The following is a 114,741-nucleotide window of genomic DNA, read 5'->3' as shown; positions in this document are numbered from 1 at the left end:
GGTCGCCAGCAGGGCCTGGGCCTCGATCGGGTCGCCCAGCGGGGTCCCGGTCCCGTGCGCCTCGACCGCGTCCACGTCGGCGGCGCTCACCCCGGCACTGGCCAGGGCGTCGCGGATGACCCGCTGCTGGGACGGGCCGTTCGGCGCGGTCAGGCCGTTGGAGGCGCCGTCCTGGTTCACCGCGCTGCCGACCACCAGCGCGAGCACCCGGCGCCCGTTCCGGCAGGCGTCGGACAGCCGCTCCAGCACGAGCATGCCCGCGCCCTCGGCGACGCCCATACCGTCGGCGTCGGCGGAGAACGCCTTGCACCGGCCGTCCGGGGCCAGTCCCAACTGCCGGCTGAAGTCGGTGAACATGAGCGGGCTGGCCACCACGTACGCGGAGCCGGCCAGGGCCAGCGTGCACTCGCCGGAGCGCAGCGCCTGGGCGGCCAGGTGCAGCGCGACCAGGCCGGAGGAGCAGGCCGTGTCCACCGTGAGCGCCGGCCCCTCCAGGCCGAGGGTGTAGGACACCCGGCCGGACAGCACGCTGGTCGCGGTCCCCGTCACCAGGCCGCCGTCGAGCGTGCCCTCGGACCCGCCGGCGCCGTAGTGGGAGAAGGTGCCGCCGGCGAACACCCCGGTCCGGCTGCCGCGCAGCGAGGAGGGGTCGATGCAGGCCCGCTCCAGCGCCTCCCACGACGTCTCCAGCAGCAGCCGCTGCTGGGGGTCCATGGTCAGCGCCTCGCGCGGGCTGATGCCGAAGAAGCCGGGGTCGAACTCGCCGGCCGCGCGCAGGAATCCGCCGGACCGGATGTGGGAGGTGCCCTCATTGTCCGGATCGGGATCGAACAGGTCCTCGGTGTTCCAGCCGCGGTCGCGCGGGAACTCGCCGATCACGTCCGTCCCCGCGGCCAGCAGCTCCCAGAGCCCTTCGGGGGTCTCGACGCCGCCGGGGAAACGGCAGCCGATGCCGACGATGGCGATCGGCTCGTCGGGAGCCGCGGACCGGAGGACGGCGGCGGTGGCACGGCCGGCGCTCTCGGCGTCGCCGGTCAACCGGGACCGGAGGAATTCCGCGACCGCCATCGGGGTGGGGTGGTCGAACACCAGCGTGGCGGGCAGCCGCAGGCCGGTCGCGGCGTTGAGCCGGTCGCGGAGTTCGACGGCGGTCAGGGAGTCGAAGCCGAGGTCGGTGAAGGCCCAGTCGGCCTGGACGTCCTCGATCGACGCGTGGCCGAGGACGGTGGCGATCCGGGACCGGGTGAGGTCGAGCAGGATGCGGGTCTGCTCCGGCGCGGGCAGGCCGGCCAGTTGCCGTCCCAGTGCGGTCACGGAGACCGGGGCGGCGGAACCGGCGTCGGCGGGCGGCGAGACCTCGGGCAGGCCCGCGATCAGCGGGCTGGGCCGCCGCAGGGTGAAGGTCGCCGCGAACCGCGACCAGTCCACGTCGGCGACCGTCACCGACGTGTCCGCGTTGTCCAGGGCCTGCCCCAGCGCGCGGATCCCCTGGTCCGGGTCCATCAGCCTCAGCCCGCGGCGCCGCATCTGCTCGCCGTCGTCGCCGTTCGCCAGGCCCAGGCCCGCCCACGGGCCCCAGGCGACCGACGTCGCCGCCAGGCCCCGCCCGCGCCGGCCGTCCACCACGGCGTCCAGGAAGGCGTTCGCCGCCGCGGACCCGGCCTGCCGGCCGCTGCCCCAGGTCGCGGAGATCGAGGAGAACAGGACGAACGCGTCCAGATTCATCGCCTGGGTGAGCTCGTCCAGCCAGATCGCGCCGGCGGCCTTCTCGCCCAGGACGTGGGCCAGGTCGGCGACGGTCGTGTCGGCCACGGCGGTGGCCTGCTCCGCGCCCGCGGTGTGGAACACCGCGGTCAGGGGCGTCTCGCCCCGGCCGATCCGGTCGAGCAGCCCGGCCGTCTCGTCCCGGCGGGCGAGGTCGGCGGCGAAGACGCCGACGGTGGCTCCGGAGCCGGCGAGCACCGCCGCCAGGTTCGCCGCGCCCGGCGCGGCCGGGCCGGACCGGCCGGCCAGGACCAGGTTCTCCGCGCCGCGCTCGGCCAGCCAGCGGGCCGTGGTGCCGGCGATCGTCCCGGCGTCGCCGGTGATCAGCGCGGTGCCTCGGGCCGTCCGGCGTTCCCCGCCGTCGTGGGCGAGCGAGGCCCGCACCAGGCGGCGGCCGAGGATTCCGGCGCCGCGGATCGCGACCTGGTCCTCGCCGCATCCGGCCAGCACGGCGGCCAGCCGCCCGGCGGCCGGCTCGTCCAGCGTGGCGGGCACATCGATCAGCCCGCCCCAGCGGCCGGGGTGCTCAAGCGCGACGACCCGGCCCAGTCCCCACACCTGCGCCTGCGCCGGTCCGGCCGGCGCCTCGCCGGGCCGGGTCGCCACCGCCTCGCGGGTGAGGACCCACAGCGGGGCCTGGACGCCGGCGTCGCCCAGCGCCTGCACCAGCCCCAGCGTCCTGGCCAGCCCGGCGGGGACCACCGGGAACCCGTGCAGCGGAGTCTCGTCCAGCGCCAGCAGCGACAGCACACCGGCCACCGGCGCGGACCCGGCGGCGGTGAGCGATTCGGCCATCCGGGCGGCCAGGGCCTCCCGGCCGGTCTGATCGGGGGCGATCTCGACGAGGACCGGCTCGGCGCCACGGGCGCTCAGAACCGGCAGGAGTTCGGCGCTCAGGCCGCCGGCCGCCGCGTCGGCCACCACGAGCCAGGTCCCGGACAGCCGGGCCGGGCCCGGGTCGGTGACCGGCTCCCAGGAGATCCGGTACCGCCAGTTGGCGGTCACCGCCTCATGACGCTCGCGCTGCCGCCAGGACCACAGCGCGGGCAGCACCTCGCTGAGCGGGCGGCTCGCGTCCACGGCCAGCGTGCCGGCCACGGTGGCCAGGTCGCCCCGCTCGACCGCCGCCCAGAAGCGTCGTTCCGCCTCGGTGCTCGCGCCCTCTCCGGTCGCGATGCCGGACGTTGCGGGTTTGGCCCAGAACCACTGGCGCGCGAAGGCGTACGTCGGCAGCGCCACCCGCCGTCCGGGCGGGAGCACGGCGGCCCAGTTCACCGCGACGCCACGGACGTGCGCACGCGCGAAGGCGGTCAGCACGGATTCCCGGACGGGAGTCCTCGGCCGCAGCACCGGGATGAAGCCGGCGCCGGGCGCCGATTCGCCACCGTCGCCGGCGGCGGGACCGGCCAGCGCGGCCTGCCCCAGCGCGGACAGGGTGGTGTCCGGGCCGATCTCGATGAACACCGAGACGCCCTGACCGGCCAGGGTGGTCACGGCGTCGGCGAACCGCACCGGCCGGCGGGCCTGCGCGGTCCAGTAGCCCGGATCGGGGGCGGTGATCGGCTCTCCGGTCAGGGCCCCCGCCCATGTCACCGCCGGGACACCGTGGTCCAGCCCGGCGGCCACGGCGTCCAGCTCGGCCAGCGCCGGGTCCATCCGGGCCGAGTGGAACGCGTGGCTGACCCGCAGCCGGCGTACGCGCCGGCCCCGCTCCCGCCAGACCTCGATCAGCCCATCGACCGCCTCGGCGTCACCGGAGACGACCACCGACGAAGGGCCGTTCACGGCCGCCAGCTCCACACCGTCCAGACCGTCCAGGGCCTCGGCCATCTCGGCCTCGGTGGCCTCGACGGCGGCCATCGCCCCGCCATCGGGCAGGGCCTGCATCAGCCGGCCCCGCGCCGCCACCAGCCGGCAGGCATCGGCCAGGCTCAGCACCCCGGCGGCATGAGCCGCGGCGATCTCACCCACCGAATGACCGGCCACCGCGTCCGGGACGATCCCGGCCGCCGCCAGCACGGCCACCAGACCGGCCTCCACCGCGAACAACCCGGCCTGCGCGTAGACGGTCTGATCCGCCCGCTCGTCGTCGTCATCCCCCAGGACGACCTCCCGGACCGGCAGCCCGAGTTCGGCCTCCAGCAGGGCACACGCCTGGTCGAACACCGAGGCGAAGACCGGGGACGCGGCGTACAGCTCCCGGCCCATCCCGGCCCGCTGCGCCCCCTGCCCGGCGAACAGGAAGCCCACCCGGCTGGTGCCGCCGGGCGGAACCACCCCCGACACCACCCCGGGGGCCGGATCGCCGGCGGCCACCGCCGACAGCCCGGAGGTCAGCTCGCCGAGATCCGCGCCGAGGATCACGGCGCGGTGCTCGAACGTCGCCCGGGTGGTCGCCAGCGACCAGCCGATATCGGTGACCTCATCGGCGGGGCCGGCAGGGCCGGTGTCGCCGGCCTGCTCCGCGCCGGACCTGCTCGCCAGGAACGCGGCGAGCCGCCGGGCCTGAGCCGGCAGCCCGGCGGCGGACCGGCTCGACACCAGCCAGGCGGCCGGAGCCCCCCTCAGCACCGGCAGGGCCGGGGCTTCCTCGGCCGCGGCGGCCGGCTCGCCGGCGTCCTCCGCCGGGTTCTCCTCCGCGGCCGGGTCCTCCTCCAGAATGACGTGCGCGTTGGTGCCACTCATCCCGAACGAAGACACCCCCGCCCGGCGCGGCCGGTCACCGGCGGGCCAGCCGACCGCCTCGCTCAGCAGCCGCACCCCGCCGGACCAGTCCACGTGCGGGGTCGGTTCATCGACGTGCAGGGTGCGCGGCAGGACGCCGTGCCGCAGGGCCAGCACCATCTTGATCAGTCCGGCCATCCCGGCGGCGGCCTGGGTGTGGCCGATGTTGGACTTCACCGAGCCGACCCACAGCGGCCGCTCAGGGTCGCGGTTGTGCCCGTAGGCGGCCAGGAGCGCCTGCGCCTCGATCGGGTCGCCCAGCTCCGTGCCGGTGCCGTGTGCCTCGACCGCGTCGATGTCTGCCGGGGTCAACCCGGCGGCGGCCAGCGCCGCCTGGATCACGCGCTGCTGGGAGGGCCCGTTGGGGGCCGTCAGTCCGTTGGAGGCGCCGTCCTGGTTCACGGCGCTGCCCCGGATCACGGCGAGAACCTCGTGCCCGTGCCGGCGGGCGTCGGAGAGCCGTTCGAGCACGAGCATGCCCGCGCCCTCGGCCAGCCCCATGCCGTCGGCGGCGGCCGAGAACGGCTTGCACCGCCCGTCGGGGGCGAGCCCCAGTTGCCGGCTGCCCCAGACGAACCAGGTGGGGCTGGCCAGGACGGTCACGGCCCCGGCCAGGGCCAGGCCGCACTCGCCGGAGCGCAGGGCCTTGACGGCGAGGTGCAGGGCGACCAGGGAGGACGAGCAGGCCGTGTCCACCGAGACGGCCGGGCCCTCGAAGCCGAAGCTGAAGGCCACCCGGCCGGAGATGACGCTGTTGGCGGTGCCGGTGAGGAGGTGGCTCTCCAGGCTGCCGTCGCCGTCCTGGAGGGCGCTGCCGTAACCGGAGATACTGGCGCCGGCGAACACGCCGGTGGACGAGCCTCGCAGTGACCCGGGCTCGATCCCGGCCCGCTCCAGAGCCTCCCACGAGGTCTCCAGCAGGAGCCGCTGCTGCGGGTCCATGGCCAGGGCCTCGCGCGGGCTGATCCCGAAGAACCCGGGATCGAAATCCCCCGCGTCGTGGACGAATCCGCCCGAGCGCACGTGCGACGTCCCGGGATGGGCCGGGTCGGGGTCGTACAGGGCGTCAAGGTCCCAGCCGCGAGTGCCCGGGAGCCCGCAGACGGCGTCGGTGCCCGCCGTCAGCAGCTCCCACAGGTCCTCCGGGGCCTGCACTCCACCGGGGAACCGGCAGCCCATGCCGATGATCGCGATCGGCTCCTGACTCTGTTCCTCCACCTCGCGCAGACGGCGGCGCGTCTGCTGGAGATTGGCGGTCACCAGCTTCAGGTAATCGCGGAGCTTTTCCTCGTTAGACATTCAGTCGCCATTCCCTGATCGCTCGACATGAGCTTTCCCATGACCCCGCCGTGGAGCGGACGGAGCGGCTCAACGCCACTGAAACAATATCCACAAATGCGACAACATCTTCGCGAGAAACCAGAGATACGACCGAACGTGAATCACGTTCGACAGGGATGCTAACCGTGCGGCAGAAGCCACGCAACCTACCTCGGCGACCCTTGTTCAACTGAGGAATTACCCGGTTGAACAAGGTCGCCGAGGACCCGGGTGAATACGCGCGCCGGCGGGACGACGGCGTTCAACTGTGTACTCTCAGCAGTTGAACACGGCCCGCTCCATTCAGTGAGTGTTCGACAAGATGTGGCCCCGTTGAACGTAGTCGTGCGGGCCTGATTCCCCTGGATGCGACATGGTGCGGGCCCATAGTACGGTGCCGGTCAGGCGATGGAGACCCCCCGGCGCCGCATCACCTGATGTCGTTCACGGCCGGCAGCAAGCATGACGGAGCGGCCGGTCGATCTTTGCTGCGCATTCCGTGCCGCCGGTGTGGCGATCGAACCGCCCCGCGATTCACTTCCACGGCCATGATGCCCATATTTCCGGTCTCCGCCTATGACATCAAGCGCGACTTTTCGATGAAGGGCCGGAGATTCTCCGTTTCGACGGCTCGGAGCAGGGTGTGCCGGCACCAAGAGCGGACGCCATTTATCGCGCAGGCCGGCACCGTTGATCCACTCGATGGTGGAATGGTGCCGGGAGGGGACTTCTCCAGAGCGCGAGCGTACAGATCGGCATGTCCGGAACCCTGCCCCGCTCATAGAGGAGGCTGTCGCAGAGCACGGCCGAAGGCACGCCCGCTCGTTCTCCACGCCGCCGGCCACAGTGAGGCCGTCGCGCGGGCGCGCACCCGGCTTCGGCCGCGAACTGTGAGCTCATTCGAAGACGAGGCCGTCGGAGGGCGGGTCCTCAAGGGAGGAGTTCGATATGGGCTCGTCCGTGGGCTGCTGGGGCTCCTGCTCCACATCCGGCGACAGATCGGAAGGGGGCGACGGCGCGCCCGTCGCGGTGACATCGACGTAGCTGGGCAGCGGCGGGTCGATCACGCTCTGGTGGATGACGAGCTGGGCGTGTACCGTCTCACCCGAGGCCGGAGGCGTGGTGTACGCGAGGGTGAACGCGCACTCCTCCCCCTTACGCAGCACCATGCCGACGCAGCTCCGGTCGATCTCGAAGTGCTTGCCGTTGCCGTCCTCGAACCCGATCTCGCCGATCTTGAGCGGCACCCGGCCCGTGCTGACGATGCGGATGTCGGCGTCACAGCCGTCGAGCGTGCAGGCCAGCTCCGCCGGCGTGACCTTCACCTGCGGGCCGCGAGGCCGGGACCGCGATGGCGGGGGCTCCTCTTCTGGAGCGTTCCACGGCGCGGGTATCGCCGCGAAGAACACGACCCGCCCCCGCGCCACGAGATCGGTGACCGTCAGGCCGCTGTAGGTCGTGGCCGGCGCGAGCACCGCCACCAGCACACCGGCCCCGGCCCGCAGGCGGTGGAACGGGCCCGCGACCGCGATCAGCGGCGGGATGAACGCCCCGGCCACCGCACCGAGCAGCCGGGGCGTTGCCCCCGCGTGCAACGGTCGCTGATCAACGTGCCGCTGGCGGAGGCGAGCACGGCCAGCAAGAAGGTGCCTGTGCCGCCGCGCGAGCGCGGCGCCCCTCGGCCGCGGTCGTCGGCTGCGGTCTCTTCCATTGCTGGATCTCAGGTCCGCCGAGCCCTCGTCGCGCGGTGGTCGATGCGCAGGCAGCCTCCGCCAGGTGGCGCCTCCGGGAGTGCCACGAGCGGCTGCGGCCCGCCGGGATGTCGCCTCGACGGCGTCAACGGCACGCTGGTGGGGACCTGCACCGTGCCGGCCACCCACCGTGCCGGCCACCGGTGGCCGGCGGATGTGGCCCACGGTCACCTGCCCGGTGACGGCGCGCGAGAGCGCTGTCCATCACCGGGCGCACGGCGTCATCGAGCGGCGCCACCAAGGGCGTGACCGCCGAGCTCACCAACGACAGGAGCTACACCACGAGCGTCTGGGTGCGGTCACAGAGCGGAACGCCCAGCGCGAAGGCGAGGGCTCGGCGCTCGTGGGACGACCGCCGGATGCGGCACGACCCCGGCGCTGAGGAGCGGTCTCCGTGGCGCGGCGCCCGCTGTGAGGGCGGCGTCAGCGCCTGACGGCCGGCCTTGACTGCCACAGTGACATCACCGCCCAGGGTGCGAGTTCGACATCGAGGTCCAGCACGCCGTTGTCGGGCACGGTCAGTGTGAATCTGAGGAGCGAGTCGGCGACCCTGCTCAGGTACTCGGTCTCGGCCCTGGAGAGGTTGAGGGGGGAGCCGAGCCTGTACCAGGCCTCGGCGGGGTTTCCGTGCTCCCAGTCCACGATCTCGACGAGGAACGTGGTGCCGGGTTGCAGTCCGGCGATCGAGTGGTGGATCCTCCGGCTCGGTCCCATCTCGGCCAACGCGCGTGTCGCCGCGTACGAGCCGGCCGAGCCGACGCCCCTCAGGGCCATGTCCTCGGGGTAGTTGAAGAAGACCGCCGACACGGCCGACGTCCGGCTGTCACGGGTCACGACCCCGTCGGACGTCGCGAGGAGCAGGCGGTCGCCGAGCCGTTCCAGCATCGTGAAGGCGTGGAACGTGGGCTTGTGGATGCCGTCCTCGTTCACCAGGCCGAACCCGCCGTGGAACGGTCCGATCCCGGCGCCTCCCTCTTCGAACACGTCGGTGAAGGTCCAGTAGGAGATCGAGTCGGCGAGGGTCGCGCACTTCAGGTACGACCGCGTGATGGAGGTCGCCGCGAACAGCGTGTCGTGGATGAAGTCGCGGGACGACGGCGACGTCGACCACTCGGTGATGTGGATCTCCGCGTCGGGGTACGCGCTGTTCTGCACGAGCTTGCGCAGCAGGGTGAGGTCGTCGAACGTGGCGTCGGCGTACCGGGTTATCTGCACGCTCTCGCCGTCGGCGCCATAGGCGAAGTCGGTGGGATAGAGGTGGGTCGAGATGAAGTCGATCGGGAGCTCGCGCTCGGCGCACCAGGCGATGAACTCCTCGATCCACACCGGGCGCCAGTCGAGCGCGTCCACGTTCGTGGCGGCGGCCGTCTCGTGCATCGCGGAGCGGTCCTCGACCTCGCCCTTGTAGCGGTCGTCGGGCACGAAGACGCTCGTCGCGGGCCCGCCGACCTTCAACTCGGGGTCGATCTTCTTGATCGCTCGCACGGTCTGCTCGTAGAGCTCGAAGTACTCCGTCTTCGTCCCGGTCCAGAAGTGGGGGACCAGGTTGGGCTCGTTCCACACCTCGAAGCGCCATTCCCGCACCTCGTCGAGCCCGTACCGGTCGATCCAGTGCTCGACCGACCTCGTGACCAGTTCGACCCAGCGCGCCATGTCCTTGGGCGGGCTGCAGTGGGCGCCCCACCAGAACACGGTCTCGGTCGCGGTCGCCAGCTCGCGCGGCATGAAGCCCAGCTCGACGAAGGGACGGACACCGCACTCGACCAGGAAGTCGAACACCTTGTTCACGTAGCCGAAGGTGTGCTTGGGCGCGGCAAGGGGCGCGTTCGGGCCGAAGCCGCCGCCGTAGCTCTCCCGGTATACGAACATGTCGTCATGAAAGACGCCGTGAAAGCGGACGTACTGGACTCCGAATGTGGCGACGGCCTCGGCGAATTGCTGCCGCCAGTCCGCACGCAAGGCTTCGTTCGCCCGCCCGGCGCCGATACACCTGCTCCAGATGTGCGGGAGCGCGCTCTCGTCGCGCGGCTCGCCGTCGATCCGGAACCGGGGTTCGCTCTTCATGGCCTCACTTCTCTTCACGAAAATCGTTCAAGGGGATGGGAAAGGGGCGGGCGGCGCTAGCCCTTGACGGCGCCCAGCGACAAGCCCGACTGCCAGTACCGCTGCAGGCTGAGGAACGCGATGATCAACGGGACGATGGTCAGCAGCGCGGAGGTGATCACAAGGTTCTGGATGAGCGCGCCGTTCCCGGCCGTCGAGCCCAGCTTGTTCCACTGGTTGATGCCGATGGTCAGCGGATACCAGTCGGGATCCTTGAGCATGATCAACGGCAGGAAGTAGTTGTTCCAGATGGACACGAACGAGAACAGCAGGACCGTCACGCTGGCCGGTGCGAGCAGCGGGAGCGCGATCTGGAAAAAGGTCCTGAACTCCCCGGCGCCGTCGATCTTCGCGGCCTCCAGCAGGCCGGTCGGCACGGCTTCGGCGGTGAACACCCACATCAGGTACAGCCCGAACGGGTTGATGAAGGACGGGATGAGAACCGCCCACGGGGTGTTGGTCATGCCGAGCTGGGCGAACAGCAGGAACTGCGGGATCGCCAGGGCGATGCCGGGGACCGAGATCGAGCCCAGTACGACGAAGAGGAACACCCGCTTGCCTCTGAAGTCCAGGTTCGCCAGGGCGTATCCGCCGAGGGCGGCCAGAAAGGTCGAGACGGTCGCGCCCAGGACGACGTAGACGACGGTGTTGAGCAGCCACCGGGAGAAGATCCCGTCCTGGTACCGGAACACCTCCACGATGTTGTCCCAGAGGGCGAACTCGCGACCGGGCGCGAGCCCGAACGACGACACGAAGTCGGCCTGTGACTTGGTCGCGTTGATGACCAGCCAAACGAGCGGCAGCAGGCAGTACAGGGTGAACAGGCCCGTCATCACGGTGAGGGTGGCGCTCTTCCTGGGATTGTCCAGCGTGTAGAGCCGGTGGCCGCGGCGGGAACGGCGGGCCGGCGTGCTGAGGGCTTTCCCGGCCTCGGCGGGCAGGCTACTTGTCGGATGCATTCCTCAATCCCCTGATCTGAACGGCGTAGGCGACGGCGATCGTGATCGCCGCCATGACGAGCGCGAGTGCCGCGGCGTAGCCCTGCTGGGACCCGGTGAACGCCAGGTTGTACGCGTACAGGTTGGGCGTGTAGTAGGTGGTGACCCCGCTGTTGGCCACCATCGTGGGCAGGATCTGCGGCTCGTTGAACATCTGGAACGTGCCGATGATCGAGAAGATGACCGTGACGACCAGGGACCCGCGCAGCGCCGGCAGCTTGACCGCGCGGACGATCTGGAACTCGTTCGCCCCGTCGATCGCGGCCGCCTCGTACAGTTCGCGCGGGACGGCCTTGAGCACGGCGTAGAAGATGAGCATGTTGAAGCCGGTGAACGCCCACGTCACCATCACCCCGATGGAGATGAGCGTGGTGTCGGGGGCGAAGGGGTCGAAGTCCGTGCCCAAGGCGTCGTTGAGGCTGCCGAACAGGCCGTATTTGACGCCCAGCAGGAATCCCCACATGAGAGTCGACACGATCGCCGGCACCGCGTAGGGAAGGAAGATCGTCACCCGCATGAACCTGGTGCCGTGCAGGCGCATGGAGTCGAGCGCCAGCGCCAGCGCCATGGCGAGGATCAGCATGATCGGCACCTGGACGAGCGTGAACCGGAAGACGCGCCCCACTCCATCCCAGAACTGCGGGTCCTGGACCAGCTTGCCGTAGTTGGCGAGTCCGACGAAGGTGTTGCCCCCGAGGAGCCTCTCCTGGAAGAGGCTGAGGTAGGCGGCGTACAGGATGGGCACGATGAACACGAGCGTGAACAGCACCCCGAAGGGCGCGATGAACGCCAGTCCGATCTGTGACCTCCGCCGCTTGCGAGTTGGTGCCGAATGCCGGCTCGCATCCGGCGACGCCGTGGCCGAAGCGGTGACGTCGAACCGGCGTGCCAGGCCCATGTCCGTGTTCCTTCCGATCCGTTGCGTGGCCGTTGCGTGGCCGTTGCGTGGCCGTTGCGTGGCCTAGGGTTCGCTTCTTCGCGGGCGGTACGTGCGGCGACGGCCGTCGCCGCACATGGGTCCTCCGCCCGGACGGGAAACCGCTAGCTCACCTCGAAGCCCTGCTCGTTGCCGTACTGGACGCAGCGCCGCTTCCACTCTTCGAGGATCTGGGCGAGTGAGCCCTGGCCCGTGGTGTAGTACGGCGATGCGATGTCGCCGTAGATCGAGCGCGCCCACTCGAAGAACGGCGGGTACTGCCAGCCGCTCCCGACGATCTGCGTGGCCTCGGCCAGCACGGAGCCGACCTTCTGATCGCCGAAGTACTCGTTGGTCTCGCTCTGGAACTTCTCGCTGTCCAATACCGACGTGTTCGGCACGAAGGCACCGGCGTCGACACGGGACGACAGACCGCCGCCGTGGGTGAAGTACTCCAGGAACTTGAAGGCCGCCTCCTTGTGCTCGGCCGCGGCGGGGATGCCGAAGGAGCTTCCGCCGTTCGCCGATCCGACCTTCTCTCCCTCCTGCCACTGCGGCATCAGGGCGACCCTGAAGTCACCGGCCGCTTTCGGGGCCCGCTCCGGCAGCGTCGAGGTCAGCCAGCCGCCCATGGTCTGGGTGGCGAGGGTTCCGTCGTTGAGCGCCCGGTTCCAGTCATCGGACCATCCGGTGATCTTGGTGTTGATCAGGTCCTCGTCGAGCATCTTCTGCCAGAAGGCGACGGCCTTGGTCGTGCCCGCATCGGTGAAGTCGATCCGCACCTTGGTGCCGTTCACCTTGAACGGGCGGCCTCCGGCCTGCCAGATGAGCGAGAGCAGGAAGAAGATGTCCCCGGTGTCCTGGGCGATGTAGTAGTCGTCGCCGAGCGCGCGCACCTTCTTGGCGGCCTCGTAGTACTCGTCCCACGTGGCCGGGGGCTCCTTCACGCCGGCCTTGTCGAGAGTGGCCTTGTTGTAGAACATGGCCGACGGCCCGTAATCCGACGGCAGCGCGTAGACCTTGCCGTTGACCGTCACGTCGCTCCACGCGGCCGGGACGTAGTCGCTCTTCAGGCGCTCGACGCCGAACTCTCCGAGGTCGGTGAGCTTGCCGGGAATGGCGAAGTAGGGCACCGCGAAGTACTCGAACATCACCAGGTCGGGCACACCGGAGCCGGCCTGGATGGCGTTGTCGAGCGCCTTGTACTCGTCCTGGGACGAGCCCGCGTTGACGACCTCGACCTGGATGTTCGGGTTCGCGGCCTCGAAGCCGGGCACGGCCCGCTCGACGGTGCCGTCCCAGCTCCAGACGGTGATTTTCACCTGTTCGCCGCCGCCGGCGCCGCCGTCGGCCGCGCTGCTGCCGCCGCCGCCCGAGCAGGCGGCCAGCGCGAGCATCGGCACGAGTACTGCGGAAAGGAGCCTTACCTTCTGGGAGAGCCGCATGAGCCTCTCCTCTCGTCCTGCTTGGGGGGTTTCGAAAAGATTTCGCAACTTGTTCGTTACTGCGAGGACATTAAGTCCGGTGTCCGTTCCGTGTCAACGGGTGAACAACGGCGAATACCTGAAGCAACCGCCGGAACGGGTTTCTGGTAGATTCGAAATAGTTTCGAAGACCGAAAGGAGCCCCATGAGACGGCGAGCCCGTTCCGAGCGAGCCACCCTGGCGGATGTCGCCCGCCTGGCCGGTGTTTCACCGGCGACCGCCTCGAAGGTCCTCAATGGGCGCAGCGACGTGGCGGCGAAGACGCGTGAGCTCGTCCTCGGGGCCATGGCCGAGATCGGCTACAAGCCGACGACGGCGCGATACGAGTGGACACGCGACCGGAGCCTGGTCACGGTGCTCGACATCGTGGAGTCCCGCTACGCCGGGACGGTGCTCCAGGGAATCCTCGTGGCCGCGACCGCCGCGCAGGCCGAGCTCCTCATCCGCCTGCCGCCCGACCAGCCGATCAGCACGAGCCGTGCGGCGGCCCGCGCCTGGATGTCGGAGCAGAAGGCGTCCGGTGTCGTCGGCATCATCGCGCTCGCCGTCGCCGTGCCCGACCCGGTGCTCCTCGCCGCGGAGGATCTCGACGTGCCCGTCGTGACGATCGACCCGATCGATACGACCGAATCACGCGTCGTCAGCATCGGCTCCACCAACTGGGCGGGCGGCCGGTCGGCGACCGAGCACGTCATCAAGCTCGGCCACCGCAGGATCGCCTGGATCGGCGGCCCGCTGGGCTCCGCCCCCTCGCTGGAACGCTTCCACGGGTACCAGGCCGGGCTCGACTCGGCCGGCATCGCGCCGGACCGCGCGCTGATCCGCCACGAGGCGTTCTCCGTCGAGGCGGGGCGGCGGCACGGCCGCGACATCCTCTCGCTCGGCGAGCGGCCGACCGCGATCGTCGCGGGCAACGACGAGATCGCCGTCGGCGTCCTCACCGCGGCCAAGGAGCTCGGCATCTCCGTCCCGGGCGAGCTGTCGGTCACCGGGTTCGACGACACGTCGCAGACCGAGTGGACCACGCCCCGGCTCACGTCAGTCCGGCAGCCTCTCGCCGGCATGGGCCGGATGGCCGTCGAGACCGTCCTCGGCATGGCCGATGGCGTCCAGCCCGCCTCCCGGCACCTCCAGCTGGCGACGACCCTCAGCGTCCGCGACTCGACGGGCCCCGCCCCGTCATCCTGACCCGCGCGCACCGCAGGGCGGTGGCGGTAAGGGGCCGGCGGTCCCGGGGGCGTCGGGGGGCGGGACCGCCGGCCGGGGGGATGGTCAGCCGATCTTGCCGACGCCGGCGCGGGCGGTGACGGTCGCCTTCACGGTGGCGGGGTCGTCAAGGGTGTAGCCGTAGTACGCGGACGGTTCCTGCACGGTGCCGGAGCAGTCGGGCGCCCCGGAGTCGTCGAGCACGTTGTCGCGGGCGACGCACCGGCCGGACGGGCCGGCGTAGGAGTTGGTCACCGGTTCCTCGACGGTCTCGAAGTAGTTGCCCTCGACCACGCATCCGGCGCCGGCCTGGCAGGCCACGCCGGTGTCGGTGTTGTAGACGTAGTAGTTGTTGTAGACGTGGACGGGCTCGCCGAACCGCACCCGGGGGTTGCGCTGCGGGGTGCGGTCGAACCAGTTGTGGTGGTAGGTGACCTTGAGCCGGCCGGTGTCCTGGGCGGCGTTGCCGTCGTCATGGCCGAGCAGCATGGTCTTGGTGTGCTGGTGGACGTGGTTCCAGGAGACGGTGATGTAGGAGGAGCCGCGCTTGATGTCCACCAGGCCGTCGTAGCCGCAACACAGGTCGTTGTGGTCGATCCAGATGTGGTGCGAGAACATCTGCACGTTGATGGAGTCGTCGGTGGCGCCGCGGAAGACCAGGTTGCGGATGATGACGTTGTGCACGGCGCCGGGGGGCGGTGAGGTGACGGCGTCGTCGGGGGGCAGGCCGATGTTGAGCCCGCCGCCGGTGATGCCGGAGCCGGAGCCGATGCCGACGATCGTCTTGTCGGAGGCGACGTTGTGCATGCCGGCCGGTACGGTGATCATGCCGCGCACACACACGGTCAGCGGGCCGCTCTGGCCGATGGCGGCGATGAGCTCCGCGGCGGTGTCCACCTCGACGGAGGGCCCGCCCGCGCCTCCGGTGGTGCCGTTCTGGCCCCAGGCATCGACGGAGGCGAAGCCGGTGGGCGTACCGGAAGTGGGACAGGAGCCCGGAGGCGGCGTGGAGACCGGCGGGCTGCTGGGCGGCTGGGTGGGGCCGGCGACATCGGTGACGAGCAGGTCGTCGAAGGACGCGCCGGCGTAGTAGGTGGCCAGGCCCGCCCGCCCGGCGCCGAAGGTGGCGTCGGTGGCCGTGACGAGCGGTACGTCGTCGACCAGGCCGCGCAGCGTGGTGCCGAACGCCTCCAGCCTGATGGTGTACCAGGTGCCCGGGGTGACCGTGGCGGAGGCGGTGGCGAGGGTGATGGGGCCTGAGCCGGTGCGCTTGCCGAGCACGACGGCGCCGGAGTTGCTCAGGCCGAGGTAGTAGTAGGCGCTGGTGCTCTGTGCCCTGGCGAGCACCGCGGCGTACCGGGCGGTGCCGTTGAAGGCCAGCGGCTTGACGCGCGCCTGTACGGCCTGGTCGGTCCAGGTGGTGCCCGCGACCGCCCTGGCGTCGGCGCTGGTGCCGGACTGACGGTAGACCCGGGTGCCGTCGGTGGTCACCGACCAGCTCCCGCCGGACCTGGACCAGCCGGTGGCGTCGCCGTCCTCGAAGTCGTCCTGGAACAGCGTCGCGGCGGACGCGCCGGGCATCAGCGCCGTCGCGGCGGACGCGCCGGGCATCAGCGCCGTCGCGGCGGACGCGCCGGGCATCAGCGCCGTCGCGGCGGACGCGCCGGGCATCAGTGCCGTCGCGACGAGCAGGACGGCGGCGAGGGCGGCCACGAGCGCGGCGAGCGGTGGGCCGGTGGTGCGTCTCCTTCTTCGCACGGTGGAACCTCCACGTTCCCGTCGGTGCCGGCCCGCGCGCCGGTGCCGGCCAAAGCGAAGGAAAGCGCTTTCCGTTGCCGTACTTGTACGCCTTGCCGGCGCCCCGGTCAAGCGCCTGTTCGGGACCGGCCCGGCCCGGTCCCGCCCGGGAACGGCGTTCTCCCAGTTGAAGCCGGGAACCGCGGCGTGCCGGGCGCGGCCGGGAAATCGCGTACGCCGCTGTTTCGGCCCGTCCTCGCCGCCGTGCACGGCACGCGCCTTTTCGCCCGTACGGGAGAGGCCGGCCCGGCACTCCTCTGTAGCTGGGCGATGTCGTAGGAGGCCGCGCGGTCTGGGGCGGTGTCGTCAGATGATCTCGTCGTGGCTCGCGCGGGCGTCGGCCCGCTGCGTGCGAGCGGACGGCTCGGCCTGGGTGGCCAGGTTCATGAGCATCGCGGTGAGCCCCGCCTGCAGCCGCGACTCCAGCCTCAGTTTGGTCAGGATCGCGGTGACGTGCCGCTTGGCGGTGCGCTCGCTGATCGACAGCATCCTGGCGATCGAGCGGTTGTCGTAGCCGAGGCCGAGCAGTTCGAAGGCGGCGTGTTCCCGGCCCGTCAGCGACGGGGCCAGCAGCAGCGCCGTGGCGATGGGCTGCGGCAGGGCGGCGCGCCTGGCGATGGCGCCGGCCGAGGCGTCCCGGGACCCGCACGCCGGGCAGCAGTGCGGGGCGAGACCGACCGGCGGCCACGCCGCGTGCCCGGCCTGCCGGGGCGTTCCCGTCCTGCCATCGATCAAGGAGGCGGCATTCCCAGCAGGGTGCTCGAACATACTCATATGCTGCGCCGATGCGGTATCGGAGTGGTTTGACCGGGGTGTAGTGGCGGTAGATCGGCGGCGCCGGCGGGAAGGGATCACCGGCCGCCGGGCTCGGGCGCCGTCGCGGCCGGGGCCGGTTCGTCCGACGACGCGGGCAGGGCGAGCCGCGCGTACACGCCGGAGATCACGATGAGCAGCCCGGCCGCGGCGAGGATCGTGTCGATCGGGCCGAACGCGACGCCGGCCACCGAGCCCGAGAAGTCCCGCAGCGCCGAGCTGGCCAGCCAGCCGGCCGCCATCGCGGCCAGCATCGAGGAGAGCCGCGTGACCGGATAGAACACCGCGATCACCCTGCCCGTGTACTCCTTCGGCGCCGCGGCGAGCAGCAGCGGCGTCATCGCGGTGTTGAGCATGGTGATCGGGACCATGAACAGGAAGAGCACGGCCAGGCCGGCGAGGAAGCCGGTCTGCTGGGAGTAGGCGAGCAGCAGCGCGCCGCCCGCGATCAGGCCGGCCCACGTGGTGCCCCGGGCGCCGATCCGCTGCACCACCATTCCGGCGCACAGCGCGCCGATGATCCCGCCGACGCCCATCGCGGTGCCGAGGTAGCCGTACAGGTGGGAGGGCGCGTGCAGGTTCCCGGTGAGGAAGAACACGTTCAGCGTGTTCAGCGCCCCCATCCCGAGCTGGCCGATCACCGAGAGGGTCAGCAGGGCGATCAGGAACCTGCTGCCGGCGAAGACGCGCAGGCCGGCCGTGTACTCCGCGAGCAGGTTCGCCCGCGGCCGGTCCGGCGCTCCTCTCTCACCTCGCGTGTCGAGGCGGGCCGAGCGGATGGCCACGTAGGACACCGCGTACGACGCCGCGTTGAGCAGCAGGGCCCACTGCATGCCGACGGCGAACAGCAGCGGCGCCGCGAGCGGCGGCCCGACGATCGCGGCGGTCCCGGCCGTGGCCTGGGCGATGCCCGCCGCCCTGGCCCGGTCGGCCTCTCCGGTCACGATCTCCCTGATCACGGACAACCGCGCGGGCAGGAAGAACTGGCCGGTCGCGTTCAGCAGGAACACGACCAGGTAGATCATCGTGAGCCAGGCCCAGACCGGCAGCGCGCCGACCGGCAGCACCGACACTGCCGTCAGCAGCAGCACCGCGGCGCCGCGGATCACCTCGGTGCCGAGCATGGTGCGCAGCGGGTCCCACCGATCGACGAACACCCCGGCGAACGGGCCGACCACCAGCACCGCGGCGCCCACGGCGATGAGCACGCCGCTCACCGCGGCGGGACCCCACGGCTGCCCCTTCGCCAGGACGGAGGCCACCCACAGCACCAGGGTGGTGCTGAACACGTAGTCACCCACCGACGAGATGGCCTGCCCGTACCACAGGCGGGCGTACTCGCGGTTGATCAGGATCCGGTCCAGCGTCCGGGTCAGCATGCCCCGGCCCGGCCGGACAGGATGATCATCGAGGCGAGGGCCGCCACGAGGGTCGTGTGGTAGGACTTGCGGAACAACTCGACCGGCGTCGCCGACGGCCCCGGCCGCTGTGCGGCGAAACGCCCGGGGATCGCCCCGCTGGGCGTCTGCGCCGCCAGCAGGCTGCGTATCCCGCCGATGCCGGACCGGGTGCGTGCCGGGTCCGCGCCGAGGCAGAACTGCGTGAGCACGAACTCCCCGGTGAGGTCCCAGTGATCGGCCTCCACGAAGTGGTCGGTCAGCCGGTCGGCGATGCCGAGCGCCCGCTCCCGCTCCTCGTCCGTCAGCCCGGCGTCGCGGAAACCGAAGTCGGTCAGGTGGAAGACGGTGTGGGTGATGGTGTAGGCGTCCTCGATGTCCATCGGCAGGACCGTGGTCAGGTTGGCCAGGAAACTGGCCTCGTACAGCTCCCGGTACGACTCGAAGGCGTGGCCGAGACCGGCGATGTCGGCGTAGTAGCGGGTTTCGAGGCGCAGGTAGGGCGACTTCCCGTACGGCGCGAGGTGGCCGCCGGGGGCAAGCTCGGCGAGGGTGGCCAGGTGGTGCCCGCCGGTGATCCCGGCGGGTGCGAGCGCGCCGTAGATCAGCCCGTACTGGCGGAAGTACGCGGGCTTGGCGGCGACCTGCCGCGGGAACTCCGGGTCCCGCCAGATCTTGTGCAGGGTCTCGGTCACCCTGGCGAGGTCGTCGTCGCCCGGCCGCACCCTGCTCCAGAAGAGGTGGAGCAGCGCGAGCTCCAGGCTCGCCTTCACCTTCGGGGTCACCGGCAGATCCGGGTACGACGGGTCGAGGTAGTCCACGTTCTCGCTGATCCAGCGGGTGGCCCCGGCCGACAGGCGGGCCAGCTCGGCGGTCGCGTCACCGCCGTCGCCGGCGTCGCCTGTGGGCGGGCCGGGCTCCGCGATCGTCCCCGCGCCCGTTCCCGGCCGTTCCGTGTCGCGAACGATCTCCCCGGCCATCGCCGGCTCCTTTCAACAGGCCATGTGACGTGGGCGTTCACTCGACGAGGCGGCTACAGGCGCCCGGTCTCGTCGAGGTAGTCGAGCAGGGCGGCGTCAACGGTGTCGCGGAAGGACGCGAGCGCCCGCTCGTCCTCGTGGTGACGGTACATGTCGCCGCAGGAGATCCAGCGCTCCCGGGTCCGCGCGGCGGGCAGGTAGCCCTCGCCGACCGTCCCGACCTCCCAGCCCGGTTTCCCGGCGGTCTCCCAGCAACTCGCCAACGTGCCGTCGGCGTTCACCACCGCGCCGTACCGGCCGTCGCCGTGCCCGCAGGTGGCGCAGGGCACGTACGCCCGCGGCCTGCTGACGGTGAAACCGCGGTCGAGCGCCGCGCGCTGCCATCGCGTGAATCGGGCCGACAATTCGCCGGTGTGCCGCAGATCATTGGCGTATCCGACGCCCACGTCTCCCACCGGGGCGAAATAGATGCTGCACCGCGAAGGGTCGAGCGCGGCGCCGAGGCGGTCGATCAAAGAATCGATTCCGGGATGATTGTGATGGGAGACGTTCACCCGGAGAATCCACCGTATCGAGGTGACCTGTGACGCCCGGACGATATTGCCGGCGATGGTGTCGAAGGTGCCCCCGCGTGAACGCCGGACCCGAATCCGGTCATGGTCGTCGCGGTCGCCGTCGAAGGTGACCTGTATCGACCTCAGCCCGAGGTCCTCCAGCCGCCGGGCGAGCGGCGGGGTGAGCAGGGTGAGGTTGGAGATCATCCACGCGGACGACAGGCCGTGATCGGCCGCCCGCGACAGCAGTTCCAGGCAGCCCCTCGGGTTGAGCAGGGGCTCCCCGCCGAACAGGAGGATCCTGAGCTCGTCCAAGCCGGCCGCGGCCATCTGCCGGCCGGCGAACGCGAGGATCGAGGTGATGGTCTGCGAGGTGAGCCGGGCGTGGGCGATCCGGGGCGGGCGGGCGCCGCCGTGCGGGTCCTGGCCGGTGTTCTGGAAGCAGTAGCCGCACCCCAGATTGCAGTCGGTGCTGGTCAGGACGGTGAGCGAATAGGCGCGGTCCGGCACCGCGGACAGCAGCCCGCGCTCGCGCAGGCGGCGCTCGGTGCCCGGCCTGAGCGCGCCGTCCGCGGTCAGGTGGTGGGCGCCGAGGCGGGCCACCCCTCCGGGGCCGAGGAACCACCAGTTCCTCGCCCCCTTGAGAATCCGCTCTCCTCCGGTCCGGGCGGACTCGCGCACCTGACCCTGGTCCACTGCGACCTCCGCGTTGTCTCCCGGCGCGTCGGCGTTGTCTCCCCACGCGTTGGCGTTGTCTCCCCACGCGTCGGCGTTGTCTCCCGGCGCGTCCGCGGCGGTGGCACCCGGCCTCGCGAGGAGACCGGATGCCGGCCCGCCGTCCAGGATCAGAGCTGGTTGCTGTTGTTGATGATGCAGCCGGGAGCCTCGGGCTCAACGCTCTGCGCGACGACTTCGACGTCTTCCGACTCGGCGGTCTCGGGCTCGGGGGTCTCGGGGGTCTCGGGCTCGGACATGTTCTTCTCCTTTTGCCATGCGCCGATTGCGATCCGGCGTACGACTGGACGGCGAAACTGCCTGGCAGGAACAGTGTCACCACGCCGGGCGATGCGCATCCATTGGACTTTCGGGCCATTCATCGGGCGGTCTTCATAAAACAGCGCACAAAAAACGGGCACGCGAAAAGCGGGCCCCCGCTCGGCTTTCGGATTCAGGCCAGAAGCTCGTCCGCCACCGCGAGCAGTTTCAGGGCGGTGGGATCGGTGGCGCCTCCGGGCGGGACGCGGGTGGCGATCCGGCGCAACAGCACGTGGAGGTCGTCCCCGGGCGGGGCGGCGCGGTTCGCGCGGCGCAGGCGCAGCAGGAAGTCCAGGCCGCACGCGGCCTGCACGGCGAGCAGCGCGAGCAGGTCCACATCGGCGAGGTCGCCGCGCAGCGCGTTCGAACGGTCCAGCACCTCCAGCACGCCGATGCACTCCTCGTGCCTGATGAGCGGCGCCGCCATGATGCTGCGGGGCACGTACCCGGTGGACCGCGCCGCGTCGTGCGCGAACTGGGTCACCTCCGTCAGGTCGTCGGCGATCATGGGCTGCCCGCTCTCCGCCACCCAGCCCGCGATCCCCGTGCCGGGCGGGAACCGCCTGCCCAGCAGATGGGTCTCGCCCTCCCCCGACACCGCCTCGAAGACGAGCTCGCCGGTGTCCTGGTCCACCAGGAAGATGGACGCCGCGGCCGAGCCGAAGACGTGCCGGGCCACCTCGACGATCGACTGCAGGAGCCGCCGTTCGGCGATCTCCGCCGAGGCGGAAGACGGCGGGTCATTCGCGATCATGTGCTCCTCCGTTGCTCGGGCCGACGTTGCGCGCGGTCAGGTACAGCACCGACTTGAGCTGGAACGGCGTCATCCAGCGGTGCTTGCTCAGGATGAGCGCGCAGATCCCGGTGATGTGCGGCGCCGCGAAGCTGTTGCCGGTGCTGCGGATCTCCTTGCCCCCCGGCCAGGCGACCGGGACCCTGACGCCGCGCGCGTAGAACTCGGCCGGCGGTGCGGGGTTGTAGTAATAGGTCATCGGGTCGGGCTCGTCGTGGCTGGCCACCGAGATCACCGAGGAGAAGGTCCACGGATAGCTGGTCACGGGCATGTTGTGCGCCGAGGCGACCAGGAGGCAGCGCCGGAAGTACGCCCGGTCGGCCAGCTCGTGCAGCGCGGGCCGGAATTCGGTCCTGGTGGTGGAGAGACTGAGGTTGATCAGGTCGAACCCCTCCTCGATGGCCCAGCGGAGCCCGGCCAGCAGGGCGGCGCCGCTGCCCGACTTCCCGTTGGTCAGCACCCTCACCGACGACAGGGCGGCTCCCGGCGCCAGCGACCTGATCACACCGGCGCACGCCGTGCCGTGGCCGGCGGGATCGGCGGGGTCGCAGTCGGCGACCTCCAGGCCGCCGTCCGGGCCGCCGGTGACCGCCAGCGACCTCTCCAGCCCGCCGATCCGGGGGTGCGCCGCGTCCACACCGGTGTCCACCACGCACACGCGGACGCCCGACCCGTCCGCCCCGCCCCAGGCCCACTCGCGGGACACCTCCGCCTGGGAGCTCACCGGGAACTCCTCCGGCGCCGTACGGGAGGTGGCCAGGCTCCAGGCGGGCACCCCGGGGAACCGGTCGAGCCGCTCCCGCCGCCACGGCGGCTGCCCGAGCGTGCTCACGGCGGGTCCTCCCCCGCGGCGCTCATGGCGGGTCCTCCCCCGCGGCGCTCACAGCGGGTCCTCCCCCGCGGTGCTCATTGCGGGTCCTCCCCCCGCGGTGGCGAGCCATTCGCGGACCCGTTCCGCGGGCAGGCCGGCGCCCCTGGCCGTGTAGTGCCGCAGCGCCCGTACGGCGGCGGCGCGCGCCTCGGCGGGACGGCCCACCGCGCGGCGTACCTCGGCGATCTCGATCAGGACGTCGCCCCGCAGGCACGGGTCGTCGGTGCGCTCGAGCCGGTCCTCGGCCTCGGCGGCGAGCGCGAGGGCCCGATCCGCGGTGCCTGTGAGGCAGGCGAGCCGGGCCCGCAGGGCCAGCAGGATCACCTCCGCGCGAAGCTGCAGTTCCCCCGCCGCGTCCGGCAGCCGGGCCAGCGCCTCCCGGGCCGCCTCGGGGCGTCCCTGCCGCAGCAGCTCCCGCGCGGCGTAGATCCGCAGCGTCGTGGCGGGCCCCGCCTGGCCCGCCGCGCGCAGCGCCGCCGCGCCGCGCCGGAAGGCCGCCTCCGCCTCGGCGTGCCGGCCGGCCAGCGCCTCCACCACGCCCCTGACCTGGGCGACGGCCGCGCCGGCCAGGTCGAGCCGCAGGTCGCCGACGTACTGGTCGGCCGTGGCCAGGGCGTCCCGCGCGGCCGGGACGTCACCGGACAGGGCCAGCAGGCGCGCGTGGGAGATCAGCACCGGCACGAGCAGCGCGCGGTCGGCGCGGAACCTGGCCGACAGCTCCTCGCACAGGGCCAGGCCCTCGGCGATCGGCGCCGGCGACCACTGGGCCAGCTCGCACAGCCCGCTGAGCAGGCGGCCCTCCTCGTAGCCGTCGCCCAGGGAGCGCGCGCGGCGCAGTCCGTCGCGCAAGGCCGCCTCCGCTGCGCCGAAGCGCCCCGCGGCGAGGTGCGTCAGCGCCTCAAGCTGGTGGAGGCGGCACCAGCTCAGGTCGTCGTCCGGGTCTCCGGCGAGCCGTTCCCGCAGCGCACCGGGCGCCGCGGGGCCGGTGCCGAAGCGCGCCGCGAGCGTCTCGCGCTGTATCGCGCAGGTCAGCCGGTTGCGCCGGTCGTCCGGGAGCATGCGCTCGGCCGCGTCCAGCGCCGCGTAGGCCCGCTCGGCCTCGCCGCGGGCCAGCCCGGCGTCGCACAGGCGCAGCGCCAGCGGCCGGTGCGCCGCGTGCCCGGCCGGCAGCAGCGCGCGTCCCCGCTCGAGCAGTGCTGTCGCGGCGGGCAGGTCCTTGCGGTGCAGCGCCTGGGTGCCCTGGGCGATGAGCGCCTGGGCGGCCCGTTCCGTGAGCGCGGGCAGCAGCGGGTCGTCCGGGCGGACCTCGCGCTTGAGGTGGCAGGCGGTCTCCAGGTGACGGGCGCGGTCGGCCTGGGACGACTCCTCGAACGCCCCGTCGGGGTGCGCCTTCGGGGTCCGCGCCCGCTCCTGCAGCCGATCGGCGAGCGCGAGGTGCCAGGAGGCCCGCAGTTCCTTGCGGGTCATGGCGTAGACGGTGTCGCGGGTCAGCGTCTGGGTGAACTGGAACGAGCCCGGGGTCTCCCCGCGCCGGATCATGCGGTGCCGTACCAGCCGCCGGATGATCTCCTCCATCCGCGGCCGGTCGTCCAGCTCGTCGCGGTACAGGACGCCCAGCTCGTCGGAGGTGAAGACGTTGCCGATGGTCGCGGCCCGTTCCAGGACGTCGCGCTCGCCCTGGCCCAGCCGGTCCAGGCGGGCGCCCAGCAGCGCCTGGATCGTGGGGGGCGGCGGCGCGTCCTCCCCCTCCTCGCTCAGCGTCTCCAGCAACAGCTCGGCGAACAGGGGGTTGCCGTCGGAGCCGGCCACGATCCGCCGGCACAGGCGATCGGCGCTGTCGCCGGGGCCGTGGCCGACGACCTCGGCCGCGGACGCGCGGCGTACGAACAGCTCGGCGACCAGGCGTTCCATCGGCGCCCGCGCCAGCGGGGCCAGCTCCAGGGCGAAGGAGCACGGGATGCCGCCTCCCCAGGTGCGCCGGGCGTCCAGCAGCTCCGGCCGGGCCACGCAGATGAGCAGGACGGGCACGTCCATGAGCCAGCTCGCGAGATCCTCGATCAGATCGAGGAGGGTCGGCTCGGCCCAGTGCAGGTCCTCCCAGACCACGGCGAGCGGACGGCGGCGTGCCAGCGCCTCGAACAGCCCCCGCACCGCGCGCGAGATCTCCTCCACGCCCGGGTCCTCCCCGGCCGTCCCGGACCCGGCGGGGGCGGTGGCGAGACCGCGCAGGACGCGTACGCTCGCGGGTTCGATCTCGGCGGAGACCGCCGGCCAGTGGCCGTTGAGGGATTCGAGCATCTCCGCTATCGGCCGGTAGGTGATGCCCGCGCCGTACGAGTGGCAGCGGCCGGTCAGCGCCATCACCTCCTCCGGCAGGGTGCGCAGGAACTCCCGCACCAGCCGCGACTTGCCGATGCCGGGCGTGCCGAGCAAGGTGACCTGGCAGCACTGGCGCCCCCGCACCGCCCTCCGGTACGCCTGGGCGAGCTGCTGGAGCTCCTCCTCCCGGCCGATCAGCGGAATCTGGTCGTCGTCCTGGTGGCGGGCCTCGGACTCCACCGACAGCAACCGCCACGCCCGTACGGGGGCGCTCTTGCCCTTCAGCGTGAGCGGCGGCACGGCCTCCACCCGCGCCCAGGACCGGATCATGCGCGCCGCGTCGTCCCCGATCAGGATCTCGCCGCTCCCCGCCGCCGACTGCAGCCGGCTCGCCGTGTTGACGGTGTCGCCGATGACCCGCAGGCCGGAGCCCGGCGAATCGACGACGATCGCCTCCCCGGCGGCGATGCCGCAGTGCACGTCCAGCCCGGTGCCGAGCACGGGCGCGAGCCCGGCGCCGAGCTCCCGGACCCGGGCGAGCACGGCGTGCGCGGCGCGGGCCGCCCGCAGCGCGTCGTCCTCGCTGCCGACCGGGACGCCGAAGACCGCCATGATCGCATCGCCGATGTACTTCTCCACCACGCCGCCGTGCTCCGCGATGGCCGCCGTGCACGTCTGGTGGTAGCGGTCGAGAACCTGCTGGAGCAGTTCGGGATCGAGGCGCTCGGCGAGCCCGGTGGAGCCGACGAGGTCCGCGAACAGGACGACGACGTTCCGGCGTACGGGGCGGGGAGCCCGCGTGCTCATACCAGCTTGAGGTCGTGGCCCTCGACCTCGTCGGCCGCCGCGTCCAAGCGGCTCTTGATCGAGTTGAGCAGTTCGACCTCGGGCCGGGTGAGCCCGGCGAAGACCTGCCGCTGCCGCTCGGTGAGCATGTCGACGGGATGACCGGCATCGCGCAGGATGGCCAACGCGTCGAACGGCTGCCGCGGCGCTCCGTCATCGTGGGCGTTCATCGGTTACCTCCTGAGCGGACCCGCGTCCTTCGGCCACGTGCGCCACAGGCTAATGAGGCAGGGTTCAGCGGCAGTATGGCGCCGCCATGCCGCCGCCATAGCGGCCGTGAAACGGCCCGGTGGTCACCGCCCGGCCGCGCGCAGCTCGGCCGCGTACCGGTGGGCGAGCGGGGACATGGTGTAGAGCATGGAGTGGGCGGCCACCTCGTGGTCGGGCACGGACAGGATGTTGGCCTCCAGGAACGCCTCGATGACCCGCTCGGCCGGCGTGCCGCCGCCGTGCAGCGCCGCCACCAGCTCGTCATGCTCGAACGGCGGCCCGTGCAGCGCTCCCAGGGCCCGGAACGCGGCCCGGTGCGCCCACGACGGCCGGTTGTAGTGCTGCTCGAACCTCTCCCTGAGCGACACGTCGCCGGCGGCGAACTCGTCCAGTACGCACTCGGCGCGGGCGAGACGGTCGGCCAGGCGGCTCAGCGGCACCCGCGGGAGCCGGGCGAACCTGCCCCCGAGCAGCCGGAGGGTCAACGGCGAGAGCCCGTACCGGTCGAACAGCGCCATGACCGCGTCCAGGTCGCGGCGCACCCGCTCCGCGCCGATCATCTTGCCCAGGAACTCGATCCCCTCCGCGCCGGACAGCTCCCGCAGGCCGACCCGGTCCACCGCCTCCAGCCCGCTGAGCCTGCTCCGGCTGGTCACCAGGACCTTGCTGGCCGAGGCGCCCGGCAGCAGCGGGCGTACGGCGGACTCGTCGGGCGCGTCGTCCAGGACCAGCAGGACGCTCCTGCCCGACAACCAGGACCGCCATAACGAGCCGAGCGCGTCGTCGTGCACTCCCGTGACGTCGAGCCCCGCGGCCTCCAGAAGCTCCCGCTGCATCTCCGCGGCGGGCCGGGGCTCGCCTCCCGGGCGCCGCAGCGTGACCATGAGCGCGCCGTCGGGGAAGGCCGGAGAAATCGTGTGCGCGGCACGCATCGCCAGGGCGGTCTTGCCGATGCCGAGCTCGCCGGTGATGACGGTGACGGCGGCGGGGTCGGTGACGATGCGGCGCATCTCCGCCTCGCGCCCGACGAAGTCGGCGATGTCGCGCGGCAGTTGGTTGGCCGGCCCCTGGAGCCGGCCCGGCCGCGGGACCGCGACGCGAACGGAGCCGCCGCGTCCCCGCCTGACCCCGCCCGCCAGGATCTCCTGGTGGAGATCCTGCAGCACCCGGCTGGGGTCGATGCCCATCTCCACCGCCAGGTGGCGGCGCACCGTCTGGAAGTGCGCCAGGGCCTCGGCGGTACGCCCGCAGCGCACCAGCGCGGTCATCTTCGCCGCGGCGATGCGCTCGCGGGCGGGGAAACGCGCGGCGACGAGGTCGAGCCCGGCCAGCGCCTCGACGTGGCGGCCCAGCTCGATCTCCAGCTCCACCCAGTCCTCGTACACCGACAGGAACTGCTCGGTGAACCGCTCCGCCTCGCCGGCTATCAGCGGGACGTGGGCGAACTCGGCCAGGGGCTGCTCGGCCCAGATCTGGATGGCCTCGCCCAGGAACTCGGCCGCGGTGGTGAGGTCACCGGACCGGATCGCGTTGCGCCCGGCGCGGGCCAGCGCGTGGAAGCGGAGGAGGTCCAGCTCGTCGGGCTGGGCGTGGAAACAGTAGCCCCAGCCCTGGAAGTCGATCCGATCTCCGACGATCTTGCGCAGGGACGAGACGTACACCTGGAGGTTCTTGCGCGCCGTGCGGGGAGGGAATTCGCCCCACAGGGCGTCTATCAATTGCGCGGAGGGGACGACCATGTTCACCCGGCACAGCATTATCGTGAGCAGCAGCCGTTGCTTGGGCGCGCCGATGACGGCTTTCCGGCCCGCCACCCGGACCTCCAGCGGCCCGAGCACCGAGCAGTAAAGAACAGAAGAGACCGCCTCGTTCATAGGTCTTCCCCAGTTCACGTCACCGCTGATACCACCGGCATATCGATCCGATTCACAATCCCAGCGAAAGGAAATCGAGCACATTCGGCGGGGGCAGCGCGTCCGTACCTCCCACGGCGTCGAGGTAGAGGCCGCGCACCATGAGCGCCGCCGCCGCGGAGACCGCCCGTCCGCCCGCCCTCCTCTCGAACCACCTCCAGTCGCCGTCCGCGTTGACCTCCAGGAACACCACCTCTCCGCCGGCGAGCAGCAGGTCGAACGCGCCGTAGGCCAGGCCCCACAGGCCGGCCAGCCTCCGTACGGCGTCCTCGGCGGCGCGCGGCGGCGGCACGACGGCGACCGTCACGCCCGCCGCCTCGCGCCAGACGGCGTCCGGCGAGCTCTTGCGCACCGCGAAGGCGCGCACCCGCCCGGCCAGGTAGTAGACGCGCAGCTCCGTCTCGTGCTCGACATGCTCCTGCACGATCACCGGGAACCCGGGCCGCGCCCGCGCGGCCTCCTCCCGCCCCAGGATCTCCGGCGGGACCCCGACCAGCAGCCCCGGCGCCGTCTCCACGAAGTGCTCGTCGAGGACCTTCACCACGACCCTGTCGCCGGGCAGCTCCGCGTACGCGGCCCCGGGGTCGGTGGTCACGATCGTGCGCGGGACGCGGACCCCCGCGGCGGCGGCGCCCGCGAGCTGTTCCAGCCGCCCGGGGGCGCCTCCCGGCAGGCTCGCCGGCGCGAGCGCGGTGAGCTGGCGGATCAGCGCGCACCACGAGTCGGCGCGGACCAGGCTGCGCACCTCGTCCGACGTGCCCGGGATCGCCCGGGGCGAAAGGTGACGCGCCCAGACGACGGCCGGGGCGAGCGCATGGCCGTGGACGCAGATCGAGCCGCCGCCCAGCGGTGCCGACAGCCGCAGGGCGGCGACGCTCTCGACATCGATGCGCACGCTCGGCACCCCGAGCCGGCCCAGCATCCTCTGCAGGACGGCGAACTCGCCGCACGCGGCACGATCGGCGAGCACGACGCGCGGCATCCCGGCGCCGGGCTCATCGGCCACCGCCGGCAGCCACGTCACGCCGCCCTTAGCCGAACGCAGGTCCACGGTGACGCGGGAACCGCTGTGCCGGTCGGCGCGAGCCGGCGAAGAACCACCGACGGAGCCTGACAAAATCTCACCATAACCGTTTCATGACCGCACGCCCCGGCTGCGCGTACGCACCATTGAATGAAAGCACGACGACGGTCGATCGCACGCATCCAGCTAACGATGGCGGCATCATGCTGTCAAGACCATATTCCAGGCCGGCGCGTATGCGCCTTATCCGGCGGAAATACCGGGTTACAATTCGCCGGCGCATCGCCGTTTATACGGGGTCCGAAACGTTAATCCCCGTACGGCCGATTACTGAGCGCTCCGGCGCTTACACCTACCGCGAGCCCTTCGCTTCATGGAGAGGGAAGGGGCTCACGGAGGCTCCGTCCCGGCCGGGGACGCCATCGAGGGGCGCCCGGCGAGCCGGGCCGCTGTGCGAGGATCGGAAGATCCCGACAGCAGGTGCTCCGGGGCGCCCGAGGTCGTTGCGACCGAACCGGTGGCGGTAAGAGGCGGTAGGCGGGAGGCCCGCACGCGTGGCGCGCGAACGGCGCCCTGAGTAGTCGCCACCGGACCCGGCCCGCGTTCCGTGGTGCAGGTGATGGTCACCGTTCGGGAGAAGGGGGAACGGCTGCAGGCGCGAACCGCGTCGCCTCCTGCAGCCGTTCCCGGCTTCGGCGGTCAGGCGGGGGTCTCGGCGGTGGCGGTCAGGACCGCGCGGCCGAGGATGTGGCCGGAGATGGTGAAGCCGAGGTAGGCCGGGGTGGCCTCGGCCGGGACGCCGATGGTCTCGACGTCGAGGGCGTGCACCACGATGAAGTAGCGGTGCGGGCCGTGCCCTGCCGGCGGGGCCGCTCCGATGAAGCGCGCCATGCGGGCGTCGTTGGGCAGTTGGTAGGCGCCCTCGGGAAGGCCGGAGCCGGTCTCGTCGCCCGCGCCCTCGGGCAGCTCGGTGACGGTGGCGGGGATGTCGGCCACGGCCCAGTGCCAGAACCCGGAGCCGGTCGGCGCGTCCGGGTCGTACACCGTCACGGCGTAGCTCTTCGTGCCCTCGGGGGCGCCGCTCCATGACAGATGGGGGGAGATGTCCTTGCCGCCCGGGAGGCCGCTGGACATGTGCTCGGCCGGCCAGGGAGCGCCGTCGGTCAGCGTCTTGCTGGTGACGGTGAAGGAGGGCACCTGGGGGAGGCGGGCAAAGGGGTCGTTGCTGCTCAACGCATCGTCCTTGTCGCAGTCGGTGGATCGGTGAACGTGCCGCCCGCGGCACTGCTCCTCGCGGGCGACATCATCGACGATAACACGGATAATCGATTATGTCGTCAGTCGTCTATGCTGAGGGCATGACGCAGACGGCCGACACATCGACGAAGCAGATGCTCTCCGAGCGTGTTCACGCCCGGCTCCGGGAGGCGATCATGAGGGGCGAGTACGCCCCGAGTGCAGCGCTCAAGCCGCACGAGCTTTCCCAGCAGCACCAGGTCAGCCTGGCGGTCGTCCGCGAGGCCCTGGTACGACTGGTCGGCGAGGGCATCGCGGTGCGGCTCCCCAACCGCGGCTTCGCGGTCCCGGACTTCTCCGACCAACGCTGGCAGGAGATCGCGGAGGCACGCCGTACGGTCGAGCCGGCCATGCTGCGCCTGGCGATCGAGCGCGGCGACGTCGACTGGGAGGCACGGGTGCGCGCCGCCCACCACCGGCTGGTCCGCACGCCACCGTACGTGCCGGAGGAGGGCGAGCACTACAGCAGCGCGTGGTCCGAAGCCCACCGCGTCTTCCACCGGACCCTGCTGGAGGGATGCGGCAACCCCGTGCTGATGGACACCTTCGACAGACTGTGGACGGCCAGTGAACTGGCCCGCCGCTGGGCGGCCCTCCGCACACCCGACCGCGACGGCATCGCCGAACACCGCCTCCTGGAGGAGACGGCCCTGACCCGCGACGCCGACACCGCCGCCGAGGTACTGGCCAGGCACCTGACCCTGACCGCCGCCGTCCTGACCTCCCGCTCCCACGACGAACAGAGAAAAGGAACGTGATCGGGCCGGGAACGAGAGGGGGGCGGTGGTCAGGCTTTCTGGGGCTGGAGTATTTCGGCGGCCCTCTCCAGGGCGGTCAGGTGGTCATCGACGGTGCGGTGCCCGGCCTGCATGGTGTTGACGGCGATGTGGGTGGCGCCGGCCTCCCGCCAGCGGCGGGCCAGGGCGTCCAGTTCCTCCTCGTCGCCGGTCCAGTGGACGCGGCCCTCCATGCCGAGCGTGGCGGGGTCGCGGCCCGCACTTGCGGCGGCGTCCTGGACGATCGCCTTGGCCTTGTCCAGTTCGGGCCCCGGGCTCATCTGCGGGAACCAGCCGTCGGCCAGCCGCCCGGCGCGCCGGTACGCCGCCGGCGACTGCGCGCCGAACCAGACCGGAATCGGGCGCCGGACGGGCAGGGGCGCCAGCCCGGCGCCGGTCACGCGGTCGAAGGCGCCCTCGAAGGTGAGGGACCGCTCGGTCCACAGCCGGCGCATCAGCCCGACCTGCTCCTCGATCCGCCTGCCCCTGGTGGTGAAGTCCTCGCCGAGGGCTTCGTACTCGACCTGGTTCCAGCCCAGGCCCACGCCCATCCGGAACCGGCCGCCGGTGAGCAGGTCGATCTCCGCCGCCTGCTTGGCCGCCAGGACGGTCTGCCGCTGCGGCAGGATGATGATGGAGGTGACGAGTTCCAGCGAGGTCAGCGCGGCGAGGTAGCCGAACAGGACCATCGGCTCGTGGAAGGTGGAGTCCACGTCGTAGGGCCCGCGCCAGCCCTGGTGCACGGCCGGGTCGGCGCCGACGACGTGGTCGTAGACCATCACGTGCCGGAAGCCGAGGTCTTCGACTCCCTGCCCGTAGGCGCGCACCGCGCCCACGTCGGCACCGAGCTCGGTCTGGGGCAAGACGACACCGATCCGCATCCGTGGCTCCCGTCGGCAGGCAGGCGATCTCGCCGACCATCATTCCGTGGCGCGGCGCGCCTCAACCGTACGCCCGCGGCTTCGAAGCCGGTTCCAGGCCGAAGATCTACTCAGCCGCATTCCCGGGGCGGTATTCGCCCCATCGCAGCGAGCTCGCGGACGTTTCGAGGTGGAGAAGATCGATCTCGAACTCGCAGTGGACGTGCGCCATGAGCGGGGCGGCGAGGGCGGGTTCAAGTCCTGGGTGGTTTCCCTGCGAGGGAAGGGCGGATCGGCGCGGCAGTCCACCCACAAAATCAATCCGCCCCTCCGGCTCCCGGGAAATCCGCCGATCAGTGGCGGCGAGGATGATATTCCGGAACAATAGCCCGGCGCCGGGGAGGGAATCGCCATGCCGCAGAGCGTTCAGGGCGAGCGGGTGGCCGAAATATGGGCCCGGTTCGATGGCGACGGCTGCGGCCGTACGAAGCCGGCACCTGCGGGCAGATGCCGACAGGGCCGCTGATGGAGCTGGAAGACCAGAACTGCTGGACACTGGCCGAGGCCGCAGGACACTCCACGCCCGACCGGCCGCAGCACTTCCCGGCCCGAGCCTCCTGGGACGAGCAACAGGTCACAGCCCAAGCCGCCCGCTGGGCGATCGAGCACCTGGACGACGGCGATCCCGGCCATACCGTGCTGATCATCGACGAGACCGCCGACGCCAAGTCCTCCACCGAGGCGGCCGGAGCCGCCCGCCACCACAGCGGCGCCCTCGGGCACATCGCCTGACCTGGTCCATCCGGCGGCGACGGCACCGATACCGCGCCCGCCTCCGCCACCAGCGGTGGCACGCCTACGCCGAGACAACTCCATGATCACTGTCCCGTGACACCCAAGGTGGAGCGCGTGCCATCGAATTTTGATCGGCCTCCTCACCCAGTACGGCTTCTCGGTTCTTTGGTCTAGTCGGGAAGAGCTGCCGTGAGATCCACCTCGACGAGTTGCCCGCTGAAACCCAACTGTGCGACGCCCAAGAGGGTGCTGGCAGTAGTGAACGCCGGACCGATGACCGAGTCGTTGAGGCGGCGCCACGCGTGGGCCAATTCCTCCCTGTTCTGACTGACGACATAAATCACGGAACGGACGACGTGCTTCGGTTGGGCGCCGATCGCCGTCAGGGCGGTCAAGGCGTTCGCCGCGACCTGATCGATCTGTGCGTCGAGATCATCGGGGCCGACCAAGGCGCCGGTACGGTCGAGCGGGCACTGGCCGGCCAGGAACGCCATCCGGCCGGGCGTCACGACGGTGACGTGGTGATAGCCGGGGGTCTCGTGAAGTTGGTCAGGGTTGAAACGGCTGATCTTCATGGTCATGTCACCGAGTCTGCCGGGTGGCAGGCTGCTCCGCACCGTGTTTTCGCCTCGCACGACATGACTCGGACATCGGCGGCACCGGTGGACCTGAAACCGACCAAGGTTCGATGGCCCGCGCCCAGCCTTCGGTGTCACGCGACAATCACAACGATCTACGGCTGCCGTATCCGATCGGCGGCCGACCGGCCCGGAGCACGACCGGTACGACGGCGTGCTCGCCCTGCACATGACGGCGCTCGCGGGCTTGCCGCAGGCCGGCCCGGCGGAGGTCGGCGTGCGGCCGGGCGACACCACCGAGGACATCCTGCTCGGCCGCTAACAGGGCTACTGGAGCCACGGCGCCGCCGCCGAGCTGGCCCACGCCGGCGCGCCGCTGCGCGCCATACTGGTGCTCGCGCGAACCGCCGTGCACTCCCCCGACGTCGCCCCCAAGCTGCGGTCGGCGGTGGCCAGGCGCCCCGACCGGCTCGGCCCCGTGGAGGCCGACGCCGCCACCCGCGCCGACAACCCCGCTCCGCTCGTCGCGGGGGTGGAGGATCTGATCGGCGAACCCGGGGCTCGGCCTGGCCACCCTGGTGAACATCTCCGAGGCCATCCCCGCGATGACCCCGCGCCCTGGCCGACAGCGCGGTGGCGCTCGCCGACCGGCTCGTGCGGGCGTACCGTTCGCCCTCCGGCTCCGCCGACGACACCACCCTCTCGGCGGCGTCGAACGACCTGTCCAACGCCTGGCGGGGGTCGGCCGCCGCGAGGAGGCCATGAGCTGCTCATCGCGGGCGGGCGGCCCGGCGAGGCCCGCGAGTCGCTCCGCTTCGCGGTCGCGGCGGCCGGGGAGGCGGCCGATCCCGAACGCCTGGAGCGTCTGCGCGCCCTGTCTCAGGCCGCCGGACCCATTGCGCCTTTGGCCCGGCCGCCGGCGGGCCTGGACCGGCGGTGGCCGCGGTCAGGGGTCGATCCGGGCTCCGTCCTTGTCGAAGAGGTGGACGCGGGCGAGGTCGACGACCAGGCGCACGGTGTCCGCCGACACCGTGCCCACGACGGCTGCTTCCGGTCGGACGACGGGACGCCCATCGTCGATGGCCGCCCGATGACCACGCACCGGCCCCCGGTCGGCGGCCGGAACGGGGTCGTCGCCTCCGCCCACCACCTGGCCACCCAGGCGGGCATGCGGATGCTGTGGGACGGCGGGAACGCGATCGACGCGGCCGTGGCCGTCGCCGCCGCGCTGAGCGTGGTCGAGCCGTGCAGCAGCGGCGCGGCCGGCGCGGGATACATGCCATCGGCCCGGGCAAGCGGGCCGAGGTGTGCCTGGCGCCCTCGCAGGTCTGGCGGGACGGCGAGCCGTACCTGGTGGTCGGCACGCCCGGTTCGCACGGCATCCTGCAGACCACCCCGCAACTGATCGTCAACGTGGTGGACCACGGGCTGGACATCCAGGAGGCGATCGAGGCGCCCCGCATCCGCATCGGACGCGGCACGCTGCTCGGGCTGGAGAGCCGGTTCAGCCCGGCGACCGTGGCCGCGCTCGGCGACCGCGGGCACCGGGTCCACGACCTCGGCGCGTGGAGCCGGGTGGTCGGCGGGGCCCACGGCGTCCTGTTCGATCCCGGCACCTCGACCATGTGGGGCGGGGCCGACCCACGCCGCGACGGCTACGCCCTCGCCTGGTGACCCGCCGTCGTCGTCATAGCGAGTGTCGTCACAGCGAGTGTCGTCACAGCGAGTGCTCGGCGGTGACGTCCGCCATCGCGTCCAGGTACGCCGTCGAGCGTTCCGGATCGCGCAGCGCGAGCCCGACGAACAGCGCGTCGGTGATCGCCAGATGGGCCAGCCGGCTGGCCGTCGCCTCCAGCCGGAAGCCCTGCTGCGGGCTGCCGGCGACCAGCGGCGCGTCGGCGATGTCGCCCAGGGGCGAGCCCCGGAAGCTGGTAACCGCGATGACGTAGGCGCCGCGCGCCTTGGCGGTCTCCGCGGCCAGAAGGGTCTCGCGGGTGGCGCCGGTGTGGCTGATGGTCAGGCAGACGCCCTGGTCGTCGAGCTGCCGGGCCGCGAGGTGCTGGCCGATCGCGTCGCTCGGGGCCGTGGTGGACAGGCCCAGCATGCGCAGCCGGTACGAGGCGTCGCGGGCCGGCGCGGACGACTGACCGTTGCCCACGAGCAGCACCCGCCGCCGGGTGTGCAGCGCGTCCAGGGCACCGGCGAAGGCGACCGGATCGACCGTGGTCGTCGCGTCCGCGAGCGCCCGGCTGCTCGCGCCCAGGATGGTGTGCAGCACCTTGGCCGGCGGCGAGTCGGAGTCGAGCTCGTTGGAGAACACCAGTTGCTCGGTACCGCGCAGCGCCAGGTCGCGGACCAGGGCCAGCTTCAGGTCCTGGAAGCCCTTGAACCCGGCCTGCTGGCAGGCCCGCACCACGGTGGACGCGGCGGTGTTGGCGCGTGCGGCCAGGTCGGCCGCGGCGTACCCGATCACCGCCTCCGGCTCGGCGATGATCACCTCCATCGCCCGGCGGGCGCTGGGCACCAGGGACGGCGCCGCCGCCTGGATCTGGGCCAGGACCGCGCCGCTGGTCAGCGGACCGGACGAGCCGGCCGGCCCGGCCGTGCGGGCCCCCGTGGTCGCCGGCCCCGGCTGCCGTGCCGGTCGCCGAGCCGCCTTCGCAGCCATTCCAGCTCCTTCCGGGAGATAGGGAATGCCGTTGCGCTGGCAGTCTAGCGCTCGGAAGACGGTTGCATCCGCCGCCCGCGGAACATCGCGCGGGGCCGGGACCGGGCGAGGGCGTCCAGGCACGCCACGGGGGCGGTGGCACCTCGGGTGGGCGCCACCGCCCGCCGGCCGAGCGCGCCGTGACGATTACGGCGTCTCGTCCACCAGGTAGGCGATTTCGGTGGACCACTGCGCGAGGTCCGGCTGCTCGGCCGGGTCGGTCAGGTAGGTCTCGTAACGAGCCGTCCACACCTCCGCGGGCCCCTCACCGGTCTTCCCCGGCGCCAGCCCTCGTTCCTCCACCCACTGCTGAAGCGCGGCATGCGACTTGCCGAGCTGGTCGGGGTGGCCGTGGTGGATCATCACGGCGTACTGTCCGGCCGGCAGCGTGCCGGCCTCGACGCGGCCGTCTCCGGTCACGGGGGCCGCCACGGGGACGCCGACCTCCAGGTCGAACGGGCGCGCCTCGTCACCGATCGAGCGGTAGCGGTAGACGGGGCCGCCCAGGGGCTCGATGCCGTTGCGCGCCAGCCACTCGTAGAGCTCCGGCACCAGGGCGTTGGCCCGGCCCCAGTCGCGCAGCGTGACCTGGATCGGGATGCCCGCGTAGTGGCGGACGTCGCGGTGCTCCAGGGTGGGTTCCATGCTCATCTCCGGCTCCTCGTCCGTCATCTGGGCTGTTTCACAATGGGTTGCTGCAGCTCGGTGACCTGCCGGTCCCCGCCGCCGGGGCATTCCAGGTAGACCTCGCGGGCGGGGCCGGCGAAACGCCGGCCGTGTGCCTCCAGCCAGTGCGCGATCTCCTGCCAGGCCGCGCCGGCGTGCTCCATCGGGCCTCGGTGCACGAGCGTGGCCGCGTCCACCTCCGGAAGGTCCGCCGCCTCCAGCCCGGCTGCCGCCGCCTGCGTCGCGGCGATGCCCGGGGCGGGCACCGCCGCGTGTACGCCGACGCCGTCCGGCTCCGGCTGGTAGCAGGCCAGCATCGGCCCTCGGCCGGGCTGCAGGCCGGCCCGCTCCAGCCGCTGGTAGACCTGCTCGAACAGCGGGACGATCACCTCGCCGATCTCCCGTGGCTCCCAGCCGCCCACGGTGGCGCCGAGCCGCACCACGCGCAGCGCGGGCAGGCGTTTGACCCGGATCTCGCCCGAGGGCGTGGCGCCCTCCCGGTGGATCAGCCGGATGCGCGCCTCGACCCGGTTGATCCGTTCCAGGTCCGCCGCCACCTTGGCCTCCAGCTCGGCACGGCGCAGCCGGAGCATGCCCTCCAGCTCGGCGGGCTCCAGCTCGCCGTCGATCATGACGGCCACCTGGCGCAGCGTGAAGCCGAGCTCCAGCAGCGCCACGATGCGGTTGAGCCGGGCGAGCTGGGCGGCCCGGTAGTACCGATAGCCGGACGCCGGATCGACGTGGGCCGGAACCAGCAGCCCGAGTGCGTCATAGTGCCTCAGGCTGCGTACCGACACCTGGCCGAGCCGGGCGAAGTCCCCGATGCTGAACATGTACCGGTTCTATCGACTGACACGGTGTCAGACTCAACGCGGCGCCGGAACCGGGCGGCGCGAGCGTCCGGACCTCAGGACGCCACTGCTGTCACCACTGCGCCAAGCCGATGACGAACGCGCCGATGCCGGCGGCCGTCACCAGGGCCTCGGTCAGCGCGAGGGAGACCGGCGCCAGCCGTACGGCCAGCAGGTTGACCGCCGTGTGAACGGGCGCGGCGACGAGGACCAGCCAGGGGTTCCAGGCGAGCAGGAGGGTGAACCCGATGTGCAACAGGCTCGCGCCCGTCCGCTCGACGGCGGCCCACGCCGGCCCGTCGGTGCGGAGCACGCCCGCGGACTCCAGCATCGCGAGGGCGGCCAGGGATCTCTCGTCCGTCTTGCCGAGCAGCGACCGGATGAGCACGGCGTTGACCATGGTGTAGCCGATCTCGATCGCCGCCCATCCGTACCCCGCCCAGACGACCTCGGGGAATCCGGAGACCAGCGTCACGACCAGCAGGAGCCGCACCACTTCCTCGCAGGGCCCCGAGGCGGCTCCGACGATCGTCGCGGCTCGGCCCGGGGGGAGCTTGGCGACCGCTGCCGCGATCGGGCCGCGGAGCACGAGCGCGAGCAACCAGCCCCCGGCTCCCATGGCGACGGCGTCCCATCGGGGTGCCGCCACCCACGACGCCAGCGCGACGGCGAGGAGAACGCCGACGAGGGCCACGGCCGGCAGCGTCCACAGCGCCGCCCGGCGCAGGTCCCTGGTGCCGGTCACCTCGACGCCTCCGACACGCGAGCCGGCGTGACCGGCCACACCCGCATGAGGACGAAGGAGACCGCGGCGAGCAACGCCCAGCCCACGAACCCGGTGATGCCCGCGATCAACGGGTCGGGGGGCGCGCTCGCGTCGCCGAATACCGCGACGAGGCCGGCGGCGGCGTTCAGCGCTCCGTGCCCGACGACGGCCGGCCAGACGCTGTCCGTACGGAGCCGCAGCCAGCCGAGCAGCGCTCCGTAGATCACGCAGAATCCGGTCCACAGGGGCGCCGCGAGCCACCCCAGCTCGGGGTAGTTGTAGCCGCGCAGGGTGACGGGGGCGTGCCAGGCGCCCCAGATGATCCCGGAGACGAGAACGGCGCGCCAGGTGCCCATGGGCATCAGCCGGGGCAGCAGCCAGCCGCGCCAGCCCCACTCCTCGCCGAAGGCCCCCACGCAGTTGACGATCGGCGCGACGAGGAAGGCCAGGGCCACCTGGGCCGCGGCGACGGCCGCGGGCGGGGCCGGGAGCGGCTGTCCCTGGGACGCGGCTTCGAGCTGCTGTCTGAGCAGGCTGAAGTCGTCCAGGTCGAGCACCAGCAGGCCCGCCGCCGCGCTCAGCGCGATGGCGACGCCGACGAGCAGCGGCGTCCCGATCCATGCCGCGACGAACAGCATGATCGTGCGCAGCCTGTTCGGGCCGAGGCCCAGCCCCGTGCGCCGCGCCCACTCGCGGAAGGACACGCCATCGCGCCGCGCGAGGAGGAAGACGGCCAGGACGCCCAGAGCCGGGGTGAACATCAGGGCCACGGCGGTGATGTTCTGCGTCGGTGAGCCGAGCGGGGCACCGCTGATCCACAGCGGCGTGGCCAGGAGCCAGGAGAGGCCGAACGCCACGGCCAGGAAGACGACGAGGTCATTACGGTGTCGGGACATTGCTCTGTTCCTTGGGGAGGGTGACCAGGGAGTTCAGCAGGGCGGCGCCTCGCGCGGCGTCATCGACGGTGACGGCGAGCTCGCCGTCGGGGTCGAATCGGACCACCAGGCAGTCGCCGCCTCGGATCATGAGCGTGCCGGCGCGGGGACGGCCTCGGTAACCCCAGCCGCCGACGTCCATCGGCAGGCGGGGCTCGGCGCGGGCGCCGCGGATGGCGGCCAGCGGGTAGTGACGCACCGGCCGGCGCAGCGGCCCGTACGCCACGGACAGCCCGGCGTCGGTCACATGGACCCGGACCGAACTGACGACGGCCGCCCCCATCGACAGCAGCAGGAGCGCCACCACCAGCGCCCAGGTGGCCGCGGGCAGGACGACGAGCGTCGCGCCCGCGACGAGCAGGCTCGCGCCGAGGCCGAGCACGGCCAGCCCGCTCAGCGAGCGGTTCACCGATGAGGAGACCCATACGGCGCGCTCGTGTGCCCGCAGTCGCGGCAGGGGTGCCGGTTCCGGGGCGGGCTCGGGCCGGTCGCCGGGGCCCGCCCCCGCCGCCAGGGAGCCGAGCCATCCCGCGCCGAGCGACACCGCGATGAGCAGCGGGCCGGAAAGGCCCCAGGTCTCCGCGTCGCGCCACTCGCCGCGGTCCAGGTTGGCCTGGAGGATCACCACCTGCAGGCCGACGGCGAACGTTCCACCGCCTGCCAGCGCGCCTCCCACGGCACGCCGGGACGAGCGCCGGGCCGCGAGCGCCCGGCGGGACGCGCCCGCGAGCGCGATCACCGCGAACGGCGCCCAGGCCGCCAGGTTCAGCACCAGCAGCCCGGCGAAGGTCGTCGAACGGTCGGGCACACCCGCGAGGTCCCAGTGGACGGCGGGCGATTCGGGCAGCCGGTGACGGAACAGGAACGGTGTGGCCGCCACGGCTCCCGTGACGACCGCGACCCAGGCCACGGCCGCGAGACGTGCGCGGCCGGCGTATGCCGAATACGGGGGGCCGTTCAATACAGGCTCCTGATGATGTCGATCACCTCGTCGATGTCGTAGCCGTGCGTTTTCGCCCAGGTCACCAGTTCTGTGGCCGCCACCAGCAGCTCCGCGCGGTCGCCCGCGCGGCCGACGACGCGCACGCGGCGCCCCCGGCGGAACTCCAGCAGGCCCTCCTCGCGCAGCCGGCGCAGCGCCCGCAACACCGTGTTGGTGTTGACGTCCAGCGCCACGGCCAGGTCGCGAGCGGGCGGAAGCGGGCTTCCCGGGGCGTACGCCCCCTCCGCTATCGCACGCCGGATGACCGCGGCGACCTTCTCGTGCAGGGGCCGGGGGTCCCGCACGTCCAGAGTCAGCAACATGGTGCTACTGAAATTAGCACTATCGTTTCGATATGGGCAACATGGTACTATCACCTATAGCACCATCGGTCGGCCCCAAGGAGCGGCCAGGGCCCGGACCTGACGCCGGCGGCCCAGGCCAGCCGGCGAGCGCGGCCGGCATTCCACGGCCACGTGGCCACGTACGGCCGAGCAGACCTTTCACGTCCCTGTCCGTGCACGTCCCTCTCCGTGCCGAGAAACACGATCAGGAGGCCCACATGACCGTTCCCCCCGAAGACGCCGCCCGCGACCTGGCGGACACCCGCGCCCTCCAGGCGCGGGCGCTGCCGGCAGAGCCGTCGTTCCCCGCCTGGTTCACCACCGGTGTCGCCCTGTTCGCCACCGGAGTCGCCTTCCTCACCGAGCCCGGCACGCCCGCGCTTCTGACCGGGATCGGCGTCGCCGCGCTGGCGGCCGCGCTGGCCGCGATGGTGTTCCTGGTCGCCCGCGCCGGGCGGCTGCGGCTCCACCGCGACCTGATCAAGCCGGCGCCGATGGCCGGTTTCACGGGCTGGGTCCTGGCGTGCGCGGGCCTGGCCCTCGCCGTCGCGCTCCACCTTCACACGCGCGAGGTGGCGTACGCGGGGACGTACGGCTGCCTGGCCATGACCGCCTTCATCGCGGTGACCAGCCCGTTCCTGGCCCGATGGATGTCGCGACGCATCGCCGGCGCGATCCGCGCCGCATGACGGCCCCGCCCCCGCAACCGAGACGACCGAGACCACCGAGACGACCGAGCAACAGGATTCCCATGATCACGACATCAGCGGCGCTCGCCCTCGCGGCCGGCCTGACGTTCGTCAACCCCGCCCCCGCCGCCGCCGGGCCCGCGTGCCCGGAAGTCCCCGGCCACCGCGTCGTGTGCGGCACGGTCACCCGTCCCCTCGTGCCGGGCGAGCCGCGCCTGGGCGCCATCGAGGTGGCCTACGCCCTGGTCGCTCGCCGCGAGCCGCACAGGCCCGCCCGCGGCACGATCGTCGTCAACCCGGGCGGGCCCGGCGCCGCTCCCATCGCATGGGCCGGCCTGTACGCCCAGGGACTCGCCCCCGTCCTGTCCGACCATGACCTGCTGGTCATCGACCCGCGCGGCACCGGCCGGTCCACTCCCCTGACCTGCGGAGTCTCCAGCGGGCCCCTCATGGTCACCCCCAGGGCCGACCTCCTGCGCCGAGTCGGCCGGTGCGGACACCGCCTCGGGCCGCGCGCCGAGGGGTACACCTCCGCCGCGACCGCCGACGACTTCGACGCCGTCCGGGCCGAGCTGGGCATCCCCAAGGTGACGTTGCTCGGCCAGTCCTACGGCACCTACCTCATGGCGGAGTACGCCCGGCGGCATCCGCGCACTGTCGAGTCGATCGTGTTGTCGGGCGCGTACCCGCTCGACTTCGACTCCCTGGGACGCCCCAGTGCGCAGGCCGTTTCACCGGCCCTGCACCGGATCTGCGCGCGGAGCGGAGCGTGCGACGGCACACGTGCGGTGCGGGATCTGGCCACCGTGGCCGCCCGCCTGCGCCACTCCCCCGCCGAGATCCCTGTGACCGTCGGCGGGAAGAGCCGGACCCTCCGGTTCACCGAGGACAAGCTGGCCTTCCTGATCCACTCGGTGGCGAGCGACAACGTGGGCGCCGAGCCGGGCGAGGTGCCGCTCCTCGGCGAGCTTCCCCACGCGCTCCACCGGGCCGCCCGAGGCGACGACCGCCCGCTGGCCGGGCTGGTGACGAAGGCGACCACCGGTTCACCCGCCCAGTTCGCCGACCTGGGGCAGCCCATGGCGGTCATCTGCAACGACTATCCCCGCACCTGGCCGGTGAACGCGTCGTACGCCCAGCGCGTCCGGGCGTACGAGAGGGCGCTGCGGAACACCCGGCCCGGGGAGTTCGGCGCGTTCAGCGCCAAGGGATTCGCCGCGGCCCAGGGCGACGCCGGTGACGTCTGCCTGCGCTGGCCCGCCAGGAGCACCGCCGGACCGGACGTCACCGGCGGCCGTTTCCCCGACGTACCGGTCCTGGTCCTGTCCGGAGACCTGGACGCGAAGACCCCCGACGCCAACGGCCGCAGGGCCGCCGCCCAGTTCCGCGGCGGCGTCTTCGTGTCCGTCCCCAACACCGGCCACCTCCCGGAAGCCGAGCCCAGCGGGTGCGTGCGCGGCATCATCAGCGCCTTCATCCGGGACAAGAAGGTCGGCGACACCTCCTGCCTGGCCGCCATCCCACCGGTCAAGGTCCTGCCGGTGAGGTAGACCTTCATGGCCGCAGCGCACGCTGCGGCCATGAAGCGCGACGGTCATGCCGGGGCCGGTCGGTGCACGGGTGTCAGCGGAAGAGACCGCCCAGGGCTTGGTGGTCGTGCAGCCACCAGATGGGAAGTCTCACGGCGTTATGGGGATCTTGCAGGAGTCGGCGACGACGGAGCATCAGGCGCATATGCCGGGATTCGTTGCCGGCGCGGATGGTCTCGTCATCGGGGCCGTGGTCGAGGAGGACGGCCGTGGTCCTTCCGTCGATCTCGACCAGTGCGTCGGCGACGTGACCGTGGACGGGTACTTTGAGTTCGACGGTCGCGCCGGGGAGGGACTGAAGACCGCGGAGCAGGCGTGGGAGGAGGGCGGCGTCGCGAGGGTCGCCGGACTCGCCGTCACGCCGCTGATCCGCCACGGCGGCGTGCCAGAGGTGGGCTCCGACGCCGCCGTACTGACGCCAGGTCGCGGAATCGCCGACCAGGATGAGGTGGGAACGGGCGCGGGTGATGGCGACGTTCCACAGGTTCAACTGCAGACCGACCCAGTCGATGGTGCCCGGCTCCATCCCCGTGCCGGCGACGAGTGAGAAGACCATCGCGTCCCGCTCGCTCCCTTGGAAGGTGTGGACGGTCCCCACCTGTACGCGCACTCCGTAGTGCGACAGGAGTTGGGCCAGTTCGCGCTGCTGGGCGGCGAAAGGAGTGACCACGCCGATCGTCGCCTCCGTGGGGAGGTGCTTGTCAAGGTGCTCCACACAACTGACCACCTTGTCGATCTCGGCCTGGTTCACCCAGGAGCTCCCGGGGATCCGCTGTGCCTGACCGCGCGCCTCCACCCAGATGATGGCGGGCTTGTCCATCATCGGCCTCGACCGGATGTCGGTGAGCACGGCCAACCGGCCGCCGTAGAACAAGTCGTTGGAGACGGCCGCGATGTCGGGGTGGCACCGGTAATGCTCGTCGAGCAGGATGCTTCCGCCCGCCGCGTGCTCGGCCGCGTGGAAGGCGGAGTGACGCCGGTAGGCCATCTGGTGCTTCTCCAGCACGTCAGCGCGCAGGCCCGCGTCCCTATGAGCTGACGCCTCGTACTCGCCCGGCAGCTTGGAGATCTGGGTGAGTTGCATGACATCGCCGATCACCAGCGCTCGGCGGGCGCGGAACAGCAGCGGGATCACGTGCGGGATCGAGCACTGGCTCGCCTCATCGATGATCACCAGATCGAACAAGGCGGGGTTGGGCGGGAATCGGCGAGCCGACAAGCTGGTCACCGCCCAGCCGCGCAGGTGGTCGAGCAGCCTGGCCACCTCGCCCCAGTCCGACTCTCTCCGCTGCTGCTTCTGCAGCAGCCTGAGAATGCCCTGCCGCCCCTGGTGCGCGCCGCTGTTCACGGCGTGTTCGAGCACCTGCGCCGACAGCTCTCGAACCCGCTCCTCCGTCTCGTCGATGGATTCGGTGATCCGGATGTCCTCTGGCATGTCGCGCAGGCGGCGGCGGGAGGCGCGCCAGCGGCACTCGGCGTCGGCGAAGCCGGCGAGCGCCGTACAGGTGGCCGCGGCGTCGGAGCCGCCAGCCGGGACGGGCAGGCCGAGGCGGCGGAGCAGCCTGGTACGACGCCAATGGCCGAACAGGCGCGCGTTCGCGGCACGGCGGGCTCTGCCCGCCCAGCGGACGACGTCCTCATCGGACCCGAGTTGCTCGGTGACGACGGCGACGGGCACGCCGAGGCGTTCGGCATGGGCCTCTCGCCGCTCGCCCGCCTGGCGCAGCTCGCGATCCAGGCGGCCGATCTCGGACAGTTCCTCCCGGCGCGCGAGCATGTCGTCGGTCAAGAGCCTGAGCTGCGTCCTCAAGGTCGTCACGTTTCCCGGAGGCGGGCCGGCGCGTTTGAGCAGGTCCTGCAGCGCAGGCACCTCCTCCTTCTGCTGGTGCTCCCGCGAGCCGGTCCGGATCAGGCTCCCCGGAACCAGGCGGTCGCAGCGCTGCCACACCTCGTCCACGGCGCGGTTGTTGGTGGAGGCGACCAGTACGCTGTCGCCGTTCGCGACGGCGGTGGCGACCACGTTGGCGACGAGCTGGCTCTTGCCGGTGCCGGGAGGACCAGTGGCGACGGTGAGGCGTCGGCGGAAGACGGAGTCGAGCACGGCGAGTTGCGCGTCGTTGGCGGCGAGGGGCGTGACCGGCTGGACGACGCCGGCGGCGTCCTGCGACTCCCCGTGCGAGGCGGCGGGGTCGGGGACAAGAGCCGCAAGAGCGGTCTGCTGGATCTCAGCAACTTTGCCGGCGATGTCGGCGAGGTCGTCCAGCAGTCGTTTCGCCGCCACGGCATCGGGTTTGGCGACGAAGAGCACCGCGGTGTTACGCGCCCCTTCGGCCGGCGTGCGGATGTCTATGCGAGGTGTCAGATTCTCCGGACGAAGTTCCTCGATCTGGGGCAGCCCGAAATCGTTGCGGAGCAGATTAGCGATGTCGGTCGCCATCCGCTTGTGCTGGCCGGCATGCCAAGAAGGCAGGTAGGTCTCATGGAGCAGGGCGGCCTCGTCCTGTGACAGGAAGATGCCGGTCATCCGCGGGTTGGGCGTGACCGGCCCGTACGGTTCGAGCCGGGTGACGCCGTTCTCGTGCACCACTTCCACCCGCCGGATCAGGAGCGGGGCGAACTGTGGCACGGGCCTGGACCGGCGATCGTTCCGCGGGGTGAACAGGACCACCGGATATCCCGCCCATATCTCCGCACCGTCCTGCACCGCCTTCGCGACGAGAGCGGCGGCCTCGGGCGGAACGGCGGCACTGCCACCCTCGTCCAGGTCGCCGGACAGCAGACGTTCGGAGCCAGTGAGACACGCATACGTCACCCCCTCGTCCGGTACCTTCAGCAGCGGTAGGCCCGCCTCCTCGGAGAGCACGCACCGTCGGTAATAGTCGAGCAACTGTTTCCAGGTGGGAGTGGTGGCGGCGGCTTTGGCGGCCCCGGGCGCCGCGGCGGCGGTAGCCGCGGGTGCCGTGGCCTTACCGGTGGGTGGAACCAGGACCGGAGGAGGTCCCTGAGGACAATCGGCCAGGATTATGCGCGTGTTGACGTGTAAGGCGGATTTCACGGGGATCTGACCGTGACGCCGTCGCATCTGCTGGTTCACGTACTCGAAGAGGTCGTCCACGGAGACGTGCCCACTTCCGTCCTTCGCGGCCTTTCCGCCGAGGAGAGTGCGCACCACCTCTCCCGTGAACAGGGACGGCTGCGGATCGCCGGACGTCTGCGGCCCGGCGAAGGAGTCTTCACCGGCCCCGGACGAGGAGATCACATAGACTCCTCGCCCCGTCAGCGGCACCGGGTGCGCGGCGCCTTTGGCGATTCGGCGATCGTGCGCGTCGCTGGTGCGCCAGCCCAGGGCGAATCCTCCGCTGCGGCAGCAATCGAGCAGCACCACCTTCTGGGCCGCCAGGCAGTTCTCCAGTTGCTCGTTGACATAGCCGGCGCTCACCCCGGTCGCGTCAACCTGGTCGAAGTCCGTGTCGGTGGCGACGAAGTAGAACTCACCGGTCGAACGCGACAGCCGAGTGCCGTGCCCGGTCACGTACAACAGGGCGAGTGCATCCGCATCGAACGATTCCAGGAATTCGGCGATCTCCGCACGCATGTCATCGGCGGTCAGGTCAGTGAGAACCTTCACCGACTCGAATCCGCCTATTCTCCGGTCCTGCAGGACCTGCCGCATCTGCCAAAGGTCGACCGGAGTGGACGGCAGCCTCGCGTATCGGCTGTCGCGATGGGATTCCGTGCCGATCAGCAATGCGCGTCGATGCGCAGGTCTCATCGATCCTGCGCCCTTGTGTCCTGATTCAGGAACTCGCGCACCAATCGCTCCTGGCCCGCGTCCGGACGCCCGGTGATCTCAAGCGACCGGTCGCCGTCGGTGATGAGGACCTTGCGGTGTCGTTCCTTCGCGCACCATTCCTTGATCAAGGTCGTCAGCACCTGGAAGGTGGGCCGGGCCGTCGCCGCCGCGAGGGAGACGAGGATGAACAGCTCGCCGGCGAGCCCGCCCTTGCGCCCGTCTCCCGGAGGACCCCCTGAATCGGCCAGTTCCAGGGACGCTCCGTCGATGACCGCGATATCTCTGTGCAGCAGGCGCGTGAGGCGCTCACACCGAAGGGCGTCGCCATCCGTGAGCACGTCCAGTCGCAACGTCATGCCGTTCAACTCGAGCTCCTGGCTGGTCATTCTCATCCGGGGGGTGGACGGGCCCGGAAATTCATTTCAAGGGATTGGCGACAGCGTATCACTCGACCACCGTTCGCGATGCGCCGGTTCTGCATAACCTTATGGCTCCATATATGATTGGTTCAGCAGTTCGAAATTCATTCGCCAGGCCGCATCGCCCGGCCCCACTTATACGGGGTTATTTGGTTTGTCCAATATGGCATTAGGGTGAGTGCCGCCGGAGACCGAGGGCGGTCTTTCCTCGCGGGGATCTCGGCTAACGGCCGGCCCAGGCGATGGCGACGGCCGCGGCGGCGCACGTCCACAGCAGTAGCGAAGCCGTCGTGGTGGTCCAGCGCAGGCGTGGGCGTGGTGCTCTGGCCAGGGGCAGGCGGGGTGCTCTCAGGGCGCCCATGGTCACCCCGGCGCACAGCAGCGCCGCGGCCACCGGCCACAGGGCGGGCCAGACGATGTTCCAGGCGCCCAGCGTCCAGATGGCCGCGAGCAGGACGAGGCCGCGCCAGGCCATCGAGATCAGCTTGAGGCGGTCGGGGAGCGGGAGGAGGCGGCGCGCCCTGCGGCGCGCCGCGACCTCCGCGGTGCGGGCGACGGCGAGCAGCGCCAGGGCGGTTATGACGATCATCGGGGTCTGGCTCAGGAGCATGTCGCCGTGGGCCGGCGTCCGCTTGCCGAGCAGCGCAAGCCCGATGTAGCCGACGGACGCGGAGGAGTTGCCGAGGACCACCACGCCCCGGCCCGTTCGCCGGTCGAGGCCGACGTAGCTGGAGAAGCCGCCGGTGCTGCCGTCGTGCCAGGTGATCCCGCCGGTGGTGCGCCAGCCGTACCCGATGAAGTCGTCGCCGGCGATCTTCCACCGTGGCGTGGTCGCGGACGCGCCCGGGGCGCGGCCGGCGAGGGTGGCCGCCACGAAGCGTGCCAGGTCCTCGGCCGTGCTCCAGCCGCCGGCCCCGGTGGGGGCGTATCCGTCGCTGGACCACGGCACCGCCTCCTGACCGGAGGTGAGGTGGCCGTGCGCCCGCTCGCCGGGCAGCCGCGCGGCGTCGGCGATCAGGACGGTGTCGCGCATGCCCAGCGGGCCGAGGACGCGTTCCCGCAGCAACGCCTCGTACGTCGTGCCCGCGCGGGCGGCGAGCGCCTGGCCGAGCAGGGCGAAGCCATGGTTGGAGTAGGCGATCTCGCCCCGGCCGGCCGGGACCGCGCGCGCCGCGTCGGCGATCACGTCACCGGGGCTCCGCCCGCGGTAGGGGTTCCCACCGGTCTCCCCGGCGATCAGGGCCGGGATGCCGAACGAGGACGGAATGCTCGGAACGCCCGAGCGCTGGCCGGCCAGCTCCTCCAGCGATATGGCCGCCACGGCGGTGCCACGCAGGCGGGGGAGGATCTCCGCGAGCGTGGTCCGCGGGCTGACCTCCCCCTTCGCCGCCATGTCGGCGAGGATCATGGCGGTCATCGTCTTGATGACCGAGCCGAACTCGAACGGCGTCCGAGCGTCCACCGGCTTCCCGTCCCGCAGGCGCGTGGTTCCCAGGCCCGCCGTACGGATCGAGCCGTTCTCTGTCAGGGCCACGGCGAGGCCGACGTGACCGGCCGCCGGCCACGCGGCCCGCCGTACCGCTTCCGCCAGCGCCGCGTCACCCGTGGTCTCCTCCCCCAGCTTCGGGCCGTGCGGCGCGATCAGCGTGGCCACGAGCGCCACGACCGCCGCCAACACCGCGACGATGATGATTTTTGTCGGTCTTTCCGGCAAGTACGTCACCTCCGGCCGTCGAACGTAGCCAGAGGGGCGCCCCCGCCCCCAGGGTGTGAGCCTCCGCGTCTCAAGACTGCGGTGAACCGGAAAGACCGTGAGGCCGGCCGCAGGAAGAGGGCCCGGGGACCCTGTCAGACTGCGTCACAGACGCCTGTTCCTGGAGGTCCGCGGCGACGGTGTAGGTTTCGAGCCGGGTGCCAGGACGCGGGCTCGGGGCACCGGGCCGGCGTCCGGGACGTGAGGCCGCGCGTGGGAAGCGCATCGGGGAAGGGGACACGGGTGAGTGCATGGGTTCCGATCGATGAGTGAGCCCGTGACCGCGGTGCTCGCCGACGATCACTACCTGGTCCGTGAGGGCCTGCGCCAGTTGCTGGAGTCCTCCGGCTCGGTCAGCGTCGTCGCCGCCACCGGCAACGCCGACGAGCTGCTGGACGCCGTCCGGCGCTTCCGCCCGCACGTGGTCATCAGCGACATCCGCATGCCGGGCCCCTCGTTCCGGCCGGGGTTCGAGGGCATCGACGCCGCGCATCGGATCCGGGCCGAGCACCCGCGGACGGGTGTGATGATCCTGTCGCAGTACCGGGACGCGCTGTTCGCCTTCGAGCTGTTCCGCCACGGCAGCGAAGGGCTCGCCTACCTGCTGAAGGACCGGATCGGCGACCTGCACGACCTGCTGGGCGCCATCAGCGCCGTCACCTCCGGCGGCTCGGTCATCGAGCCGCAGGTGGTGGACGGCCTGGTGACCCGCCGGGCCCGGCGTGGCGCCACAGCCCCGGGGGACCTGACGCCGCGGGAGCGCGAGGTGCTCGGCGAGATGGCGCTCGGCAAGTCGAACGCGGGCATCGCGCGCTCGCTGCACCTGTCGGTCTCGGCCGTGGAGAAGAACGTGAACACGATCTTCCACAAGCTCGGCCTGGAGAACACCCCCGACGTGCACCGGCGCGTCGCGGCCGTCGTCAAGTACCTGGGGGTCCATCCGTGAGGCGCGGTGGCGCCCGGCGGGCGTCCGCGGACGCGCCGTGCGCCCGGGGGCGGGCCGGCCCCGCCCCCGCCCCCGGCCTCCGTCAGGGGGCGTGGCCGGTGTAGAAGTCGGCGCCGGCCTGAGCCACGGTCTCGTCCTGCTCGACGGTGCCGGCGCTGACGCCGATCGCGCCGGCCGGCTCGCCGTCCTCGCGCACCAGGGGGACGCCGCCGCCGAAGATGACCAGGCCGCCGTTGGTCGTCTCGATGCCGTACAGGGGCGCGCCCGGGGCGGCGGCGGCGCCGACGTCGGCCGTGGTCATCCGCAGCAGGGCGGAGGTGCGGGCCTTGCGGATCGCGATGTCGATGCTGCCCAGGATCGCGCCGTCCTGGCGGGCGAAGGCCAGCAGGTGGCCGGCGTCGTCCACGACGGCGATGTTCATCGGCCGGCCGATCTCGGCCGCCTTCGCCAGCGCCGCGTCCAGCACGTCGCGGGCGGTGCTGTAGTCGAGCCGTGCGGGCATGTGGTACCTCTCCTGCGCTGATTCGGGTTTCAAGCCGGTTCGGGTTTCAAGCCGGTTCGGGTTTCAGGCTGGTTCGGGTTTCAGGGGGATGCCGGTGACCAGGCGGGCCGCGTTGTGGCCCAGGAGGCGGGCGGACTCGGGCGGGCCCGCCGCCACGGGGGCGGAGAGCGGGAGCTGGGCGTGGTGCACGCACACCCGGCCGTCGGCGTCCACGCCGATGCCGACGCGCAGCCGCGAGGCCAGGGCCGCGGCGTGGGCCAGTTCGTACGCCGCGCCGCCGCGGGCCTCCTCCACCCGGAACGGCACGCCCTCCTCCTCCAGGCCCGCGGCCAGGGCGTGCAGCACGTCCGGGCGGGCGGCGCGGGCCGACCGGCGTACCAGCACCTCGGGCCGCTCGCGCCCCGCGTCACCGGAGAGCATGGGCGCTCATGGCATGCCGTACGACCAGGCCGGTGGCGACCGCGTTGCGCGGGCCCTCCCGGCCGCGCACGTTGCCGGTGCCGCTGACGACGCCGTACTCGGCGACGGCCGCGGCGATCATCTCGGGGATCTCGAAGTCCAGCGCGGAGCCGCCGAGCACCACCACGAAGCCGATGCGCCGGATGTCGCCGCCGGGCGCGACCCGGGCCAGGGCGCGCAGGGCGTTGGCGACGAACACGCGGCGTTTGGCGGCGCGGCGGACGCGGCGGATCTTCTCCATGCCGTGCCGGGTGTGGATCGGGCGGGGCCCGGCGTCGGTGAGCACGACGACGCGGGCGAACGCCTCGGCGGGCAGCGGGTCCTCGAAGAAGCGGGCGGTGCCGTCCTCCATGCGGACGTGGAAGAAGCTCTCCGCCTTGGCCAGGGGATGCTTCTTGATCTCCTCGGCCGCCTCCCTGTCCTCCAGGCCGAGCTCGGAGTCGATCAGGCTGGTGACCAGGTCGCCGGCCCCGGCCAGGTGCACCGACTCCACCGTGCCGTCGCCGGTGGCCAGGGCCCCGTCGGTGGAGCCGCCGCCGAGGTCCAGGACCGCGACCGGGGTGCCGGCGCCCGGGGTGGTGAGCGCGCCGAGGACCGCCATCTCGGCCTCGACGCCGCCGATCAGCACCTCGGCCCCGAGCGTGTCGCGCAGCCCGGCGGCCAGCAGCTCCATCGGCCCCCGGCTGGTCCGGACCATCGCGGCCAGGCCCACGGCGTTCTCCAGCGCGAACTCCCCGGCCAGGCCGCCCCTGACCCGCTGCGGGACGAAGGTGTCCACGGCGAGCACGTCCTGGATGCGCACGCCGTCCAGGGGCGTGGCGGTCAGCTCGGACATGGTGCCGCGGACCCGGGCCAGCATCCCGCCCACGTGGGTGCCGGGCTCGCCCGCGGCGTCCAGCAGCGGCTCGACCCGGCGCAATGCCCGCATGATCTCCTCGGCCCCCGAGCCGACCTCGGCGGTGGCCTTGCCCCGCTCCCCGATCAGGGTGAGTTCGCCGGCGGGGATGCGGCGGCCGGTGACCTCCCCGCTCGGCGTGCGCACCACGACCGCGGACCGGTTGCCGACCAGGGCCCGCGCCACCGGGGCGATCATGCGGGTCTGCTCGGCGTCCAGGTCGAAGACACCGGCGATGCCGTAGGAGTCGGACAGGGTGCGGATGGTGTGGCCGGGCGGGGCGACCTCGACCGCGGCCCGCATGCCCAGCGGCACCCGTTCCACCAGCGTCACCTCGTCCACCACCGGGATCGGCTCGCGCAGCCGGTTGACGATCAGGGTGGCGTCGTCGGATCGCACGATCGCGCCGGTGACCCGCACGCCGCGGGCGGCGGCCCGGTTGATGCCCGCGGCGACCTCCTCGAAGTCCAGGCCCGCGCCGGCGACGCAGATCACCTCCTCGCCGGGTGACCGGCGCAGCAGGTCGCCGAAGGCGACCGTCACGCCCACGCCCAGCCCGGCCCCGCCCGGCGTGTCCGGATTGTGGCCGATCATGGTGGACTCGGTGATGATCGTCTCGGTGATGGTCTCCATGGCCAGGCCGCTGATCACCGGGGTGGCCTCGTTGATCAGCACCGTGCGCAGGTCCGCCTGGTCGCGCCCGGCGCGCGCGAGCGCCTCGCGTACGACCTCGGCGACGCCCTTGACGTTGTCGGTGGTGCCCTTCACGCCCGTGGTGGGCGCCAGGGCGGCGGCCAGGTAGCGGATGTCGCCGTCCTGGCCGATCTCGGCGACGCACGCCTCTGTGGTGGAGTTGCCGATGTCCACCCCGGCGACCAGGGTCACCTGTCCCTCCCCTCGTCGCTCAGTCCAGGCCGGCCCGGGTGATGGACACCTCCAGCTCGACCGGGACGGCGCCGGGGCGTACGAGCTGGGTCTCCTTGATGTGCAGCAGCGCGGCCTTGGCCTGCCAGCGGGGGCGGGCCATGTAGTCGTTGCGCGAGGCGACGGGCTGTGGGGACTCCCCCTTGGCGTACCTGGCCGCGTTGTGCCCGACCAGGCGGAAGGTCTCCAGGTCCAGCAGCGGCGCCTGGGGGAACAGCTCCAGGTTCGACAGCCGGACCAGGTCCTTCTGGTGGATCATCGTGGTGCCGCGGGACAGGATGCCGACCGCGATGCCCGAGCCCGACAGCTTGGCCGCAGTGTGCGCGATCACGGCGAGGTCGGAGCTGGCCGGCACCCGTACGACCCGGGCGTGCACGCCCTGCTCCTCCACGCCGGCCAGCAGCTCGCGCAGCACCTCGGCGTGCGGGATGCCGACGATGGTCTTGGTGAACAGGCCGCCGAACGCCGGCGAGACGCCGATGACCACCTCGTCGGCGCGGTGGCGGGCCTGGGCCGGCCCCTTGTCGGTCAGCCGCAGCGTGTACCCGCCGGCGGCGGGCCCGCCGGCGGACACGGTGGCGGCCGATGCGGTGTGGGACATGGTCATCACCTCTCGCAGGGTCGTGCCGGTGGGCGGGTCAGCCGACTTCCCGCTCGGGGTCGCGGGCGCTGACGACGTGCCGCAGCGCCTTCATCTCCTCCCAGCGGTCGCCGCTGGGGCGGTAGCCGGTGCCGGGCCCGGCGTAGTCGTTGGCGTCGTTGATCGCCGACAGCGTGGTCAGCTCTGGGGTGAGGATGGCGGAGGTGTGCAGCAGGTCGCCGGAGACGCGCTGCTTCAGCACGCCGAGCAGGCTCTCCGCGATGTCCTCGAAGCCGCCCGCGTGCAGCGCCTTGACGATGTCCAGGCCGGTCACGCCGCCGTCCATCACCCGCTGCGCCCCCTTGAGGTCTTCCAGCACGTCGCGCAGCGGCAGCTCGTTGCTGCCGTGGGCGTACGTGGCGGCGTCGATCTCCTCCTCGGTGATCGGCGGCAGGCCGAGGTGGGCGAAGACGGCCTGCAGGGCGCGGGCCGCCCGGTTGCGGGCCGCCAGGATCTCGGCCTCGGGCACGTGCCGCAGCGCGCCGTCCACCTGTAGGTCGCGCTGGATGACGTTCCAGTCGTCGTAGTCCTCGGCGTCGAGGTTGGAGCCGGCGAACATGTTGTCGTAGTTCGGCACCGCCGAGTAGCCGGAGCAGATGAAGTCGGTTCCAGGCAGCAACTGCGGCAGCAGGCGGGCCGCGCGGCGCAGGTCGGAGTGCGAGAAGGACTGGTCGTTGCCGGAGGCGCACTCCAGGTCCACGGTGCTGGCGATCAGGTTCTCGGCCAGCACGGCGCGGATGCCGGCGGGCACCGCCCCGGGGACCCCGATGCAACTGATCGAGCCGTTCTGCAGGCCCTGCACCCCCGCGCCCTTGGTGACCAGGATGCAGCGGATCTCCAGGTAGAGCATCGAGCGGCTCTCGGCGTACCCCATCTGCACCTCCGAGCCGGTGCCGGAGGTGAAGCGCATCTTGATGCCGCGCGAGGCGTACGCGGAGGCGAGGAACGCCTTGGACCACGGCGTGTCGTCGCCGTCGCAGAAGACCGGCTCGGTGCCGTACACCGAGATCGTCTCGGCGTACGCGGTGATGCCGCGCATGCCGAGCTCCAGCTCGGTGGCCTCCTCCAGGGCGCACTGGGTGAGCACGCCGGGCTTGCCCGCCTGCGCGCCGACCTGGAGCGCGATGGCCACCAGCGGGGCGTACCTGACCACGCCGAGGGTGGTCTCCAGCTCGCGGAACCCGCGCAGCGCGGCCTCGGCGGCCTCGGCGGCGACCTGAATCGGGTTGTCCTGGGCGCTGGTGGAGTGGGCCTGGTTGGCCGGGGTGCGCCGGGCGCGCATCTTCTGCAGCGCCATCATCATCTCGACCACGTTCATGGTCTTGACGACCTCAAGCAGCTTGGCCGGGGTCAGGCCGCGCGAGACGGCCAGCACCTCCTCACGCGGCACCCTCGGGTCCACCAGCATGTGGGCGATCTCGGCGGCGGGGATCGCCATGGCGCGCTCGGTCACGGCCACGTCGATGGCGTGGTCGGCGATGAACTGGTCCAGGAAGTCGAAGTCGGCGCGCCGCCTGCCGTCCATCTCCACGATGACGCCGTTCTCGACCCGGACGCCGGGCTCGGGGTCGTACGGGCTGTCCATCGCGACCATGCCGACCTCGGGCCACTCCTCCACGAAGCCGTCGAGGTTGACCGGGCGCTTCTCCAGGACCTCGGTGCGCTTGGACCGGGAGGGCAGGCCCCCCGCCGGGTTGGTCATGTGCATATGTGTGTCCGTCCTTCCTGCCCGGGCCGCCGGCGTCAGCTCGCGAGGATGCCGCGGCGCTCGTACACGTCGGCGGCCTCGCGGACCATGGCGGCGCACAGTCCGGCCGAGTAGTCGCGTTCCAGTTCCTCGGCGATGGCGTGCAGCTCCTCCCTGGTGGAGGCGCGGGGACGCAGCGCGTTGTAGATCGCCAGGACCTTCTCGTCGGGCACCGCGGTCAGCTCCGCGGCCCGGCGGAAGTTCTGCCCGAGCTGGGGCCGGCCGACGGCGTCGGCGATCTGTGCCTGCAGCCGCAGCGTCTCGGGGGCGATGCGCAGGTCGGCGGGCGTCACCTCGCCGGCGAGCACGGCGTCCATGGTGATGTCGTCGAGCCGCTTGCCGGTCGGAGTGCGCAGGAGTTCCGGCCGGCGCGTCGCCAGCGGATAGTCACGCCGAGGGTCGAGATCGGCGGTGTGTTCGGCGGATGTCATCGGCTCGTACCTGCCCTTCACCTCGCGGCCCCTGGACCGGACGATTCCAGCTTGCTTCGCAAACCTATCTTTTTCCGGACAAACCACCCCAAGTCGGGGCAATGCGATCAAGGTAGGTGGCGTTACGTTGCAGTTACGTTGCACGCGCCGTGGCAACGCGGGCGCAACGCGACGGCGCGGACAGTGACGCGGCGCACACCTCACGCCCCGGGCGGGACGAGACCGCCGGGCGGAGACCTTCGACGTCGCTGGGAGGACACTGTGACCACAACGCCTCTGCGCAACGGCCGGCGCGGCCTTGCGGGCGTCCGGGGAGGCTACGGCGACCTGCTCGCCGAGTTCTTCGGCACCTTCCTGCTGATCGCGTTCGGCGACGGCTGCGTCGCCATGGCCGTGGCGGCGCTGCCCGGGTCCGGGCGCACCGCCGGGCCCGCCGTCCTGTTCCAGGGCGCGGGCGACTGGCTGCTGATCACCTGGGGCTGGACCTTCGCGGTCGCCCTGGCCGTGTACGTCGCCGGCGGCGTCAGCGGCGCGCACCTCAACCCGGCGGTGACGCTGGCCATGGCGCTGCGCCGCGGCTTCCCCTGGCGCAAGGTGCCCGGGTACTGGGCCGCCCAGATCCTGGGCGCGTTCGCCGGGGCGGCGCTGGTGTACGCGGTGTACCACCAGGCAATCGCGGCGTACGAGACGGCGGCGGGCACACCGCGCGCCTCCGGGCAGGCCGTCGGGTCGTTCTCCATCTTCGCCACGTTCCCCGCCGGGTACTTCGGCGACTGGGGCGGGCCGCTGCTGGACCAGGTCGTGGGCACCGCGCTGCTGCTGATCGTGGTGCTGGCCCTGGTGGACGCGCGCAACAAGACCGTCCCGGTCAAGCTGGGCCCGCTGCTGATCGGGTTCACCGTGGCGGCCATCGGGATGTCCTTCGGCGCGAACGCCGGGTACGCGATCAACCCGGCGCGCGACTTCGGCCCCCGGGTGCTCGCCTACCTGGCCGGGTGGGGCGACGTGGCGATACCCGGCACCGTCGCCACCGAGGGGCTGCAGTTCACCGCGTACATGTGGATTCCCATCGCCGGGCCGCTGATCGGAGCCGCGATCGGCGCGCTGCTGTACGACTTCTTCATCGGCGACGTGCTGCACGCGCGGCAGGGACTCGGCGAGGCCGCGCCCTCGCGCTGACCGCCTCCTCCTCGTCCTCGGCCAGGAGCCAGGCCAGCCTGGCCGAGGCCACGGAGTGACGCGGGTCCTGCGCGGGCAGCCGGCTCACCAGCCGCTCGTACACCTCTATGTCGCGGTCGCCGGGCTCGCTCTGCGCGTACGCCCACAGCGCCTCGTCGTCACGGTGCTCCAGCACCGCCGAGCGCAGCGCCGCGACGAACTGCTCGCGCTCGGCCCTGATCGCGGGCGCCTCGGAGCGGGCGAGCAGCGGCCCGGCGCACGCGGCCACCGCGCCGCGCACGTCGCCCGCGCACAGCGCCTCCCGCACCGCGAGGAAGTCGGCCTCGACCCGCACGCTGAGCCGGTACGGCTTGCCGCGCATCGCCGCCTCGCCGAGCTGGGCCCGTAGCCGGTGCACCTCGGCGCGCACGGTGGTGGGGTTGCCGTCGTCGCCGTAGAGCTGCAGCGCGAGCTGCTCGGAGGTCAGCCCCGCCGGGCGCAGCGCGAGCAGGGCCAGCACCTCGGCCCGGCGCAGCGTCAGCGGCAGCTCCCGCCCGTCGAGCACGGCCCGGGGCCGCTCCCCCAGGAACGACAGCGACAGCACCGGCTCGCGGGCCGGCCGCGCCTGGCGCGGCATCCGCAGCAGGAACCCCTCCGGCAGCGGCTCGACCACGGCCTCGCGCCCGTCGTCCAGCAGTACGCGGCCGGCGCCGGGCCGCAGCGCGACCCGCTCGGGCCAGGCGCCGTACGGCTCGGCGGCGATCACCCGGCCGGAGGAGGTGATCAGCGCGCCCGGCTCCCCGCGCAGGCCCTCCAGGTGGGGCCGGTTGCGGGCCCGCAGCCGCTCGTCATGGGCCTCCATCCAGCGGCGCAGGTGGCTCTCGGCGAGCTGCGCGCTGGCCGAGACCAGGGAGACCACCGCGGGGTGCAGTGTGTGCATCTGCGCGCTGATGTCGATGGTGCCGAGGGTGCGGCCGGTGTCGGGGTCGTGGATGGGCGCGGCGGCGCAGGTCCAGGTCTGGTAGGTGCGCACCAGGTGCTCGGCGGAGTAGATCTGCACCGGCGAGTCCAGCGCGAGCGCGGTGCCCATGGCGTTGGTGCCGATCGTGCGCTCGGCCCACCGGGTGCCCTCGAACAGTCCCACCGGGTCGGCCCGGCGGCACAGCTCCGCGGGCCCCTCGCGCCACAGGATCGTGCCCTCGGCGTCGGTGACGATCATGATGTGCGCGGACTCGTCGGCGATGCTCACCAGCAGGTCGCGCAGCAGCGGCACCACGGCGCGCAGCGGGTGGGCCGAGCGGACGTCGGCGACCTCGTCGTACTCGTAGACCACCGGAGGGCGGTAGTCGTCGGGATCGACCCGGGCGGCCAGGGACCGCTGCCACGACTCGTAGATCACCGGGCGTACGGGCGCCGGAGGCCGCTCGCCGCCCAGTGTCGCCTCGTGCACCCGCCGTAGCAGCCGGTACTGGGCCCGCGGGTCGGAGCGCAGGTCGCCACCCTGAGCGGTACCGGCCGATTCAGCGTCCATGGTGCACTCCGCTGGGTATACGGGGGCGGTCACGGACGGTCGCGCGGCCACCCCGGCAAGTGGTCTTGCTCTAGCAGCATGCCTCGCGCTTCCGGCCAGGGACAAGGGCGAGAGCGGTCGTCCGTTCATATTCCCGCAACGCACGTGCAACGTGACGCCGCCTAGTTTCCGCCCATCTGCGGACCGTACCGGCTGAGGACAGGGAACAGGAGACGGGGTGGCGATGGCCGCACACGAGGCGAGCAGGGCACACGAGGCGAGCAGGGCGCACGAGGCGTACGAGGAGGCTTACGCGCGCAGCCTGCGCGACCCGGAGGGCTTCTGGCTCGCGGCGGCGCGGGCCGTCACGTGGTCGCGCGCGCCGCGGCGGGCGCTGGACGCCGGCGGGGCGCCGCTGTACCGCTGGTTCCCCGACGGCAGGCTGAACACCTGCTACAACGCGCTGGACCGGCACGTGGAGGCGGGCCACGGCGAGCGCCCCGCCCTGCTGTACGACTCGCCGGTGACCGGCACGACGGGACGCCTGACGTACGCCGAGCTGCTGGAGCGGACCGCCCGCTTCGCCGGGGTGCTGCGCGACCTGGGGGTCGGCAGGGGCGACCGCGTGGTGATCTACATGCCGATGGTGCCGGAGGCCGTGGTCGCGATGCTGGCCTGCGCCCGGCTGGGCGCGGTGCACTCGGTGGTGTTCGGCGGTTTCGCGGCCCGGGAGCTGACGGCCCGCATCGACGACGCCGCGCCGAAGGTCCTGGTGTGCGCCTCGTGCGGGATCGAGCCGAGCCGGGTGGTGGAGTACAAGCCGATCGTGGACGAGGCCGTCGCCGCCTCCGCCCGTCCCCCGGAGAAGGTGGTGGTGCTGCAGCGCGAGCGGGCCAGGGCGGCCATGGGCGAGCGCGACGCCGACTGGGACGAGCTGATGGCCGCGGCCACCCCGGCCGGCTGCGTGGACGTCGCGGCCACCGACCCGCTGTACATCCTCTACACCTCCGGCACCACCGGCAGGCCGAAGGGCGTGGTGCGCGACAACGGCGGGCACGCGGTGGCGATGATGTGGTCGATGTCGGCGATCTACGACATCCGGCCGGGCGACGTGTGGTGGACCGCCTCCGACATCGGCTGGGTGGTCGGCCACTCCTACATCGTGTACGCCCCGCTGCTCACCGGCGCGACCACCGTCCTGTACGAGGGCAAGCCGGTCGGCACGCCCGACGCCGGCGCGTTCTGGCGGGTGATCGCGCAGTACGGCGTGAAGGCCCTGTTCACCGCGCCGACCGCGCTGCGGGCGATCCGCCGGGCCGACCCCGAGGCCGCCGAGACCGCCAAGCACTCCCTGGACTCCCTGCGCACGCTGTTCTGCGCCGGGGAACGGCTGGACCCGGAGACCCTGCGCTGGGCCTCCACCCACCTGGGGGTGCCGGTGGTGGACCACTGGTGGCAGACCGAGACGGGCTGGGCCGTGGCCGCCAACCCGCGCGGCCTCGGCCTCATGCCGGTCAAGCCCGGCTCGGCGACGGTCCCGATGCCCGGCTACGACGTGCGGGTGCTGGACCAGGAGGGCCGCGAGGTCCCCGCCGGCACCGAGGGGGCCATCGCCATCAAACTGCCCATGCCGCCGGGCACGCTGCCGACCCTGTGGGGCGACGACGACCGGTACGTCTCCTCCTATCTGTCCCGCTACCCCGGCTACTACCAGACCGGCGACGGCGGCCACATCGACCAGGACGGCTACCTGTTCGTGATGGGCCGCACCGACGACGTGATCAACGTGGCGGGCCACCGGCTGTCCACCGGGGCCATGGAGGCCGTGCTGGCCGCGCACCCGGCGGTCGCCGAGTGCGCCGTGATCGGGGTCCGCGACTCGCTGAAGGGCCAGGTGGCCCGGGGCTTCGTGGTGCTGAAGGCCGGCGCGCGGGTCGATCACGGCACGCTGCGCGAGGAGCTGGTGGCCGCGGTGCGCCGCGACATCGGCGCGGTGGCCGCCTTCAAGGAGGTGACCGTGGTGGACGCGCTGCCGAAGACCCGCTCCGGCAAGATCCTGCGCCGCACCATGCGCGAGATCGCCGACGGCCGGCCCGCCCCCGTCCCCTCCACCATCGAGGACCCCGCCGTCCTTGACGCCCTGCGCCCCCTCCTCGCCGGGGGCTGATCCACCGCCGGCCTCCCCGCGTGCCACCGTCCGGCCCCGCGTCCGCCGACCCGCATCGGGACGAATGACGTAGGGCCGGTCGCCGCGGTGCGCCGCACGGGTCCGGTCATTGCGCGCTGTCCCGGCGGTGCCCGGTCTCCTAACGTCGATGTGATCGACGCATCAGGAGAGACCGTGAACGCCGCCCCCCACCCGACGACACCGCCGGCGCGGCCGGGCATCGGCCCGCTTCGCGTGATGGGGATCGTGAACGCGACCCCCGACTCGTTCTGGCCCGGCAGCAGGTACGAGACCGCGGAGCGGGCCATCGCCGCCGGCCGGGAGATGTTCCGGCACGGCGCCTGGGTCGTGGACGTCGGCGGCGAGTCCACCCGGCCGGGCGCCGTGCCGGTGCCGGTGGAGGAGGAACTGGACCGGGTGGTGCCGGTCGTCGCCGCCCTGGCCGCGCACGGCCGGGTGTCGGTGGACACCCGCAACCCGGAGGTGGCCGAGGCGGCGGTGGCGGCGGGCGCGTCGATCGTCAACGACGTGTCGGGAAAGCTGCACGCCCTGGCCGCGCAGCTCGGCGTGGGGTACATCGGCATGCACGCGCACACGGTGCCCGTGCTGCGGGACGCGTACCCGGTGTATGAGGACGTCTGCACCGAGGTCGCCTCCTACCTGCGGACGCTCGCGACCGCGGCCCGGAGCGAAGGGGTCGCGGAGATGTGGATCGACCCCGGCATCGGCTTCGGCAAGACCACCGAGGACAACATCACGCTGCTGCGGCGGCTGCCGGAGCTGTGCGCGCTGGGCGTCCCGGTCGCGCTCGGCGTCAGCCGCAAGTCCTTCATCGGCAAGGTGACCGGCCGCGAGGTGGGCGACCGGCTGGCGGGCTCGCTCGCCCTGATCGGCCCCGCCTGGTCGGCGGGGGTCGATCTGATCAGGGTGCACGACGTGGCGGAGACCATGGACGCCATCGCCCTGCTCGAAGCGGTATGGGGCGACCGGTAGCCCGGAGTGAACCCGACGAGACCCGTGCGTGCCGCCCGCTACGCCGTTCGCAGGACATCGTCGCACATGGCGGACGCCGGCCGCGCGGCGGGGTCGATGAACCACTCCCGGCCGAGCAGGAGGCCGAAGATCGGCGTGGGCAGGCGGACCAGGGTCCTGAAGGCCGGCGCGGCGCGGCCGTTGCCGTACAGCTGCGACGTGTGGGCGGCGAGGGCCGCCCGCTTCTGCGCGGAGAAGCGGCGCACGTTCACGCGATGCGTGATCTCGGCCCGGGAGCTGAAGGCCGCGCGGATGACGCCGGGGTCGTAGCGGACCAGGAGCCGCAGAGCACGCAGCACCGTGAACACCCGCACGACCGGCTCGCGCGGAAGCGTCGCCTCCAGCACCCGGACTCCGGCCAGCTCGGCGGCGCGGGCGCCGACGCGGTGCACCTGCACATGGTCGCGATGCCCGTAACCGCCCCGGGCGTCGTAGCTCAGCAGCACGTCCACGTGCTCCTCGCGCAGCAGCCGGGCCAGCCGCTCGGCGGCCTCGTCCACCGGCGCGCGGACGAACCGCATCCGATCGGGCGGGTCGGGGTAGAGGATCGGGCCGTGCCCGCTGTCGGCGTAGCCGAGATGCTCCACCCGGGCGACGCCCAGCACCGCGGCGGCGGCCCGCAGCTCGTCCAGCCGGGCCTGGCCGCCGGGGCCGGTCGCCTCGCCCATGACGCCGTCGCAGGCGACCGCGACGATCACCCGATGACCCTCGGACGCCAGTTTCGCCAGGGTGCCGCCGGTCAGCAGGACCTCGTCGTCCGGGTGGGCGTGGAAGGCGAGAACCGTGGTCATGCCGGCCATGATCCCAGATCCGCCCGCGCGTCACCGGCGATCCGCGTCAGGCGGGGGCGGAGGCCAGGCGGCGCTGGGCCGAGCGGAGCATGGCGCGCACGACGATCGGGTGCACGAGGCGCACCGGCCAGAAGTAGACCCGGCCGCGCCACCCCTTCAGGCGCACGGTGGTGGTGATCCGCACCAGGCGGGCCTCGGCGTCCACGGCCACGCCGCAGCGGAAGTCGAGGTGGCGGTCGTCGGCCGCGATCAGCGCCTCCTCCCCCTCGACCCGGCCCACCCGGAAGGTGTCGCGGGGCGCCGGCGGGATGCCGAGGAGGGGCACGAGCAACTGGCGCAGGGCCAGCGCGGCGGCGATCCAGCGCGGCATGGCCCTGAGCGAGAACAGCCCGGCCGCCCAGACGCGCGGGTCGTGCGGGGCTCCGGGAGGGAGCACGCCGATGGTCATGTCGGCGTAGTCGGGCGCGGGGATGTCCTCCAGGGCGGACGACCAGTACACGGGGGTTCTCACGCACGCCTCCATACGGTGCCGTATGGAATGACTATACGGTACCGTATGGAGGGTGGCGAGAGCGGAGCGCAAGACGGCGCAGGCATGGCTCGACGCCGCGTACACGCGATTCACCGAGTCGGGGCTCGACGCGGTGCGGGTCGAGGCCATCGCCCGCGACCTCGGCACGACCAAGGGCTCCTTCTACTGGCACCACGCCGACCGCGGGGAGCTGGTCCGGGCGGTCATGGCGCGCTGGGAGGCCGAGGAGACCGAGCAGATCATCCGGGCCGCCTCCGCGACGGCCGAACCCCGCGCCCGTCTGCGGGCCCTGTTCGACGCCGTCGCCGCACGCGCGGGACGGCGCGGCGGCGAGGCCCGGCTCTACATCGACGCCGAGCGCGAAGGAGTGCGCGACGTCGTCGCCCGCGTGAGCCGGCGCCGTATCGACTTCGTGGCCGGCATCCTCGTCGAGCTCGGCTTCGACGAACGCGAGGCCGAGCGCCGCGGCGTCCTGGCGCTGGCCGTCGTGCTCGGCCTCCAGCAGCTCGAACGCGGCGCGGGCCCCGGCCTGACCGGCGACTCCGCCGCGCTCACCCGCACCGCCTTCGCGATGACGATCGCCGCGCCGCCGCGGGAGTGATCGGGCCGCGTCGGCTCAGAGCAGTTCGACGTGGTCGCGGTAGGGGTCCAGGCGGTCGTCCGAGGGGTCGAGTTCGGTCACCATCAGGTCGATGCCGTCCCAGGGGAGGCAGCGGGCCGCCGCTCCGGTGCCGAGCTTCTGGGAGTCCACGGCCATGACCACGTGGTCCGACAGTTCGGCCATGAGCCTTTTGATCTCGCACTCCTCGGCGCTGAACTCGCTGGTGCCGAAGTGCGGATCGACCGCGGCGGCGGACAGGAAGGCGCGGGCGAAGGAGAACTGCTTCAGCGCCAGGGAGGTGAGGGGGCCGATGAGGCTGCCGGCGTTGGGGTCCTTCTGGCCGCCGGTCAGGTAGGCGTGCACGCGGGGGTCGCGGTTCAGGGTGAGGAAGGTCTCGATGCCGTCGGTGACCACGGACAGGTTCTCGGCCGGGGGCATGGAGGCGGCGAGCATGCACACGGTGGTGGAGGCGTCCATGCAGATGCCCACGCCGCCGGAGGGCACAAGGGTGGCCAGCTTGCGGGCGATCTCCTCCTTCGCCCGGCCCGCCCGGGTCTTGCGGGCCTCGAAGGGCTGGGCCGAGCTGACCGCGCCGCCGCGCACCCGGCGGACCAGGCCCTCGTCCTCCAGCGCCTGGAGATCGCGGCGGATGGTCATGGTGCTGACCCCGAACCGGGCCGCCAGGTCCTCGATGCGCAGGCTGCCGCTGGACGACAGCAGGTCGGCCAGCGCCTGGCGTCTGCTCTCGAGGTTGACCGTGCTCCTGACGACCATGCCGCCTTCGTCCCCTTCGCTGTTCAATCTTGTCAACTGTCACACACGCAGTCTCGACCGGAGACAGCATTCGCCTACTGGCGAGTGACGATAGATGATGCCGTCTCCGGGTTCAAGGCCCTGTTTCCAGGGAGTTTCCGGCGACAGAGAGCGGTCTCAGGGCCGGCGGCGAAGGTCGTGGTCACGTAACGAATGAGCAACGGAGACTTGACACCACGATGTCCTTTCGTGTGATGTTCACACGAACAAACAAACACGGGCTCCCGTTCGGGGACCTGAAGGTCAGCAGCCGGCCCGCCTGATCACGGCTCACGGGGACGCGTCCCCGGGCCGTCCCTTCTCGTTCCCGTCCGGAACCGCTCCGGCCTGCCGGACACCTCGTCCGCGGAGCGGGCCCACCGCACACCGAGCCGTCAAGGCCGGGGTCTGGAGATCAGTCGTGGAAGATGTCGCTTTGGAGTGCCGGGATCTGGCCAAGGCATTCGGCGGCGTGCCCGTGCTCAAGGGTGTCTCCCTGGCGCTCAGGGCCGGTTCCGTGACGGCGCTGGCCGGGGAGAACGGCGCGGGCAAGTCGACGATGATGAAGATCGCCTCGGGGCAGGTGAAGCCCGACCGAGGCCAGGTCCTGGTCGGCGGCGTGCCGCTGCCCCACGGGGACCCGCAGGCGGCGCACCGGCACGGTGTCGCCATCATCCCGCAGGAACTCGCGCCGATCATGGACATGAAGGTGTACGAGAACCTGTTCATCGGACGGGAGCTGCGTACCCGGGCCGGGTTGCTCGACCGGCGGGCGATGGCCCGCAAGGCGCGCGAGATCCTGGACGTCTTCGGCGTCGAGATCGACCCCCAGGCGACGATGCGGCGGCTGCCGGTGGGGCTCCGGCAACTGGTCGAGATCGCCAAGAGCACCAGCGGCGGCGCGAAGGTGCTGCTGCTGGACGAGCCCAGTTCCGCCATCTCCGAGCGCGAGGTCGAGCGCCTGTACGCCGTGGTGCGCAAGCTGCGCGAGCAGGGCGTCGCCATGCTCTACACCACCCACAAGATGGAGGAGATCCGCGCCCTGGCCGACCGGGTGGTCGTGCTGCGCGACGGAGGGCTGGTCGAGGACCGGCCCATCGACGACATCACCGACGACGAGATCGTGCACGCCATGATCGGCCGGGAGCTGCAGGACTTCTTCCCCGAGCTGCACCCGCGCGGCGAGGAGGTGGCCCTGGAGGTCCGCGGGCTGCACGTCAGCGGCTACCCGAGCCCGGTCGACCTGACCGTGCGCCGCGGGGAGATCCTCGGGCTGGCCGGGCTCGTGGGAGCCGGCCGCACCGAGCTCCTGGAGGCGATCTTCGGGGTGCGCAGGAGCACCGAGGGCGTCATCACCGTGGCCGGCAAGCAGGTCAAGCGCAACTCCCCCGCCGACGCCATCACCCACGGCATGGCCCTGGTCCCGGAGGACCGCAAGGGAGCGGGCGCGGTGCTGTCGATGAACGTGCTGGACAACGGGTCGCTGCCCCGGCTGTCGCAGTTCACGCTCGGCGGCTGGCTGCGCCAGCGCAACCGCACCAAGAAGGTCGGCGCGGCGATGGAGTCGGTCAAGCTGCGCAGCCGGGGGCTGGGGCAGCAGGTCGGGACGCTGTCCGGCGGCAACCAGCAGAAGGTGGTCCTGGCGCGCTGGCTGACCGGCAGCGTGAACGTCCTGCTGCTGGACGAGCCCACCCGGGGCGTGGACGTCGGCGCGCGCAGCGAGATCTACCGCATCATCACCGAGCTCGCGGCCTCGGGGATGGCCGTGATCATGGCCTCCTCCGACATGCCCGAGATCCTGAGCCTCTCCCACCGCGCGCTCGTCATGCGCGGAGGAGCGGTCGCGGGCGAGCTGACCCGGGACGACCTGCGCTCGCCCGACGTACAGGACACGATCTTCCGGCTCGCCGCCGGCCTCAGCCGGCACAAGGGCCCTGACAGCAACGCACAACCCACCGCGCTCGCCACCAAGCTCGCTACGAAGGAGGACGGCCGATGACCACCCAGGAGTCAGCCACCCGGCCCGCGGCCTGGCATCTGTCCTGGCCCTGGGTTCGCGACCAGTTGATCCGCCACTCGATGGTGGTGGTGATGCTGCTGATCATCGCCTATTTCAGCTACCGCAGCGCGCGGTTCGGCACGCTGGACAACCTGCAGACGATCGCCATCGCCGCCGCCCCCTTCGCCCTCATCGCGCTGGGGCAGACGCTGGTCATCCTCACCGGGGGCATCGACCTGTCGGTCGGCAGCGTCATCGCGCTCAGCGCCATGGCGGCGGCCGCGACCGTCAAGGACCATCCCGAACGGCTCTGGCTGTCGGTGCTGGTGGCGATGCTCGTCGGCCTCGCCGCGGGAGCGATCAACGGCTTCTTGGTCTCGAAGGTGAACGTGCCACCGTTCATCGCGACGCTCGGCATGCTCACAACGGCGTCCGGGCTCGCCTACGTCGTGGGCGAGGGAGCCCCGATCAACGGGCTCCCGCAGAACTTCGGCGAGATCGCCAACAACCAGATCTTCGGCCTGCAGATCCCCGTCATCGTCATGATCGTCGGCATCGTCGCCCTCGCCCTGATCATGAAGCGGACCTCGTACGGCATGCGCGTCTACGCGGTGGGCGGCAACCCCGTCGCCGCGCAGATCGCCGGCGTCAAGACCACCCGCATCCTGTTCAGCGTCTACGCGCTCAGCGGCCTGCTCGCCGGGCTCTCCGGCGTGATGCTCGCCTCCCGGGTCATCTCCGGCCCGCCCAACCTGGGCGAAGGGTACGAGCTGGACGCCATCGCCGCGGTCGTCATCGGCGGCGCAAGCCTGCTCGGCGGCCGGGGCAGCATCCTGGGCACGGCGCTCGGCCTGTTCCTGATCCAGACGCTCAACAACGGCCTGGACATCCTCGTGGTGCCCGCATACTGGCAGAGCGTCATCAAGGGAGCGCTGATCGTCGCCGCCGTCACCGTGGACGTGTGGTCCGCCAAACGAAGAGTCTGACACCTCCCCGCGGCCCCGCCCCCTCATCCCCGCACATCACCCCCGGACGAACGTTCCGCCGTACCACTGGAGTTTTCCATGCGCATCAGGAGTTTGCGTGCCATCGCCCTCGCCGCGGCCAGCGTGACACTGCTGGCCACCTCTGCCTGCGGAGCGGGCGACCCCAACGCCGCCGCCGGCGGCTCGGGCGAGTCGGGCGGCGACCGCATCCGCGTCGGCATCAGCGTCTACGACATGTCGTCCTTCATCACCGCCGGCAAGGCGGGCATCGACGCGTACGCCAAGGCGAACGACATCGAGGTCCTGTGGAACTCCGCCAACCTGGACGTCAGCACCCAGGCGAACCAGGTGGACCAGTACATCAACGCCGGCGTGGACGCGATCATGGTCGTGCCGGTCCAGGCCGACTCCCTCGCCCCGCAGGTCGCCGCGGCCAAGGCGAAGAACATCCCGTTCCTCGCCGTCAACGCCGGGCTCGACAGCAAGGACCTGGCCGGCACCGTGCTGCCCGACGACGTCAAGGCGGGCGAGCAGGAGATGCAGATGATGGCCGACCACCTCGGCGGCAAGGGCAACATCGTCGTCCTCCAGGGCCCGCTGGGCCAGTCGGGCGAGCTGGACCGTACCAAGGGCATCCAGAACGTGCTGGCCAAGTACCCCGACATCAAGATCCTCGCCAAGGACACGGCCAACTGGAAGCGCGATGAGGCCGTCAACAAGATGAAGAACTGGCTGTCCAGCTTCGGCGACCAGATCGACGGCATCGTGGCCGAGAACGACGACATGGGCCTCGGCGCCCTCCAGGCGACCCGCGAGGCGGGCGTGAAGATCCCGATCGTGGGCGTGGACGGCATCGAGGACGGTCTCAACGCCGTCAAGAGCGGCGACTTCATCGGCACCAACCTCCAGCACGGCACCGTCGAGCTGGCCACCGGGCTGGCCGTCGCCGCCAAGATCGCCCGCGGCGAGGAAGTGAACAAGAACCCGGTCTACCTGATGCCCAAGGTCACCCCGGAGAACGTGGACACCTACATGGAGCACGTCGTCACCAAGCGCGACGAGTTCCTGGCCACGCTGCCCCAGTTGATCGAGGCGAACCTCAAGTCGGGCGACATCGCCAACGAAGAGCTGGCCGGATAGGCAGCGCGCGGGCGGCCGGGAAACGGCCGCCCGCCGCGCCGTGACCGCCCACGAAGCACCGCCCACCCCAGGAGAACCTCAATGACCATGATGCAGGCAGCGGTCCTGCGCGGAATCCGGCAACTGGCGATCGAAGAGCGCCCCGTCCCGGAGCCGGCACCTGGCGAGGTGCTGGTGCAGATCAACGCGGTGGGCGTCTGCGGCTCCGACGTCCACTACTACCAGCACGGCCGCATCGGCGACTTCGTGGTCGAGCGGCCCATGGTGCTCGGGCACGAGTCCGGTGGCGTCATCGTCGGCGTGGGCGCCGGCGTGGACGCCTCCAGGGTCGGCCAGCGCGTGTCCGTCGAGCCCGGCGTGCCCGACCTGACCTGCTCGGAGTGCCTGGCGGGCCGGTACAACCTGTGCCCGTCCATGCGCTTCCACGCCACGCCCCCGATCGACGGCTCCCTCGCCGAGTACGTCGCCGTGCACGAGTCGTTCGCGCACCCGGTGCCGGACTCGATCTCCGACGACGCGGCGGCCCTGCTCGAACCGCTGTCGGTCGGCGTCTGGGCCAACCTGAAGGGGCACGTCAGCGCGGGCAGCCGGGTCCTGATCACCGGCGCGGGCCCGATCGGCCTGGTCGCCACGCAGTGCGCCCGCGCGTTCGGCGCCACCGAGATCGTGGTGTCCGACGTCAACCCGCACCGCCTCAAGCTCGCCGCGGACCTGGGCGCGACCGCGACCGTCAACGTCGCCGAGACCCCGCTGCGGGAGGCCGGGTTCGAGCCGACCGTGCTGCTGGAGTGCTCCGGCCACCCGGCCGCCACCGCCGACGGGCTGCGCACCCTGGCCAGGGCGGGCCGCGCGGTGCTGGTCGGCATGGGCGAGGACCTGCCGCTGCCGCTGACCCACATCCAAAGCCGCGAGATCGAGGTCACGGGCACGTTCCGCTACGCGAACACCTGGCCCACCGCCATCGCGCTCGCCGCGTCCGGGCGGGTCGATGTGGACTCCATCGTCACCGGCCACTTCGCGCTGGCGGAGTCGGAGGCGGCGCTGCTCGCCGGCGAGCGCGACCCGCTCGCCGTCAAATCGGTGATCAACCCGCAGCGCTGACCAGCGGGCTCGCGAGCGAAGGGAGAACGAAAACATGACTCGTCTGTACGACGACCCCAGCACCTTCACCGACGACATGCTCGCCGGCTTCCTGGACGTGCACCGGGACACCGTCGTGGGCGTGCCGGGCGGTGTCGTGCGCGCCACCGAGACGCCGCCGGGGAAGGTCGCCGTCGTGGTCGGCGGCGGGTCCGGGCACTACCCGGCCTTCTGCGGGGTGGTCGGGCACGGGTTCGCCGACGGCGCCGTCGTCGGCAACATCTTCACCTCCCCCTCGGCGCAGGACGCGTACTCGGTGGGCAAGGCGGCCGCCGGGGACGCCGGGCTGCTGTTCTCCACCGGCAACTACGCCGGCGACGTCATGAACTTCACCCTCGCCCAGGAGCGGCTGCGCCGGGAGGGCATCGACACCCGGGTCGTGTTCGTCACCGACGACATCGCCAGCGCGCCGCCGTCGGAGGTCGCCAAGCGCCGCGGGATCGCCGGGGACTTCGTGGTGTTCAAGGTCGCGGGCGCCGCCGCCGAGGAGGGCTACGACCTGGACGGGGTCGAGCGGGTGGCCCGGCACGCCAACGACCGCACCCGTACGCTGGGCGTGGCCTTCGCCGGCTGCACCATGCCGGGCGGGGCCGAGCCGCTGTTCACCGTTCCCCCCGGGCGGATGGGCGTGGGCCTGGGCATCCACGGCGAGCCCGGCGTGGGCGAGGACGCGCTGCCGCGGGCGGCGGACCTGGCCAGGCGGCTGGTGTCCGGGGTCCTGGCCGAGAAGCCGGCGGGCTCGGGCAACCGGGTCGGCGCGATCCTCAACGGGCTCGGCACCACCAAGTACGAGGAGCTGTTCGTCGTCTGGCGCACGGTGGCCGCGCTGCTCGCCGAGGAGGGCCTGGAGGTCGTCGCCCCGGAGGTGGGCGAGCTGGTCACCAGCCTGGACATGGCCGGATGCTCGCTGACCCTGGTCTTCCTGGACGAGGAACTGGAGCGGCTGTGGTGCGCCCCGGCCGACACGCCGGCCTTCCGCAGGGGCCAGGTGCGGCCCGCCGCGGCGTCGGCCCGGCGTACGGGGGCCGCGCTGGGAGGCGACGCGACCGCGATCCGGCCGAGCACGCCCGGGTCCCGCGCGTGCGGCCGGGTCGTCGTCTCGGCGCTGGAGGCCATGGCGGCGGCCATGAAGGACGCCGAGGCCGAGCTGGGCCGGATCGACGCGGTCGCCGGCGACGGCGACCACGGCCGCGGCATGGTCAAGGGCACGCAGGCGGCGCTCGCGGCCGGGCGCGACGCGGCGGCAGCGGGCGCCGGCGCCAGGTCGGTCCTGGTCGCGGCGGGCGAGGCGTGGGCAGCCAAGGCGGGCGGCACGTCCGGGGTCCTGTGGGGCGCCACGCTGTGCGCGATCGGCGAGCGCCTGGGCGACGACCGCGAGGACGTCTCCGGCTCCGACGTCGCGGACGCCGTGCTGGCCGGGCTGGAGGCGCTGACCGGCCTGGGCAAGGCGAAGCCGGGGGACAAGACCATGATCGACGCCTTCGCGCCGTTCGCGGAGGTGCTCGCCGAGCGGGTCCGAGGAGGGGCGGAACTGCCGGCGGCATGGCGCGATGCCGCGGAGGCCGGCGAGGCCGCGGCCCGCGCGACCGCGGAGCTGCGGCCTCAGGTCGGCCGGGCGCGGCCGCTGGCCGAGCGCAGCGTGGGCACCCCCGACGCGGGCGCGACGTCGCTCGCCCTGTGCGCCCGCGCGGTCGCGGGCGTCCTGGAGCCCGCCCGCTGAGCCGCACAACACGAAGGGATAGGGGGGTCATGCCTGACAAGTGGCGGATCATCGTCGGCAGCGACGATGCCGGCCTGGAGTACAAGAACGTCCTGAGGGCCGACCTGGAGGCCGACGACCGCGTGGAGAGCGTGATCGACATCGGGGTCGGGGCCGAGGACACGACACCGTATCCGCACATCGCGGTCACGGCGGCGCGGATGGTGGCCGCCGGGGAGGCGGACCGCGCGCTGCTGGTGTGCGGCACCGGCCTGGGGGTCGCGATCAGCGCCAACAAGGTGCCGGGCATCCGCGCGGTGACGGCGCACGACAGCTTCTCCGTCGAGCGCTCGGTGCTCAGCAACAACGCCCAGATCCTGTGCTTCGGGCAGCGGGTCGTGGGCCTGGAGCTGGCCCGCCGGCTGGCCTCCGAATGGCTCGGCTACCGGTTCGACCAGAACTCCAGCTCCGCGGCGAAGGTCCGCACCCTGCTGGACTACGAGCTGGGGCACGACCAGGCCGACCAGGCCGAGACCCTGCGGCAGGGGGAGGAACTGGTGCGCCGGTCCCTCCTCGTCGCCGAACGGGGCCCGGGGCAGGACGCACAGACCGACACCAAGGAGTGAAGGACATGACGGCAGGCGAGAAGGCGCTTGACCTGAACTTCGGGCTCACGGGCAAGGTGGCCCTGGTGACCGGCGGCGCGTCGGGCATCGGCGCGGCCATCGCCGAGACCTACGTCGCGAAGGGCGCCCGGGTCGCGGTGGTGGACGTAGACGGCGAGGCCGCGGCGAAGAAGGCGCAGGAGCTCGGCGGCGAAAGCGCCGGATTCGCCTGCGACGTGTCCGACCCGGCCGCGGTGCGCTCCGCGGTGCAGGCGGTGCTCGCCGCGTACGGCCGCATCGACATCCTGGTCAACAGCGCGGGCGTGGCGATCCTGGCCCCGGCCGAGGACCTGGAGGTCGGCGCGTTCGACAAGACGATCGCCATCAACCTCAAGGGCACGTTCCTGGTCTCGCAGGAGGTCGGGCGGCACATGCTGGGCGCGGGCGGCGGCAAGATCATCAACCTGGCGTCGCAGGCCGCAACGGTCGCCCTGGACCAGCACGCCGCCTACTGCGCCTCCAAGTTCGGCGTGGTCGGCCTGTCGAAGGTGCTCGCCTCCGAATGGGCCGGCCGGGGCGTGACCGTCAACACGATCTCCCCCACCGTCGTCCTCACCGACCTGGGGCGCAAGGCGTGGGAGGGCCCCAAGGGCGACGCGCTGAAGGCCCAGATCCCCACCGGCCGCTTCGCCCTCCCGGAGGAGATCGCCGCGACGGCCCTGTTCCTCGCCTCCGACGCCGCCGACATGATCAACGGCGCGGACATCCTGGTGGACGGCGGCTACACCATCCGCTGAGGCGGCCCGGGAACCACACACAGGCGGGCGCGGCGCGACGACGGCGCCGCGCCCGTTCCATGCCGGCCGGGTCCATGCCGTGGCACGCCGGTTCGGAGAGGGCGGGTCAGGGGCCGGCGGGTCAGGGGCCGGCGGGCAGCTCGTCGGCGAGCGCCGCGAGGGCGACCGGGTCCACCCGTGCCAGGCCGCACAGCGGCGTGCTCCAGTGCCAGATGGCGAACGCCTGCGCGATCAGGGCTTGCGCCGGGGCGGCGGGCACGGCCGCGGCGAGTTCGGCCAGGGCGTCCACCAGCCTGCGGGCGCCGGGGTCGAACGGGTCGTCGATCCGGGACAGGCCGGCACTGCGATTCTCGTCGGCGACGCGCGCGACGAGCGTCAGGGCACGGTCGCCGTCCCCCAGCGCGACCGCGGCCCGCGCCGCCGTGACCAGGACCCGGATGAGGACCGGCGGGGCGTGCACCTCGTCGATCACTTCCTCGACCGCGCCGGTCAGCTGCAGGGTGCGGGCGGGATCGCGCGCTCCGATCGCCGCGGCGACGTCCGCCAGCGCCCCCGCCCGCGCCCAGGGCTCGGTGAGCCCGTCGGCGATCGAGCACGCGCGATCGTGCTCGCCCTTCACGGCCAGGGCGTGCGCCACGGCCGCGGTCACCGCCTCGCGTTCGACGGGATTGACGCCCCGGCCGGCGAGGTCCTCGATGCGGCCGATCAGCGCGGCGGCGTGACCGGGCCGATCCGGCCAGGCCAGGCGCAGCAGGTCGCCGTACGCCTCGGCCCGCTCGAAGAGCCCGCCGATCCGGGCCGCCGTGGCCACGGCCCGGTCGTGATCGCCCCGGCGTGCCATGACACCGCAGGTCGCCGCGAGCGCCGGGAAGCGCACCCGCGGCGGGACGTCCTCCACCACGCGCTCCGCCCCCTTGTAGTCCCCGCCGGTCGCGAGCGCCGTGGCGAGATCGCCGCACAGAGCGGCCCTGGCGTCCGGGTCCGGGATGCCGGCGAGCAGGTCGCGGATCGCGCCGGCGCGGGTCAGGTCTCCGGTGGCGGCCAGGGCGCGGAGGAGTTCGATCAGCACGGTGGCCCGGGTCACCGAACGACCGACGCGGTTGACGAGACCGTCGATCCTCGCCGCCAGTGCCGTCACACGGTCCCGGTCACCGGTGGCGGCGAGCGCGCGGGCCAGGACCGCCAGCGCCATCGCCTCGCCGGACCCGCCGGCGGCGCCGCGGGACAGCTCCTCCGCGCGCAGCGCCAGCGGCAGGGCGTCGGCGTCTCCGGCCTCGGCGCAGGCGCGGGCGACGACGCTCAGCGCGGACGCACGCAGGTGCGGCTCCCCCAGCATGCCGGCCAGTTCGCGGGCACGCCCGCGATCTCCCACCGCGATCCAGGCGTCCACGGCGGCGGCGAGTGCGGCATCCCCGCCGGACGCGTTCCGGGCGAGGGAGTCCGCGTCCGTGGCGACCATGGCGGCCCGGACGGGGTTCCCGGCATCGGCCAGAGCGGCGGCGAGGTCGCCCAGCAGCCGGACCCGTGAGGCGACGGAATCGGCACCGGCCGCGATCGTCTCGATCTCCCCCATCAGGGACGCGGCCGCCTCGTCATCCCCGCTCGCCAGCCAGGCCCGCACCAGGTGGATGAGGGCGTCGGCCCGGCGCTCGGGCACGAACGCGGAGTAGCCCGTGCTGAGCAGTGTCTCGGCCTGCCCGGCGAAGGCCATGGCCCGTGCGCCGTCTCCGGCCGACGCCGCCGCCAGTGCCGCGGCCGCGGGGACCCGCACCGGACTGATCAGATCCGTGGCCTGCGGGAGGAGCCCTTCGATCTCGTCCAGGAGCGCCGCCGCCTCCTCCGGCGAGCCGCCCGTGCCCATGCGCCGCACGACGGCGGCCAGCGCACGTGCCCGGGTGTGGGGGTGAGAGATGTCGCGGGCCAGCGCCACGGCCCTGTGCCACGCCCCCCGCCGCGCCGTCTCGTCCGCCACCGCCAGCATGGCCTCGGGGTGCCCGATGTCGCGGGCCAGCGTCACGGCCTGCTCCGTCCGCCCGCTCGCCGCCGTCGCCGCCGCGACGCCGATCAACGCCTCGGTGCGCCAGTGGCGGATGGGGATGCCGCGGGCGAGGGCCTCGGCGCGTACGGGACGGCCCAGAGCCGCCCAGACGGCGGGAAGCGCGACGGGGATGTCCGCGTTGCGGTCACGCAGGCGGTTGCGGTGCGCGGCGAGCCGGGCCAGGGCGAGCAGGTCGGGCTCCGGCTGTGCCGCGAGGGCCTCCTGCGCGGCGGTGATCTCGGCGAGCGCCGCCGCGTCGCCGCCGGTGATGTCCAGCATGCGATCGTGCCGGAGGCGGCCGGTGGCGCACGCGACCATGCGCTCGATGTCACCGGTGGACTGCAGCAGCCGGAAGTATCCGCGCAACAGGTACTCCGGAGTGCCCTCCGGCCAGCCGGACCGCCGATGGCGTCCGGCCCAGCCGTGCACGGCCTCGCGGTAGCGGTGCAGCCGTTTGCCGCCGAGGAACCCGACTGCGGTCCGCTGCAGCTCCTCGTGCGCGAGCAGGTAGACGTCCGGCAGGTCGTCGGGGGCCCACCGGCTCCGGCGGGAGGCGAACGTGCGGCCAGCCACCCCGCGCAACTGGTCGCCGACCTCGTACTCGTCCAGTCCGGTGAGCTCGGCGAGGTCGGCCGCGCTCAGGCCGCCGCCCGCCGCGGCGACCAGCCCCAGCAGGTCTCGTTCGGGCCCGGTGCCGTGCAGCAGCCGCTTCAGCTCCCGCTCCGCGTCCACCTTGATCACCTGTGCTCGGGGGGACGGGGCGAGCGACCGGACCACCGCCGGGTCGCGCAGCGGGTGGTGATCGGGCACATCGGACGGCATCACGGGGTGGCCGCGCCCGGCGACCACGACGCGCATCCCGGAGGGCGGCCGCTCGGGCAGCAGCGCGGCGATGCTGCGGGTCTCCGGCCCGGCGACGACGCCGCGGTCCTCGTCCAGGCCGTCCACGACCAGCACCAGCCGCCGCCCCCGCTCGGCGCAGGCCGCCGCGGCCCGGTCCAGCAGGCCCAGCAGGTGCGCCGCGCGGGTGGTCTCGGTCAGGAACGGCGGCATCTCCGTGTCCAGCAGGGACACGAGTTGCTCCATCACGACCTCGGTGAACGCCACCCGGTCGTCCTGGGAGGCCCACCGGGCGGTGACGAAGAAGGACACGATGTCCACGCCCTCGGGCGGGTTCAGCACGAACCACGACATCAGCGCCGACTTGCCGGCCCACGCGGGGGCGCGCCACCACGCGTACGGGCCGTGCCCCTCCTCGGTGCAGAAGGCGGCCAGTTCCTCCAGCTCCTCCTCGCGGTCCTCCAGCCGCTCCGGCGCGATGCGCCGCACCTGGTGCAGGTACGCCGAGCGCACCCGCGGGGCACGGTGGATCGTCATGTCCCCGTGCACTTCGCCGATCTGGTAGACGTCGCCCAGCACCGTGGACCGGTCGATCCGCTGACCGGCCGGCTCGGGCTCCGCCGGTGACGTCATCCGATGGTCACATCGCCGTCGATCTCACCCGCCTGGATGAGATGACCGCCGATCCGCGAGCCGCGCACGTGCTGCCCGCCCGCCCCCTGGTCGCCGTCCGCGCCACCGGCCGTCGCTCCGGGGGCCGTCGCTTCGGCGGGCGGGGCCGCGGGACCGGCCGGCTTCGGTTCGGCCGGCTTCGGTTCGGCCGGCGCCCGGGGCGTGGGGGCGGAGCCGACTTTCAGCGTTCCCGTCACCTTCGCCACCTGGACGGTGGTGCCGCCCACGGTGGTGTCCTCGACGATCTGGGCGGGATCGGCGGGCCGGGCGGGACCCGGTTCCGGCTCCGGCCGGCCGCGCGGCGGCAGCAGGTACGGGGCGAGCAGCGCCGCCAGCGCGAGCACGACCCCCACCGCACTGCCCACCTTGTCGGCCTCATCCAGCCCCACCCTGACGAGGTGGACGACGAGACCCGCGACGATGATCACGGCGGCGACCCGCCCGGCCCACAGCCACCCAGGGGTCCTGTTCGGCATGCCCGCCCTCCGTCATCGACGGCATCCGATCTGCCGGCCTCGCCGACGCCCCGGCACCGGGCGGCCACGGTAATGGTAGAGCCGCCGGCCCGTGTCGGCCAGAGTCACGCGCCGGCCGGATTCCACCGCCGGTCACACCCCGGGCACCCGGCCCGCCAGGGTCTTCCTCGCCTGTTCCACCGCGATGGGCAGGTAGCGCTCGACCTGCTCGGCGGTGCCGTACACCTTCACGATCAGGCCGCCGACGCGGACGTAGCCGGTGTCCAGCTCCAAGGGGGAGGAACCGCCGTCGTCCACCGACAGGCGCAGGGTGAACTCCTCGTCGCCGAGCCCCCGTTTCGGGCCCTCGGAGACGCGTACCGGGAACTGGCCGAGCACCTGGCCGGTCGGGCAGACCGACGGCATCGTGCGTATGACGCTCAGGTGCTTCTCGGCGGTGGCGATGTCGTCCACGCCGACGGCCATCTGGATCTGGTTCAGCACCGTGTCCGGGTCCTCGTGCCGGTAGGCCGCGAGCAGGCCCGGCTCCGGCGCGACGTCCACCAGGTCGCGCTTCAGATCGGCGAAGGCGTCGCAGCCGTCGAGCTGGTTGGGCCCGCCGAACCCGCTGCCCTGCTCCTGCGGGCCGCTCCAGCCGGGGCCGAGGGCGGCGGCCGCGACGAGGGAGAGCACGGTCTTCAACGAGTCGTATCCGCCGCACCTCACGGGCGTCTCCTTCGTGTCGGCGATGGTGGCCCATGACCGCCCGGTATGACGCGGGAAACGCCCGCATTGTTCGCGAATCGGCTTCAGCTCTCGGAAGGGGTGAAGCACACGAACGGGACGCGCTCCCCCACCGCGCGACAGTCCGCGACGCCGCCGTCCACGGCGAAGCCCATGACGCGGCAGAGCCGCCGCGCGGCGCGGGGATGGCGCGCAGCGTACCGCTCCATGATCCGGCCGCCTTCCGCGCCGGTCAGCGGCCGGGCGACCACGGGGACGACCCGGCCGCCGACCCGGACGACGGCCTCCGGCGTCTTCATCAGGTTGCGGTACCAGTCGGCGCGGGGACCGAAGCCGGACGCCGCGACGTACCCGTCTCCGGTCCTGGCCACCACCTCGATCACGGCCTGACGCGGCCTGCCGGAGACGCGGCCGGTGTGCGTCAGCAACATGACGCGCTCGCCGAGCAGGCGGTCCAGGCCGACGCGGTAGAGAAGGATCGGCAGCCGCCACACCAGGCGGCGAAAGCCGGTGGGCGGCCGGGGCGTGTCGGCGACCCGCACGGCCCTCACCCGGTCCGCTCGGGCAGCAGGTGGGCCAGCAGCAGCTTGGTCAGCAGGATCGGGGCGAACCAGGCCAGCGCGGCCGGGATCGCGAGCACGGTCACGCAGACGGCGCAGGCGAGGACCGTGAGCGCGAACGCGACCGGCCGGCGCAGGTGGGCGGGCGCCGCGAGCACGGCCAGCGCCGCCGCCAGCGTCATGGCGTACACGGCGGCGGCCTGCCCCCAGCCGAAGCCGGGCACGGCCAGTGCGATCAGGAAGGGGTGGACGTGGACCGCGACGAAGGCCGCGTGGTGGCGCCGGGTGCGGCCGGGCCGGTGGAAGCGGCGTGAGACGGCGGGGATGACGTTGGCGACGGCGCCGCCGAACAGGTCGAAGGCGATGACGGCCACGAGGGCGACCGCCGCCCAGGGGTAGCCCGCGGCCACGGCGAGCCAGGCGGCGAAGGCGGCGCCGGCGCACGCGGTGACGTACGCCGACAGCGCCTCGCCCCGCCCGGCGTCCGGGGCGACGAGCAGGGCGTTCACGCGGTCGAGCAGGCCGGCGGGGGCGGGCCGGCTCATGCGTCCCGCCCCCGCACGCCGTGCAGGCACACCGCCGCGAGCGGCTCGGCCAGTTCCCCGATCGGCACGCGCGGGTCGATGAGCCACTGCAGCACGCACCCCTCGATCGCCCCCACGATCACGGTCGCCTCCGCCTCGCCCACGCCGGGCCGGGCCTCCCCCTCGGCCGCCGCCTGCGCCAGCAGGGCGGCGACGGCCGCGCGGTACCGCCCGTAGGTCTCGGCCATGTCCAGCGGCAGCCCGTCGCCGTCGCGCCCCGAGCCCCACAGGTCGAGCAGGACCCGGGCGAGGTCGGGGGCGGCGGCGATGGAGGCGAGCACGTCCCGGATGAGCGCGTCCAGCCGCGCCAGGGCCGGCCCCGTACCGGACAGGGCCCCCTCCAGGAGCCGGTCCATGGCCGAGGCCAGCGCCTCGAAGGCGGCGCGCAGGATCTCCTCCCGGCTGCCGAAGTACATGTAGACGCTGCCCTTGGCGATGCCGGCCTCGGCGGCGACGTCCTCGATCCGGCTCGCGGCGAACCCGCGCCGGGCGAAGACCCGCACCGCGGCGTCGAGGATCTGCTGCCGCCGGGCCGTCTTGTCCACTCGTCTCGGACTCATCACTCTCCAATGACTGACTGGTCAGTCATAATAGCAGCCGGAGAGCGGGTCTCGTCTCACCCGGCTCGATCGGCCGGCCGGCGGCGGATGGCGTACTCGGCGGCTGCCAGGGCGGTCGCGCCCAGCACGACCTCGCTCACCGTGGAGACCAGGCGGCTGGCCAGGGCGACCACCGCCGCCGCCGGCGCGGGGAGCACCACGGTGAGCGCGGCGGTCATCACGGCCTCGCGGACGCCGATCCCGTCCGGGACGAAGACGGCCGCGAGGCCGAGCGTCGTGGCGAGGGTGAAGGCGCCGACGCACAGGGCCAGCGACCGGGCCGGGGGCGCCCCCATGGCGATGGCCAGCGGCCACAGGTGCAGCCCGGTGACCACCCAGGACAGGCTCTGCCAGGCGACCGCCAGCCGCACGCCGCGTACGGAGGCGGGCCTGGCCGCGGCGGGGCGGCGCAGCAGCCGCAGCAGCAGCGCCGAGCCCTGGTTGACCAGTTGCGGCCGGACCAGGACGACCACGATCAGCACGGCGGCGGCGACCAGCCACGCGGCCTGCTCCCCCAGCATCTGCACGCCGGCGAGCAGGCCGACGGTGAACCCGCTCAGCAGCACCAGGCTCATGGTCAGCGCCGCCGTGCTCATCAGCCGCCCGAAGGTGACGCCGTTGGCCGTGGCCACCTTGGTCACGGCGATCATGCCGGGGACCCTGCCGGGCACGTACTTCGACAGGAAGCCCACGAAGAAGATCCGGACCACCCGGGGCTCGCTGACCGGCGGGCCGATCTCCAGCAGCACGCCGCGCCAGGCCAGGAAGCCGAACGACAGCCCCGCCATGCTGGCCAGCATGGCGGCGGCGAGCAGGAGGCCGATCTGCCCGGCGTCGCGGCGGGCGAACAGGACCGCGACCACGCTCCAGTCCAGCCGCGACAGCGTCAGCGCGATGGCGCCCGCGACGACCAGCGCGAACGCGGCGATCAGCGCCCGTTTCAGCGGGCGCGGCAGCCGGGGAGGCCGAAGCGTCCTCACTCGTGCGCACCGGCCGGCGGCGCCGGGGACAGGCCGGGCCTGATCGGCTCCCCCTGGCGCCGGACCAGCTCGTACGCCACGCGCAGCAGCCCCGCGCAGGCGCCCAGGAAGAACGCGGTGTGGAAGCAGAGCTGCATCCACACCACCCACATCGCGAAGCCCGCGCCCCGGTGCGCGCGGGCGAACCCGGCGAACCTGCGGTTGCGGTGCAGGAAGATCCCGAACGCCGCGGCGGGCACGGCCAGCAGCCACGGGCTGAGGAACGCCAGCGGCAGCGTCAGGAAGGTGGCCGTGGCGGAGGCCGAGGAGATCGCGGGTGGTTTGCGGCGCTTGTGCTGCCCTGTTCCGATCATGTTGAGCTGGAAGCCGACCGTGCCCTGCCCGCGCAGCCGCCGCGCCCTGACCATGATGACCGGAAGGGTGGTGGAGCGGACGAACCGCTCCCTCAGGCAGCCCCAGAACCGGTCCTCGTCGTCGGCCCTCGTGACCACGGAGGTGGTCACCACCAGCCGGTAGCGGGCCGGGACCCGGGTGCCGAACTCGAAGTCCTCGCCGTCGCGCAGCCGCTCGTCCAGCCCGCCCGCCTCCTGGAAGACGTGCCGCGGGACGAGCGTGCAGGACAGGAACGTGGCCACCGTCCGGCTGCGCTCGTAGTGCTCGCACAGCACCCGGTACCGCTCCACCGGGCCGTCGTCGTACAGCGGCTCGATGTCGTAGATGCCCTGGACCATCCCGCAGTCCGGCGTGTCCCGGTACGCCTTGACGGCGTTGTGGATCGCGTCGGGCGCCAGGGCCGTGTCGGAGTCCACGAAGAACAGCAGCGGGGCCGAGGTGCTCGCCACCCCGAGGTTGCGCGCCGCCGCCGGGCCCCCGTTGCGCGGCGCCACCACGACCGCGCAGGGGAACTCCCGCGCTATCGCCGCCGAGCCGTCGGTGCTGACGTCGTCCACGACGACGACCTCGGCCGGGGCGTACGTCTGGGCGTACACCGACTCCAGGCACGCCCGCAGGGTCTTGTTCTTGTTGTAGTTCGGCACGATGACCGCGACGTCCGGGCGCCAGGCCACGTTGGTCATATCCGTTCCCTTCACCGGTCAGGTCACCGACAGGACCACGCGCTGGGCCCGGTGGTCGGACAGCCCGGCGGCGCCGGGCAGCTCGTAGCGGTGCACGGTCACGTCAGGGGTGGTGTGGATCCAGTCGATCCGCCACAGCTCGGCGCCGCCGGCCTGGTACGTCGCGGGATACAGCGACGACAGCGCCGGCGTCGCGTCGGCCAGCCGGTCCGGCAGCATGCGGCGGACGCCCATCGCCGGTGAGGTGTTCAGGTCGCCGGCGAGCACGACCGGGTTCGGGTTGGCGGCGATGTCCGCCTGGATCGCCCGCAGGCTCGCCTCGCGCCGGAGGGTTCTGGCGCGGTTGTCGTCGCGGGACTCGGCGCGGTGCAGCCGCCAGTCGAGCGGCGGCTGGGCGACCTGGGTGGCGTAACAGGAGACGACCTTTCCGTTCACGTCGATGTCGGTGCGCAGCGTCTCGACCGTGTAGCCCTCGGGCCAGTCGCGCAGCGCGGAAGGGATCTCCTTCTGCTCGGCGGGCAGCCACGGGCGCATGTCCAGGCCGCGGTGCGCGACGATCGGGAACCGCGACAGCGTGATCTGCTCGCCGGACACCGCGACGTGGTAGCCCGGGAACGCGCGGCGCAGCTCGGCCGTCTTGTCGATGCGCACCGCCAGGCCGGCCGTCCAGCGAGAGGTGTCAGGCGCCGCGGTGTCCACGTACAGGTACTCCGTCAGCAGGTAGACGTCGGCGCCCAGCTCGCGCAGGTAGTCGTAGAACCCCGGGGAACGCCGCTCGCCGTCGCCGGTGCGCAGGTCCTGGTCCCAGAACTCGGTGTTCCAGGCGACCACGGTGATGGCGCCCGGCGGCGCAGGCGGCGGGTCGTACCAGAGGGTGGCGTAGTTGACCCCGCTCTGCCCGGCGCCGAGGACGGCGGCGGCCACCAGCAGCGGCATGATCCGCCGGCGGACGGGGCGGGCCAGCGGCGCCACGACCAGCAGCAGCGCGGGGACGGCGAGGAACAGCAACGGCGGGATCAGATCGAACGGCGCCCACAGCGGCGTGCGCCCGCTCGCCGCCAGGTGGGCGGCCAGGAACAGCAGCCACGCCACCGAGGCGGTCACCACCAGCCGGGTGCCCAGGCACCAGCGCCGGCGCGGCCGGACGAACCGGCGCAGCCGGGCCGCCCAGCCCGCCCCCGCCGGGGACGGCGGACCGGGGAGCCGATCCTCGATAGCGACGTCCTGTTCCGTCATGGCATCACCTCGGTGCGTACGCCGGCGTCGAACGTACCGAGGCGTTCTTGTCGCTTTCTTGTCCCCGCTGCCCGTGCCCGCCGTGAGATCGCGACAAGATTGGGACAAGCCCGCCTGGCTAGCGTGAGCCGGACGCGAAGCAGCGAACCGCGGCCACTGGAGCGCATCATGAGCCAGGAGCTCCCGCTAGTCTCGATCATCATTCCCAGCTACAACCGGTCCGACGTGCTACGCCTCTGCCTCACGGCGGTGCGGGAACAGACGTATCCGCATATAGAGGTGATCGTGGTGGACGACTGCGGCACCGAGGACGCGGCGCAGGTCGCCGCGTCGATGGGCGCCACGGTGCTGCGCACGCCGGTCAACGGAGGCCCCACCCCCGCGCGGAACCTCGGCGCCGAGCACGCCACCGGGGAGATCCTGCTCTTCCTCGACGCCGACATCGCGCTCGACCCGGACGCGGTGGAGAACGCGGTGCGGACGCTGAAGTCCCGGCCGGAGATCGGCGCCCTGGGCGGGATCCTGCGGCCGGAGTCGCTGCTGTCCCAGACCCCGGCCTCGCGGTACCGCGCGGTGCAGATGCACCGCTGGTGGATGCCGACCGGCCGGCCGACCCTGGAACTGCACGCCTCGGTGCTCGCGGTGCCGGCCAAGGTGTTCGCCGAGATCGGCCCGTTCGACCCGCGCCTGCGCGAAACCGTCTCGGCCGACTACCGCGCGCGGGTGATGCGCCACTACGACGTGCAGCTCACCGGCGCGGTACGCGGCCGCAAGGACCACGACGCCACCGTCCCGGTGATCCTGCGCAAGGTGTTCCGCCGCGCCCGGATCAGCGCGCTGGACTGGCGCAAGGGCGAGACGCCCGGCGACTCCGTGCCCCGCGCGGTCGGCGGCGTCCTGCTGCTCGCCGCGGTCCCGGCCCTCGCCCTGCCCGCGGTGGCGGGCCGGATCGGCGCCGCCGTCCCCCCGGCGCTCGTGGCCGCCGCCATCGCCCTGGACGCCGGCACCTACCGGTACGCCTTCGCCCAGCGGGGCGTCCCGTTCGGCCTGTACTTCACCGGCGTCCATCTCGCGGTCACCTTCACCGGCGCCCTCGGCGGCGCGGTGGGCGTCCTGCAGCGCCTCGGCACCCGGGAGTGAGGCCGATGCGGGTCATCGGCACCGGTTTCGGCCGTACGGGGACGCTGTCCCTGAAGACGGCGCTGGAACGGCTCGGCTTCGGCCCCTGCCACCACATGGTGGAGGTGTTCCGGCATCCCGAGCAGATCCGGGCCTGGCTCGACGCCGCCTCGGGAGGCCCGGTGGACTACGACGCCCTGCTCGCCGGCTACGCGTCGTGCGTGGACGGGCCCGCCTCGGCGCACTGGCGGGAGCTGGCCGAGCGCTACCCGGAGGCGAAGGTCGTCCTCACCGTGCGCGACCCGGAGCAGTGGCTGGCCAGCATGCGCAGGACGTTGTTCATGCAGCGGCGGCGCATGGACTCCCTGCCGGGCCGGGCCGCCATCGCCCTGTCGTCCCTGCTGGGCACCGACCTGGCCGCGTTCGTGCGGATGGTGGACGCCACGCTGGACGCGCGGACCTTCGCGCGCCCGGCCGACCGCGAACCGGAGCGCGCCATCGCGCTGTTCCGGGCGCACACCGAACGGGTGGCCGCGGCCATCGCGCCCGAGCGGCTGCTCGTCTTCGACGTCCGCGAGGGCTGGGCGCCGCTGTGCGCGTTCCTGGAGGTCCCGGTGCCGGACGAGCCGTTCCCCCGGGTGAACGACACCTCGGAGTTCACCCGCAGCGGCCGGGGGCGGGCCGCGCCGATGCTGCTGCGCCGGACGAGAAGGAGGGTCATCGACCATGGAGCCGTCACCGCTGGTCTCGGTCATCGTGCCGAACTACAACTACGCCCGGACGCTGGGCCTGTGCCTGGAGGCGCTGGCGGGGCAGACCTATCCCCACATCGAGGTGATCGTCGTCGATGACCGCAGCACCGACGGCTCGGCGGAGCTGGCCCGCCGGCACGGGGTGCGGGTCCTGGTCACCGAGACCAACATCGGCGCGCCGGCGGCGCGCAACCTGGGCGTGCGGCACGCGCGCGGGGAGGTGCTGTTCTTCGTGGACTCGGACGTGGCGCTGGCCCCGGACGCGGTCGAGCACGCGGTGCGCCTGCTCGGCTCCGATCCCACCCTGGGGGTGGTGTGCGGCACGTACGAGCCGGAGCCGCTGATCCCCGACGGCCTCGTGGAGCGGTACCGCAGCCTCCAGCTCCACTACTGGATCTCCGGCGACGAGGGCGACATCACCACGATCTACTCGGCGATCTTCGCGATGCGCACGGAGGTCTTCCACGAGATCGGGCCGCTCAACCCGGCGTTGCGGCACAGCGAGAACGCCGAGTACGGCCATCGGGTCACGCAGAGGTATCGGATCGTGCTGGACACCGCGCTCAGGGGCAAGCACGACCACGACGACCGGCTGCGCGTGGTGCTGTCGAAGTTCTTCCACCGGGCGCGCCTGCACATCCCGCTGTACCTGCGTCGCCCGGACTTCAACGGCGGCCCGGCCGACAGCAGCCGCGGGTGGGGCTCGCTGGCCGCCCTGTTCGCCGTGGTCACCGCGCCGCTGCCGGCCCTGCTCGGCCCCGGGTGGCTGCTCGCGCCGGCCGCGCTGCTGCTCGGGTCGATCGCGGCGGACCTGGGCATGTACCGCTTCGTCCGCCGCTACGCCGGCACCCCGTTCACCGTCTACTTCGCCGCGGTCCACTTCCTGGTGAACGTCACCGTCGGGGTGGCGGTGTTCGCCGGCGCCGCCCAGTGCCTGGTGTCGAGCCGGTTCCGGCGCACCTACGACGTACCGGTGGGGGTGTGAGCGATGAGCGCCCCGCTGGTGTCGGCGATCGTGCCCAACCACAACTACGCCGCCTCGCTGGAGCTGTGCCTGCGCGCGTTGCAGAACCAGACCTACCGGCCGGTCGAGCTGATCGTCGTGGACGACGCGAGCACCGACGACTCGGTCGAGGTGGCGCGGCGGCTCGGCGTCCGGGTCGTCCAGACCGGGCGCAACGCGGGCGTGGCGGCGGCGCGCAACCTCGGCGCGGCGCACGCCCGCGGCGAGATCCTGGTGTTCGCGGACTCCGACGTGGCCGCCTACCCCGACGCCGTCGAGGTCGCGGTGGGCATGCTCGCGGCCGATCCGCGGCTCGGGGCGGTGTGCAGCATCCACGACCCGGAGCCGCTGATCCGCGACAGCCTCGTCGAGGAGTACCGGGCGCTCCAGTACCACTACTGGACGGCCAGCTCCGAGGGGTCGATCTCGTTCCTGTTCCCGGCGCTGATGGCGATGCGCCGCAGCGTGTTCGAGGAGATCGGCCCGTTCAACACCCGGCTGCGCGAGACCGAGGAGGTGGACTACGGCCACCGCCTCACCCAGCGCTACGACATGGTGCTCACCACCGCGGTGCGCTCGCGGCACGACCATGACGACAAGCTGGGCGGGCTGCTGCGCAAGCTGTACCGGCGGGGCCGCGCCCGGGTGCCGCTGTACGCGCGGCGGCGCCGCTTCGCCCGCGGGTTCGAGACCTCCAACCGGGCCGGCGGCAGCCTGGCGGCGCTGGCGGCGGTGGCCACGCTGCCCGCGGCGCTGCTCGGCCCGGCCGGCGCCGCGCTGCCGGCCCTCGCCCTCGCCGTGTCGATCCTGGCCGACCTGGGCATGTACCGGTTCGTGCTGCGCAGGCGGGGCCCGCTGTTCCTGCTGTACTACGGTGCCGTGCACTTCGTCGTGAACGTGACCATCGCGGCCGGGGTGGCGGCGGGGGTCGCGCGGTGGTCGTGCTCGCCCAGGTTCCGCCGGCTCTACGACCCCGACCCGCCGGTACGGCCCGCGGCGGCCGGGGCGGGTGCTCCCGAGCCGGGCGGACGGCGATGACCGGCACCTCGGTCACATCGGTCACGCCGCGGCCCGGCGCGTCGCGCCGGGCCGCGCGGGCGCGCCGCCGGCTCCGGCCGGTTCCGGGCGCCGCCGCCGCCTGGCTGGTGTTCACCGGGCTCCACCTCGCGCTGTCCGGCCGGGTCTGGTGGTGGCAGATCCCGGAGCTGGTCCCGCCGTTCGCCTTCGCCGTCGTCCCGGTCCTGCTGCTCGCGGCGGCCCTGGTCACGCGCCGGGCCCGCCGCGTGACCGCCGTCGTGGCGCTGGCCTGCCTGATCCTCGGCGGCGGCGCGAGCGGGATCAACCTCGCCGCGCTGTGGCACCGCCCCGCCCCGGCCCCGCCCGATGCGATCACCGTGTTCTCCTGGAACACCTGGTACTGGGACCAGCGCTGGGAAGGCGGGATGCCGAGACCGCCGGCCACCGGCACACCGCCGCGCGACGCCGGCGACTTCTACCGGTTCCTGCGCGAGCAGGACGCGGACGTGCTGCTGCTCCAGGAGTACGTCTACTTCGGCCCCGGCTCCCGGCCGATACGGGTGGACGACCTGGCCAGGCTGCGCCGGGAGTTCCCCGGCCACCACATCGCCGTGGCGAGCGAGCTGGTGACGCTCTCGCGCTTCCCGATCGTCCTCCAGCGCGGCATCGACCTGCGCCCGTGGGCGGAGGAGGAACGGGACAGGGCGGTGCCGCCCGGCTCGTCCATGCCCGACTTCCACACGGTCAAGACGCTGCGCACCGACCTGCGCGTCGGCGGCCGTACCGTCTCGTTCTACAACACGCACATCAACTCGCCGGTGGACTCCGCCTACCGCGGCCTGGACCCCCGCCGGCTCAGCCCGGAGCAGCACCGGCTGCGGCGGGCCAACCTCCGCGCGCTCGCGGCCGACGCCGGCGCCAACCCGCACCCGGCCGTGCTGGCCGGCGACTTCAACGCCTCACCCGCGATGGGCATCCTGCGCCTGCTGCCGGACCGGATGCGCGACGCCGCCCCGGCCCTCGGCTCGCTCTACCCCGCCACCTGGAACGACCGCCGGCCGTGGTGGCGGATCGACTGGGCCTTCGCCACGCCCGAGGTCACCGTGCACGAGTACGAGCTGGTCCGCTCCGGCGGCATGTCCGACCACAGCGGCCAGCGCCTGGTCATCTCGGTGCGCCGGTGACCGGGACGAGCAGCGGCTCCCGCACCACCGGGTCGTGGCCGCCGCGCAGGATCTCCCGGTGCAGCGCGCGCAGCTCCGGCCCCGGCCCGATGCCCAGATGATCGGCGAGGTACGCGCGCAGGCGGGCGTACAGGGCCACCGCCTCGGCGGTGCGGCCCAGGGCGCACAGGCCGCGCATCAGCATGCTCGCCAGCGGCTCGGCCAGCGGGTAGCGGGGCACCAGGGGGGTGAGCTCGGCGACCACCACCTCGGGACGTCCCATCCGCAGCTGCGCCTGGGCCCAGGTGGCGAGCGCGCCGACGAACTGCTGCTCGATGCCGTACCGCATCCGGGCGGCCCACTCCCCCGGGATGCCGGTCAGCGGCGCGCCGCGCCACAGCTCCATCGCCTCGGCCAGCAGCGCGGCGCGGGTGCGGTCGTCGCCGGTCTGCGCCCGTCTCGTCAGGCTCAGGAACCGGTGGGCGTCCACCCGGTCGGGATCGACCTCCAGCACGTACCCGCCGCCGCGGCGCTCGATGGACACCGCGGTCGCCGCCAGCGCCCGGCGCAGGCGCGCGATGTGGGCGTACAGCGAGTCGGCCGCGCGGTCGGGCGGGAGATCCCACACCCGCTCGGCCAGCGCCGGGAGCGATACCGGGCGGTTGGCGTCGAGGGCCAGGGCGGCGAGCACCGCGCGCCGCTGGGGCGGCCCCAGCGGCACGCGCCGGTCCCCGGCGGTCACCTCGACCGGTCCCAGTAAGCGGACGTCCATGTCCTTCCTTCCGTGTCACGAGATGCGGGGTCACGAGATGCGGGGTCACAGGTGGGTGTTGCGGGCCAGCAGGAGCGTCACGCCCAGGGTCGCGGCCCACACCACGGCGTTGGCGACCATGACCCGGTCGCGCAGCAGGACGCGCACCGGGTCGCCGCCGTCCTCGTCCACCAACTGGATCTGCAGGTAGCGGAACAGGGCCAGCAACGCGAACGGGGTGGACAGCAGCATCGCCGTCTGGCCGTGCTCCGGGCCGAACGGGCCCTCGTCACGCAGGTACATCAGGCCGGAGATGAGGGCGAGCACGGAGGCGATCTGCAGCAGCCAGTTGGTCAGCTCCATCGAGTAGCCGCGCAGCGCCGGCCGGTGCGCGGCCCCGGTCTCCAGCAGCTCCTGGCGGCGCTTGCCGAGGAGCAGCAGCAGGGACATCGAGAACACCGCGACCAGCAGCCAGGCGGCCACCGGCCCTCCGGTCACCTCGTACCCCTGCACCACGCGCAGGACGAAGCCGAACGCCACCGTGCCCACGTCCACCAGCGGCAGGTGCTTGAGATGGCGGCTGTAGGCGACGTTGAGCGCGAGGTACACCAGCACCGGCCAGTACGCCCCCGGCTCCCGGGCGACGATGGCGCCGAGCAGCGCGAGCAGGACCCCGCAGTAGAGGCACGCGGTCAGGGGGCCCACGCGCCCGGCCGCGATCGGGCGGCGGCACTTGACGGGATGGTGCCGGTCACGGTGCCGGTCGGCGATGTCGTTGCCGATGTAGACGGCGGCGGAGGCCAGGATGAACGCCAGCGTGGCCAGCGCGATCCCGCCCACCTCGGCCAGGCGCCACGGTGAGGCGGCGACGAGCGCGATCGGCACGAGGAGGATCGCCTTGGCCGCGTGCGAGGGGCGGATCAGGGCGGCGAGGTCCGCCAGGCGCGTACGGGGCCGCACTCCGGGCGCCGGCCCCGCACGCCCCGGGCTCTGCGGCGCGTCCGCCGATTCGACGACGTGCATGCTCAACCCCGGCCGCTCAGAAGAAGACCTTCGCCAGCGACAGCGCGCCCTGCCGCCACGCGTCGCGGCTCGTCTGGCCCGCGCCCCGCGCCGTACCGGCCGCGCGGTGCTCCCGCCACCAGGCGTACGCGCGCAGGATCGCGTCCCGGTTGGACAGCCGCGGCCGGAAGCCGAGCCGTTCCCGGGCCTTGTCGATGCTGACGTAGGAGTCGGCGAGCAGCTTGCGCACCAGCCGCCCGTACACCGGGGACAGCCGGCTCCGCTCCAGCAGGCGCAGCCCCGCCAGGGCGGGGCGGGCGGGCAGCGCGACGACCCGCTTGCCGTGGCCGGCCGCGTCCAGCACCGCCTGGAAGTCCTCCCGCAGCGTGCCGAACTCGGCGGCGGCCATGTTGTAGGTGTCGTCCGCCACGCCGGGCGGGGCGTGGAGCACGCCGATCACGGCGTCCACCAGGTCCTCCACGGCGAACATCTGGATGCGCACGTCCCCGCGGCCCAGGACCGGGAAGTTGCGGCCCTCCTCGGCCCACTCGAACAGCATCGCGAACAGGCCCATCCGGCCCGGCCCGAGGAAGGTCTTGGGGCGCAGGATCGGCACGCACATGCCCCCGGCCCGGTACTTCTCGGCCAGTTCCTCCGCCTCGGCCTTGGCCCTGGTGTAGGGATCGACCGGCTCACGCGGATGCTCCTCCGGCGTGGGCACCAGCTTCGGCAGCCCGTACACGGCGGTGGAGGAGATGTGGACCACCCGCTCCACGCCGGCGCGGCGCCCGGCCTCCAGCACCGTGCGGGTGCCGCCCACGATCACGTCGTGGATCTGCTGGGCCGGGTAGCTCGGCAGCGCGCCCGCACAGTGCACGACCGCGTCCGCCCCGGCCATCGCCTCGGTCATCAGCGCCAGGTCGCGCACGTCGCCGCGCAGATGCCGCGCTCCCGGCGGCGGGACGGGGTGCGGGCGCAGATCCACGCCGAGCACGTCGTGGCCGTCGAGCGCGAGCCGCCGGACGAGGTGGCCGCCGAGCATCCCGGCGCTGCCGGTCACTACGACCCGGTGGCCCACCGCGACCCCACCTTCTCCCGCACGAACCGGCCGAGCAGCCGCGGCAGGCCCTTGGCCAGCGTCTTGTCCAGGCCGTCCAGGAAGTACTCGACGTCGTCGGGTTCGATGGTGAGGGTCGGCGCGACGACGAGGGGGTTGTCGGCGTTCGGGCTGTAGTACGAGACGATGCCGTGCTCGCGGTACAGGTCGGCGATCACGGACAGGGTGATCAGCTTGGTGCGGAAGTTCGGGTCGCCGGAGAAGCCCGGCGCCAGCTTGGCGGCCAGGTCGAGCACCTTGGGGCCGCCGATCAGGAACACCCCCCACAGCGCCCCGGTGCCGGCCACCCGCCCGACCACGTCGGGGTGGCGCTTGTGGATGTTCTCCAGGCCGGGTCGCAGGATGCGCTCGATCTGCCGCGCCCGCGCGGGATAGTCGTCCTCGACGACCACGTTGATCGCCTCGATCGCGGTGACGGTCTCCTCGCCGAACCCGTAGTACGTCGTGCTGTGCAGGATGACGTCGGAGAGCCGGTCGTACGCCTTGCGGAAGACGGGCTCGCGCGCGGTGTATCCGGAGATCGACGCCTTGCCGCCGCCCAGCGACTTGGAGTAGACGAGGATGTCGGGCAGCAGGTCGGGATAGCGCATGAAGTAGAACAGGCTGCCGGTCTTGCCCCACCCCGTGTAGACCTCGTCGAAGATGAGCATGATGTCGTTCGCGTCGCAGAGCCGCCGCAGCTCGTACAGGTCGGGCTCGGACCACGAGCGCATGCTGGACGCGCTGAACGGCTCGGCCATGATCGCGTAGACGTCGCAGCCGTCGGGGGTCCGCGCGGCCTCGATCGCCGCCCGCACCGCCCCGACGTCGCCGTAGGGGTACACCACGATCCCCGGCAGCCCGGGGAAGCGGAAGGAGTTCTCGGCCGAGCCGGTCAGGCTGCCCGCGCCGAGGGTCTTGCCGTGGAAGCTGATGTCGGAGCGCAGGATCGTGTTGCGCCGCCCGCCGTGGTACTTGTACGCCATCTTCACGGCGCCCTCGTTGGCCTCGGCGCCCGAGTTGGGGAAGTAGGAGATGTTCAGGTCGCCCGGCAGCAGCTCGGCCACGTTGTGGCTCAGCGCGGCGACGTACGGGGAGAAGAACGCCTTGTGCACCTCCATGCGCCCCCGCTCGGCGAACCGGCGGCGCGCGTCGAGGATGCGCGGGTGGTTGTGACCGTGGTTGAGCACGCCGACCCCTCCGGTCACGTCGAGGATGCGGCGGCCGTCGCGCGTCCAGATCCAGGCGCCCTCGGCGCGCTCGACGAGTTCCCGGCCGAAGCCGAAGGAGGTCATGAGGTTGACCTGACTGCGGCTGACATACCTTCTGTACAGGTCCTGGACCTGTTTCACGGTGAGGTTTTCACACTCATCGACACCGATCAGCTCCGACACGTCCGCCCTTTCCCCTACGTGTTCCCGCGAATTCCGCAAGGTGCCGGCCATGTCGCCAATAATGTTGAATGCGGCTATACCCCGGGCCACACATATCTGTGTAGGTAGGCGCCGGTCACGGATTCCGCAATAGCCGTGCCCGCCGCGCCGCCTGCGCCCGGTCGTCCTCGCCGTCCTCCTGCTCGGCCCGTTCGCGGGCGAACAGGCGGAGCAGGTCGTGCATGCGGTACCGGTCGGCCTCGCGGGCTTCCAGGAGCTGGACGTCGGCGAGGCGGTCCAGGAGGACGGCGGTCTGCTCCTCCGGGCGGCCGGCCAGCGCCGCGGCGGCCGTGACGCTGATGTCGGCCCCGCCAAGCAGGCCCAGCAGCCGGAACATCCGCGAGTCCTCGGCGTCCAGGCCGCGGTAGCTCACCATGAAGCACGCCCGTACGGCCCGGTCGTCGGCCTGCAGCTCCGAAAGGCGGTGGTCCTCGACCGCCAGGCGGTCGGCGAGGACGCGCAGCGGCAGTCCCGGCCGGGCGATCAGCCGGGCAGCGGCGATCCCGATCGCCAGCGGCAGGCCGCCGCACAGCCGGGCGATGGCGCGCGCGGCCCACGGCTCCGCGGTGACGCGCTCCTCGCCGACCAGGCGGCCGAGCAGGGCGAGCATCTCGTCCTCGGCCATGGCGCCGAGACGCAGGTGGGCGACGGCGTCCAGGGAGGTGAGCGTCCTGCGGGCGGTGATCAGCACCCGGCAGGTGGGGCTGGCGGGGAGCAGCGGACGCACCTGGGCGGCGTCGCGGGCGTTGTCGAGCAGGAGCAGCAGGTGCTTGCCGTCGGTCAGCGAGCGGAACCGGGCCGCCGCCTCGTCCACGTCGGCGGGCACGGCCGCGTCGTCGCCGAGGGAGCGCAGCAGCCGGGCCAGGGCGCCGGCCGGGTTCAGCGGCCTGGCATCGGGGGTGGCGCCGTGCAGGTTGACGTACAGCCGCCCGTCGGGGAAGCCCCCGGCGACCTGGTGTGCGACGTGCACGGCGAGCGCGGACTTGCCGATCCCGGCCGCCCCGGTGATCGTGTGCACGGCGACCGGCCCCGCGGACGTGAGCGCCGCCCGCAGCCGGGTGATCTCGGCGGCCCGCCCGGTGAAGGCGGCCGAGTCGATCGGCAGCTCGGCCGGCGCGAAGATCCGCCGCGTGGCGGCCGTCCGCGGCGGCGCCAGGGCGGGATCGTCGGCCAGGATGCGCTGATGCATCCGGTTCAGGTCCGGGCCGGGATCGACGCCCAGCTCGGCGGCGAGGGTCTCGCGCGCCTCCTGGTACACCGCGAGCGCCTCGGCCCGGCGGCCGCAGCGGTACAGGGCCAGCATGAGCTGGGTACGCAGGCGCTCGTTCAGCGGGTCCCTGCGGGTCAGCGCCTCCAGGTCGGCCAGCACCTCGGCGTGCTGCCCCAGGGCCAGCCGGGCCTCCAGCGCCGCGTCCACCACGCTCGCCCGCAGCCGCTCCAGCCGCGCCGCCTCCCCGCGCAGCGACGCGGGCAGGGGCAGCCCCTCCAGAACCGCCTCACCGCGCCACAGGCCCAGCGCGCGGGTCAACCGCTCCAGCGCGACGTCGTTGCGCCCTTCGGCCAGCGCCCTGCGGCCCTGCTCGGCCAGTTCCTCGAACCGGGTCACGTCGATCTCACCGGGCGCGGCCCGCAGCACGTACCCGTTCGACCCCGCCTCGATCCGCGAGGGGGCGCCGAGCACCCGGCGCAGGGCGGAGATGTAGGTGTAGAGGTTCGACTCCGCGGTGGCGGGCGGCCGCTCACCCCACAGCCAGTCCAGCATCCGCTGACTGGGGATCGCCCTGCCCACGTTGAGCAGCAGAGCGGCGAGCAACACCCGCTGCTTGCGCCGCCCGAGTGCGATCGGCTTCCCGTGGGCCGCCCGGACCTCGATGGGCCCGAGGATCTTGAAATCCATCGGTATCACCCTGCAGCGCAAAACGTTCGCCGACATGGACCGTACAAATGCGCATAAATCCGGATTTTGCCGCGACCCATGATCGAGGGAACCGGCCTTCCGGCGGTACTCACCTAAAAGGAAGAAGAAGATTACGCGACGGCACCGACGGCCGGTCACGGCCGGATGAGAATGAAAACCACCGGGAATGCACGCCCGAATATCCCCCGCCCCCCACCGGCGAATGAAACTTTCAGAGCCGAAAAAAGCACACTCCCGCTCCCCGTGTTCACGGCGACACACCCGACCGCGCCGTCATCCGATCCCGCGATCCTCCACACGCCGCCGTCCGCGACACCCCCCGCCAGAACTCCACCGCCCACCGGTACGCGAATCACCGCTCGCCCGCACGGCGCCAACGGCGGCCCGCCCGGACCGGAGACACACCCGCGCCCGGGCTCGATACGCCGGTTGCCGATCGGGGCCGGCGCGCCGGGTGAGCAGGGCGGCGCCGGTGACTCGGCCAAGGTGTCGTGGTCGGCCGGATCTGGAGCACCTGGATGAACGCGCACGGCCGACGGGGTCCTCGGCCAGGCACGAGGCGATCACGTGCCGCAGCGGGCCGGGCAGCCCGCCCAGGTCGCGCTCACGCACAGTCCCAGGCAGGGCAAGACCTGCCGGGAACGGACACGACCCGTCGCAGGCGCGGGCACAGCCCGGCCCAGACACGGGCACGGCCGTGCCCAGGCACGAGCACGGGCACGGCCCAGGCACGGGCACGGCACGGCCCAGGCACGGGCACGGCACGGCCCAGGCACGGGCACGGCACGGCCCAGGCACGGGCACGGGCACGGCACGGGCACGGCCTAGCCCGGGAGGACAGGCACGACCCGGCTCAGACACGAGCACAAGCCCGACCCAGACACGAGCACGGGCCGGCCCAGACGGGCACGGGCCGGTACACGGGCACAGCCCGGCAGACACGGGCATAGCCCGGCAGACACGGGCATAGCCCGGCAGACACGGGCACAGCCCGGCAGACACGGGCACAGCCCGGCAGACACGGGCACAGCCTAGCCCGGGCGGCACAAGCACGACCCTGCAGGCACGAGCACAACCCCGCCCCAGACACGAATACGGCCCGGCCCAGACGAACATGGTCCGGAAACCCCGATCCACACCAGACACCCCGGCCCAGACGGGCATGGGCCGGTACAGACACGGGCACCCGGTCAGACACGGGCACGCCCTGGCCCGGGAGGACAGGCACGCCTCGGCCCAGGCACGAGCACAACCCCGGCCCAGGCACGAGCATGGCCTGCCGGGAACGGGCTTGGCTTGCCCCCCGGGCGCGGGCATGGCCCGGCCTCGGGGGCGGTCATGGCCTGGCCCCGGGCGCGGGCATGGCCCGGCCTCGGGGGCGGTCATGGCCTGGCCCCGGGGGCGGGCTGGTTCGATGGCGTTGTGCGGGTCTCGTGTGTGTGTCAGCCGCCGGCCATGGCGCCCACCACGAGCAGGGGTTCGGTGCCGGTTGCCACCTCCGTCGGTAGCGGGGCGTCTGGTGGCTCGTGGGACAGGTCCTGTTCGCAGGCGTAGAAGCGGATGAAGGCGCGTCTGCGGAGGGTGGTGTGGTCGCGGATGGTGCCGCGCAGCATGGGGTAGCGGGCCTCCAGGGCGTCGAGGACCGTGCGCTGGGTGGGCGGACCCTGGACGTGGACCTCTACCTCGCGGCCGACCTGGGCCAGTGTGCGCAGGTGGGGCGGGAGGACGACACGGACGGCGCAGGGGCCGGGGCTCGTCTGGGTGTTCATGGCAGCGTTTGAACCTCCACTGACAGCACCGGGGGGAGGTCGCGGACGATGGGCGCCCAGGTGTCGCCGGAGTCGGCGGAGGCGTACACCTGGCCGCCGGTGGTGCCGAAGTACAGCCCGCACTCCTCCAGGGTGTCGACGGCCATCGCGTCGCGGAGCACGTTGACGTAGCAGTCGCGCTGGGGCAGGCCCTTGGTCAGCGGCTCCCATTCGTCGCCGCCGGTGCGGCTGCGGTAGACGCGGAGCCTGCCCTCCGGCGGGTAGTGCTCGGAGTCGCTCTTGATCGGGATGACGTAGACCGTCTCGGGCTCGTGCGCGTGCACGTCGATCGCGAAGCCGAAGTCGGTGGGCAGGTCGCCGCTGATCTCGCGCCAGGACTCGCCGCCGTCGTCGCTGCGCATGACGTCCCAGTGCTTCTGCATGAACAGCACGTCGGGGCGCGAGGGGTGCATCGCGATGTGGTGCACGCAGTGGCCGACCTCCGCCTGGGGGTCGGGGATGCCCTCGGACTCGAGCCCGCGGTTGATCGGGCGCCAGGTCTTGCCGGCGTCGTCGCTGCGGAAGGCGCCCGCGGCGGAGATCGCGACGAGGATGCGCCCGGGATCGCGCGGGTCGAGCAGGATCGTGTGCAGGCACATCCCGCCCGCGCCCGGCTGCCAGGACGGCCCCGAGCCGTGGCCGCGCAGGCCGGACAGCTCCTGCCAGGTCTGCCCGCCGTCGCCGCTGCGGAACAGGGCGGCGTCCTCGACCCCGGCGTACACGGTGTCGGGGTCGGTGAGGGAGGGTTCCAGGTGCCAGACGCGGGCGAACTCCCACGGATGCGGAGTGCCGTCGTACCACTGGTGGGTGCCGGGGACGCCGTCGTAGGCGAACTCGTTGCCGACCGGGGTCCAGGTGGCGCCGCCGTCGTCGGAGCGCTGGATGAGCTGCCCGAACCAGCCCGTGGACTGCGAGCAGTAGATCCGGGACGGGTCGGCCGGGGACCCCTTGAGGTGGTAGATCTCCCAGCCGCCGAAGTGGGGGCCGCTGACCTCCCACTGCTCCCGTCTGCCGTCGGACGTCAGGATGAACGCCCCCTTGCGCGTGCCGACGAGTACTCGTACTCCGCTCATGGCTCCCTCTCACGGTTCGTGTCGCTTCGGCCACGTTCCGGCGGCCCGGACGTGGCTCACAGGGTACGACCGGCCACCGACAGAAAACTCATCGCTGCGCGCGGGTTCTCTGCGGGAGGGGGAGCCGGGGCATTCGTACGGGCGGGTGGGTCTCCTCTCTTCGGCCTCTATGGTGCTCTATGGGGACGTTACCCGGTTCCTGGCGGCGGGGCTCCTCAGCCGTTCGCGTCCTGCTGGCCGTACACCGACTCGTGCCAGGGGATGAAGAACCGCTTCAGCCCGTTGACCACGAAGTACAGCAGCAGGCCGAGGACCGACAGCAGGATGATCGTGGCGAACAGGGCGGGCGCGTTCAACTCGTTGAGGGTGCGCACCACGAGGTAGCCCAGGCCCTCGTTGCCGCCGAGGTACTCCCCCACGATCGTGCCGATGATCGCCAGGACGATGCCGACCTCCATGCCGGCGAACACGTACGGCATGGTGCTCTTCAGCTCCAGGTGGGTGAAGGTCTGCCATCTGGTCGAGTTGAGGCTGCGCATGACCTCGCGCTGGCCGGGGTCCACCGAGCGGACGCCGAGCTGCACGTTGAGCATGATCGGGAAGAACGCCAGCATCGCGGCCATGATCACCTTGGAGGTCATGCCGAACCCGAACCAGATCACGAACAGCGGGATCAGCGCCACCTTGGGCACGACCTGGGAGGCGACGATCATGGGGCGGAGGCTGAGCTCCAGCCACGGCACCTTGCCCAGCACGACGCCCACGGCCACGCCCGACACCAGGGCGATCAGGAAGCCGGCGATGGTCTCGGTCGCGGTGACGCGGGCGTGGTCCCAGGTCGCCGGGTCGGTCACCACCTGCACCAGGCTCTCCAGCACCGTCGCGGGCCCCGGCAGCACCAGCTCGGAGACGTCGTAGACGCGTACGAACAGCTCCCACAGGGCGAAGAACACCACCAGGATCAGCGGCGTGCTGACCCACGGCAGCAGTTTCCGGGAACGTTCCCTGCTCATCGGGCTCACCTTCCCTCGTCCTCGTCGAGCGCGTGGCGCAGGTCGCGGACGATCGCGCCGAAGCCGGGCTCGGTCTGCACGTCGATGCCCCGGGGGCGGTCGAACTCGATGGCCTTCACCTGGCGTATCCGGCCGGGGCGCGGCGTCAGGTGCACCACCCGGTCGCCGAGGAAGACGGCCTCGGTGATGTCGTGGGTGATGAAGACGACGGTGGCGGCGGTGGCCAGCGCGATGCGCTGCAGTTCCAGGTTCATCCGCTCCCGGGTGAGCGCGTCGAGCGCGCCGAACGGCTCGTCCATCAGCAGCAGCTTGGGGCGGATGCTCAGCGCCCTGGCGATGGCGACCCGCTGGCGCATGCCACCGGACAGCTCGCGGGGGTAGGAGCGCTCGAACCCGCCGAGGCCGACCAGCTCGGCGAGCTCGTACGCGCGGGCCAGCCGCTCGGCCTTGCCGTCGCCGCGCAGCCGCAGCGGCAGCGCGATATTCTCGGCGACGGAGTACCAGGGGAACAGGTTGGCCTCCTGGAACACCACGCCGAGCTGCGAGACGACCGAGGTGTCCACCCTGGCGCCGTTCCACAGCGACCTGCCCTCGATGAGGATCTGGCCGGTGGACGGGCTGAGCAGCCCGGCGAGCATGCGCAGCAGCGTGGTCTTGCCGCATCCCGACCGCCCGATCACCGAGACGAACTCGCCGTCCCTGATGGTCAGGTCGATGCCGGACAGGGCTTGGGTGTGCGCGCGCTTGGTGTGGAACTCCTTCCCGATGCCGATCAGCTCCAGCTTGGCCGGCCCGGAGGCTCCCTCCGGTGGTCCGGCCTGCCGGGCTCCTGCGGTCCGCTCCACCATCTCGGCGCTGTCCGCGGCCATCCGGCTCCTCCCGTCGAACTTTCCCATAGATCCGTTCCGCCGATCCGTCCCGCCGAATCCCGCCCGGGTCAGGACGTGGGCAGCAGGCTGTTGTCGAACCAGGTGGCGGGGCTGCCGCCGGCCTTGACCAGCCCCGCGTCGGTCAGTTCCTTGTAGGAGCCGGACCACGCCGCCTCCTCGGTGACCAGCAGGGGCTTGCTCGGGTCGCCGCCGGTCCAGCTCTCGCGCAGCATGGTCAGGCTCGCCTTGGCGATGGCGTCGTCGTCCAGCGTGCCGAAGGAGTACCGGCCGCGGAGCTGCTTGATCGTCTCGTCGAGCGTCTGGTCGGCGACCATCGCCGACATCGCGTCGTGCAAGCCCGCGAGGAACGCGCGCAGGTCGCCGGCCTGCTGCTTCAGGGCGTCCTTGGTGGTGACGTAGACCTGTGTGTCGGACTTGACGTACCGGGTGGGGTCGAACACGCCGGCGTCGGGGTTCTGCGAGGTCACGATGTTGGCGGTGTCGATGCTCACCACGTAGCCGGCGAGGCGTCCCTGCTGGACGAGGTTGAACGTGCCCGGGGTGAGCCCGACGACCTGGCGCTTGGTCTGCTTGGGGTCGAGCCCGGCGCCGGCCAGCACCAGCGAGACCACCTTGTCGCTGGTGCCGCCCTCGGAGGGCACGCCCATCGTCTGGCCGACGAGGTCCTCGGGCTTCTCCAGCGGGTGGTTCTTCTTGCTGTAGACGAAGCGCACGGCCGAGGTGCGGAAGGGCGTGGCGATGTTGACCAGGGGCTGGCCGGTGCCGGTGATCGCGGTCATGACGTCGATCTGGCCGAGGCGGGTGATCGGCGCGATCCCCGACAGCAGCGTCTGCATGGCCTGGGGGGTGCCCTTGGTGGGCTGCAGCGTGACGTCGAGGCCGTGCTTGTTGAAGTGCCCCCCGGCGACCGCGAGCAGCTCCGGCGCGAGCGACAGCGTTTCGAGCGGGATGGGGCTCAGGAAGGTCATCTTGCCGCCGCCACCGCTCCCGCCGCCGGGGGCGTCCGAACCGCATGCGGCGAGCAGGGTGGAGCCGGCGGCGGCCACGGTCACAGACAGGGCGGAGCGCTTGAGGAATGACCTGCGGCTGAGAGGGAGCGAGTGGTGGGGGGTGATTGGCACGATCCGTCTCCTAGATCCGTTCATGTCGGCTCACAGCCATGGCCGAGCGAAATGAGACTTGCGCCACATTGCTGGAATGACTACCCACCTTTCCGCATATCGGAAGGGAGGGCGAGACGGGTTCTGCCCTGCGGGGCCCCCAGGGCGCGCGAAACGCCCCGGGCCGTGGCCTGGAGATGGGCCAGCCTCGGCCCGTACGACTCGGTGCACGGCAGGATCAGCGACAGCGCCGCGACGACCGTGCCGGCGGGGCCGTGGATGGGCGCGGCGACCGAGAGGTACTCCTGGCGGATCAGGGTGGTCGCGTACCCCACGCGGCGGATCTCGGCGAGCGTCTGCCGCAGCTCGCGCTCGGTGACGGGGGCGTGCCAGCTCGGCACGGCCAGCGGCCCGGTGACCACCTCCTCCTGCAGATCGGGCGGCGCGTACGCGAGCAGGACCAGCCCGATCGCGGTGGCGTGCAGCTCGTAGCGCGCGCCCACCCAGGTCCGGTCGGTGGCCGTCTCCGGGCTCAGGAAGCGCTCGACGAACACCACCTGGTCCTTCTCCCGCACCGCCAGGTGCACGCCGCGCTGGGTCGTCTCGAACAGGTCCCGCATGAACGGCAGCGCCACGCGGTGCAGGCCCACGGAGCGGGGCGCGACGGCCGCCACCTCCCACAGCCACAGCCCGATCCGGTACTCGCCGGACTCGTCACGTTCCAGGGCGCCCCACTCGTGCAGCTCGCTCACGATCCGGTGGGCCGTGGTGAGCGGCACGCCGGATCGGCGGCTGATCTCGGAGAGGTTGAGCCCGTCCGCGGCGTCCTTGATGGTCTCCAGGATCCGCATCGCGCGGCGAAGGACGGACCTGCGCTCGTTCCCCATCTGCATCGCTCCTTTCGCGACACTCGCCCACGACCGCGGATACCGCCACAAACACGACGATCCGGGCAGGTCGGGGCCCGCCTCAGGCTATCGGCCGGTTGATCGCCGGAACATCCATGCCGCTCGCCGCCCCCCGGGCCTCGTGATCCTCCCTTCCGTTATGCGGAAAGGTAGCTAGTCATCGTGGCGATGTGGCGCGAGCTTGTCATCCATCGGGCGCATTTCCGCCGCATTCCCGGCTGACCATGACGAAGCGCCCTGACAGCAGGATCTGGAGACGTTGGAGACATGACAGGACGAGAAAGACTCCTCGACCCCACGGGCTTTGACGAGAAGGCGGCCGACGACACCCTCGCCCCGCGGCCGGCCGGCCTGCGCGGACTCACGATCGGCCTGCTCGACAACACCAAGCCGAACGCCGAGGTGCTGCTGACGGAGATCGCCGGAGAGCTTCAGCGCCGCTACGGCGCGGGCAAGTCCCTCATGTACACCAAGGGCTACTTCGGCACGCCCGCCGAGGAGGACATGCTCAAGCGGATCGCGAAGGAGTGCGATCTGGTGGTGACGGCCGTCGGCGACTGCGGCTCGTGCAGCGCGGCCACCGTCGCCGACGGGATCTTGCTGGAACGGGCCGGCATTCCCACCGTGAGCATCGTCTCGGACTCGTTCCTGGTGTCCGGGCGGGCCATGGCCGAGGTGCAGGGTTTCCCCGGCTTCGAGTTCGTCGCCGTACGGCACCCGGTGGCCAGCCTGGACGCGGAGCAGCTCCGCGAGCGCGTACGGGACGTGCTGCCCGACGTGCTGCGCATCCTCGGCGTCGAATCCTGAAAGGGGGACCCACATGAGCACGCTCATCGACGCTCCGATGGCCGACGCCGCGGAGATCCGCTCCGCCATGGAGTACTACGCCCGCCAGGAGTGGACCGACGGCCTGCCGGTGGTGCCGGTCACGGAGTCGTACCTGGAGGAGTTCCTCGCCCGGACCCGACGCGACCCGGACGAGGTGCTGTTCGCGGTGCCGCACCTGAACCGCCGGTGCACCGTCCGGCTGGCCGCCATCAACGCGGCCATGGCCGGCTGCCTGCCGGAGTACTTCCCGGTGGTGCTGGCCGCCTGGGACGCCGTGGCCAAGGAGCCGTACCCGAGGAAGGGGATCTGGCAGAGCACCACGGGCACCGCGCCGCTGCTGCTCGTGAACGGGCCCGTCCGGGAGCGGATCGGCCTGAACAGCAAGGGCAACGTCTTCGGCTCGGGCTTCCGGGCCAACGCCACGATCGGCCGGGCCATCCGGCTCACCGCGATCAACGTCTTCGGCCTCCACCCGCACAAGCTGGACCAGGCCACCCAGGGCACGCTGGGCAAGTACTCCGCCTGCATCGCGGAGAACGAGGAAGAGAGCCCGTGGGAGCCGCTGCACGTCGAGCACGGTCTCGGCCCGGCCGACAGCGCCGTGACCGCGATGGTGATCAGGTCCTGCCTGCACATCGAGGCCCGTCACACCAGCGTGCCGGAGCAGCTCGCCCTGGACATCGCCGGCACCATCCGGCGCACCGGCGCCCTCATCCACGAGACCAGCAGCGCGCTGCTCGTCCTCGGGCCGGAGCACGCCCGCGTCTTCGGCGACGCCGGCTGGAGCAAGGACGACGTGCGGCGCGGCATCTACGAGCACGCCGTGAACACTCGCGCCGAGCTGGCGGCGGTGGGCAAGGACGCGATCTCCCGGCACAGCCGGTGGCGGCTGCCGAACGGCCATCCCGACGCCATGCCCGACCGGGCCAGCCAGGGGGAGAACCCGGACCGGGTGCCCGCCCTGGTCTCGCCGGACGCGCTGCAACTGGCGGTCGCCGGGGCGAACAACGCCGGTGTCTCCACCGTCATCGAGACCTTCGGGGTCCGCGGCGACACCCCGTCCATCGCCCCTGTGCGAGACCTCGATGTCTAGGCCGGAGGAGGGCGGCGTGGCCCTGGACGACGCGCTGGCTCGCTTCCGCGACATGATGGCCTCCGACGGCTACACGCTGAGCTGGTCGGTGACCGGCGAGGACCGGGTGGTGGTCCGGATCGAGGCGGGTGAGGACGCCTGCGCCGACTGCCTGGTGCCCCTGCCGGTGATGGAGCAGATCATGTCCAACGCCCTGGAGCCGACGCCGTACACGCTGGACCACATCGTGCTCCCGGCGAAGTGAGGCGGCCGGAACGGGCGGCGCCCCCCGCGACGATCACCGAGCCCGGCCGCACGACCCCGGTCCACGGCGAGTTCGACGTGGTGGTCGTGGGCGGCGGCCCGGCGGGGATCATGGCCGCGGCCGCCGCCGCCCGCGCCGGGCGCTCGGTGATCCTGCTGGAGCGCTACGGCTTCCTGGGCGGCGCGGGCACCGCGGGCGGCCTGAGCACCTTCTGCGGGCTGCACGCCAAGGTGCACGGCGAGCACCGGCGGGTGATCCACGGCCTCGCCGGCGAGCTGCTGGAGCGGCTGGACAGGCTCGACGGGCTGTCCCCGCCGCACCTGACGATCAACGACGGCATCCTGGCCCAGGCGTTCGACATCTCCAGCTACAAGATCGCCGCGGACGAGCTGGTGGCCGGCTCGGGGGCCCGGCTGCTCTTCCACGCCCTGGCGGTCGGCGTGGTGATGTCCGGCGAGGACGTCATCGACGCGGTGCTGATCGAGTCCAAGTCGGGCCGGGCCGCGGTGCGCGGGCGGATCTTCATCGACGCCTCCGGCGACGGCGACGTGGCGGCGTGGGCCGGGGCGCCGTTCGAGAAGTCGCCGGGCCTGGACGGGATGCTGTACCCGTCGCTGATGTTCCGGATCAACGGCGTGGACGCCCGCGCCGCCGGCGAGCGGCCGTGGCGTACGGTCGAGCGGCTCATGGACGCGGCGGAGCGGGCGGGGACGCACTCCTTCCCGCGCAAGAAGCCGATCGTCCGCCCGCAGCGCAACCCGCTGGAGTGGCGCGCCAACCTCACCCAGCTCGCCAACCCCGACGGCAGCGCCGTGGACGGCACCGACGTGGAGCAGCTCACCCACGGCGAGCTGCAAGGACGCCGGCAGGTGCTGGACGCCTTCGCCTTCATCCGCGACAACGTCCCGGGGTTCGGCGAGTCCTACATCGTGGACCTGGCGCCGCAGATCGGGATCAGGGAGACCCGGCGCGTCCTGGGCCGGTACCGGCTGACCGAGGACGACGTGCTCGGCTGCGCCGACTTCCCCGACACGATCGGCGTCAACGGCTGGCCGGTGGAGGCGCACGTGGCCGGGACCGTGGAGTTCCGGTGGCAGCGCGGGGAGAACCCGCGCGGCTTCAACCAGCTTCCGTTCCGGATGCTGGTGCCGGAGCGGATCGCCAATCTCTACGTGGCCGGCCGCTGCGCGTCGATGACCCACGACGCGCAGTCGGCGGCCCGGGTGACGGGGCCGTGCTTCGCCATGGGCGAGGCGGCCGGCACCGCGGCCGGCCTGGCCCTGGAGACCGGCGTCGCGTGCGGCGACATCGACGTGGCGGCGCTGCAGGACAGGCTCGAACGGGCCGGGGTCTACCTCGGCCGGGAGGTGTGAACCCGCATGAAACCGCTGCGGAGCAACTTCGAGCCGGGCACGACCCGGTGGGCCATGCGCCGGGCCCAGTGGACGGCACTCGGGCTGAGCCCCGAGGACATGGAGAAGCCGAAGATCGCCATCGTCAACACCTCCTCGGACCTGGCGAGCTGCTTCAGCCATCTCGACGGCATCGTCGGGCCGCTGAAGCGGGCGATCCGCGACGCCGGCGGCGTCGGGTTCGAGGTGCGCACGGCCGCGCCCAGCGACGCGATCACCAGCGCGGGCGCGGCCGGGCGGTACATCCTGCCCAGCCGGGACCTGATCGTCAACGACATCGAGGTGGCGGTCGAGGGCGCGCTGCTGGACGGCATGGTGTGCCTGTCGTCCTGTGACAAGACCACGCCCGCCCACCTGATGGCGGCCGGGCGGCTGAACATCCCGGCGATCGTCGTCGCCTGCGGATACCAGCCGTCCGGGGTCTTCCGGGGCGAGCGCGTCGACTTCGAGGACGTCTTCCTGCACGCCGGCCACGTCGCCGCGGGGAGGATGACGGCCGGCGAGCTGGCCGAGATGAGCGGGCGCGCCATCACCGGCCCCGGCGTCTGCGCCGGGATGGGCACCGCCAACTCCATGCACATCGCCGCCGAGGCGCTGGGCATGGCCATGCCCGGCAGCACCCCGGTGCTCGCCGGCAGCCCGAAGATGTGGCGCACCGTGGCCGCGGCCGGGCGGCGCATCGTCGAACTGGTCGCCGAGGACGTCAGGCCGCGCGACATCATGGGGCCGGGCTCGTTCCGCAACGCGGTCACCGCGATGCTGGCGATCAGTGGCTCGGTGAACACGCTCAAGCACTTGCAGGCCGTGGCGGTGGAGGCCGGCTGCGACGTGGACGTCTACGCGCTGTTCGAGGAACTGGCGCCGCGGGTCCCGCTGCTGGCCGCGGTGAAGCCGAACGGCGAGCGGCGCATCGACGAGTTCGAGGCGGCGGGCGGCGCGCTCGGCCTGCTGCACCGGCTGGCCCCGATGCTGGACCTGGAGCGGCCCACGGTGGCCGGCCCGCCGCTCGGCGCGCTGGTCGCGGCCGTCACCTCGGTGGACGCCGAGGTGATCCGCCCCCTGGAACGGCCGCTGGCCCGCCACCCGGGCATCGTCGTCGTCCGCGGGACGCTGGCGCCCGGCGGCGGCGTCGTCAAGCAGACGGTCGCGGGCGACGGCGTGCGCCGGTTCCGCGGCCCGGCCAGGGTGTTCCGCTCCCGGGAGGAGGGCATCGCCGCCATCCGCGACGGCGAGGTGCGCCCCGGGCAGGTCCTGGTGCTGACCGGCCTGGGCCTGCGCGGGTCGCCGGGCATGGGCCTGACCTCGGCGTTCGTCTTCGCCCTCGACGGCGCGGGCCTGGGCGCCGAGGTCGCCGTGGTGACCGACGGGCAGATGTCCGGCCTGGTCAACAAGGGCCTCGTCGTGGCCGAGGTGAGCCCGGAGGGCGCCGTCGGCGGCCCGCTCGGGCTGGTGCGGGACGGCGACGTCATCAGCGTGGACGTGGACGCCCGCACCATCGACCTGGAGGTCCCCGAGGCCGAGCTGGCCGGACGGCGCGCGGCCCTGCCCGCCGCGGCGCCCCCGGCCGGCTGCGGCTGGCTGTCGGTCTACGCGCGCACCGTCGGCCCGCTCGCCCGGGGCGCCACCCTGGGCGGCTGAGCCCGCCCAGGGTGAGCCGCCCAGGGTGAGCCGCCCAGGGTGAGCCGCCCGTCAGGCGTCCTCCAGGACGATCATCCCGGCCCCGGTCATCGAGGCCGGGGCGAAGTAGTGCCGGTGCCTGACCACGACCTCGCGGTTGAGCGCCCCGCGCATCACCAGCCACATGACGACCTCCGCCCCCTCACCGCCGAAGGTCTCGACGTACTGCTCCCGGCTCCAGCCGGCCAGCCTGTCGGGATCTTCGGCGATGTCCACCAGGAACCGCTGGTCGGCCTCCCGGTTCAGGAACCCGGCACGGGCTCCCTGGAGCTGGTGGGACAGCCCGCCGGTGCCGAGCACGACGAACCTCTCGTCGCCGTCGTAGCTCTCGATCGCCCGGCGCAGCGTCTTGCCCAGCTCGTAGAGGCGGGCGGGCAGCGGGATCGGGTACTGCAGCACGTTGACGAAGATGGGCACCACCTTCACCGGCCAGGCGTCGGCCGGCCGCCCCCAGAACAGCTCCATGGGCACCTGGAGGCCGTGGTCCACCTTGATCTCCTGGATGATCTCCGGGTCGAACCGGTTCTCCACCAGGGTGTCGGCCAGGTGCCAGGCGAAGCGGCTCGCCCCCGGGAACGGGGGGATCGCCCGCGGCCCCCAGCCCTCGTCCACGGGGTGGTACTCGGCGGCGCAGCCGACCGCGAAGGTGGGGACACGATCCAGGAACAGCGCGTTGAAGTGGTCGTTGAACACCACGACCGCGACATCCGGCCGCTGCTCGCGGACCCACTCCCGCGCGGGCACGTAGCCGTCGAAGAACGGCTTCCACTCGGGCGTGTCGCGCAGCCCCTTGTCCAGCGCCGCGCCGATGGAGGGCACGTGCGAGGTGCCGAGTCCCCCGACGATCCTTGCCACGTCTTCACACCTTCTTCCCGAGCCGGTCCCGCAGGAACGCCTCGTGCTCCATGCCGGCCTGGTGGGCGCCGATCTCGGTGATGCGCACCGGATCGACCGCGGAGATCTTCAGGATGAGGAACAGGTTGCCGCCCAGGCGCACCATCTCGCGCCAGTCGCGGGCCAGCACCGCGGCCTTCTCCTCCTCGCTCAGGCCGAAGCGGTCCAGGTAGGCGCGCTCGTCGGCCCGGAACGCGGCGCGGTTGGCCGGGTCGCCCAGCCCCATGGCCATCTTGTTGATCCGGTAGCCGCGCAACTGCCGCTCCCGGTCCAGGAGCGGCGTGTCGGGTATGCGGTCCGGCTCCCCGGCGTGACTGTCGGGCCCGCTCATGGGCTTCTCCCTCGTCTCGCGGGATCGGGGACGGCCGTTCAGGGGGTCGCCGCCCGCCAGCCGCCGTCGGCGTAGACCTTGCGGGCGACCTCGGCGTAGGGCACCGGGCTCACCGTGGCGCCGATCTCGAACTGGCCGTGGTCCTCGACGGTGAGCTTGCTCGTGCCGCCGCCGGCCTCGCCCCACACCAGCGTCACCTGGGCGCCCGGTTCGGCGTGCTCGGCGTCCACCATGGCCAGCGTCAGCATCTTGCGCTCGTTCCAGCTGTAGCCGATCCAGGTCGAGATGCCCGCGGGCTCGCCGTGCGCCTTGACCAGGTCGTACGGGTGCATGGAGTAGACCGCGGACGGGAACTCGAACCACTTGGCCGGGGCGCCGCGTTCGAGCTGCGAGCCGACGGCCTTGAGGAAGTCGTCGTTGTGCAGCGCGAGCGTGACCTTCTTGCGGTGCGGGCGGCCGGCCATGGCCTGCAGCGCCTCGCGGCCGATGAAGTCGTGGTCGAACTTCACGAAGGCCCCGTAGCCCAGGTCCCACGGCGTCAGGTAGTAGTCCTCGATGCGCTCGGAGACGAAGCTACCGCCGATGGAGGCGTTGGCCTCGTAGCCGTCGGCCGGCAGCCACTGCCGGTAGCTCTTGAGCGCATCCCCGGTGTAGACGGCCGGCAGGGGCGAGGGGATCCAGCCCGACTCCAGGGTGTTGGAGGAGTACGCCCGGCCGCCGACCAGGCGCATCCCGAACTCCTCGCCGGCCTCGACCAGCGCCTGGTGCACCTCCTCCCGCTCGGCCCACGGCCCGAACAGCTCGTATCCGGGCTGCCCGGCCATGCCGTGCCGCAGCGCGCGCACGGTCCTGCCCGCGATGGTCATGGTGGTCATGTGGAAGAACTTCAGCTCGGGCGCGGGCCGGCCGGTCGCCTTCTCGATCACCTTGGCCGCGTTCGGCCCCTGGATCTGGTACCGGTACGACCTGCGGTTGAACGGGTCGGTCCGGGCCGCCGAGCGCTCGTCGAGCGCCGTGGTGACGTCGTATCCGCCGGTCTCGGCGTGGAAACGCACCCAGTTCAGCGCGGGAATCCGCCCGACCAGGTTGAAGGTGTTCTCGGCCAGGCGGAACAGGATGACGTCGCCGATCACGTAGCCGTCGGGGGTGCACGGCACGAACTGCTTGGCACTGTCCACGGGGAATCTGGCGAAGCTGTTCACCCCCAGATAGGACAGCAGTTTCAGCGCGTCGCCCCCTTCGACCAGCAGCTCCGCCATGTGGTACGACTGGTTGAACAGGACGCAGGTGTGCTGCCAGGCGTACTGCTCATCGCGCCAGTTCGTGTACTCCGGGGGAACGCCGGGATAGACGTTCGGCCCGGCGGGAAGATTGCGCAGATAATCCGCCACATTGGTCTGAACGCCGTTGAGAACGTCTTCGAGGCTCGTGCGGGGCATGATGATTCTCCCGTTATGCCGGCGGCCGTGCTCATCGCGGCCTGACCTGGATGTTACGCAGGGGAAACCTGGCCGCGGATTACGCAATTGACGGCATTTACGGGGTCGCCGGTCCCGCGCCGGACAGGACAAATGACGTAGCCGGGTCAGGTCGTGGCCGGGTCAGGGCGGCGGGCCGGCTCGGCAGGTCAGGTCGGCGGGTTGGCTGGGCGGGTCAGGGCGGCGGGCCGGCTCGTAGCCGGGTCAGGTCGGCGGCGGGACCAGCCCTTCGCGCATGGCGACCAGGACCGCCTGGGTGCGTGAGCGCAGCCCCAGCTTGCCGAGCAGGTTGCTGACGTGCGTACGCGCCGTCCGCTCGCTGATCACCAGCTTGGCCGCGATCTCGCGGTTGGAGCGGCCCTCGGCGACCAGGACGAGCACGTCGCGCTCGCGGCTGGTCAGGGCGGCGACGCCGCTGTGCGGGGAGCGCATCTTCTGGGCCAGGCGCCGGGCCACCGTGACGTCCAGGAAGACGTCGTCGTTGGCGGCGGCGTAGATGGCCGCGGCGACCTCGGACGGCCCGGCGTCCTTGAGCAGGTATCCGGCCGCGCCGTTCTCAAGCGCGGCGTGGATGCGCTCGATCTCGCCGAAGCTGGTCAGGATGACCACGCGGACGGCCGGGAAGCGCCGGGCGATCTCGGCGGTCGCCTCCACGCCGTCCATCTTCGGCATCATCAGGTCCATCAGCGCCACCCGCGGCAGCGGCTGCCGGCGGACCTGGAGCGATTCCAGGCAGTCGATGGCGTCGCGGCCGTTGGCGGCCTCGCCGACGACCTCCACGTTCTCCAGAGCCTCCAGGTAGGCGACGACGCCACGCCGCACCACGGCGTGGTCGTCCACCACCAGGACGCCGATGGTGCCGGTGCTGGTGCCGGTGCTGGTGCCGGGTTGCACGGTCATGGGGTCCTCAGGTGTGTCATGGGGTCCTCAGGCGCTCTGACAGTCGTTCGTGGGCGGTGGGCCTGCGCGCCACGGCCGTGGGCGGTGCGGCGGGCAGCGCGGCGGGCAGCGGGAGCACGAGGCGGACGACGGTCCCCCCGGCGGGATCGGAGCTGGTGGTCAGCTCGCCCGCCCACCGGCCGGCGCGTTCGCGCATCGCGGTCATGCCGAAGCCGCCGTCGTCGGCGGGCGGGTCGGCGGTGCGCGCCGGCATGCCGCGCCCGTCGTCGGCGACCTCGGCCGTCAGCCGCCGCTGGGCGCCGCGGCCGGTCACCCCGACGGTGATCGTGACCCGGGAGCCGTGCGAGTGCTTGACGCTGTTGTGCAGCGCCTCCGCGATCACGCGGTAGACGTCCTCGCGCAGCTCGGTCTCCAGGTCGTCCAGCTCGTCGCGGGGATCGCTGATCGAGACCCGCACGTCGAAGCCGGTGCGGCCCATGGTGGACTCGGCGAGCGCGGCCAGGGCGGCCGGCAGGCCCTGGTCGGCGAGGGCGGTGGGGTGCAGGTCGGTCACCATGGCCCGCAGGTCGCCCAGGACCGCCTTGGAGATGTGGCCCAGCTCCTCGGCCACGCGCATCACGTACGCCGAGTCGACGACGGTGTCGCGGCCGGAGAGCATGGCCAGCGACTTGACCTGCATGCCCATCGAGAAGACCTGCTGGACCACGGAGTCGTGCAGGTCGCGGGCCAGGCGCTGGCGCTCCTCGCGCCGGGCGACCTCTCGCTCGCGTTCGAGCAGGGCGGCGTAGTGGACGGCCTGCGCCGCCTGCTCGGCCATCGCCAGCAGGAAGTCCAGTGCGGTGCTGCCGATCTCCTGGCCGGGGGCGTAGAAGGCGTTGAGGATGCCGACGGGCTCGCCGCGCACCATCAGCGGGACGCTGGCGAACCAGTCCCACTCAGGATGCCGCATGTAGTCCTGCAGCGGCTTCCAGGCCGGATCGGACATGATCATCTCGTACCGGTGCGGCACGACCACCGGACGCCGGGAGGTGAACGCGTCGATCATGCGCAGGTCGGCGCCGGCGTCCAGGCACTCGACGAGGAGGTCGAAGAAGCCGGCCGCCTGGCCGAACCCGGCGGTGCCCATGAGCTGGAACCGCTCCCTGGTGACGTTGACCGTCACGATCTGGACCCCCGCCAGGGCGTCGGCCTCCAGCACCTCCTTCGCCAGGGCGTCCAGGGTGCTGCTCAGGGAGCGTTTGGCGGCCACCCGGCCGGCGGCGCTGGCGATGGCGGCCAGCCGGCGCTGGTGCCGCCGGCTCTCGGTGACGTCGCGGAAGGCCACGATCCGGTCGCCGCGGGCGGTGAGCTCCCTGACCCGGTAGGCGAACTCGCGGCGCGGCCCCGAGGGGGGCTCCCACACGGCGACCGCCTCGGCCGCCACGCCCTCCTGGGCCTCGCCGGAGCCGCGGCGCGGGAACGGCGACGGGGCGCCGGCGACGCCGGCCGCGTCGAGCCCGCACAGCGACAACGCCGCCGGGTTCGCCTGGACGAAGCGGCCGTCGGGGTCGATCACCGCGAGCCCGTCGGGCGTGCGTTCCAGCAGCGTGCCCGCGTCGAAGCGGCGCGCACGCTCCATCCCGGCGTCACGCACCATTGCCGGCGTCCTCCTCGGGGGGATCGGGGGGAAAGGCACGTCGCGTCGTCCCTGCGCGCGTACGCGACGCCACCGCCCCTATCATGCCGCCGTTCCCCCGCGACGGCACTACTTCGGCCCCGATGCCCGGACAGAATAGGACATTTGACGTAGTCGGGCCCTCCGCAGGAGACGCGGCGGCGGGGGCGCGGCGTCCCATCACGTCACGGCGCCGAAACCCTACGGTCGAAACCGATCCGCCGACGACCACACGGGAGAGACCGCGATGGAGTTCCTGGTCCGCTTCGAGACCCGCCTGCCGGACACCATGGGCGAGGAGGAGCGCAAGCGGCTGCGGGAGGCCGAGCGGGCGCGGGCCATGCGGCTGCGCGAGGACGGGCTGCTGAAGCGGCTGTGGCGGGTGCCGGGCCGGCGCGCGGTCGTCGGCCTGTGGGAGGCCCCCGACGCCACCGCCCTGCACGACGCGCTGGCGTCGCTGCCGCAGTTCCCGTGGATGGACGTCACGGTCGAGGCGCTGGCCGTCCATCCGCAGGAGGTTTGACCTACGTCACTTGTCGCGCCCCGGGCGGGACGGGCGCGGGCGCAGGTGCCGTCATCCGCGTCGTTTCCGGGACCTCGCCGATCTTTAGTGTCGGTCGAGGAGGGGCCCGATGCCCGGCATCCGGCCCGGACTTCCGACGTACACGCATCGCGACCGCCCCAGGCGCACGGGCGGTCGCGGGCTGCCTGCCTCGATGAAAGGTCCCGTCCCCCATGCCATCTCACAGTCCGGCCGGAGCGATCGGCCGCCGGCGCGCGCTCGGGCAGGCGTTGCACGCCATCAGCTACGAGGTGCTGCCGTTCAGGAACACCGAGGAGTCGGTCCTCGCCCACGTCCCGCGCACCGTCCCGCTGACGATCACCACGACCGAGGCCAAGGGGCTCGCGCCGACCATCGACCTCGCCGTACGGCTGACCGGCCACGGCTACTCGGCCGCCCCCCATCTCGCGGCCCGCCTGGTCAGGGACAAGCAACAGCTCACCGACATCGTCGCCCGGCTCAGGGAGGCCGGCGTCGAGGAGGTCTTCGTCATCGGCGGCGACGCCCCCGAACCCGCGGGGGCCTTCCCCGACGCCCTCTCGCTCCTGGAGGCGCTGCACGCGGCGGGGCACCACTTCCGCCGGATCGGGATCGGCGGCTACCCGGAGGGGCACGGCAGCATCGGCCGGGAGCTGATCGACCGTGCCATCGAGCAGAAGTCCAGGTACGCCACGCACGTCATCACCCAGCTCTGCTTCGACGCCGCGACCACGATCGCCTGGGCCGGGCGGCTCAGGGAGCGCGGCGTGGACCTGCCGGTACGGGTCGGCCTGCCGGGAGCCGTCACCCGGCAGAAGCTGATCCGCATCTCCGCCGGTCTCGGCCTCGGCCAGTCGGCCCGCTTCCTGAACAAGCAGCAGAACCTGCTGTGGCGCTTCTTCCTCCCGGGCGGCTACAGCCCGAACCGGCTGGTGGAGCGCCTGGCCCCGCACGTCGCCGAGCCCGGCGGCCCTCTGGCGGGCTTCCACTTCTTCACCTTCAACGAGCTGGACAAAACCGAGTCCTGGCGGCGCCGGATGCTGGAGCGGGCCCGTTGAGCGGCCAGGTCATCGACGAGCCGATCGCGACCGTCGCCGGGCCGGACACCGCCGGGCGGCACCCGGCCTCCCTTCTCACCAGCCTGGAGCGCTCATGACCGGACAGTGCGTCCTGATGTTGTCCTGCCCGGACACCCCGGGCATCGTGTACGCCGTCGCCGGCTTCCTCGCCGACCGGTGGTGCACCATCGTGCAGAGCCAGCAGTTCGACGACCCCGACAGCAGCACCTTCTTCATGCGGGTGCAGTTCGCCCACGCCGACGGGCAGGCGCTGTCCGTGCCCGATCTGCGCCGCGACTTCGAGCAGGTCGCCTCGCGGTTCGGGATGACCTGGCGCCTGGTGGACGCCCACGAGAGACAGCGCGTGCTGATCATGGTGAGCAGGTTCGGGCACTGCCTGAACGACCTGCTCTACCGCGACTCGGTCGGCGAGCTGAACATCGACGTCGCCGCCGTCGTCTCCAACCACCCCGACCTCGCGCCGCTGGCCGGCAACTACGGCGTGCCGTTCCAGCACATCCCGGTCACGCCGGACACCAAGCCCGAGGCCGAGGCCCGGTTGCTGGAGATCGTGCAGGACGAGCGGATCGATCTGGTGGTCCTCGCCCGGTACATGCAGATCCTCTCGCCCGAGCTGTGCAAGCACCTCGACGGCCGGGCGATCAACATCCACCACTCGATGCTGCCCAGCTTCAAGGGCGCGCGCCCCTACCACCAGGCCCACGCGCGCGGGGTCAAGGTCGTCGGCGCCACCGCGCACTACGTCACGGCCGACCTGGACGAGGGGCCGATCATCGAGCAGCAGATCACGCGGGTGGACCACTCGATGACCGCCGAGGAGTTCGCCGCGCGCGGCCGGGAGGTGGAGTGCCGGGCGCTGGCCCGCGCCGTACGGTGGCACACCGAGAACCGGGTGGCGCTCAACGGCCACAAGACCGTGGTCCTGCGCTGATCGCGGCGGGCACGGCGGGCACGGCGGGCACGACGGCGGCCGTCACAGGCCCGCCTTGCCCGTCGCCCAGTAGGGCTGGGTGGACACGGCGGCGCGGCTCAGGCCGTGGCGTTCGCGCAGCAGGGTGCGCAGGCGCTGGATGGTCTGCCCGTGCCCGGACAGGTAGGCCCGGTACGCGCCCGCCCGCTCGCCGCCGAGGCCCGCCGCCTCCGCGCCGCCCGCCTCCACCCAGGCGAGCAGCGCCTCGCCCGGCCGCTCGCGCTCCGGCAGGACCTCCAGGCCCGGCAGCAGCTCGCCGGCCGGCTCGCGCTCCCCTTCGGGCACCTCCACGGCCCCGGTGACGGGTACGCCCGTCCACTGGATGAGGGAGTGCCACAGCCCGACCGTGGTGCCGTCGCCGAACACCAGGTATCCGCCCGCGTCCGCGGCCGGCCGGAAGCCGCGTGCGCAGGCCGGCAGCGACGGGATGACCCGGTCGCCGGTCTCCAGCCGCGACAACCACGCCTCCCCGGGCGGCAGCCCGGCCTCGGCCCCGGTGTGGTGCCGGTAGAACAGGATCGACATCGTGCCCTGCTCGGCGTCGAACGCGTCGGGGGTGTAGTGCCGGAACTCGGTGGGCGTGACCCGGAACGAGGTCACCTGGCACGGCGTCCACACGTGGCCGCGCAGCCCCTCACCCCGCAGGTGGAGGCGCCGGAACGACGGCGAGAGGTCCTCGATCTTCTCTACGGTGCACGGTACGCCACGGGACTCGAAGGCCCGTGCGACCAATGCGGGAAACCGCGGCATCTTCGGCTCCAGGACATGCGGGGAGTACGTACGGCGAGCCGGGAACGGGCTCGGGCCGCAATCTTGCAACAGCCTGTTGCTATTAGGCAAGGCTTACTTTAGTTCTCCTCGCCACGGGTGGGCGTCAGGGGGTTCCGGAGGCGGGGCGGGGCGTCCCGTCTGCCAAGCTGGAAAGCGGCACTCCCCCCGGGAAGGGGGGACGCACGTGCGGATCATCATCGGCGGCGAGCGCTACCGCGTCCGCACCGGCATACCGGTCAGCCCCCGTCTGCGCGACGCGGTCCGGGAGGTCGAGGACCCCGGCACCCCGTACGGCCTGCGCGTCGTGGCCGCCCTGGTGGTGCTGGAGCACCTGCTCGGCGTCGATGCGTTCACCCGCCTCATCGACCGCCTCGACGACGACAACGACCCCCTCGACATGGAGGCGCTGATCGCCGCCGCCCGGGAACTGGCCGCCCAGCCGGCGAACTGAGCCGGAGCCGCCGGGCCCCTCAGCCGGTGGTGCGCCTGCGGGGGGTGCGGCGCGGATATGCCTTGGCCGCGGCCGCCAGGCGTACGGCGTGCTCGGCCTGCTTGCGCCAGTGGCCGTAGGCGTCGCCGCGCTGCGCGAGCCGGTCCAGCTCGGTCATCGTGGCGAGCGGGATGAAGGCGGGCTCGGCGTCGCGCCAGGGAGTGCCGGGGAGCGGCATGAACGTGTGGGTGTGGATGCGGGCGCCGAGGTCGGCCAGGTCGGCGGCCAGCTTGAGCGAGGCGGCCTGGTCCTCCTCGGTCTCGCCCGGCATGCCGAAGATGAAGTCGACGTTGGGCCGGAAGCCGTGCTCGGCCGCGATCCTGACGGCGTCGCGCACCGGAGAGGTGTCGTGGCCGCGGCCGGAGGCCGCCAGCACCCGGTCGGAGCCCGACTGGGCGCCGATGATGAGGTTGTCGTTGGCCACGTAGCGCTTCAGCA

101 protein-coding genes and 1 pseudogene (2 of these 102 running past the window's edge) are annotated in these 114,741 nt (G+C 72.5%); 34 read left to right on the top strand and 68 right to left on the bottom strand.

The genetic code is table 11. The annotated features are described in order from the left end of the window. The 6 genes from HNP84_RS21350 to HNP84_RS21325 all read right to left on the bottom strand — a co-directional run. Nucleotides 1–5,787, bottom strand: the beginning of a protein-coding gene (locus HNP84_RS21350; protein WP_185051516.1) for a type I polyketide synthase. The gene continues 8,523 nt to the left of window position 1, outside the view; only the first 5,787 of its 14,310 coding nucleotides appear in the window; the start codon lies at nt 5,785–5,787; its stop codon lies beyond the left edge, outside the window. A gap of 917 nt (nt 5,788–6,704) precedes the next feature. Continuing rightward, nucleotides 6,705–7,403, bottom strand: coding sequence for a hypothetical protein (locus HNP84_RS21345; RefSeq protein WP_185051515.1), 699 nt, complete (start codon nt 7,401–7,403; stop codon nt 6,705–6,707). Between the two features lie 579 nt (nt 7,404–7,982). Beyond that, nucleotides 7,983–9,623: a GH39 family glycosyl hydrolase gene (locus HNP84_RS21340; protein ID WP_185051514.1), complete on the bottom strand. Its 1,641-nt coding sequence runs from the start codon at nt 9,621–9,623 to the stop codon at nt 7,983–7,985. 56 nt (nt 9,624–9,679) lie between these two features. After that, nucleotides 9,680–10,621 (bottom strand): carbohydrate ABC transporter permease, encoded by a 942-nt coding sequence (locus tag HNP84_RS21335; RefSeq protein WP_185051513.1) that lies wholly within the window; start codon nt 10,619–10,621, stop codon nt 9,680–9,682. Beyond that, nucleotides 10,605–11,558 carry a carbohydrate ABC transporter permease gene (locus HNP84_RS21330; RefSeq protein WP_185051512.1) on the bottom strand — a complete coding sequence of 318 codons (954 nt, stop codon included), beginning with the start codon at nt 11,556–11,558 and terminating at the stop codon, nt 10,605–10,607. Before HNP84_RS21330 ends, HNP84_RS21335 begins: the two co-directional genes overlap by 17 nt. A gap of 143 nt (nt 11,559–11,701) precedes the next feature. Continuing rightward, nucleotides 11,702–13,021: an ABC transporter substrate-binding protein gene (locus HNP84_RS21325; RefSeq protein WP_185051511.1), complete on the bottom strand. Its 1,320-nt coding sequence runs from the start codon at nt 13,019–13,021 to the stop codon at nt 11,702–11,704. A 184-nt stretch (nt 13,022–13,205) separates the two neighbouring features. Between HNP84_RS21325 and HNP84_RS21320 the strand changes: the two genes are divergently transcribed. Next, nucleotides 13,206–14,249 (top strand): LacI family DNA-binding transcriptional regulator, encoded by a 1,044-nt coding sequence (locus HNP84_RS21320; RefSeq protein ID WP_185051510.1) that lies wholly within the window; start codon nt 13,206–13,208, stop codon nt 14,247–14,249. Nucleotides 14,250–14,333: 84 nt separating this feature from the next. Here HNP84_RS21320 and HNP84_RS56135 read toward each other — a convergent pair whose 3' ends face one another. The 13 genes from HNP84_RS56135 to HNP84_RS21260 form a co-directional block, all read right to left on the bottom strand. Continuing rightward, nucleotides 14,334–16,025 (bottom strand): pectate lyase family protein, encoded by a 1,692-nt coding sequence (locus HNP84_RS56135; protein ID WP_221336523.1) that lies wholly within the window; start codon nt 16,023–16,025, stop codon nt 14,334–14,336. Between the two features lie 345 nt (nt 16,026–16,370). Next, nucleotides 16,371–16,799, bottom strand: a complete 429-nt coding sequence (locus HNP84_RS21310; protein ID WP_246518405.1) for a helix-turn-helix domain-containing protein — start codon at nt 16,797–16,799, stop codon at nt 16,371–16,373. Between the two features lie 116 nt (nt 16,800–16,915). Further along, entirely contained in the window at nt 16,916–18,256 is a 1,341-nt protein-coding gene (locus HNP84_RS21305) for an MFS transporter (RefSeq protein WP_185051508.1), read from the bottom strand. After that, nucleotides 18,250–19,254, bottom strand: coding sequence for a DUF6895 family protein (locus tag HNP84_RS21300; RefSeq protein ID WP_221336522.1), 1,005 nt, complete (start codon nt 19,252–19,254; stop codon nt 18,250–18,252). Before HNP84_RS21300 ends, HNP84_RS21305 begins: the two co-directional genes overlap by 7 nt. A gap of 53 nt (nt 19,255–19,307) precedes the next feature. Further along, the gene (locus HNP84_RS21295) at nt 19,308–20,504 is read right to left on the bottom strand and encodes a radical SAM protein (protein WP_221336521.1); all 1,197 of its coding nucleotides are present in this window, start codon (nt 20,502–20,504) and stop codon (nt 19,308–19,310) included. Nucleotides 20,505–20,653: 149 nt separating this feature from the next. Next, entirely contained in the window at nt 20,654–20,782 is a 129-nt protein-coding gene (locus HNP84_RS55110; RefSeq protein WP_281396195.1) for a hypothetical protein, read from the bottom strand. Between the two features lie 194 nt (nt 20,783–20,976). Further along, on the bottom strand, nt 20,977–21,597 hold the full coding sequence (locus HNP84_RS21290; protein ID WP_185051507.1) for a GAF domain-containing protein: 621 nt from the start codon (nt 21,595–21,597) through the stop codon (nt 20,977–20,979). Next, the gene (locus tag HNP84_RS21285) at nt 21,584–22,468 is read right to left on the bottom strand and encodes a S8 family serine peptidase (protein WP_221336520.1); all 885 of its coding nucleotides are present in this window, start codon (nt 22,466–22,468) and stop codon (nt 21,584–21,586) included. The genes HNP84_RS21290 and HNP84_RS21285 overlap by 14 nt, the downstream gene beginning before the upstream one ends. A gap of 48 nt (nt 22,469–22,516) precedes the next feature. Continuing rightward, nucleotides 22,517–25,633 carry an AAA family ATPase gene (locus HNP84_RS21280; RefSeq protein ID WP_185051506.1) on the bottom strand — a complete coding sequence of 1,039 codons (3,117 nt, stop codon included), beginning with the start codon at nt 25,631–25,633 and terminating at the stop codon, nt 22,517–22,519. After that, on the bottom strand, nt 25,630–25,842 hold the full coding sequence (locus HNP84_RS21275) for an aroma-sacti cluster domain-containing protein (protein WP_185051505.1): 213 nt from the start codon (nt 25,840–25,842) through the stop codon (nt 25,630–25,632). Before HNP84_RS21275 ends, HNP84_RS21280 begins: the two co-directional genes overlap by 4 nt. A gap of 123 nt (nt 25,843–25,965) precedes the next feature. Next, the gene (locus HNP84_RS21270) at nt 25,966–27,756 is read right to left on the bottom strand and encodes an AfsR/SARP family transcriptional regulator (RefSeq protein ID WP_185051504.1); all 1,791 of its coding nucleotides are present in this window, start codon (nt 27,754–27,756) and stop codon (nt 25,966–25,968) included. Nucleotides 27,757–27,808: 52 nt separating this feature from the next. Then, the gene (locus tag HNP84_RS21265; protein ID WP_185051503.1) at nt 27,809–28,819 is read right to left on the bottom strand and encodes an ATP-grasp domain-containing protein; all 1,011 of its coding nucleotides are present in this window, start codon (nt 28,817–28,819) and stop codon (nt 27,809–27,811) included. 699 nt (nt 28,820–29,518) lie between these two features. Beyond that, on the bottom strand, nt 29,519–30,052 hold the full coding sequence (locus HNP84_RS21260) for a YbhB/YbcL family Raf kinase inhibitor-like protein (protein WP_185051502.1): 534 nt from the start codon (nt 30,050–30,052) through the stop codon (nt 29,519–29,521). Between the two features lie 125 nt (nt 30,053–30,177). Between HNP84_RS21260 and HNP84_RS21255 the strand changes: the two genes are divergently transcribed. Beyond that, nucleotides 30,178–30,873, top strand: coding sequence for a GntR family transcriptional regulator (locus HNP84_RS21255; protein ID WP_185051501.1), 696 nt, complete (start codon nt 30,178–30,180; stop codon nt 30,871–30,873). Between the two features lie 29 nt (nt 30,874–30,902). Here the strand turns inward: HNP84_RS21255 and HNP84_RS21250 are convergent, their stop codons facing one another. Then, nucleotides 30,903–31,772 (bottom strand): LLM class F420-dependent oxidoreductase, encoded by an 870-nt coding sequence (locus tag HNP84_RS21250; protein ID WP_185051500.1) that lies wholly within the window; start codon nt 31,770–31,772, stop codon nt 30,903–30,905. Between the two features lie 46 nt (nt 31,773–31,818). Between HNP84_RS21250 and HNP84_RS56130 the strand changes: the two genes are divergently transcribed. Further along, nucleotides 31,819–32,139 carry a trypco2 family protein gene (locus HNP84_RS56130; protein ID WP_221336519.1) on the top strand — a complete coding sequence of 107 codons (321 nt, stop codon included), beginning with the start codon at nt 31,819–31,821 and terminating at the stop codon, nt 32,137–32,139. A 137-nt stretch (nt 32,140–32,276) separates the two neighbouring features. Continuing rightward, the gene (locus tag HNP84_RS21240; protein ID WP_185051498.1) at nt 32,277–32,543 is read left to right on the top strand and encodes a transposase; all 267 of its coding nucleotides are present in this window, start codon (nt 32,277–32,279) and stop codon (nt 32,541–32,543) included. Between the two features lie 173 nt (nt 32,544–32,716). Here the strand turns inward: HNP84_RS21240 and HNP84_RS21235 are convergent, their stop codons facing one another. Then, nucleotides 32,717–33,127 (bottom strand): RidA family protein, encoded by a 411-nt coding sequence (locus tag HNP84_RS21235; protein ID WP_185051497.1) that lies wholly within the window; start codon nt 33,125–33,127, stop codon nt 32,717–32,719. 1,087 nt (nt 33,128–34,214) lie between these two features. Here HNP84_RS21235 and HNP84_RS57115 point away from each other — a divergent pair. Together HNP84_RS57115 and HNP84_RS21225 are read left to right on the top strand one after the other, a co-directional pair. Next, nucleotides 34,215–34,346 (top strand): annotated as a pseudogene (locus HNP84_RS57115) (hypothetical protein); the annotation flags it as partial. Nucleotides 34,347–34,369: 23 nt separating this feature from the next. Beyond that, complete coding sequence (locus tag HNP84_RS21225; protein WP_312925379.1) at nt 34,370–34,798, top strand: gamma-glutamyltransferase; 429 nt, start codon at nt 34,370–34,372, stop codon at nt 34,796–34,798. Between the two features lie 43 nt (nt 34,799–34,841). On the opposite strand, the gene HNP84_RS21220 is transcribed toward HNP84_RS21225, so the two are convergent. The 7 genes from HNP84_RS21220 to HNP84_RS21190 form a co-directional block, all read right to left on the bottom strand. After that, nucleotides 34,842–35,792, bottom strand: coding sequence for a MurR/RpiR family transcriptional regulator (locus HNP84_RS21220; protein WP_185051494.1), 951 nt, complete (start codon nt 35,790–35,792; stop codon nt 34,842–34,844). Nucleotides 35,793–35,978: 186 nt separating this feature from the next. Next, nucleotides 35,979–36,482, bottom strand: coding sequence for a GyrI-like domain-containing protein (locus HNP84_RS21215; protein WP_185051493.1), 504 nt, complete (start codon nt 36,480–36,482; stop codon nt 35,979–35,981). A gap of 17 nt (nt 36,483–36,499) precedes the next feature. Next, nucleotides 36,500–37,330: a MerR family transcriptional regulator gene (locus HNP84_RS21210; protein WP_185051492.1), complete on the bottom strand. Its 831-nt coding sequence runs from the start codon at nt 37,328–37,330 to the stop codon at nt 36,500–36,502. 91 nt (nt 37,331–37,421) lie between these two features. Next, entirely contained in the window at nt 37,422–38,093 is a 672-nt protein-coding gene (locus HNP84_RS21205; RefSeq protein ID WP_185051491.1) for a hypothetical protein, read from the bottom strand. Continuing rightward, nucleotides 38,090–39,010, bottom strand: a complete 921-nt coding sequence (locus HNP84_RS21200; RefSeq protein ID WP_185051490.1) for a CPBP family intramembrane glutamic endopeptidase — start codon at nt 39,008–39,010, stop codon at nt 38,090–38,092. The genes HNP84_RS21205 and HNP84_RS21200 overlap by 4 nt, the downstream gene beginning before the upstream one ends. Beyond that, the gene (locus HNP84_RS21195) at nt 38,994–40,010 is read right to left on the bottom strand and encodes a DUF1648 domain-containing protein (protein ID WP_185051489.1); all 1,017 of its coding nucleotides are present in this window, start codon (nt 40,008–40,010) and stop codon (nt 38,994–38,996) included. Before HNP84_RS21195 ends, HNP84_RS21200 begins: the two co-directional genes overlap by 17 nt. After that, the gene (locus HNP84_RS21190; RefSeq protein ID WP_185051488.1) at nt 40,007–40,354 is read right to left on the bottom strand and encodes a GntR family transcriptional regulator; all 348 of its coding nucleotides are present in this window, start codon (nt 40,352–40,354) and stop codon (nt 40,007–40,009) included. The genes HNP84_RS21195 and HNP84_RS21190 overlap by 4 nt, the downstream gene beginning before the upstream one ends. Nucleotides 40,355–40,593: 239 nt before the next feature. Here HNP84_RS21190 and HNP84_RS21185 point away from each other — a divergent pair, with 239 nt between their 5' ends. Both HNP84_RS21185 and HNP84_RS21180 read left to right on the top strand, forming a co-directional pair. Then, nucleotides 40,594–41,064 (top strand): hypothetical protein, encoded by a 471-nt coding sequence (locus HNP84_RS21185; protein WP_185051487.1) that lies wholly within the window; start codon nt 40,594–40,596, stop codon nt 41,062–41,064. A 62-nt stretch (nt 41,065–41,126) separates the two neighbouring features. After that, nucleotides 41,127–42,614 (top strand): alpha/beta fold hydrolase, encoded by a 1,488-nt coding sequence (locus HNP84_RS21180; RefSeq protein ID WP_185051486.1) that lies wholly within the window; start codon nt 41,127–41,129, stop codon nt 42,612–42,614. Nucleotides 42,615–42,687: 73 nt separating this feature from the next. Here HNP84_RS21180 and HNP84_RS21175 read toward each other — a convergent pair whose 3' ends face one another. The 3 genes from HNP84_RS21175 to HNP84_RS21165 form a co-directional block, all read right to left on the bottom strand. Then, complete coding sequence (locus HNP84_RS21175; protein ID WP_221336518.1) at nt 42,688–46,401, bottom strand: caspase, EACC1-associated type; 3,714 nt, start codon at nt 46,399–46,401, stop codon at nt 42,688–42,690. A 20-nt stretch (nt 46,402–46,421) separates the two neighbouring features. Further along, nucleotides 46,422–46,832, bottom strand: coding sequence for a hypothetical protein (locus HNP84_RS21170; protein ID WP_185051564.1), 411 nt, complete (start codon nt 46,830–46,832; stop codon nt 46,422–46,424). A 256-nt stretch (nt 46,833–47,088) separates the two neighbouring features. Continuing rightward, a complete protein-coding gene (locus HNP84_RS21165; RefSeq protein ID WP_185051484.1) occupies nt 47,089–48,579 on the bottom strand; it encodes a serine hydrolase domain-containing protein in 1,491 nt (496 codons plus the stop codon). 304 nt (nt 48,580–48,883) lie between these two features. Between HNP84_RS21165 and HNP84_RS21160 the strand changes: the two genes are divergently transcribed. After that, a complete protein-coding gene (locus tag HNP84_RS21160) occupies nt 48,884–49,564 on the top strand; it encodes a response regulator transcription factor (RefSeq protein ID WP_185051483.1) in 681 nt (226 codons plus the stop codon). An 82-nt stretch (nt 49,565–49,646) separates the two neighbouring features. Here the strand turns inward: HNP84_RS21160 and HNP84_RS21155 are convergent, their stop codons facing one another. The 6 genes from HNP84_RS21155 to HNP84_RS21130 all read right to left on the bottom strand — a co-directional run bounded on the left by HNP84_RS21155 (nt 49,647) and on the right by HNP84_RS21130 (nt 55,162). After that, nucleotides 49,647–50,066, bottom strand: a complete 420-nt coding sequence (locus HNP84_RS21155) for a GlcG/HbpS family heme-binding protein (RefSeq protein ID WP_185051482.1) — start codon at nt 50,064–50,066, stop codon at nt 49,647–49,649. A gap of 63 nt (nt 50,067–50,129) precedes the next feature. After that, nucleotides 50,130–50,486: a glycerol dehydratase reactivase beta/small subunit family protein gene (locus HNP84_RS21150; protein ID WP_185051481.1), complete on the bottom strand. Its 357-nt coding sequence runs from the start codon at nt 50,484–50,486 to the stop codon at nt 50,130–50,132. Beyond that, complete coding sequence (locus HNP84_RS21145; RefSeq protein ID WP_185051480.1) at nt 50,473–52,305, bottom strand: diol dehydratase reactivase subunit alpha; 1,833 nt, start codon at nt 52,303–52,305, stop codon at nt 50,473–50,475. Before HNP84_RS21145 ends, HNP84_RS21150 begins: the two co-directional genes overlap by 14 nt. A gap of 19 nt (nt 52,306–52,324) precedes the next feature. Next, nucleotides 52,325–52,945, bottom strand: a complete 621-nt coding sequence (locus tag HNP84_RS21140) for a propanediol/glycerol family dehydratase medium subunit (protein WP_185051479.1) — start codon at nt 52,943–52,945, stop codon at nt 52,325–52,327. Between the two features lie 37 nt (nt 52,946–52,982). Then, nucleotides 52,983–54,686: a propanediol/glycerol family dehydratase large subunit gene (locus HNP84_RS21135; RefSeq protein WP_185051478.1), complete on the bottom strand. Its 1,704-nt coding sequence runs from the start codon at nt 54,684–54,686 to the stop codon at nt 52,983–52,985. A 41-nt stretch (nt 54,687–54,727) separates the two neighbouring features. After that, nucleotides 54,728–55,162, bottom strand: a complete 435-nt coding sequence (locus HNP84_RS21130) for a diol dehydratase small subunit (protein WP_185051477.1) — start codon at nt 55,160–55,162, stop codon at nt 54,728–54,730. A 261-nt stretch (nt 55,163–55,423) separates the two neighbouring features. Here HNP84_RS21130 and HNP84_RS21125 point away from each other — a divergent pair, with 261 nt between their 5' ends. Beyond that, nucleotides 55,424–56,341 (top strand): MIP/aquaporin family protein, encoded by a 918-nt coding sequence (locus HNP84_RS21125; protein WP_221336517.1) that lies wholly within the window; start codon nt 55,424–55,426, stop codon nt 56,339–56,341. On the opposite strand, the gene HNP84_RS21120 is transcribed toward HNP84_RS21125, so the two are convergent. Next, nucleotides 56,283–57,851: a helix-turn-helix domain-containing protein gene (locus HNP84_RS21120; protein ID WP_185051476.1), complete on the bottom strand. Its 1,569-nt coding sequence runs from the start codon at nt 57,849–57,851 to the stop codon at nt 56,283–56,285. The genes HNP84_RS21125 and HNP84_RS21120 overlap by 59 nt on opposite strands. Nucleotides 57,852–58,074: 223 nt before the next feature. Between HNP84_RS21120 and HNP84_RS21115 the strand changes: the two genes are divergently transcribed. Beyond that, the gene (locus tag HNP84_RS21115; protein WP_185051475.1) at nt 58,075–59,997 is read left to right on the top strand and encodes a propionyl-CoA synthetase; all 1,923 of its coding nucleotides are present in this window, start codon (nt 58,075–58,077) and stop codon (nt 59,995–59,997) included. A 174-nt stretch (nt 59,998–60,171) separates the two neighbouring features. After that, the gene (gene folP, locus HNP84_RS21110; RefSeq protein WP_312925373.1) at nt 60,172–60,990 is read left to right on the top strand and encodes a dihydropteroate synthase; all 819 of its coding nucleotides are present in this window, start codon (nt 60,172–60,174) and stop codon (nt 60,988–60,990) included. A gap of 38 nt (nt 60,991–61,028) precedes the next feature. Here the strand turns inward: folP and HNP84_RS21105 are convergent, their stop codons facing one another. Then, a complete protein-coding gene (locus tag HNP84_RS21105) occupies nt 61,029–61,820 on the bottom strand; it encodes a PIG-L deacetylase family protein (RefSeq protein ID WP_185051474.1) in 792 nt (263 codons plus the stop codon). 46 nt (nt 61,821–61,866) lie between these two features. After that, entirely contained in the window at nt 61,867–62,331 is a 465-nt protein-coding gene (locus HNP84_RS21100; protein ID WP_221336516.1) for a DUF2867 domain-containing protein, read from the bottom strand. A gap of 52 nt (nt 62,332–62,383) precedes the next feature. On the opposite strand from HNP84_RS21100, the gene HNP84_RS21095 reads away from it, so the two are divergent. Beyond that, on the top strand, nt 62,384–62,953 hold the full coding sequence (locus HNP84_RS21095) for a TetR/AcrR family transcriptional regulator (protein WP_185051472.1): 570 nt from the start codon (nt 62,384–62,386) through the stop codon (nt 62,951–62,953). Between the two features lie 15 nt (nt 62,954–62,968). On the opposite strand, the gene HNP84_RS21090 is transcribed toward HNP84_RS21095, so the two are convergent. Then, nucleotides 62,969–63,754 carry a DeoR/GlpR family DNA-binding transcription regulator gene (locus tag HNP84_RS21090; protein WP_185051471.1) on the bottom strand — a complete coding sequence of 262 codons (786 nt, stop codon included), beginning with the start codon at nt 63,752–63,754 and terminating at the stop codon, nt 62,969–62,971. Between the two features lie 412 nt (nt 63,755–64,166). Here HNP84_RS21090 and HNP84_RS21085 point away from each other — a divergent pair, with 412 nt between their 5' ends. The 7 genes from HNP84_RS21085 to HNP84_RS21055 all read left to right on the top strand — a co-directional run bounded on the left by HNP84_RS21085 (nt 64,167) and on the right by HNP84_RS21055 (nt 72,111). Continuing rightward, on the top strand, nt 64,167–65,744 hold the full coding sequence (locus HNP84_RS21085) for a sugar ABC transporter ATP-binding protein (protein ID WP_185051470.1): 1,578 nt from the start codon (nt 64,167–64,169) through the stop codon (nt 65,742–65,744). Beyond that, nucleotides 65,741–66,730, top strand: a complete 990-nt coding sequence (locus HNP84_RS21080; RefSeq protein WP_185051469.1) for an ABC transporter permease — start codon at nt 65,741–65,743, stop codon at nt 66,728–66,730. The genes HNP84_RS21085 and HNP84_RS21080 overlap by 4 nt, the downstream gene beginning before the upstream one ends. Nucleotides 66,731–66,808: 78 nt before the next feature. Beyond that, nucleotides 66,809–67,870, top strand: coding sequence for a substrate-binding domain-containing protein (locus HNP84_RS21075; protein WP_185051468.1), 1,062 nt, complete (start codon nt 66,809–66,811; stop codon nt 67,868–67,870). An 81-nt stretch (nt 67,871–67,951) separates the two neighbouring features. Next, the gene (locus HNP84_RS21070) at nt 67,952–68,971 is read left to right on the top strand and encodes an NAD(P)-dependent alcohol dehydrogenase (protein ID WP_221336515.1); all 1,020 of its coding nucleotides are present in this window, start codon (nt 67,952–67,954) and stop codon (nt 68,969–68,971) included. Between the two features lie 34 nt (nt 68,972–69,005). Further along, nucleotides 69,006–70,730: a dihydroxyacetone kinase family protein gene (locus HNP84_RS21065; RefSeq protein WP_185051467.1), complete on the top strand. Its 1,725-nt coding sequence runs from the start codon at nt 69,006–69,008 to the stop codon at nt 70,728–70,730. A 29-nt stretch (nt 70,731–70,759) separates the two neighbouring features. After that, the gene (locus HNP84_RS21060) at nt 70,760–71,335 is read left to right on the top strand and encodes a ribose-5-phosphate isomerase (RefSeq protein ID WP_185051466.1); all 576 of its coding nucleotides are present in this window, start codon (nt 70,760–70,762) and stop codon (nt 71,333–71,335) included. Nucleotides 71,336–71,340: 5 nt separating this feature from the next. Then, complete coding sequence (locus HNP84_RS21055) at nt 71,341–72,111, top strand: SDR family oxidoreductase (protein WP_185051465.1); 771 nt, start codon at nt 71,341–71,343, stop codon at nt 72,109–72,111. A 121-nt stretch (nt 72,112–72,232) separates the two neighbouring features. Here the strand turns inward: HNP84_RS21055 and HNP84_RS21050 are convergent, their stop codons facing one another. The 9 genes from HNP84_RS21050 to HNP84_RS21010 form a co-directional block, all read right to left on the bottom strand. Then, entirely contained in the window at nt 72,233–75,622 is a 3,390-nt protein-coding gene (locus tag HNP84_RS21050; RefSeq protein WP_185051464.1) for a hypothetical protein, read from the bottom strand. After that, entirely contained in the window at nt 75,619–76,137 is a 519-nt protein-coding gene (locus HNP84_RS21045; RefSeq protein WP_185051463.1) for a hypothetical protein, read from the bottom strand. Before HNP84_RS21045 ends, HNP84_RS21050 begins: the two co-directional genes overlap by 4 nt. A gap of 132 nt (nt 76,138–76,269) precedes the next feature. Next, nucleotides 76,270–76,842, bottom strand: a complete 573-nt coding sequence (locus HNP84_RS21040; protein ID WP_185051462.1) for a hypothetical protein — start codon at nt 76,840–76,842, stop codon at nt 76,270–76,272. An 83-nt stretch (nt 76,843–76,925) separates the two neighbouring features. Next, entirely contained in the window at nt 76,926–77,402 is a 477-nt protein-coding gene (locus HNP84_RS21035; RefSeq protein ID WP_185051461.1) for a nitroreductase family deazaflavin-dependent oxidoreductase, read from the bottom strand. A 5-nt stretch (nt 77,403–77,407) separates the two neighbouring features. Next, on the bottom strand, nt 77,408–77,965 hold the full coding sequence (locus HNP84_RS21030; RefSeq protein WP_185051460.1) for a hypothetical protein: 558 nt from the start codon (nt 77,963–77,965) through the stop codon (nt 77,408–77,410). Then, nucleotides 77,962–78,564 (bottom strand): TetR/AcrR family transcriptional regulator, encoded by a 603-nt coding sequence (locus HNP84_RS21025; protein ID WP_185051459.1) that lies wholly within the window; start codon nt 78,562–78,564, stop codon nt 77,962–77,964. The genes HNP84_RS21030 and HNP84_RS21025 overlap by 4 nt, the downstream gene beginning before the upstream one ends. A gap of 56 nt (nt 78,565–78,620) precedes the next feature. After that, the gene (locus HNP84_RS21020) at nt 78,621–79,583 is read right to left on the bottom strand and encodes a lysylphosphatidylglycerol synthase domain-containing protein (RefSeq protein WP_185051458.1); all 963 of its coding nucleotides are present in this window, start codon (nt 79,581–79,583) and stop codon (nt 78,621–78,623) included. Continuing rightward, nucleotides 79,580–80,659: a glycosyltransferase gene (locus HNP84_RS21015; RefSeq protein ID WP_185051457.1), complete on the bottom strand. Its 1,080-nt coding sequence runs from the start codon at nt 80,657–80,659 to the stop codon at nt 79,580–79,582. The genes HNP84_RS21020 and HNP84_RS21015 overlap by 4 nt, the downstream gene beginning before the upstream one ends. Nucleotides 80,660–80,677: 18 nt before the next feature. Next, complete coding sequence (locus HNP84_RS21010; RefSeq protein ID WP_185051456.1) at nt 80,678–81,895, bottom strand: endonuclease/exonuclease/phosphatase family protein; 1,218 nt, start codon at nt 81,893–81,895, stop codon at nt 80,678–80,680. Between the two features lie 168 nt (nt 81,896–82,063). Here HNP84_RS21010 and HNP84_RS21005 point away from each other — a divergent pair, with 168 nt between their 5' ends. The 5 genes from HNP84_RS21005 to HNP84_RS20985 are packed head-to-tail and all read left to right on the top strand — an operon-like array spanning nt 82,064 to nt 86,970. Beyond that, nucleotides 82,064–83,035, top strand: a complete 972-nt coding sequence (locus tag HNP84_RS21005) for a glycosyltransferase family 2 protein (RefSeq protein ID WP_185051455.1) — start codon at nt 82,064–82,066, stop codon at nt 83,033–83,035. Nucleotides 83,036–83,040: 5 nt separating this feature from the next. Continuing rightward, the gene (locus HNP84_RS21000) at nt 83,041–83,865 is read left to right on the top strand and encodes a sulfotransferase family protein (protein WP_221336514.1); all 825 of its coding nucleotides are present in this window, start codon (nt 83,041–83,043) and stop codon (nt 83,863–83,865) included. Then, nucleotides 83,771–84,751 carry a glycosyltransferase gene (locus HNP84_RS53220; protein ID WP_312925387.1) on the top strand — a complete coding sequence of 327 codons (981 nt, stop codon included), beginning with the start codon at nt 83,771–83,773 and terminating at the stop codon, nt 84,749–84,751. The genes HNP84_RS21000 and HNP84_RS53220 overlap by 95 nt, the downstream gene beginning before the upstream one ends. A 3-nt stretch (nt 84,752–84,754) precedes the next feature. Beyond that, complete coding sequence (locus tag HNP84_RS20990; RefSeq protein ID WP_185051453.1) at nt 84,755–85,807, top strand: glycosyltransferase family 2 protein; 1,053 nt, start codon at nt 84,755–84,757, stop codon at nt 85,805–85,807. Then, entirely contained in the window at nt 85,804–86,970 is a 1,167-nt protein-coding gene (locus tag HNP84_RS20985; RefSeq protein ID WP_185051452.1) for an endonuclease/exonuclease/phosphatase family protein, read from the top strand. Before HNP84_RS20990 ends, HNP84_RS20985 begins: the two co-directional genes overlap by 4 nt. Here the strand turns inward: HNP84_RS20985 and HNP84_RS20980 are convergent. The 11 genes from HNP84_RS20980 to HNP84_RS20930 form a co-directional block, all read right to left on the bottom strand. Next, nucleotides 86,951–87,721, bottom strand: coding sequence for an AfsR/SARP family transcriptional regulator (locus HNP84_RS20980; RefSeq protein WP_185051451.1), 771 nt, complete (start codon nt 87,719–87,721; stop codon nt 86,951–86,953). The two genes, HNP84_RS20985 and HNP84_RS20980, sit on opposite strands and share 20 nt — an antisense overlap. 45 nt (nt 87,722–87,766) lie before the next feature. Continuing rightward, on the bottom strand, nt 87,767–88,723 hold the full coding sequence (locus HNP84_RS20975; protein ID WP_185051450.1) for a UbiA prenyltransferase family protein: 957 nt from the start codon (nt 88,721–88,723) through the stop codon (nt 87,767–87,769). A gap of 16 nt (nt 88,724–88,739) precedes the next feature. Beyond that, nucleotides 88,740–89,780: an NAD-dependent epimerase/dehydratase family protein gene (locus HNP84_RS20970; protein WP_185051449.1), complete on the bottom strand. Its 1,041-nt coding sequence runs from the start codon at nt 89,778–89,780 to the stop codon at nt 88,740–88,742. Next, on the bottom strand, nt 89,762–91,150 hold the full coding sequence (locus tag HNP84_RS20965; protein ID WP_312925361.1) for an aspartate aminotransferase family protein: 1,389 nt from the start codon (nt 91,148–91,150) through the stop codon (nt 89,762–89,764). The genes HNP84_RS20970 and HNP84_RS20965 overlap by 19 nt, the downstream gene beginning before the upstream one ends. A 157-nt stretch (nt 91,151–91,307) precedes the next feature. Beyond that, on the bottom strand, nt 91,308–93,128 hold the full coding sequence (locus HNP84_RS20960; protein WP_185051447.1) for an AfsR/SARP family transcriptional regulator: 1,821 nt from the start codon (nt 93,126–93,128) through the stop codon (nt 91,308–91,310). Nucleotides 93,129–94,591: 1,463 nt separating this feature from the next. Then, nucleotides 94,592–94,918 carry a MoaD/ThiS family protein gene (locus HNP84_RS20955; protein WP_185051446.1) on the bottom strand — a complete coding sequence of 109 codons (327 nt, stop codon included), beginning with the start codon at nt 94,916–94,918 and terminating at the stop codon, nt 94,592–94,594. Next, on the bottom strand, nt 94,915–96,030 hold the full coding sequence (locus HNP84_RS20950) for a WD40/YVTN/BNR-like repeat-containing protein (protein WP_185051445.1): 1,116 nt from the start codon (nt 96,028–96,030) through the stop codon (nt 94,915–94,917). The genes HNP84_RS20955 and HNP84_RS20950 overlap by 4 nt, the downstream gene beginning before the upstream one ends. A 215-nt stretch (nt 96,031–96,245) precedes the next feature. Further along, complete coding sequence (locus HNP84_RS20945) at nt 96,246–97,043, bottom strand: ABC transporter permease (RefSeq protein ID WP_185051444.1); 798 nt, start codon at nt 97,041–97,043, stop codon at nt 96,246–96,248. A 5-nt stretch (nt 97,044–97,048) separates the two neighbouring features. After that, nucleotides 97,049–97,912, bottom strand: coding sequence for an ABC transporter ATP-binding protein (locus HNP84_RS20940; protein WP_185051443.1), 864 nt, complete (start codon nt 97,910–97,912; stop codon nt 97,049–97,051). Between the two features lie 68 nt (nt 97,913–97,980). Next, complete coding sequence (locus tag HNP84_RS20935; protein WP_221336513.1) at nt 97,981–99,054, bottom strand: ABC transporter substrate-binding protein; 1,074 nt, start codon at nt 99,052–99,054, stop codon at nt 97,981–97,983. An 80-nt stretch (nt 99,055–99,134) separates the two neighbouring features. Further along, nucleotides 99,135–99,926 (bottom strand): IclR family transcriptional regulator, encoded by a 792-nt coding sequence (locus HNP84_RS20930; protein ID WP_221336512.1) that lies wholly within the window; start codon nt 99,924–99,926, stop codon nt 99,135–99,137. Between the two features lie 282 nt (nt 99,927–100,208). Here HNP84_RS20930 and HNP84_RS20925 point away from each other — a divergent pair, with 282 nt between their 5' ends. Genes HNP84_RS20925 through ilvD form a run of 5 tightly spaced genes read left to right on the top strand, consistent with a single transcriptional unit; the run spans nt 100,209 to nt 105,156 of the window. Then, entirely contained in the window at nt 100,209–100,748 is a 540-nt protein-coding gene (locus tag HNP84_RS20925) for a UGSC family (seleno)protein (protein WP_185051440.1), read from the top strand. A gap of 13 nt (nt 100,749–100,761) precedes the next feature. After that, a complete protein-coding gene (locus HNP84_RS20920; RefSeq protein WP_185051439.1) occupies nt 100,762–101,862 on the top strand; it encodes a hypothetical protein in 1,101 nt (366 codons plus the stop codon). Then, entirely contained in the window at nt 101,855–102,106 is a 252-nt protein-coding gene (locus tag HNP84_RS20915) for a hypothetical protein (protein ID WP_185051438.1), read from the top strand. Before HNP84_RS20920 ends, HNP84_RS20915 begins: the two co-directional genes overlap by 8 nt. Further along, the gene (locus HNP84_RS20910; RefSeq protein ID WP_221336511.1) at nt 102,103–103,479 is read left to right on the top strand and encodes an FAD-dependent oxidoreductase; all 1,377 of its coding nucleotides are present in this window, start codon (nt 102,103–102,105) and stop codon (nt 103,477–103,479) included. Before HNP84_RS20915 ends, HNP84_RS20910 begins: the two co-directional genes overlap by 4 nt. A gap of 6 nt (nt 103,480–103,485) precedes the next feature. Further along, nucleotides 103,486–105,156 carry a dihydroxy-acid dehydratase gene (ilvD, locus tag HNP84_RS20905; protein ID WP_185051437.1) on the top strand — a complete coding sequence of 557 codons (1,671 nt, stop codon included), beginning with the start codon at nt 103,486–103,488 and terminating at the stop codon, nt 105,154–105,156. Between the two features lie 51 nt (nt 105,157–105,207). Here the strand turns inward: ilvD and HNP84_RS20900 are convergent, their stop codons facing one another. The 5 genes from HNP84_RS20900 to HNP84_RS20880 form a co-directional block, all read right to left on the bottom strand. Further along, entirely contained in the window at nt 105,208–106,050 is an 843-nt protein-coding gene (locus HNP84_RS20900) for a class III extradiol dioxygenase family protein (protein ID WP_185051436.1), read from the bottom strand. A 4-nt stretch (nt 106,051–106,054) separates the two neighbouring features. After that, nucleotides 106,055–106,420, bottom strand: a complete 366-nt coding sequence (locus HNP84_RS20895) for an extradiol ring-cleavage dioxygenase (RefSeq protein WP_185051435.1) — start codon at nt 106,418–106,420, stop codon at nt 106,055–106,057. 38 nt (nt 106,421–106,458) lie between these two features. Next, nucleotides 106,459–107,859: a syringate O-demethylase gene (gene desA, locus HNP84_RS20890; RefSeq protein ID WP_185051434.1), complete on the bottom strand. Its 1,401-nt coding sequence runs from the start codon at nt 107,857–107,859 to the stop codon at nt 106,459–106,461. Nucleotides 107,860–108,102: 243 nt separating this feature from the next. Further along, nucleotides 108,103–108,798: a response regulator gene (locus HNP84_RS20885; protein ID WP_185051433.1), complete on the bottom strand. Its 696-nt coding sequence runs from the start codon at nt 108,796–108,798 to the stop codon at nt 108,103–108,105. A 16-nt stretch (nt 108,799–108,814) separates the two neighbouring features. After that, on the bottom strand, nt 108,815–110,434 hold the full coding sequence (locus HNP84_RS20880; protein ID WP_221336510.1) for an ATP-binding protein: 1,620 nt from the start codon (nt 110,432–110,434) through the stop codon (nt 108,815–108,817). 265 nt (nt 110,435–110,699) lie between these two features. On the opposite strand from HNP84_RS20880, the gene HNP84_RS20875 reads away from it, so the two are divergent. From HNP84_RS20875 to purU, 3 genes are all read left to right on the top strand, one after another. After that, nucleotides 110,700–110,975, top strand: coding sequence for a muconolactone Delta-isomerase (locus HNP84_RS20875; RefSeq protein ID WP_185051432.1), 276 nt, complete (start codon nt 110,700–110,702; stop codon nt 110,973–110,975). Between the two features lie 212 nt (nt 110,976–111,187). Continuing rightward, on the top strand, nt 111,188–112,051 hold the full coding sequence (locus HNP84_RS20870; protein ID WP_185051431.1) for a methylenetetrahydrofolate reductase: 864 nt from the start codon (nt 111,188–111,190) through the stop codon (nt 112,049–112,051). A 94-nt stretch (nt 112,052–112,145) separates the two neighbouring features. Next, nucleotides 112,146–113,003 carry a formyltetrahydrofolate deformylase gene (gene purU, locus HNP84_RS20865; protein WP_185051430.1) on the top strand — a complete coding sequence of 286 codons (858 nt, stop codon included), beginning with the start codon at nt 112,146–112,148 and terminating at the stop codon, nt 113,001–113,003. A 42-nt stretch (nt 113,004–113,045) separates the two neighbouring features. On the opposite strand, the gene HNP84_RS20860 is transcribed toward purU, so the two are convergent. Next, nucleotides 113,046–113,792 (bottom strand): siderophore-interacting protein, encoded by a 747-nt coding sequence (locus tag HNP84_RS20860; RefSeq protein ID WP_185051429.1) that lies wholly within the window; start codon nt 113,790–113,792, stop codon nt 113,046–113,048. Nucleotides 113,793–113,997: 205 nt separating this feature from the next. Here HNP84_RS20860 and HNP84_RS20855 point away from each other — a divergent pair, with 205 nt between their 5' ends. Continuing rightward, entirely contained in the window at nt 113,998–114,264 is a 267-nt protein-coding gene (locus HNP84_RS20855) for a hypothetical protein (protein WP_185051428.1), read from the top strand. Between the two features lie 19 nt (nt 114,265–114,283). On the opposite strand, the gene HNP84_RS20850 is transcribed toward HNP84_RS20855, so the two are convergent. Beyond that, a protein-coding gene (locus HNP84_RS20850) for a TIGR04013 family B12-binding domain/radical SAM domain-containing protein (RefSeq protein WP_312925352.1) crosses the window boundary here: on the bottom strand, nt 114,284–114,741 show its final stretch. Its footprint extends 826 nt past the window's final position; the window shows 458 of its 1,284 coding nt (coding positions 827–1,284); its start codon lies off the right edge, out of view; its stop codon occupies nt 114,284–114,286.

It is taken from the genome of Thermocatellispora tengchongensis (assembly GCF_014202315.1).
Taxonomy (GTDB): Bacteria; Actinomycetota; Actinomycetes; order Streptosporangiales; family Streptosporangiaceae; genus Thermocatellispora; species Thermocatellispora tengchongensis.
This window is presented reverse-complemented; position numbering and strand designations above follow the sequence as displayed.

Excerpts from the sequence above, each read along its gene's own strand:
- HNP84_RS21340 (WP_185051514.1), bottom strand. The coding sequence starts at position 9,623 with ATGAAGAGCGAACCCCGGTTCCGGATCGACGGCGAGCCGCGCGACGAG.
- HNP84_RS21335 (WP_185051513.1), bottom strand. The coding sequence starts at position 10,621 with ATGCATCCGACAAGTAGCCTGCCCGCCGAGGCCGGGAAAGCCCTCAGC.
- HNP84_RS21330 (WP_185051512.1), bottom strand. The coding sequence starts at position 11,558 with ATGGGCCTGGCACGCCGGTTCGACGTCACCGCTTCGGCCACGGCGTCG.
- HNP84_RS21325 (WP_185051511.1), bottom strand. The coding sequence starts at position 13,021 with ATGCGGCTCTCCCAGAAGGTAAGGCTCCTTTCCGCAGTACTCGTGCCG.
- HNP84_RS21320 (WP_185051510.1), top strand. The coding sequence starts at position 13,206 with ATGAGACGGCGAGCCCGTTCCGAGCGAGCCACCCTGGCGGATGTCGCC.
- HNP84_RS21305 (WP_185051508.1), bottom strand. The coding sequence starts at position 18,256 with ATGCTGACCCGGACGCTGGACCGGATCCTGATCAACCGCGAGTACGCC.
- HNP84_RS21300 (WP_221336522.1), bottom strand. The coding sequence starts at position 19,254 with ATGGCCGGGGAGATCGTTCGCGACACGGAACGGCCGGGAACGGGCGCG.
- HNP84_RS55110 (WP_281396195.1), bottom strand. The coding sequence starts at position 20,782 with ATGTCCGAGCCCGAGACCCCCGAGACCCCCGAGCCCGAGACCGCCGAG.
- HNP84_RS21290 (WP_185051507.1), bottom strand. The coding sequence starts at position 21,597 with ATGATCGCGAATGACCCGCCGTCTTCCGCCTCGGCGGAGATCGCCGAA.
- HNP84_RS21280 (WP_185051506.1), bottom strand. The coding sequence starts at position 25,633 with ATGAGCACGCGGGCTCCCCGCCCCGTACGCCGGAACGTCGTCGTCCTG.
- HNP84_RS21275 (WP_185051505.1), bottom strand. The coding sequence starts at position 25,842 with ATGAACGCCCACGATGACGGAGCGCCGCGGCAGCCGTTCGACGCGTTG.
- HNP84_RS21270 (WP_185051504.1), bottom strand. The coding sequence starts at position 27,756 with ATGAACGAGGCGGTCTCTTCTGTTCTTTACTGCTCGGTGCTCGGGCCG.
- HNP84_RS21255 (WP_185051501.1), top strand. The coding sequence starts at position 30,178 with ATGACGCAGACGGCCGACACATCGACGAAGCAGATGCTCTCCGAGCGT.
- HNP84_RS21250 (WP_185051500.1), bottom strand. The coding sequence starts at position 31,772 with ATGCGGATCGGTGTCGTCTTGCCCCAGACCGAGCTCGGTGCCGACGTG.
- HNP84_RS21240 (WP_185051498.1), top strand. The coding sequence starts at position 32,277 with ATGGAGCTGGAAGACCAGAACTGCTGGACACTGGCCGAGGCCGCAGGA.
- HNP84_RS21235 (WP_185051497.1), bottom strand. The coding sequence starts at position 33,127 with ATGACCATGAAGATCAGCCGTTTCAACCCTGACCAACTTCACGAGACC.
- HNP84_RS21220 (WP_185051494.1), bottom strand. The coding sequence starts at position 35,792 with ATGGCTGCGAAGGCGGCTCGGCGACCGGCACGGCAGCCGGGGCCGGCG.
- HNP84_RS21215 (WP_185051493.1), bottom strand. The coding sequence starts at position 36,482 with ATGAGCATGGAACCCACCCTGGAGCACCGCGACGTCCGCCACTACGCG.
- HNP84_RS21210 (WP_185051492.1), bottom strand. The coding sequence starts at position 37,330 with ATGTTCAGCATCGGGGACTTCGCCCGGCTCGGCCAGGTGTCGGTACGC.
- HNP84_RS21200 (WP_185051490.1), bottom strand. The coding sequence starts at position 39,010 with ATGTCCCGACACCGTAATGACCTCGTCGTCTTCCTGGCCGTGGCGTTC.
- HNP84_RS21190 (WP_185051488.1), bottom strand. The coding sequence starts at position 40,354 with ATGTTGCTGACTCTGGACGTGCGGGACCCCCGGCCCCTGCACGAGAAG.
- HNP84_RS21185 (WP_185051487.1), top strand. The coding sequence starts at position 40,594 with ATGACCGTTCCCCCCGAAGACGCCGCCCGCGACCTGGCGGACACCCGC.
- HNP84_RS21180 (WP_185051486.1), top strand. The coding sequence starts at position 41,127 with ATGATCACGACATCAGCGGCGCTCGCCCTCGCGGCCGGCCTGACGTTC.
- HNP84_RS21170 (WP_185051564.1), bottom strand. The coding sequence starts at position 46,832 with ATGACCAGCCAGGAGCTCGAGTTGAACGGCATGACGTTGCGACTGGAC.
- HNP84_RS21160 (WP_185051483.1), top strand. The coding sequence starts at position 48,884 with ATGAGTGAGCCCGTGACCGCGGTGCTCGCCGACGATCACTACCTGGTC.
- HNP84_RS21155 (WP_185051482.1), bottom strand. The coding sequence starts at position 50,066 with ATGCCCGCACGGCTCGACTACAGCACCGCCCGCGACGTGCTGGACGCG.
- HNP84_RS21150 (WP_185051481.1), bottom strand. The coding sequence starts at position 50,486 with ATGCTCTCCGGTGACGCGGGGCGCGAGCGGCCCGAGGTGCTGGTACGC.
- HNP84_RS21140 (WP_185051479.1), bottom strand. The coding sequence starts at position 52,945 with ATGTCCCACACCGCATCGGCCGCCACCGTGTCCGCCGGCGGGCCCGCC.
- HNP84_RS21135 (WP_185051478.1), bottom strand. The coding sequence starts at position 54,686 with ATGACCAACCCGGCGGGGGGCCTGCCCTCCCGGTCCAAGCGCACCGAG.
- HNP84_RS21130 (WP_185051477.1), bottom strand. The coding sequence starts at position 55,162 with ATGACATCCGCCGAACACACCGCCGATCTCGACCCTCGGCGTGACTAT.
- HNP84_RS21120 (WP_185051476.1), bottom strand. The coding sequence starts at position 57,851 with ATGGACGCTGAATCGGCCGGTACCGCTCAGGGTGGCGACCTGCGCTCC.
- HNP84_RS21115 (WP_185051475.1), top strand. The coding sequence starts at position 58,075 with ATGGCCGCACACGAGGCGAGCAGGGCACACGAGGCGAGCAGGGCGCAC.
- HNP84_RS21105 (WP_185051474.1), bottom strand. The coding sequence starts at position 61,820 with ATGACCACGGTTCTCGCCTTCCACGCCCACCCGGACGACGAGGTCCTG.
- HNP84_RS21080 (WP_185051469.1), top strand. The coding sequence starts at position 65,741 with ATGACCACCCAGGAGTCAGCCACCCGGCCCGCGGCCTGGCATCTGTCC.
- HNP84_RS21075 (WP_185051468.1), top strand. The coding sequence starts at position 66,809 with ATGCGCATCAGGAGTTTGCGTGCCATCGCCCTCGCCGCGGCCAGCGTG.
- HNP84_RS21070 (WP_221336515.1), top strand. The coding sequence starts at position 67,952 with ATGACCATGATGCAGGCAGCGGTCCTGCGCGGAATCCGGCAACTGGCG.
- HNP84_RS21065 (WP_185051467.1), top strand. The coding sequence starts at position 69,006 with ATGACTCGTCTGTACGACGACCCCAGCACCTTCACCGACGACATGCTC.
- HNP84_RS21060 (WP_185051466.1), top strand. The coding sequence starts at position 70,760 with ATGCCTGACAAGTGGCGGATCATCGTCGGCAGCGACGATGCCGGCCTG.
- HNP84_RS21055 (WP_185051465.1), top strand. The coding sequence starts at position 71,341 with ATGACGGCAGGCGAGAAGGCGCTTGACCTGAACTTCGGGCTCACGGGC.
- HNP84_RS21050 (WP_185051464.1), bottom strand. The coding sequence starts at position 75,622 with ATGACGTCACCGGCGGAGCCCGAGCCGGCCGGTCAGCGGATCGACCGG.
- HNP84_RS21045 (WP_185051463.1), bottom strand. The coding sequence starts at position 76,137 with ATGCCGAACAGGACCCCTGGGTGGCTGTGGGCCGGGCGGGTCGCCGCC.
- HNP84_RS21030 (WP_185051460.1), bottom strand. The coding sequence starts at position 77,965 with ATGAGCCGGCCCGCCCCCGCCGGCCTGCTCGACCGCGTGAACGCCCTG.
- HNP84_RS21025 (WP_185051459.1), bottom strand. The coding sequence starts at position 78,564 with ATGAGTCCGAGACGAGTGGACAAGACGGCCCGGCGGCAGCAGATCCTC.
- HNP84_RS21015 (WP_185051457.1), bottom strand. The coding sequence starts at position 80,659 with ATGACCAACGTGGCCTGGCGCCCGGACGTCGCGGTCATCGTGCCGAAC.
- HNP84_RS21010 (WP_185051456.1), bottom strand. The coding sequence starts at position 81,895 with ATGACGGAACAGGACGTCGCTATCGAGGATCGGCTCCCCGGTCCGCCG.
- HNP84_RS21005 (WP_185051455.1), top strand. The coding sequence starts at position 82,064 with ATGAGCCAGGAGCTCCCGCTAGTCTCGATCATCATTCCCAGCTACAAC.
- HNP84_RS21000 (WP_221336514.1), top strand. The coding sequence starts at position 83,041 with ATGCGGGTCATCGGCACCGGTTTCGGCCGTACGGGGACGCTGTCCCTG.
- HNP84_RS20990 (WP_185051453.1), top strand. The coding sequence starts at position 84,755 with ATGAGCGCCCCGCTGGTGTCGGCGATCGTGCCCAACCACAACTACGCC.
- HNP84_RS20985 (WP_185051452.1), top strand. The coding sequence starts at position 85,804 with ATGACCGGCACCTCGGTCACATCGGTCACGCCGCGGCCCGGCGCGTCG.
- HNP84_RS20980 (WP_185051451.1), bottom strand. The coding sequence starts at position 87,721 with ATGGACGTCCGCTTACTGGGACCGGTCGAGGTGACCGCCGGGGACCGG.
- HNP84_RS20975 (WP_185051450.1), bottom strand. The coding sequence starts at position 88,723 with ATGCACGTCGTCGAATCGGCGGACGCGCCGCAGAGCCCGGGGCGTGCG.
- HNP84_RS20960 (WP_185051447.1), bottom strand. The coding sequence starts at position 93,128 with ATGGATTTCAAGATCCTCGGGCCCATCGAGGTCCGGGCGGCCCACGGG.
- HNP84_RS20955 (WP_185051446.1), bottom strand. The coding sequence starts at position 94,918 with ATGAACACCCAGACGAGCCCCGGCCCCTGCGCCGTCCGTGTCGTCCTC.
- HNP84_RS20950 (WP_185051445.1), bottom strand. The coding sequence starts at position 96,030 with ATGAGCGGAGTACGAGTACTCGTCGGCACGCGCAAGGGGGCGTTCATC.
- HNP84_RS20945 (WP_185051444.1), bottom strand. The coding sequence starts at position 97,043 with ATGAGCAGGGAACGTTCCCGGAAACTGCTGCCGTGGGTCAGCACGCCG.
- HNP84_RS20940 (WP_185051443.1), bottom strand. The coding sequence starts at position 97,912 with ATGGCCGCGGACAGCGCCGAGATGGTGGAGCGGACCGCAGGAGCCCGG.
- HNP84_RS20930 (WP_221336512.1), bottom strand. The coding sequence starts at position 99,926 with ATGCAGATGGGGAACGAGCGCAGGTCCGTCCTTCGCCGCGCGATGCGG.
- HNP84_RS20925 (WP_185051440.1), top strand. The coding sequence starts at position 100,209 with ATGACAGGACGAGAAAGACTCCTCGACCCCACGGGCTTTGACGAGAAG.
- HNP84_RS20920 (WP_185051439.1), top strand. The coding sequence starts at position 100,762 with ATGAGCACGCTCATCGACGCTCCGATGGCCGACGCCGCGGAGATCCGC.
- HNP84_RS20915 (WP_185051438.1), top strand. The coding sequence starts at position 101,855 with ATGTCTAGGCCGGAGGAGGGCGGCGTGGCCCTGGACGACGCGCTGGCT.
- ilvD (WP_185051437.1), top strand. The coding sequence starts at position 103,486 with ATGAAACCGCTGCGGAGCAACTTCGAGCCGGGCACGACCCGGTGGGCC.
- HNP84_RS20895 (WP_185051435.1), bottom strand. The coding sequence starts at position 106,420 with ATGAGCGGGCCCGACAGTCACGCCGGGGAGCCGGACCGCATACCCGAC.
- desA (WP_185051434.1), bottom strand. The coding sequence starts at position 107,859 with ATGCCCCGCACGAGCCTCGAAGACGTTCTCAACGGCGTTCAGACCAAT.
- HNP84_RS20885 (WP_185051433.1), bottom strand. The coding sequence starts at position 108,798 with ATGACCGTGCAACCCGGCACCAGCACCGGCACCAGCACCGGCACCATC.
- HNP84_RS20880 (WP_221336510.1), bottom strand. The coding sequence starts at position 110,434 with ATGGTGCGTGACGCCGGGATGGAGCGTGCGCGCCGCTTCGACGCGGGC.
- HNP84_RS20875 (WP_185051432.1), top strand. The coding sequence starts at position 110,700 with ATGGAGTTCCTGGTCCGCTTCGAGACCCGCCTGCCGGACACCATGGGC.
- HNP84_RS20870 (WP_185051431.1), top strand. The coding sequence starts at position 111,188 with ATGCCATCTCACAGTCCGGCCGGAGCGATCGGCCGCCGGCGCGCGCTC.
- purU (WP_185051430.1), top strand. The coding sequence starts at position 112,146 with ATGACCGGACAGTGCGTCCTGATGTTGTCCTGCCCGGACACCCCGGGC.
- HNP84_RS20860 (WP_185051429.1), bottom strand. The coding sequence starts at position 113,792 with ATGCCGCGGTTTCCCGCATTGGTCGCACGGGCCTTCGAGTCCCGTGGC.